A 111,670-nucleotide genomic window follows, 5' to 3' on the forward strand; every position below is an offset into this window, starting at 1 on the left:
CGCCCTGTTCAATGAAATCCGACCCCAGGAAGGCCACGAAATGTTCGCCCGGCTTGGCCACATCGGGATCGACGGAACGGTCGACCAGAAACACGGGGATGCCCGCGCCCTGCGCCTTCATCACCGCGGGCAGCAGGGGCTTTTCCTCGCGCGGGGGCAGGAACAGGACGTCGATGCCTTGGGCGATCATCGAATCCACATCGGCCACCTGCTTGGCCGCCGATCCGGCCGCATCGGTGGCGATCAGATCCCAGTTGCAGCTTTCGGCAGTGTCATGGAACGATTTGGTTTCCGCGATGCGCCAGGGGTTGTTCGACTCCATCTGCGCAAAGCCGACCTTGTAGCGGTCCTTCTGTTCCAGCGGCGGCGTTTCGGCCTGCGCGCCTGCGACGGCGACGAAGGACAGCAGGGCTGCGCTGGTGATCAGGTGTTTTCTCATCGGTTTCTCCTCCCAGAAAAATGGCGGTCGGGCTCCTCCCCGACCGCGCGGGTTTCGTCAGTCCCAGTTCATGTAGAGCGTTTGCTTGCGCAGATACCCGTCGAAGCCGTACTTGCCGTCCTCACCGCCAAGGCCGGAATGACCCCACCCGTTGTGAAACGCCTGGAACTGTTCGCCATTGGCACGATTCACATAGATCTCCCCGAAGTGCAGCGCGCGCGGCGTGCGCATCAGGCGGCGGTGATCGCGGGTAAAGACAAAGGCCGACAGCCCGAAGCGGGTGTCATTGGCCAAGGCCAGCGCGTGGTCGAAATCGTCGATGCGCATGGCAGGGACCACGGGGCCGAAAACCTCGTTGGTCATCAGGGCCGAGGCATTGTCGCGAACCTCGAGGACCGTCGGCGCATACCAATGGCCCTTGGCAAAGCGCCCTTCCGTCAGCGGGCCGCCCGCCAGCAAGACCTCGGCACCGCCTGCGACGGCCTGATCGACCAATGCGGCGATCTTGGCGACCTCGGGGCCGCTGACCTTGGGGCCCAGATCGGGGTCCGCCATCGGATCACCGATGCTGAGCGCGCGTGACGCCGCCACAAAGCGGTCAAGGAATTCATCCGCGATGTCGCGGTGCAGATACATGCGTTCGTTGCAGGTGCAGATCTGCCCGCAGTTGGTAAAGCGCGCGGTGACCGCGGCGGCGACCGCGCGATCCAGATCGGCGTCCTCCATCACGATGAAGGGTGCCTTGCCGCCCAGCTCCAGCCGCAGCACCTTCATGCCGTCGGCCGCGGACCGAAAGATCTCGCGCCCGGCGCGGTTGCTGCCCGTCATGGTGATCATGGCGGTGCCCGGGTGTTCGACCAGCGCCTGTCCCACGACCGCACCACGTCCCGTGACGACGTTGATGACGCCTGCCGGAATACCGGCCTGTTCGGCCATCGCTGCAATTAACAGGCCCGACAGCGGCGTGATCTCATGGGCCAGCAGCACGAAGGTGTTGCCCGCGACCAGTGCGGGCCCGATCTTGCGCGCGGCAAGGGCGGCGGGATAATTCCACGCCGTCAGACCGACCACGACGCCATAGGGGTGGCGGCGGATCTGGAACTCTTCGTCGGGATTGTCGGAGGCGATGATGTCGCCTTCGATGCGGCGCGCGTTTTCGGCGGCGAATTCCAGGAAGCCGATGGTCGCATCAACCTCGCCCCGCGCCTGCGAGATGGGCTTGCCCTGTTCGCGGGTGATCAGGCGGGCCAGATCCTCGGCGCGATCGGCAATTTTCGCGGCAAGGCGGCGGACTGCGCGGCCCCGTTCGATTGCGGGCAATGCGGCCCATGCCGGCTGCGCGCGCATCGCCGCTGCGACCGCCCGGTCGGCATCCTCGGGGGTGCCATCGGGAATGGTGCCGATGATCGTTTCATCCGCAGGATTTTCAACCTCGATGACACTGCGCGCGCTGTCACTTGCCCATTGCCCATCGATGAACATGGCGGCGGTGACACTCTGGGCAAAGGGGTCGAAATTCATTGCGTCTTCCATTTTTGGTATGACCAAGATGGGTTGAACATTTACTTTGGACGCGAATGAGTCAATAAAATTGTGAGACAAAACCGCATTTTTCAGATCCGCACTCGGGCATCTGCATATTATGGTCGTTCCATAACGGGGAATTTCATGTCGCAGGAAAAATTCGATATCATTGTGATCGGCGGGGGTGCGGCGGGCTGCGTGGCGGCCGCGCGTCTGGCCAGTGAAGGCGACGCGCGGGTGCTTTTGCTGGAGGCGGGGCATTCGAACCGCCACCCGCTGCTGGATATGCCCCCGGGCATCTTCAAGATGATCAACGGCACGAAATTCATGCGTTATCACAAGACGGTTCCCCAGGATCACCTGGGTGGGCGGGTCCACGACATCCCCCAGGGCCATGTACTGGGCGGCGGATCGTCGGTGAACGCGCAGGTCTATATGCGCGGCCGTCCGTCCGATTACGACAGCTGGCAGACCCGGCTGCATGGCGCAAACGATGCCGTCGATTGGAGCTGGCAGGCCGTCCTGCCGCACTTTCGACGGATGGAGGGCAACAACCGCCTGTGCAACGATCTACACGGGACCGAGGGCCCGCTTCTGGTGTCCGATCCGGGGCACATCGACCCCCTGTCGCGCCTTTTCGTGCAGGCGGCGCAGGGTCTGGGGCTGCCGTTCAATCCCGATTTCAACGGCACCGACCAGAGGGGCGTCGGCTTCTATCAGTTCATGAACCGAAACGGGCGGAGGTCATCTTCGGCCTATGCCTATATCACCCCGCAAGAGGCCAATCCGAACCTGACCGTCCGCCTGAACGCCGAAGTCTGTCGGATCGAGCTGCAGAACGGGCGCGCATCCGGCGTGACTTATCGCGACCGAAGCGGCACCCATACCGTTCACTGCACGTCCGAGGTGATCCTGTCGGCGGGATCGCTGGTCACACCCAAGCTGCTGATGTTGTCAGGCATCGGTCCCGCCGATCACCTTGCGGAACACGGCATTGCCTGCGTCGCCGATCTGCCGGGCGTCGGACAGAACCTGATCGATCATCCCGAAGTGCCGATCACCGCGCGGGTCAACGGGCCTTATGGGTACTATCGCCAGGGGAATGGCTGGCGGATGATCCGCAACGGGCTGCAGTTCAAGATGTTCGGAACGGGTCCCGTGACCTCTGCCGGGGTCGAGGCCGGCGCCTTCGTCAATCCGACGAACCCCGAGGCCGAGCCGACCATTCAGGCGTTCTGCGTACCCATCGTCTATGTCGACCGGGACACGCGCGACATCGTCGAAGATGGCCACGGGCTGACGGTGACCACCGTGGTCGTGAAACCGAAATCGCGCGGCCAGGTGCGGTTGGCCTCGGACGACCCGATGGCCATGCCGCTGGTCTCGCCCAATCTGCTGCAACATCCCGACGACATGGACCGCATGATCGAGGGGCAGCGCTTTTTCCTGCGTGCGTTCGATCAGGCGCCGCTGGCCACCCTGATCGACCGGGTCATGCTGCCCGGCCCCGACGACCGCAGCGATACGGCCCTGCGCGATCATTGCAGGCGTTTCGTCAAGACCAACTATCACCCCGCAGGGACTGCGCGGATGGGTCGTGACGACGATCCGATGGCCGTTCTGGACACAAGGCTGCGCGTCCGCGGCATCGAGGGCTTGCGCGTCTGCGATCTGTCGGCCATGCCCGACATCAATGCGGGGAACACTCAGGCCCCGGCGATGATGATGGGCGACAGATGTGCCGACATGGTGATGGGGATCTTGTGAACCGATCAGGCAAGGGAGTCTGCTGTGGCAAAAGAGATTGAAAAAAACAACAGCCGCGCCGCCGATGAGGTGGTCCGCTGTCTGGCGGCCAAGATCCAGGCCGGCGATTATCCCGACGGCAGCCCCCTGCCCGCCGAGCGCAGCCTGATGGAGGAATACAACATCAGCCGGACCGTCGTGCGCGAAGCCGTTCAGGCCCTGTCACGACAGGGCCTGCTGCAGGCCCGCCCGCGATATCGGCCCGTGGTCCGCAAACCGGGCTATGACGCGGCAATCTCGGCGTTGGAGAATGTGGTCACGCATCTGCTGAACGATCACGCAGGGGTGCGCAACCTGTTCGACACCCGCATCATGATCGAGGTATCGCTTGTGCGCCACGCGGCCACGCATGCCGACAAGAACGACATCGCGGCGCTGAACGCGGCGCTGGCCGAAAACGAAGCGGCAATCCCCGACAGCGATCTGTTCTATCAGACCGACAAGGCCTTTCATGCCGTGCTGTATGACATAGCCCGAAACCCCGTTCTTCCGGCGATCCACCGGGCCTATGCGACATGGCTTGAGCCGCAGTGGTCGCAGATGCCGCGATTGCCCGAACGCAACGCCGAAAACTATCAGGCGCACCGCCGGATCTATGACGCGATCCTGCTGCGCGATCCCGATCTGGCCGAGCAGTGCCTGCGTGAACATCTGACCAGCGCGTGGGAACAGGTCTGCCGGACATTCGGCGAAAAACCGTGATATCTGGCGGCGCGGGCGTTTCAACCCGCGCCGCCAAGGTCAGCGCCCCATCGCCTGCGGCAGCGCCAATGAGATCTGCGGCACGAAGGCCACCAGCAGCAAGACCACCACCAGCGGGATCAGGAATGGCGCCGTCGCCTTGACGCAGCGGTCGAAACTGACTCCCGAAACCGCAGCCAGCACATAAAGCACCAGACCGACCGGCGGTGTCAGCAGCCCGATTATCAGCGCCAGCACGATCACCACGCCCAGGTGAACGGGGTCGATCCCCACCGAGGTCGCAACCGGCAACAGGACCGGCACCAGGATCGTGATCGCCGCGACCGTCTCCATGAACAGCCCCAGCACCAGAACGATCGCAAGGATCGCCGCCATCACGAAGACCGGGTTGTCGGAGACCGACAGGATGGCCCCCGACAGATGGGCTGCCACCTGGTTCGATACCAAAATCCATGCAAAGACCGCCGCGCTGGCGATGATCAGCATGATGGCGCCGGTCGTCTGCAGGGTGTCCGACATCACCCGCAGGATGTGCCGCCATGTCAGCGACCGATAGACGAGGACGCCCAGCACCAGCGTCCAGGCGACGGCAGCGACCGCCGCCTCGGTCGGTGTGAATGCGCCCGTGGTGATGCCGCCGACAATCAGCGCCGGCGTCAGCAAGGGCAGGAAGGCGTGCTGGAATGTCCGCGTGACATTTCCGACGCTGAACCCTGCATCACGGGGATAGCCGCGCCTCCAGGAATACCACATGACCATCAGCATCAAAGATCCCGCCATCAGGATCCCAGGCACGACACCCGCGATGAACAGCTTGCCGATCGAGGCCGAGGCCATCACCCCATAGACGATCATCGGCAACGATGGCGGAATGATCGGGCCGATGGTCGATGACGCGGCGGTGACCCCGACCGCGAAATCAACGTCATAGCCGGCACGGCGCATGGCCTTGATCTCGACGTTGCCAAGTCCGCCGGCATCGGCGACCGCGGCCCCCGACATGCCGGCAAACAGCACGCTGGCCCCGACGTTCACGTGACCAAGGCCACCGGGCAACCAGCCAACCAATGCCCGGGCAAAATCGAACAGACGTTCGGTAATGCCGCCGGTGTTCATCAGATGGCCGGCAAGGATGAAGAAGGGCACCGCCAGCAGCGGAAAGCTGTCCACCCCGCCCACCATGCTGTGCAGGACGACCACCTCGGGCAGTCCGGCCAGCATGACATAGGCGAACGAGGCAAGCCCCAAAGCCACGCCGACAGGTATTCCGAATACCAGCAGCAGCCCCAGGACGACGAACATGACAAACATGGCCACGGATCATACCCCTCCGATCGCGCGTTCGGCGATCTCTTCCGGCGTCCGACTGGCGATGCGCCACAGGTTGATGAGGCCGTAGAGCGCCGCCAAGGTGCATCCGACGGTGATCGCGGTATAGGCATAGGATTTTGGGAAAGGCACCGTGATCATCATCTGCCGCGACGTGCGTTCGATCATGGACATGCCCAGCCATGCCAGGCCGCCGAAAAAGCCCGCGGTCAGCAGTTCGCTGAACATCGCAAGCGGCTTGACCGCGGCGCGTGGCAAATGGCGATAGATGACGCCGATCATCAAATGCGTTCCCTGCCTTACGCAGATCGCCGATCCAAGGAAGGTCAGGATGATCAGGCTGTAGCGCGCGGCCTCCTCGGTCCAAGCCAGGCTGTCGTTCAGGACGTATCGGGTGAAGAACTGCATGCCCACCACCACGACCAGAAAGGTGAACAGCATCAGGGCCGGCGCGTCCTCCCACCGGATGCCGGAAATATCGTCGGTGACTTCGTCGAAATCTTCAAAGACGCTCTCGGCGTCGGACTGGGGTTCCAATATGGCTCCTCCTCTGGCCACGAAAGGGATGCGCGCGACATGGCGCGCGCATCGACCGGTCGATCAAGCGCGGCCCTATTCGTTCCCGGGCAAGGCCTGCAGGGCGTCGTATTGTTCGCGGGTGAAGGGAACATCTGAGGCCAATAGCACGGGCGTCACGGCGTCGATGAAGGGCGTGCGATCGACGTCATGAACGGCCGTTCCCTGATCGCGGAACCAGTCGGCCAGCTCGGACTCGGCTGTGACGATCTCGTCGGTCACATTGGTCGCGTTGTCGACCAGAAGATCACGCAGGATCTTGGCATCCTCCTCGCCGATCCTGTCCATCGCCGTTTGCGACACCAGTGTCAGGGTCGAGTTCATGATATGGCCCGTCAGGCTGATATCGCTCTGAACTTCGTTCAGTTTCTTGGCCTGAATGGTGGTCAGGGGATTTTCCTGCGCATCGACGACGCCCTGCTGCAGGCCCATGTAGACCTCGGAGAAAGCCATCGGCGTCGGGTTCGCGCCCGTCGCCTCGGGGAAGATCAGATAGGCAGGCGCATTTGGCACCCGGATTTTCAGCCCCTTCATGTCATCGGGCGTCAGGATGGGCTTGTTCGCGGTGACATGACGCGCGCCGTAATAGCTGACGGCGGCCACTTCGACCCCGCCCATGGCGTCGCCTAGCTCCTGCTTCATGTCCGCCAGCAGATCGCTTTCGCGAAAAGCCTTCCAGTGATCCATGCCGCGCAGCGTAAAGGGATAATCCGTCATCCCGATCGGCGCATAATAGGCCGAGACGAACCCGATCCCGGTGTAGATCATGTCGATGGTACCAAGGGTCAGCCCCTCCGAGAGGGCCAGTTCCTCGCCCAAAGACGAGGCCGGGAAGACATCGATCTTCACGCGCCCCTCGGTGGCGGTCTCGAGTTTGGCCGCGACATCCTCCTCCCCTTTGTGCAGCGGATGACCCGCTTCATAGACATGGGCGAATTTCAGCGTCGTCTCTGCCAGAACCGGCGTGGCGGATATGCTGGCAAGCGCGCATAACAGCACCGTGGAAAATTTTAGGGATCCCTCCCTTGGGTATTTATTTGGTCTTACCATATTCTAGCCAGCAAGTTCGTCGTGCTGTCAACCATCGTGAAGAGTTTTCGCTGAAGAGTTTGCGCTTTGACATCGAAGACTGCCATTACCTCGTATGCCGCACCTCAGACGCACGAAGCTTGATCCGAGACCCGGACGCCATACACCACCCAATTTGGTGCAACCAAATAGACTCTATGGGATTTTGTGCCTTCGCAAGATCGTTTCAGGTCACCGCCCGAAGGCGGCCTCGCGAAACCGGTTGTTCAGGAAAGCCCCGCAATCTTCCAAGCCGGTCAGACGCAGCCCAGAAAAGCAAGAACACGTTGAAGGTGGAATTCTCTCGTGAGTTGCACAGCGGCGGACTGATGGGGTCACTGCACTCTACGGAAATATGAATGCAGCGGGCGCTTGGTATTCATCAGCAGCCCCGACAGTCCGTATGCTATGGGTTCAGAACAGGCTCGCCACGCAGGCGGTCGCGGGCGAAATCGATGAACGACCGCAGCTTGGCGGTCACGCGACGGCCTTCCTGGTGGACCAGGTGGACGGGCAGCGGTGCGGGCTCGAACGCGTCGAGCACGGTTTGCAGATCGCCGGACTGCAGGTCGGGGCCGATCTGATAGGACAACACCCGGGTCAGACCCCATCCCGACCGGGCAAGGGCCAAACCGGCGCCGACGTTCGAGACGCTCAGCCTCGGCTTCATCCGCACGACCTGTTCGCGATCCTTTCCGAAGCGCCATTCCGCATGAGGACCGCCGCCGCCGATCGCGATGATATTGTGGTGCTGCAGGTCCTGCGGCGCTTCGGGGGTCCCGTTTTCTGCCAGATAGCCGGGCGCGGCACAGACGACACGTCGGACATGGCCGACCTGCACCGCCATCAGGCCCGAGGAAGGCAGATCACCGATGCGTATCGCGACGTCGATGCCTTCCTCGACCAGGTTCACGACCCGGTCCACCGTCACCAGATCGGCGCTGACATCGGGATAGAGGTCAAGGAAATCCGCAAGCAAGGGCGCGACGTGGATACGGCCGAATTCGACCGGGGCGGTAATCCTCAGCAGCCCCGTAGGCCGCGCCGCGGCCCCCGAGGCCAGATCGTCGGCGGCCTTCAGATCGGCCAGGATGCCGCGCACCTCTCGCACATAGGTCTGGCCGATATCCGTCAGCCGCACGACCCGCGTGGTCCGGGTGAACAGCCTCGCGCCAAGACGTTCTTCCAGTTCATTGATGCCGCGCGTGATCGACGGCGCGCTGAGGCCGGTCACGCGACCCGCGCCGCTGAAGCTGCTCGTGTCGGCCACGGCGGCAAAGACTTCCAGCATCTGAATCCGGTCCATCGCATCGCACCTTCTGTTCCGCATACCGAAATTATGACTTTCACCATGACCGTATTATTTCGCAAATGACATTCGGGTAAGCTGGCAGGGGCAAGATTTCGGGCATGGCGTTCGACCGGCCCCGACAGAAGGAAAATGCCCATGACACATCCGATCAAACTCTATCGCACCCCAAAATCCGGCCATTGCCATCGGGTGGAGCTGATGCTGGCGTTTCTGGATCTGCCCTATGCGACGATCGATCTGGACATGGCCAGTGGCGAACATAAGTCGCCGGAGTTTCTGAAGATCAGCCCCTTCGGTCTTGTCCCCGCGATCGATGACGGCGGCTACACGCTGGCCGACAGCAATGCGATCCTGGTCTACCTGGTGCAGACATACGCCAAGGGCACCCATTGGATGCCCCAGGCCCCCAAGGACGCTGCCGAGGTGCAGCGTTGGCTGACGGTGGCCGCCGACAACATCTATGCGGGCCCTTGTGCGGCGCGTCTGGTCAAGGTGTTCGGCACCGGTCACGACCATGCCGCAGCCGTTGCCAAGGCGCATGATCTGTTCCGCATCATCGAGGCGCATCTGGCCGATCGCGACTGGCTGGCCACCGATGCGATCACCATCGCCGATGTCGCGGGCTACAGCTATATCGCCCACGCGCCCGAGGGTGGCGTCGATCTGGCCCCCTATCCGAACATCCGCGCCTGGCTGAAGCGGATCGAGGCGCAGCCCAATTTCGTCGCCATGGCCACATCTCCGATTCCCGAACTGGCCTGATCGGCGGCCTGCATGACACACCCATTTGCAAAAGCGGTCAAATGACCTCCTCCGATCTTGGCAACCCCTTCCATGCAGGTGAACGCGCGGCGCAGGAACGTGCCGGCGCGGGAGATGTGGCCGCATGGGCGGGCGGCTTCATCCGCGATCACCTGCCCGAACAGCACCGCGCGTTCCACACCAGCCTGCCGTTTCTTGTGATCTCGGGCGGCGATGATGCGGGCAGGACATGGATCACGCTGATCGAGGGGCCGGACGGCTTTGCGACATCGCCCGACCCGCGATGCATCCAACTGGCCACGCAACTTGGCACCGACGATCCGCTGGCCATGACATTTGCCCACGGCACCGAGATCGGGGTGCTTGGGATCGAGCTGGCCAGTCGCCGCCGCAACCGTTTCAGCGGCCACATCAGGCCATCGGCTGCGGGCTATGCCATCGACATCCGCCAGACCTTCGGTAACTGCCCGCAATACATCAGCGAACGCGCGTGGAGGCGGGCGGAAACGACGCCGGGCCGCGTGATCAGGTCCACCGCCCTGAGCGCCGATCAGATCGCGCAGATCACCGCCGCCGACACGATGTTCATCGGCTCCGGCCATCAGGGCCGCGCGGGCGCCGCCTCGGACGGGTATGACGCCTCGCATCGTGGCGGGCCGGCGGGCTTCGTGCAGGTGGTCGATGACACGCATCTGCGCATTCCCGACTACGCGGGGAACAACTTCTTCAACACCATCGGCAACCTGATGCTGGACCCGAGTGTCGGCCTGCTGTTCATCGATTTCGAAACGGGCGGCCTGCTGCATCTTTCGGGACGGGCGACGATCGATTGGAACCCCGGGGATGACCATGACGCCCGGCGCATGATCGATGTCCGGATCGATCAGATCATCCAGCGTCCTGCCGCCGTGTCACTGCGGTGGGCAAGACAGGACCACCTGACGCGGCGGTTGCGGCTGGACAAGCGCGTGCGCGAGACGGCCGATGTCGTCTCGTTCCACTTCGCCGCGGCGGATGGCCGTCCGCTTGTTCCCTTTGCGGCCGGTCAGCACCTGCCCATCGAACTGCAGATACCGGGACAGAAAGGCACCTCCAGACGCAGCTATTCGCTGTCGGGTTCGCCGGATGACCGCGACCGCTATCGCATCAGCATCAAGCGCGAGGACAGGGGTCTGGTGTCGCGCTTCCTGCACGATCACCTGGCCGAAGGCAGCCTGATCGACGCGCAACGACCTTCGGGGGATTTTGTCATCCCCTGATCGAACTGTCCGCTGGTGCTGGTCGGGGCCGGGGTGGGCTTCACGCCGATGCTGTCGATGCTGCATGCGACACGGCATCACGACCGTCCGCTCTGGTATGTCCATGGCACCAGTGACGGCGACCATCATGCGCTGCGCCACGAGGTGGATGCCCTGGTCGCGGCCAACCCTCGCGCCGTGCAGCATGTCGCCTATAGCCGCCCCGGCAGGGATGACGTGCATGGACGCGACTATCACGCCCGCGGGCGCATCACGGCGGCCAGCCTGCTGGGGCTGGGCGCGGGATCGCAGGCGCATTACCTGCTTTGCGGACCTCCAAGCTTTCTGGCCGACATCCGCAACGGGCTGGAGGCTGCAGGCGTCCCGCCCCGGATGATCCATTCCGAGACATTCGGTCCGGCGGGGTGATCGCGGCGGCCTAGTTGCCGGCAGCGTCGGGTTTCGCCCGTTGCAGCATGCCGAACAGATCGCGCGGGTCGTCGGGGTCCGCGATCATGTCCAGCGGCGTGAAGAACGGCGTCCCCACGATGGCCTTGGCGATGAAACGCAGGGCGCTGAAGTCCTCGATGGCAAAGCCCACGCTGTCGAACAGGGTGATCTGCCGCGCATCGCTGCGCCCCGGCATCTGTCCGGCGACGACCTGCCACAGCTCGGTCACGGCATGGTCGGGATCCAGTTGCTGGATCTCGCCCTCGACCCGGGTCTGCGGCGGATATTCGACGAAGATCGACGCGCGATGCAGGATGTCGCGATGCAGCTCGGTCTTGCCGGGGCAATCGCCGCCGATGGCGTTGATATGCACGCCTGCGCCGACCATGTTGTCGGTCAGGATCGTCGCATACTGCTTGTCGGCGGTGCAGGTGGTGATGATCTGGGCGCCCTCGATGGCCTCTTGGCCGGACCGGCATTGCACCACCGTCAGACCGCTGCCCGCCAGGTTGCGGGCACAGCGCGCGGTCGCGGTCGGGTCGATGTCATAGAGCCGCACGGTGTCGATCCCGCAGACCGCCTTGAAGGCCAGGCACTGGAATTCGGACTGCGCGCCATTGCCGATCATCGCCATGGTCCGCGCGCCCTCGGGGGCAAGGTGCCGGGCCGCCATGGCACTGGTGGCCGCGGTCCGCAGTGCGGTCAGGATCGTCATCTCGCTCAGCAGCTTGGGATAGCCCGTCACCACATCGGCCAGAACCCCGAAGGCGGTGACGGTCTGCAACCCCTCGGCGGTGTTCTTGGGGTGGCCGTTGACGTATTTGAACCCATAGGTTTCACCGTCCGAGGTCGGCATCAGCTCGATCACGCCGATCGCGGAATGCGAGGCGACGCGCGGCGTCTTGTCGAACGCGGGCCAGCGCAGGAAGTCGGCCTCGATCTCGGCTGCAAGGTCGGTCAGCATCTCCTCGATACCGATGTGATGGACAAGACCCATCATGTCGGCGACCGAAACGAAGGGGACATAGGCGAGTTTGGAGGGAAGCGGGGACATGGGATGCTTTCTTCAGCTGTTCAGGGGGCGGGCGCTCAGGTGCAGTCCCGCGATCATGCAGCGGACGGAACCGCCGGCGTGTTCGGTGGTGGGAATATCCAGCGGCAACAGGGTCGCATGACGTTCCAGCGTCGCGCGCTGGACCCCGTCCAGCGACCGCAGCGCGCGCGACGACAAGGCCAGCACCAGACCGTCGCGGCCCTGCAGTTCGATGGCATTTCCCGCGAATTCGGCAATCTGGGCGTGGCCAAGCGCAATGATGTCGCGTTCGCCCCGGCGCAGGCGTTCGGCCACCTCATGGCGGCGTGCCGTGTCGGCGATGCAGTCCAGACCGATCATCGCGAAACCGGTGCCGATGCACATCACGACATTGGTGTGATAGATCGGCTGGCCGGTCGCATCGACCGCGTCGAAGACCACCGGCTCATAGTTGAAATGCGTGCAGAACCGTTCCAGCAGGATCTCGCTGGTGCGCCTTGACCGGGCGGCATAGGCGACACGCTCGAGATGGTCGATCACCATCGCGCCGGTGCCTTCAAGGAACAGACCGTCCTGTTCCAGCCCCGAATAATCGATGATGTCCTGCACCCGGTATCGATGCTTGAGCATCTCCAGCACATCCGCACGGCGTTCGGCCCGGCGGTTGGTCGAATACATCGGATAGACCGCCACATGCCCCCCCGAATGGGTCGAGAACCAGTTGTTGGGGAAGACCGAATCCGGGGTTTCGGCACCCTTGTCCTCGAACAGATGCACCTGCACGCCTGCTGCCTGCAGGGCATCCGCGGCGCGCGTCACCTCGTCATGGGCCGCTTTTGCAACGGTCGCGGCATTCATCGGGGATGCCGTCTGGAAATGATTGTCCCGCCGCGTTTCGGCATTGGGGGTAAAGCGGTGCGGGCGGATCATGACGACCGACGCAGGGGCCTGAAGCGAGGAACGCGGCATATGGGGCATGGGCTTTCGATGAATGTTCATGCATCGAAGATAGCCATGCCGCCTGACGCATTGTATGATCATGCTGCCCAATCTGAGCACCAGTTCTGTGCATTTTGCCAAGCCACCGGATACGAATTGCCATGCACCCCTATGACGACCTCGATCGCCGACTGATTGCGCTCCTGCGCGAGGATGGGCGGGCGCCGGTCTCGAAGCTGGCCACGCTGCTGAAGGTGTCGCGCGCGACGGTGCAAAGCCGGATGGACCGGCTGGTGCAGTCCGGCGCGGTCCTGGGCTTCACCATCCGCGCACGCGAGGACAGCGGCCCGCAGGGTGTCCGCGCCGTCATGATGATCGAGGTGTCGGGGCAATCGACCACACAGGTCATCCGCAGCCTGCGGGGCATCACGGCGCTGCATCAGCTACATTCGACCAATGGCAACTGGGATCTGGTCGCCCAGCTCAGCGCCGAGAGCCTGGCCGATTTCGACCGCGTCCTGCGCGAGGTCCGCGGCATTCCCGGCATCACCAACAGCGAAACGTCGATCCTGCTCAGCTCGGTCTGATCAGATGTCGGCGGGCACGGGCAGCATCGGCAGGCGGAAGGCGAAGGTCGTGGTGCCACCCTCGCAGACGACCTCGACCGAGCCGTTATGCGCGGTGGCGATCGAGGATGCGATGTAAAGACCCAGGCCCAGGCCCTCGCCCACGGCATGGGTGCCGCGGCGGAACGGTTGGAACAGCCTGTGCTGCAGGTCCTCGGGGACCGGGGGGCCCTGGTTGGTCACGCTGATGACCAGCCCGCGTGCGTCCAGCCCCGCATGCACGTGGATGGTTTCGCCAGGCGTTCCGTAGCGCACCGCATTCGACAGCAGGTTCGACACCGCCTGCGCCACGCGCGGTGCGTCGCAGCTGACGGGGCGGTCGATTGCCACGTCCAGCGTGATGGGATGATCGGGCGAGGCTGCGCGGATCTCCTCGACCACCTGGGTCACGGCGGTGCCGATCGGGGCATCGGGCGTGGCCGAGATGCGGATGCCGCCGCCCAAGCGGGCCTTGGCGTGCAGCATGATGTTTTCGATCAGATCGTTCATGCGGCGCAGCGACGACCGCATCATGGGCAGCAGCATCTGCGCCCTTTCGGTCATCGGCTCTTTGCCCAGCTGGCGAAAGCCCGCGTCCAGCGCCGCCACGGGGTTGCGCAGGTCGTGGCCCAGCACGGCGACGAATTCCTCCTGGATGCGGGACAGTTCGCGTTCGTGATCCAGCATCAGTTCATGCGCCTCCAGCCGCTCCTCGGTCTCGAGGCTCTGGCCGATGATGTCGGCGAACATCTCAAGCATGGCCTGCGCGCGGGGGTTCCTGATGTCGCGCGGTTCGGTGTCGATGGCGCAGAGCGTGCCGAAGAAGCTGCCGTCGCCCCTGTGGATCGGGATCGAGGCATAGCTGGCGATGCCGAACTTGGCCGCGATGGGGTGCCCGGCATAGACCTCGTCGGTGGCGGAATCGTTGAAGACGACCTTGGTCGAGGTCTGGCGCACCGATTGGCAGAAGGTCGAGTCGATCTCGATCTCGTCACCCGCGTCCAGGCCGAAGTTGACCTCGTCCACGGTGCGGCAGGCGATCCAGCGGTCGGCCGTCACCCGCGCGATGGTGGCAAAGCGCATGTCGGTGGCCAGCATCACGGTTTCCAGGATCGTCCCGATCAGCGTGCTTTCGGCCAGCATGGTGATGTCGGACTGGAAGTCATGCGTGCCTTCAAGGAAGGCGGCATGGTCCTGAATGATTGCCTGTCGCCCTGTCCCCTGGTTCATCGGTCGTTTCCCCGCTTTGCCTGTCGGCCCTGCGCATCCGTCGCGCGGCACCTTGTCCGTGAATGCCGCATCCATGATCGACCATACCGTCTTAGTCGCTCGCAGCTATGCAGCGAAAGGCGAAAATCGGGAAATGCACCCGTCAGACGCAACGGCTGAGCAGCAGACCCGGCAAAAGCGTCCAGGCGGTGCCGACCAGCGCAACCACCGCCAGCGTCAGCGCCACGCCGCGAAGGGTCGGACCGGCGGCCTGCCAATCGCAGCGGCGCAGCCAGATGAACAGCCCGACCTGCATCGCGACCGCCAGCAGGACGGCAACGGCCAGCACGGTGCGGGCCTTGGCATCCGTCAGATCCGTCGTGCACAGCCAGCCGTTCAGCCCATAGATCGCGCTGAATGCCGCCAGCCAGGCTGTCAGCGGCAGGGCAAGGCGCAGGACGGTCCCCATCAGCCCCACCCCGGCAGCAGCGCCGCCCCGATGCCCATGACCGAGACCGCCACGGCGTAATCCGACCACAGCCGGGCGATGTTATGCAGCCCGCCCGTGGTTTCAGGCGCATGGCCCGCGATCCGGGTCGCGCCGAAGAAGCCCGCCATGATCAGCGCCAGCCCCTGGTGCAGGACGGCATAGCCCGCCAGAACCCAGACCGTCGCCGCATAGGCGTGCTGGCCGGGGTCGGGCACCGCGCGCAAGACCATCACCGCCGCCAACGCCATTGCCAGCATCGCAGCGCAGGTCACGGGCCACAGCGACCGGACGCGGCTTGCGGCCAAGGCCAGAAACGTCCCGCCGATCAGCAGCGCAACGGGCAGCAGGCCCGCTTCGGCCCATTGCTGCGGCGGCCAGTTCGGCGCGATGGTCCAGAGGAAGGCATATCCGAACAGCAGCGATCCGAAGAAGGTCCCATCCGCGACCAGCAGGAACAGTGATCCCCACCAGCCGGGGGGATGGGCGACCTCGGACGCTATGGGCAGCGACAGCCCGCGTCCGACGGGCAGCGGGCCTTCGGGCGCGGGCCGTTGCAGCCCCCATGTCCAGACCAGCGCGCAGGCCAGAACGCCCAAGGCCGCGACGGGCACCAGCCAATAGGCCTTGATCAGCATCCCCAGAAAGAACAGGCCCGTCACCGCCGACATCAGCATCGGCAGCGCCGTATTGCCGGGAAAGACGACGATATATTCGGGCCTGCCGGTGGTCGGTTCGACGGTCAGCGTCTCGCGGCGGTTGCGGGACGGATCGCCCAGATACCCCTCGCCCCTCGCCAGCTGAAGGGGCAGCTCGGGCGTGTCCCACAAGGGCTCTCGCGAGGTGATCTGCGGCAGGCTGGCGAAGTTGTAGGGCGCGGCAGGCGTCGGCATCGCCCACTCCAGCGTGCCCGCCCCCCAAGGGTCGCGCGACCCGCGGATCGCGACGGCGGCGTTGACCACCACGTCGATCAAGACCAGCGCAAAGCCGATCGCCATGACGAAGCTGCTGACCGAGGCGATGATGTTGATCACCTCCCACCCCTGACCCGGATCGAAGGTGTCGATGCGGCGGCGCATCCCCAGAAGGCCCACCCAATGCAGCAGCAGGAAGGTGCCGTGGAACCCCGGCACGATCAGCCAGAAGGCCGTGTTGCCCAGCTTGAAGAAGGTCTTGCGCCCCGTGACATGCGGCATCCAGTAGTAAAGCGCCCCCAGCATCGGAAAGACGAAGCCGCCGATCAGCACGTAATGCAGATGCGCCACGATGAAATAGGTGTCATGCGCCTGCCAGTCGAAGGGCACGACGGCGACCATCACCCCCGTCAGCCCGCCGATGACGAAGGTGGCAAAGAACGACAGCATCCACATCATCGGCAGGTGCAGCTGGGGTCGGCCCTTGGCGATGGTGCCGATCCAGGCGAAGATCTGCACCGCCGTCGGCACGGCCACCAGCGTGGACGCCGCCGAGAAGAAGGCCAGCGCCAGATGCGGGATGCCGGTGGTGAACATGTGGTGCACCCACAGCCCGAAGCTGAGCACCGCCAGCGACACCGCCGATGCGATCACCCATGGATGCCCCAGCAGCCGCGTACGCGACATGACAGGCAGGATGGTGGAAATGGCTCCGGCGGCGGGCAGGAAGATGATATAGACCTCGGGGTGGCCGAACAGCCAGAAGAGGTGCTGCCACAAAAGCGCGTCGCCCCCATGGGCCACCTGGAAGAACGGCAGGCCGAAGGCGCGTTCCAGTTCCAAGAGGATCGACCCCAGGATCAGGGGCGGAAAACCCGTCAGGATCATCACCGCCGTCACCAGCGCGTACCACGCAAAGATCGGCATTCGGACCAGCGACATGCCCGGTGCGCGGTAGCGCAGGATGGTGACGGTGATCTCAACCGCGGCGGCGATGGCGGATATCTCGACGAAGGTGATGCCGATCAGCCAGAAGTCCGAATTGATCCCCGGCGAATTGATCGTGGATGACAGGGGCGGATACATGAACCAGCCGCTGTCGGGCGCAATCCCCGCCAGCAGCGAAAAGATCATCATCGCGCCGCCGAAGACATAGCACCAGAAGCCGTAGGCCGTCAGGCGCGGGAAGGCCAGGTCGCGCGACCCCAGCATCTTGGGCAGCAGATAGACGGCCAGCCCCTCGAACATGGGGATGGCGAACAGGAACATCATGATGGTCCCGTGCATGGTGAAGATCTGGTTGTAATGTTCCGGCCCCATGAAGGCCGAACGCGGGCTGGCCAGCTGCGCGCGGATCAGCATCGCCAGAATGCCGCCCACGATGAAGAAGAAGGCCGAGACCGCCATGAACATCCGCCCAAGGTCGGTGTGGTTGACGGATGTGCACCACCCCCGCCAGCCGGGGTCCGATGCCCAGATGCGCGACAGGGCGCGGTGCCTTTGCAGGGCGTTCATGGCGCCTCCCCTTGCAGAAATGCCTGCCATCCGGCGGGATCATGGGCGATGACGGTGAAGCCGTGGCCGCGGTATCCGGGGCCGTTGTATTCCGCGCCCAGCCCCGCATATTCGCCGGGGGATGCGGCCTCGATCCGCAGGGTGTTCACATGGCCCGGCACGGCGTCCAGCTTGCCCGCCAGGCGCGGCACCCAGAAGGCGTGGATCACGTCGGCCGAGGTGATCGCCACATCCACGGGCCGCGCCGCGGGGATGTGCAGCACGTCATCGGTGATGCGCCCCGGCAGGTCGGCATAGCCGAAGCGCCAGGCGTATTGCCGCGCCTCGGCGGTCACCGAGACCACCTCCGGTCCCTGATGCGGCAGCAACTTTTCGCCGATGATCAGCCCATAGGCCAGCAGAGCCGCCAGCACCGTCATCGGAAAGGCCAGCCCCAGCCCGATGACGAAGCGGCGTTCGGATACTGCACCCTCGGGGCGGCGCCACGCCCAAAGAACCAGCATCGCAACCAGTGTCGTGATGACCACCGACCCCGCCAGCAGCACCCACCACAATTGCGCGATGACCGCCGCCGCCGGTCCCGCCGGGTGGACGGTGGACAGAGTTTCGTCGCAACCTGTCAGCAGAACCGGTGTTAGAATGACAGCAGACATCCGCAGCAGGGGGCGTGCATGAAGCCGAAGATGGTCCAGAAGAACACCAAGGGTCTGGTCGATCCGATCACTAGGCATCCGGGCTATGACAGCACCGAAACCATCGTCGGGTTCTGGGGACACCCGCTGCATGCGATGACGGTGGCCTTTCCCGTGGCGCTGACCTTCTGCGCCTTCGGGGCGGATATGCTGTATTTCTGGTCGGGCGAGCTGTTCTGGGCCCGTGCCGCCATCTGGGCGGCGGGGACGGCGTTCCTCTTCGGGTTGGCGGCGGGGGCCACCGGCACGGCGGAATTGCTGCTGGTGTCGGGCATCCGCATCCGTGCGGCCGCCTGGACGCATTTCGTCATCGCGGTGATGCTGCTGTCGATCCTTGGGGCGAACTGGGGATACCGGCTGACCACGGGATACGAACAGGCCGTGCTGCCCTATGGCATCCTGCTGTCCGGCTTTGCCACGGTGGTGGTCATGTTCACCGGCTGGCACGGGGGGAAACTGGTCTTTGATCATCATCTGGGCACGTCGAAGGGCAATTGATGGCCAAGCGGCTGATGCAGCCAGTGCGGCAAGGGGATTTCCTCCAGATCGGGCTTGGCCAGCACCAGCATCAGCACGCAGGTCACCGGCACCGTCAGCAAGACCAGGGGCAGCGTCGCGCGGGGCACCCGGTGGACGCCCTTCCGCTCGGCCACCTCGACCAGGACATAGCCGATCCAAGCGTGGAACCCGACCATCGCGGCCACGAAGACCAGCTTGGCGAACAGCCATGTGAAGAACACCCCGCGCAGAAAGATCAGCCCGGTCCCGGACGCGATGGCGATGACCGCCGCAGGTGTGATCACGAAGGCATAGGCGTAATGCGTCGCCCGCCGGATGCGCGTGTAATCGGCCTGCCCGATGGCCGGATCGTGCCGCGCCAGCATCAGCGGCAGCGCGAACAACCCCGCGCACCAGATGATCAGCATTGCGATATGCAGGGACTTCAGGTGCGGGACGATCGCTTGCAGGTCGTTCATGCGCGTTCCGCCATCTGCCAGCCGCGCCGCGCCTGCAGCGCGATCATCGCGGCATAGGGGACCATCGCGGGCACCCACATGATCAGCCCGCCCAACTGCTGATCGGCCAATGGGGTCAGGCCCCAAGCCAACGGGGCCATTGCGTGGGCGGCATAGAGCGGCGCAGGTGCGAAGGTCAGGATCGCCCCCAGCATCCCCATCTGGATCAGTCCCGCCAGCGACCACAGCATCGCCTGCGCCGAGGTCCGCTGCGACAGGACGGCACTCCAGAACAGCACTGCCGATCCCAGCAGGCTGATCTGCATGATCCAATAGACGGCGATGTCGGACAGTGCCAGGTCATAGGCCTGCGGCAGGTGCCACAGCCACAGGATCGCGGTCGAGAGGGCGAAATGCAGCCCCGGCTGTCCACCCCGCCGCGGCATGCCCACCGCCAGCAGCGGCGCCGCCACCGCGACCAGCAGCACGTGATGCACCACGCGCGCGGAAAACAGCCCCGCCGCCATGGCGCAAAGCGGCGAGACGAAGGCCACCACCAGTGCCAGCATCGCAAGCGAACCCATCGGACGCCGCCCGACCATCAGCCACATCAGCATCAGGCCCGTCAGCAGAACCGGATCAAGGTTCCACGCGGACCAGACCGAAGCCGGCAGCGGCGCCACCCCGCAATAAGTGCCGGGAAGGATCGTGACGGTCATGAAGCCTCCTTGCCTGCTAGCTGCGGACCACGTCCGATGCCGCACCCCCTGTGCGACCGAGGATGCCGACTTACCGGCGGAGGATCAACCGGGGCCATCACCGTTGTCGGACCATGCATAGCCTTCGCCGCGCAAGGTCCACCGATCCGGACCGCAACATGCCTTGGAACCAAGGGCAACAGCCTTCAAACACAGCCAACCTGTCCTACGAATTCCGGCAGGGATTGCGACAGCCATCGGACACAAGCAACCGTCGGGCGTTGCACAGTGCCCCCAGTCCCGATGCGCGTGTCATCGTCGCCGAACTTTCAAAGAATACGACCGCGCAGTTCAGGATCGGGCCGGTGGGGCATAGTCGATTCAGGATGTGCCTGAACGTTCATCCTTTCATGACCCCGCAGGGGAACCCCCGGGGCGGTGGTCCGTTGGCACAGGAACGCGTGACGGGATGGGTTCGTCCCCTCGCGCGGCATGACGCCATCAACGCGGGTCCATCGGCCCGTCCCTTGAAAACGGAAGATGACACGCACGTGGAGAAGATGACCAAGGACAAGCTGGGCTGGGCGATACCGCTGATGCGGTTGGGATACTTCGGCAAGGGGATGGTCTATCTGGCCGTCGCGGGGATCTCGCTCTATTCGATCTGGCGGGGCGGGCAGGCCAAGGATACCTCATCGGCGCTTGGATGGCTGGAGAATACCTGGGGCGGCGGGGTGGCCTTGTTCGTCATCGTGTTGGGGATGTTCGCCTATGCCCTGTGGCGGTTCTTCGACGCAGGCTTCGACCTCGAGGATTACGGGTCCGAAGCCAAGGGCATCGTCGCGCGCATCGGCATGGTCGTGACGGGGGCGATCCACATGGGTGTGGGGATCGTCGCGTTTTCGTTGCTGTTCGGCAGTGGCGGCAGGGATGGCGGACAGGGTTCGGGCATTCCGCGCTATGTCGGACAGGTCATGGAATGGCCGGGCGGGCGCTGGATCATCGGCCTCGTCGCTTTGGCGATCATCGGGGCGGGCATCCACTACATGAAGCAGGGCTGGACCAACGAATACCGCAAGCACCTGCGCGCCAACCACGTCACCACCCGCTGGAACCCCGTCCTGAAAGCCGGGCTGATCGCCCATGGCATCGTCGTGGGTGTCGTGGGGTTGCTGTTCCTTTTCGCAGCCTGGCGCGCCAACCCGCAAGAGGCCGGCGGCACGGGCGAGGCGTTCTCATGGCTGTCGGGTCAGATCTATGGCCAGATCCTGGTGACCGGCATCTGCCTTGGGCTGGTCGGCTTTGCGATCTTCTGTTTCGTCAATGCCGCCTATCGCATCGTTCCCAAGCTGTCGGGTCCCGACATCCGCAGCCTTGCCGCCAGCCTCGGCGGATCGTCCTGACGGATCAGGCGTCCTTGCAAAACGCCTCGTAGAGGGCGGCCATTAGCACGTCCAGATCGCGATCCACGATCCGATAGTGGATGGACTGCCCCTCGCGACGGGTGTCGAGCATGCCCGCCTCGCGCAGCTTGGCAAGATGCTGGCTGAGCGCGGATTGGCTGAGCCCTACCGCCTGCTGCAGGGCACCGACCGTCCGTTCCCCCTTGGCCAGTTCGCACAGGATCAGCAGACGCTTGGCATTTGCGACCAAGGCCAGACGCGCCGCGACGTGGTCGGCGCGTTCCCGCAGAACCTGCGGCACCTGATATTCCATTCCCATTATATTAGCCTTGACTGAATTAGTTACCATTAATATATTCCGCCCGACATGTTCCGGCAAGGCCACCTTGCGAACATCAACAGGACGGAGCCTCGCATGCAGTTCGCGACACAGACCACATTCACACCATGGACCTCGCTTGGCGGCGGCGTGCTGATCGGGATCAGTGCCGTCATGGTGATGGCGCTTTTCGGCCGTATCGCGGGCATCGCCGGGATCTCTCAGGGGGCCTTGGGCGGAATCCTGCCGTGGCCTGCGGCCGCGAGGGACCGTGACTGGCGGTGGGCCTTTCTGCTGGGCCTGATCGCGGCGCCTTTGGTCGTGTTGTCCCTGGGGGGCGCGGTCGCGCAAAGCGTTCCGGACAATATGCCCCTCATGGCGCTTGCGGGGCTTCTGGTGGGCGTCGGGACGGCCCTTGGGTCGGGGTGCACTTCGGGGCATGGTGTCTGCGGACTTGCGCGCCTGTCTGGACGATCACTGGCCGCCGTGGCGACCTTCATGGCGGCAGGCGTCGTCACCGTCTTCGTGATCCGTCATCTCCTGGGGGGTATGTGATGCGCATGATCTGGGGCTTTCTGTCGGGGCTGGTCTTCGGTCTCGGGCTGGTGATTTCGGGCATGTCCGATCCGGCCAAGGTTCTGAACTTCCTTGACGTAGCGGGCAGCTGGGACCCCAGCCTTGCCTTCGTGATGGGGGGTGCGACCGTCACGACCTATCTGGGATACCGCCTGGCGTGGAGGCGTCCCGCACCTGCGCTTGGGACATCCTTCGACATTCCCACCAACCGCAGCATCGACCGGCCCCTTCTGACCGGCGCGGCACTGTTCGGAATGGGATGGGGCATCGGCGGCTTCTGCCCCGGCCCCGCCTTCACCGCGCTTCCGCTGCTGGCGCCCGGCACATTGGTCTTCCTGCCTGCCATGCTGGCGGGACTGTGGATCGGCGCCCGGATCAAGGCCCGCGGTTTCCCCGTGCTGAAAGGAGCATCGGCATGAGCCCCTCGAAACTGGATGAACCCGTCGTCCGTCATTCACCCTCGACCGGCGTGGGCAGCCCCGATGTCTGGGGCATCTATGAACCCGACACCGGCTCGATCCAATACATCTGCGCCGATCCTGCCACCAAGAAGGCCGCGCTGATCGACGTGGTCTGGAACCTTGATCCGCGCAATCAGCGGTTTTCCACCCGCAGCATGGACCAGGTGCTGGACTTGGTCGAACAGAACTTCCTCAGCGTCGAATGGGTGCTGGACACTCATCCCCATGCCGATCACGTCATGGCATCGGCGCAGTTGCGCCAGCGGACCGGCGCCCCCAATGCCATCGGCGCCATGGTGCCCCAGATCGCGCAGATCTGGGCGGATCTCTATCACTTGCCGGACGCCTTCGATCCGCCGCGCGACTTCGACCATCTGTTCGCGGATCAGGAAACCTCTCACATCGGCGATCTGTCGGTCCGCGTGATGCTGTCGCCGGGGCATACACTTGGGTCGGTCACCTATGTCTGCGGCGATGCGGCTTTCACCCATGACACGCTGATGCAGCCCGACGTCGGCACATCGCGCGCCGATTTCCCGGGGGGTGACAGCGGTCAACTCTGGGACTCGATCCAAGCAATTCTGGCGCTGCCCGACCAGACGCGGCTGTTCGTCGGCCACGATTACGGCACCGAGACCCGCAAGGAACCCGAGTGGGAGGCGACCGTCGCCCAGCATCGCGCCGACAACCGCCATGTCCGTGACGGCACCCTGCGCGAGGATTGGATCGCGATCCGCGATGCGCGGGACGCGACGCTGCCCCTGCCGGACCGGATCCTCTCGGCATTGCAGATCAACCTTCGTGGCGGTCGATTGCCTGCCCCCGAAGCGGATGGCCACAGTTATCTGAAGATCCCGGTCAATCGCTTCCCGGCTGTCGGCAAGGCGTGATTGCGAGGCGGAAGATGCGGCCCCTGTTGGTCAGGCGCCGCCGACCAATGTCATTTCGGGCAGCTTGCCTGCCTTGATGTCGAATGTGGCAGTATGGGCGCATCCTGCCCCCTGCCCCGCCAGCGCGATCATCTGGTCGGCAAAGCCCGGTCCGCCACGGCGATAGCGTTCGGCAGCCTGGGCGACGCGGTCTGCCGCCTCCAGCGTCAGCTCGCGCGCCTCGAGCAGGCCGTCAAGCGCTTGGCAGATGTCCTCGCGGCCCAGGCCATAGGCGCGCTCCAGCACCCAAACGATCTCGACCAGAACCTCGCGGCAGATGAAGCCGGGTGCGTCCTCGGACAGCGCGGCGATCAGATCGGCCGCCGCCCTGCCCTGCGCGGGATCATCCTGCATCAGGAAGCGGATCACGACATTCGTATCAAGCCCCGTCACTTGCGGCTGGCTCCGCCCGCGATGGCGTCCTCCATATCCTGAAGCGAGACCCCCCGGCGCCCCCTGCCCTTCAGCAGACCCGCCAGTTCCATGGCCGGACGGCTGCGCATCAGCCGAACCTCGCCATCGTCCAGCAAGAGATAGCGCAGACGGTCGCCGGGGCGCAGGTTCAGCGCCGCCCGGATGTCGCGTGGCACGGTGGTCTGACCCCGTGCGGTAATGGTCGATTCCTGCATCTGACGTATCCAATGCATGTAAGGGCTGTGCATTACATATAGGATCCGCCGCTTACCCATGCAAGAACAGGCGAAATTTCCCTCTCGTTGCGTGAAAGCTGTTGCGGGAATCGGAAGCTTGCGGATAGTTTACGAAAGAAGATGAATAAGACGCCAGAAAGCGTAACTTTCGGCACCGAGAGGCAGGATGCACAAGCAAACCAGAATAGACCGGCTTGTCGGGGACCATGCTGCACGGCTGTCCGAACGGCTGCAAGCGCACCGCGAACAGTTGTTCCCGCCGAACGCCCGCAAGGAACTGCGCAAGTTCACCTCGGGTGAGGTGGCATCGCTGCTGGGCGTCAAGGACGCCTATCTGCGCAAGCTGCACCTTGAAGGGCGCGGGCCTTCGCCCGAAACGCGCGCGGGGGGGCGGCGGTATTATTCCCCGGCCGACATTCAGGAATTGCGCGAAACCCTTGAAAAGGGGGCAAAATCTTCGGGAACCTACTTGCCGGGTCGTCGTGGCGATGACCATCTTCAGGTCATCGCCGTGATCAATTTCAAGGGCGGTTCAGGCAAGACCACGACCGCCGCGCATCTGGCGCAGAAACTGGCGCTGGACGGGTATCGCGTGCTGGGGGTCGATCTGGACCCGCAGGCCAGCCTTTCGGCGTTGCACGGCTTCCAGCCGGAATTCGACCTGCTGGACGGCGGCACGCTTTACGATGCGATCCGCTATGACGATCCGGTGCCCCTGCGCGATGTGATCCAGAAGACCTATTTCACCAATCTGGACCTGATTCCCGGCAATCTGGATCTGATGGAGTTCGAACATGATACCCCGCGTGCGCTGGCCGCACGGTCGGGTAATCTTTTCTTCACCAGGATCGGCGACAAGCTGGCCGAAATTGAAGACGATTACGATGTCGTCGTGATCGACTGCCCCCCTCAGCTGGGATTCCTGACCATGTCCGCGCTGTCGGCTGCGACCGCGATTCTGGTCACGGTCCACCCGCAGATGCTGGACGTGATGTCGATGTGCCAGTTCCTGCTGATGACCTCGAACCTCTTGGGCGTGGTCGCCGATGCGGGGGGCGACATGAACTACGACTGGCTGCGATACGTCGTGACCCGATACGAACCGGGCGACGGACCGCAGAACCAGATGGTCAGCTTCATGCGGTCGCTGTTCGGCGATCACGTGTTGAACCATCCGGTGCTGAAATCCACGGCCATCTCGGATGCGGGGATCACCAAGCAGACCCTCTACGAGGTTGAAAAGAACCAGTTTACCCGCGGCACCTATGAGCGTGCGATGGAAAGCCTGAACGCCGTCAACGGCGAAATCGAGGATCTGATCCAGGCGGCCTGGGGCCGCAAGGGAGGTTTGTGATGGCTCGCAAGGATCTGCTGAAGGGGTTGATGACACCCCATTCCGATGACCGCCCTGCCCCGACAAGCGCCGCGCCCCGATCCAATCGGGGCGCGATCGGCGCTGTCAGCCAGTCGTTGTCCGAACTGAAGTCGCGCGCCCTCGTCGATGTCCCCGTCGAGATGATCGACATGGCCGGCATGACCGACCGCTTGGACGAAGACGACGAAGGCATTGCCGCGCTGAAAGCCTCGATCCGGGAATACGGGCAGCAGGTTCCCGTCCTGCTGCGTGAGAGCACGACCGAGGAAGGCCGGTTCGACATCGTCTTCGGGCGTCGGCGTGTCCGTGCCCTCAAGGAACTGCGCATGCCGGTTCGCGCAATGGTCCGCAACCTGACGGATCGGGAACTGGTCGTCGCGCAGGGTCAGGAGAACAACGCCCGCAAGAACCTGAGCTTCATCGAAAAGGCCAGTTTTGCCGCGCAGATGCAGGCAGCCGGATACGACCGCAAGGTCATCTGCGATGCGCTGTCGATCGACAAGACGGTGATTTCCCGGATGCTGGCGGTGATCGACGCCCTTCCACCTCAGCTGATCCAGGCGATCGGTTCGGCGCCCGGCGCCGGCCGTGACCGTTGGCTGACCCTGGTCGAGAAATCCCGAGGCAAGCCGACCGACGCCTTGGTCGCCGCGGCCGAAGGAACCGATTCGGATGCGCGCTTCGTCGCCGTCCTGTCGTCGTTGACGCCACCCCGCCCCCCTGCCCTGCAAGAGCAGCTTTCCGACGAGGCAGGCAAGGTGCTTGGCAAGGCGCTGCGCCAGAAGCGCAAGACCGTGATCGAGCTGACCGGAGAAGGCCGCGCCTTTGGCGACTGGCTTCTGGAACAGCTTCCCGAACTTCACCGCCAGTGGAAAGACCGCTGACGGGAAGAAACCCGCAACTTCAAAACAAGGAGGCACGAAGGAAAGACCTAACAGAAAAGCCCCCCAGGACGTTAATCCCAGAGGGCCGCTTCTTGAACTCGCAACTCAATGATAGCGGCATTTGTTGACAGCTGTCAACACCGTCCTAGCGGGCGATCGAAGGTTTTTACCCCCGTGAAGTTTCATGAGGCACATTTCAATGACGCCCTTTGGGCGGCAGCCGGTGACGGCTGGACTTCTGGCAGCCCATGCGCTGTCAGAGAATGCATCCCCCTGCCCTGATGCCGACAAATGGCAGGTGCTTCGGAATCTCACCGTTGCCCGAGAGGAGTATGGCGTCAGCGACCGTGACTTGGCGGTACTGTCCGCGCTGATCTCCTTCTATCCGAAGCAGACCTTGGCAGATCGCGATGCACTCGTCGTCTTCCCGTCAAATGCTTCCTTGTGTGAGCGCGCACATGGGATGGCAGAGAGCACCTTGCGGCGTCACATCGCAGCCCTGGTCAAATCAGGTCTGATCATTCGGCGTGACAGTCCGAACGGAAAACGCTTTGCGCGAAAGGCGCAGAATGGCATTCGGGTCGCCTACGGTTTCGATCTGCGCCCCCTGCTCGTCTTGGCGCAAGACATCGAAACGGCAGCCGAGAATGCGAGAGCTGCTGCCTTGCGGCTGCGCCTGATGCGTGAAGAGATCGTCATTCGCCTGCGCGACGTCAGAAAGATGCTTGAATGGACGGCAACGAACGGTGGTGACGGTGCTGCCGCCCTCGCGATTTGCTTGGAACTCCAAGGATCGCTTCGCCGAAAACCCAACTTGGCTCATTTGACCGAAATCCAACAACGTCTGGATGCCTTGAACGTTCAATTCGAAAACGACGAACCGTCGAAAATGATCGGCGATGACAGCCAAAATGAGCGGCACTATCAGAATACCATTACAGATAACCAAGATTCTGAAAATAGCAATGAAGCAGAATTGACCTTGGACGACGTGCTACAGGCGGCCCCTGAGATCGAGAGCTATTGCCAAGGCTCCATTTTGGAATGGCGAGATCTTGTCAGAACAGCTTGGTTTGTTTTTCCGATGCTTGGCATCACAATCGAGACTTGGGAGAACGCTCGCAAAGCGTTTGGTGATGTCCAGGCCGCCATAGTCCTTTCTTGCATGCTGCAGAGGGCTGGCTCAATTGCCAACCCCGGCGCATATCTGCGAACATTGACCAAGCAAGCGCTATTGGGACGCTTCTGCCCAAAACCTATGGTGGCAGCATTACCGAGATCAGTGAAAGCTAGCCGATGGAATGATCAGATCCACCGTTGTTGACAGCTGTCAACTTTGGCAAAGTGTACATCTCATCGATTTAGGACTGGGCTTGTTTTCAGCATTCACCGTGCTGCCAGCGACGACCTGCCAAGCGTCATAACTTCAGAAAGAACAGGAACAACGATCCATGGCAAATTCTGATGATGAACCAGTATTGGACAACGCCTCGGTCGTGTTGAAAAGCCAAAACCGCCAAGCGGATTGGCGACGCGCAAATCCAAAGAAATACCGTGCCCATCTGCTGGTTCACCGCGCGCTGGTCACCGGGCATTTGAAGAAAGAACCATGTGAAGTTTGTGGCGCAGAGACGGTGGATGCGCATCATGACAGCTATGAACGACCTCTTGACGTGAGATGGCTGTGCCGGCGGCATCACATCAAGCTTCATCGTTACGGAGAAGACCTGTTCCCAATCGCAGGTCCACGTAAAAAATAGTCCGTGGTAAGAAATAAGGTGGGCACATAGCCATTCATCCTCAGCAGAATTGCCACCCATATCCATCAGTTTGCTTCACGTAGATTATCCGAGAACTTCGCTGTGCGCGGACTTCAAACAGATGAGTTGGCAAGGCAACGGATTACATGGTCATTCCTCAAGGAGCTTCTGAGCGGTGGGGACCGACAATGCTTCAGATTGGTACCATGTCGAACACCAAAGTTATCCATTAGGCAAGCGCGCAACTCCGAAGGTTGCATTGCTATTTGCTAGTACTGCGTAATAAAAATGTAGTGTGATGAAGTTCTACACCGAGGTCACGCCAAGTGCACTTACGATATTGGTACAGCCAGCCATATCGGGCCGCGATACTGGCCGACGGAAACCAAGGCTGAACCGTCCTGTGCGATGACCAGTTGATGGACGGGTAGGGCGCCCATCGCAAGCCGCGGTCATATCCTGTTTGGGCCGCTAACCGATAAGGTCGCAATTCGTTTGACGGTAAACCGCAGTGGATCCCTCAATATTTGGGCATCCTTTTTCGACAGCAAACCTGAAAGATGAGATGGTGATACCGCCCTGCTAGCGAAGCAACGAAGCGGTGCTGCTTTATGTTTGTATGGCTGTTCAAAGCAATCCCATCTTCCTAGCTCTCGTCAGCAGCATGTTCACCGAAGAAGGCTGCCACTTATTGCGACCGCGAGGGGTGCGCTCACGCATGGATTCCAATCGGTCGCAGATGCCTTGCAGGGTGATATCGGGATCCGCCCCTTTGATGGCGGCCACGATCGTCAGCAAGCGATCATCACCTACGCGCCGGGCAGCGCGTTCAAGTACTTCCGATGGCAGGAAGCCGTCGCGAACATAGGCCCGCACAGCCCTCAGCAGGCGTGTCTGGGTCCATTTCCGGTCCCGGGGCAGGGAGGCGTTGATGACGCGAAGTACATCGTCCCATGCCATGTGCGGGCGCAATCGGCGAACTTGTGGCACCCACTCGGATGCAGTGTGACCCAGCCTCTCCATATAGCCGTCTTGCCGTGCCAAGCGGATCTTGCGAAGTGCATCCGGCTCGCGCGCGCGAAGCCCGGGATTGCCGCCGATCCGACCTTCGAGACGTGCGCTGGCAAGCCCCGCCTTTGTGCGTTCGCGGATCAGAGCCCGCTCGAATTCGGCTGCCGCCCCAAGCACCTGTAGCGTGAACTTGCCCTGAGGTGACGCCGTATCGATCGGATCCTCGATCGAACGAAAGAACGCGCCCTTTGCTTCGAGCTGCTCGATCACTTCCAGCAGATGAGAGAGTGACCGGGCAAGGCGATCAATTCGAACAACGACCAGCGTGTCACCCTTGCCGATACCATCCAGTACAGCCCTCAGGACGGGGCGGGTGCGATTGCCACCCGAAGCATGTTCCTCGCGGATCCAGACGCACCCGGCCGCTTTCAGCGCTTGAGCCTGGGGCGCGAGCGTCTGCTCATCGGTCGAGACGCGCGCATAGCCAATCAGTGGCATATCTGAACCATATTCAATTTTGGAAGTCGTGAGTAAACGACCGTTTGCAAACGGCGGCAAGCAGAATTTAGGCCCGGTTTGCATGGATACCTGAATCACGCGCGATCAATCGTGACTGAATTTGGTGTCATCGCTGGTATTTCGGGCGACATGTCCGACGCATCCTGATCTAGCTCCACCGCTGATAGGAATGGCAATTGTCCCGACCGTATTTTGAAAATGTTGAGCAAGTGAATTATACTCAAACTATGCTATACTTTGTCCGTGATAGTGGCGGAAAATCATATGCATAATGAATCACTTCTTCTGCAAGCCGAGACCCAAGCTGCGAGGGTCGAAGGCATTCTCTTGGCCGATCCTGCCTTGGCCGGGCTGTGGCGTATGGAGACGAGCCTTCTGGAGGCTGCCGCATCGGTCGGGCTCGAGGGGGAGCGCATCTCGACGCAGGGAATGGTCCTTCGCCTGACCAGGGGAACCGCAATGGAACAAGATGCCCGTTCTGCCGAGATGGCCTTGCAGGTACTTTCCATCATCCGGCGGCCAGGCAACCCATTCGACGCACCAGTTACGACGCTGCGCCGGATCGAAGCGGCGGCGTCGCCCATAGGTCAGACACGCGACGAGGGCGATCGTCTCGAGGATGCTGAACTGGCTTTGGTGATGCAGGCCGGGCGCAGCTGGACCCACGTTCCGATTCTGGCGGGATGGTGCGCAGCGGCCAGCTATGCCTTCCGTTCTCGACGCAGCAGCCCGGTGGCCGAGCGACTGGTCTTCATGGTCGTGGAAGGTGCCGCGCGGCATCTGCGAGGTTTGACTGCCGATCGGAAGGGTGGCCGCGATGATCTGGATGAGAGGGCAGGGGGCCTGCTGATGCCCGTCAGCGCCGGATGGATCGCGGCACCATCAGTGTCGCTGACCCGCAACGGCTTTCGGATCTGGTCACCGCTGAGCGGCTTGGAAACGTTCCTGGAGGCCGCCACGCAGAGTCTTTCGTATGAGCTTGGCCATCTTGGGGCCCTGCGTCATGAATTGGCCCGTCTCTCGGCCATGACGTCTTCTGCGCGCGGTCGGTCGCGGCTTGGCGACCTGATTACCTATCTAAGGACACAGCCGGTAATCAGTTCAGCGATGGTCATGGATCATCTGGGCGTGACGCGACGGACAGCCCTGTCTCTGATCGGCGAGCTGGTCGATACCGGGTGCCTCAACAACCTCACCGCCCGCAGCACGTCCCGGCTTTGGGCGTTGCCATCCCTCGCTGCGCGGATGGGCCATGCGGGAAGGGCAGGGGCAATTCATGGGCGGATGTCACCCGGTCGCGAGACACGAAGCGATGCCTCAGGTCAAAAAGGCCGATCGGATCAGTTGCCTGAGGAACGTGACGAAGCCCAGCTCGACCGGATCATGGCGCATCTGGATGCCGCCATGTCGGGCGTCGATGAAGTCGTGCGTCGAGCTGGAAGCGAACGGCGAAAAAATGAGTAGACTGGTTCAATCCGTTCATTCAGATATCCGATGAGAAGGAAGGCAGGTCTCGGGGAATTACTTTTGGTCTTCGGCGACGCAACGATGACCACTGCGCAGCTCGGTTGCCCGACCCACCACTGCGACATCGTCGAAACCGGTAGCAAGATTTGGCCCGGTTCTATCGCACATTATGCGTCTATGACTGCCTCGACTTCAGCCGACAATCTGACAGAATGTTCGAAATGGGCGAAGCTCTGGTCCGAACTGCCCCTTCCGGATCATGTTGACCAGCTCGATCCCGGCGATCGTTGACGCGGTTGACTTGAAGCTCTTGAAGCCGACCATTGGTCTTACCCGGCGCTTTACGGAGCGGTCGCCTTGCTCGACCAGATTGTTAAGATACTTGATCCGCACCATCTCGATCGGGACTGGGCATCCGAACGGCTTCGAGATCTGGATGATGTCCTTGATGCCTTCGGTGTTGGCTGCACTCTTGTCGATGACGATTTTGCGGGGCAGGCCGTTCACCTCCATCGAGCAGGCGAAGAACTTGATCGCCGCGGGCTTGTTGCAGCGCTCCGAGAGCATGAAGTCCAGCGTCTTCCCGAACTTGTCCACGGCGCGATAAAGATAGACCCAATGGCTTTTACGTTGATGTAGGTCTCATCGATGCGCCAGTATCTGTCAGCGGGCCGCTTGCGGCGGCGCGCATCTTCCGAGACCTGAGCCACGTGCCTCTTCACCCAAAGGTTGGGTGTGGCATGGTCAACCATGAAACCCCGCTCGACCATGATCTCCTCGACGACGCGGTAAGACACCCCGTAGCGAAGGTGGAAGAAGACCGCGTGCAAGATCACGTCTTGGGAAAGTGGCTCCTTTGAATGATACGCTCATGACTCAATCCTCATCAGCACGGCCGACTTTGCACCATTCCATCCTTCCGGATTGTATCTCACAAAAAATTTGCGACAGATCCACGTGGCAGTTAGCGTTTCCTCCCGATGCTTCGAGAGTATCACGCCGCCAAAACCTCCCGGATTGCTGGGGATCCGAGCAAACCCCGGGCAGGCACTGCGGATCCGTCAACGCCCGTCCGTCTGCAGAAGGTCACGCAGGCACCGTGCGGAACGCCCCCCGCTTTGCCACAAGGCTTTCGTCCTTCGTGAAGAACGGCTCAGTGGCCAGCGCGCTTTCGAATTGCGCCTGCAAAGCCATGATTGGAGCATGCATCGACTGCTGGGCGCTACCCCCCCTTGTGAAGCTCACTTACAGGCGCAAGGATCGCGTATCAGGTCATGTATGCATGTCGCGAAGGAGATCGAGGGTTGAACCGTGGCAATTTAGATCTTCGGCTGCTGGGCTACTTCTTCCGCACCGCTCAGACCGGCAATATCACGCGGGCGGCCGCGGAACTGAACGTGGCGCAGCCCACGCTCTCCAAGGCGCTGAAGCTGTTGGAGGACCAGGTCGGCACCCCCCTTTTGGAACGCCATGCGCATGGCATCACCCTGACACCGATCGGGGCGCGGCTGGCCGAACACGCGGCGGTGGTCGTGGCACAGGTACGGGATGCAGCGGCCGAGATGGCGCAGCTGCAGACAGGACAAGGCGGTAATGTGCATATAGGCGCCGGACCGTCTTGGATGCGGCGCATGCTGCCCGAGGCGATCACACGGGTGGTCGCGCAACGACCCAGCTTGATGGTCGAAGTTCACACCGGCTTCGACGAATCCCTGCTGGGCATGCTGGCCAAGGGCGCGCTCGATTTCGTCGTTGCCGAAAGACCGTTGGGCGGAGAGAGCGGCAATCTGGAGTTCCACTTCCTGACCTCGGACGACCTGATCGTCGTCGGACGGGCAAGCCATCCGCTGGCGGGGCGCGACCGCGTGCCGGCAATCGACGCGCTAAGCTCGGCATGGGCGCTGCCTCCGCGCGATACCCTTGCGCGGCGCAAACTTGATGGTCGGGCAATCAGCCTTGGCCATACTCCGCCGCAGGCCAATGTCGTCTCGACCTCGCTGTCATTTCTTCTGACGCATGCCGGTCAGGCGGATACCCTGATATATACCACGCGCTCTCACTTGTTGACGCCCGAAGGTGGGAACCTGGTCGAAATCGACGTGCCGGAGCTTGTGACGAACCGACAGGCCGGACTGATTTTCCGCAGCCCCGGGCTTTTGACACCGGCGGCCCGGGTGATCGCCGATGCACTGATCGAAGAATGCGCTGCCGATCCGCGCAACTAAGCCATAGCCATTGGCTATGGCGTGGCAAATTCTTTGCACTTCAGGAATTGCAGCCAGAGGGGGTAAGGTGAAGGACAAGCGATGCGGGAGGCATCGTAGACGCCATAACTGGGAGGTCACATGGCTCACTTCATCGGATCCACAGCACCCCTGCGCATCGGCCTTGCGGCAAGCGCGCTGGCGCTCGGCGCGTCGTTTGCCGCAGCAGCAGAGGCGCCCATCACCATCGTCATCAACCAGTCGCCCTGGTTCCCCGGCTTTCAGGCAGTGGTCGAAAAATACGAGGAGGAGACGGGAAACACGGTCAATCTCGACGTCAATCCCTTTGCCGGCAGCCTGGAGAAGCAGCGCACCGCAGTCCGGGCCGACGAAAGCCCCTTCGACATCCTCATCATGAACGCAGGGTTCTTCGTCGAATTCTACAAGGGCGGCTTCATGCAGCCGCTTGCCGAGGTCGACGAGAACTTCGCGCTGGCCCCCGATATCTTCACCTTCGACGACAGCGTCTGCTGGGACGAGGCGGCGGCCACGATAACCTGCGAAGGGAATGGTAAGCTGGTCGGCATACCGGTCAATCCCTTCCTGCCGCTGTTGCACTACCGCTCGGATCTGTACGAGGAGAACGGGCTGGAGGTGCCGACGACCTGGGACCAGCTCTACGAGAACGCGAAGACGATGCACAGCCCGCCGCGGGTCTACGGGGTTTCGCAGCGTGGCCAGAGAGGTGCGTTCGACGTTACCTTCGACGTCTTTCCCTATATTCTCAGCCATGGCGGCGGGATCATCGCCGACCAGAAGGCGGGCGATTTTACCGTCACCATCAACAGCCCCGAAACGCTGGCCGGTATGGAAACCTATCTGAAGCTTGCGAACGAGGTCGGTCACCCGTCTACCGCCGGGCAATCGCAGACCAACGTGATCCAGAACATGGCGACCGGTCGCGCGGGCCATATCCTGGGGGTGCCCGCTCCGGCGCAGTTCGACGATCCCCAGCAATCGGCAGTCGTCGGCAAGGTGGATTATGCTGTCGTGCCGGGAACGGACGAATTCGGCCCCGCGCCGGTTCTGGGGCATTGGCTGGCCGGGGTGCCGAAGAACATCGCTGACGAGAACAAGCAGGCGGCGCTGGCCTTCCTTGCATGGTTCCAGACGGACGAGGCGCAGCGCGCCTATGCCGAGGCGGGGTCGCCGCCGGTAAGCCGCGCCGTGATGACGTCCGAGATGGCAGATCAGGAACCCTACCGCTACATGCGGGCGCTGGCCGAATCCATTCCCCACGCCCAACTTTCCTTCACCTTCCCCGAGGCGAGCCAGGTGCTTGCAGTGACCGAACTGCGGCTGAACCAGGCAATAGGCGGAGAGCTCGAACTGAAAGCCGCGCTGAACGCCGCCGCGAAAGAGATCGCGACCGTGCTCTCGGATGCGGGCTACGAAGCGCCGATGCTCGACCCGCTCCAGTAATTCCCCTGATGGTTGCGGGCTTGTCCCGCGACCATCGATTTTCACGGAGCCCCCGATGAAGACCGATACCTTCTGGCGTCACGCGACGCTATGGCCGGCGCTTGTCCTATTCTTGCTGCTGACCATCCTGCCGCTGCTCAAACTTCTGTCGCTCAGCTTTCACGACGTCGAATGGGTCAACCGCGATGCCATCTGGGATTGGGTCGGGCTGACCAATTACACCAAGCTGGCAGACGACAACCTGCTACGCGCCGGTGCGCTGAACACGCTGATCTTTGCGGTCGTGGCGGTGGCGATGCAGATGCTGATCGGCTTTGTCCTAGCCCTTCTGACGACGCGGGTCGTGCACGGGCGGGTGTTCTACCGCACGGTCTTCATCCTGCCGATCCTTGTGCCCGGCATCATCATTGGCGCGATCTGGAAGCTGATGTATTCCTATGATTTCGGGGTCCTCAACACCTTGCTTATAACCCTGGGCCTGACACCGCAGGACTGGCTGGGAAATCCGAACCTGGCGCTGCTCTCGGTGATTATCGTCGATGTCTGGCACTGGACGCCGTTCTGCTTCCTGTTGCTTCTGGCCGGTCTCGAAAGCCTGCCCGACGACATCTTCGAGGCCGCGAAGATCGACGGCGCCTCGCGTTGGCAGCAGCTGCGCCACATTACACTGCCCCTGATGCTGCCGACCATCACAGTAACCTTCGTCTTCCGAATGATCCTGGCCTTCAAGGTCTTCGACGAGATCTACCTCTTGACGGGGGGCGGACCAGGCACCTCGACCGAGGTCATCAGCTTCACCATCTACCGCCGCTTCTTCACCGAGGATCAGACCGGCTATGGCGCCGCCATGTCCATCGCGGTGATCGCGGTCATCGCCGCGGCCATCATCGCCGCAACCCGCGCCACCGCCGGAAAGGGAGCCAAGGCATGACCCACCCGACCGATATCCATGCCTCCTCGGCGCTGCCCCGTCGCCGCACCCGGCTTGCCGTCTCGGAACGACAGCTTGCGGTCGCCCGCCACCTTGTCCTGATGGGCTTCGCGCTTGTGGTTCTGTTCCCGTTCTTCTGGATCGTCTCGGCCGCCTTCAAGACGCAGATCGACCTGCTGGTCGGCAAGGTGTTCTTCACCCCGCATCTTGACGGGTTCCTCGACGTGATGTTCGACAAGACGTCGGATTTCGCCCGCAACTTCGCCAATTCCATGGTGATTGGACTGATCAGCACCTTCCTTGTGCTGATTGTCTCCACGCTGGCCGCATTCTCGCTCTATCGGTTGCAATGGCCGGCCTGGGTGCTGCATTCGATCCTGGGGTGGTCGGTCATATTCCACCTCGTGCCGCCGATCACCCTGGCGGGGGCATGGTTCTCGATGTTCCGCTCGGTCGGGCTCGACAACAGCTATGCCGGGATCATCCTTGCCCACACCACCCTTCACCTGCCGATGGCGTTGTGGATGATGGGCGTTTTCGTGCGCGACGTGCCCAAGGAACTGGTCGAGGCGGCGCAGATCGACGGCGCCAAGGTGCCCGACATCCTCTGGCATGTGGTGCTGCCGATCGTTCGCCCCGGCTTGGCGGCCACCGGCATCCTCACCTTCATCTTCAGCTGGAACGAATTTCCCGTGGCACTGGTGCTGAGCCAGCGCCAGACCGCGACCGTCCCGTTGGGCATCGGCAAATATGCCCAAGAGAACACGATCGCCTTTACCGAAATGGCTGCGGCATCGACGCTGTCGATCATCCCGGCCTTCCTTCTGCTGCTCTTCGCCCAACGCTTCATCGTTCGTGGCCTGACCTCCGGCGCAGTGAAATAGAGGTTTCCCATGAGAACGGTTCTTGTCCTCTTCGACTCGCTCAATCGCCACGCGCTCTCGCCCTATGGCGGCAAGACGGTGCCGACTCCGAACTTCGACCGCCTGGCCGCCCGCAGCGCGCGCTTCGACGGCCATCATGTCGGCTCGATGCCCTGCATGCCGGCGCGCCGCGACCTGATGACCGGGCGGATGTCGTTCCTGCACCGCAGCTGGGGCCCGATCGAACCCTTCGATGTGACCTTCCCCGAGGTGCTGAGCCGCGAAGCGGACGTCTATAGCCATTTCGTGACCGATCACTTCCACTACTGGGAAGATGGCGGCGCCACCTATCACAACCGCTACGACAGCCACGAGTTCTTTCGTGGCCAGGAGGGCGATCGCTGGAAGGGCGTCGTGAGACCTGACTGGTCGCGGATCGAGGCGCAATTCGACCCTGCGCAGGTCTCGCGCAAACCGCGCAGCTACAAGCGCCACAACGTCGTCAACCGCGGTTATCTGAACGACGAGGCGGGGCATCCCAGCTTTCAGACCTTCGCCGCAGGGGTGGAGTTCATCGAGGAAAACAGAGCGGCCGACGATTGGTTTCTTCAGATCGAGACCTTTGCCCCGCACGAGCCATTCTTCGCCCCCGACCGTTTTCGCGACATCGCCGGCGCGCGGCGGGACGGCCCCACGCTGGACTGGCCGGAATACGGCCACAGCGACAGACCGCTGGAGGAACAGGACGAACTGAGCGCAAGCTATCACGCCTCGCTGGCCATGTGCGACGAGTTGCTCGGACAGGTGCTCGACAGCTTCGACAAGCATGACCTTTGGCAGGACACCGCGCTGATCGTCACCACGGATCACGGGTTCCTGCTGGGAGAACACGACCTCTGGGCCAAGAACCGGATGACGCTCTATCGCGAGATCGCGCAGATCCCGCTGTTCATTCACGACCCGGCGCATCCCGCAGCCGACGGCACGCATGTCGCGGGGCTGAGCCAGACCCCCGATCTGGCAGCCACCATCCTTGATTTACACGACGTTGTACAGCCGGACCAGATGGTCGCCCCCTCGCTGAGGCCTATGCTGGCGGGACATGGCTCGCCCCATGACGCGCTCATCTACGGCTATTTCGGCGGTGCGGTGAACCTGACCGACGGGCGGCACAGCTATCACCGCTATCCTGCCGACATGGCACGGCAGGATGTCTGGCAATACACGCTCATGCCGACCCACATCTTCGATTTCTTCCACGAGGAGGAACTGCGCAGTGCGCAGCTGGTCCCACCACTGCCCTTCAGTCGCGGCATGCCGCTGCTCAGGGTGCCGGTAAGCGAGAAGTCCGTGATGTATGCGACTTACGGCCCCGGATGCCTGATCGAGGACGACACGCGGCTCTATGACCTGACACTGGATCCGGCACAGGTGGCACCGCTCGACGATGCCGCGTTGGAAGCACAGCTCTCGGCCCGCATGGCCGGGCTGATGCGCGGCCTCGCCGCCCCGGAAGAGGCATTCCGGCGGATCGACCTGCCATGCAAGGTGCAGCCGACATGATGCACGATGTCGTTGAGAAGGTCGCAAGCCTGCGGCAGTTGGCGTCGGTGCGGCAGATCACGCTGGACGACGGCCCCGAGCGTGGTGTCCGGGCGATCAGCTTCGACACGGGCGGCGGGCTGGCCTTCTGGGTTCTGGCCGACCGAAGCCTCGATATCGGGCCGCTCAGCTTCCGCGGAATGCCGCTTGCGTGGCAGCATCCTGCGGGGTTCATCGCACCCGGACTGCATCATGCAGAGGCCGATGGCGGCACCGGCATCGAGCGGAGCCTGTCGGGCTTTCTGGTGACATGCGGACTCGACAATGCCCGCCAGCCACGTGATGGCCTGCCCTTGCATGGCAGCCTGCCGTTGACGCCGGCCCGCGTGACGGCATGCGGCGAAGACTGGGCACGGCCCGTCCCGCTGCTCTTTGCCGAAGGCGAGGTCGTGACGGCACATCTGCGCGGCGCCTGTTTCCGTTTCCATCGCAGGATCGAGGCCGAGGTCGGTGGCAGGTCGCTGACCCTGATCGACCGGGTCGAGAATATCGGACCGGAAACGGCAGAGATGCACATCCTCTATCATGCCAATTTCGGCTATCCGATGGTCGCCGCAGACACCCGGCTGTGGCTCGATGCGGCGCCGCTTGCCACGATGGATGGCGAGGTCCGGTGCCATCCGACGCCCGGCGGCGCATCCATCCGTATGGGCCGTCCCGACTGCGACGCCTGGCCGGCGGTCGGTGCGAAGATCGAAAGCGACCTGCCATTCATGCAGGTCTGGAAGGATGCACGCCCGCGTCGGAACATCCTGGCGTTGGAACCCAGCAACTGCGATCGCGAGGCCGATGGCACCAGCGGGCCGGGAAATACGCTCACTCCGGGAGAAAGCTGGCAGACCCGGCTCCGTTTCACTTTTTCGTCCAATTCGCAGGGAGAATGACATGGCAGATGTACGGTTGGACGGTCTGTCCAAGAGCTTTGGAAAACTCGATGTCATCAAGGACATCTCGCTCGAGATCGAAGATGGCGAGTTCGTGGTGCTCATCGGTCCCTCGGGCTGCGGCAAGTCCACGTTGCTCAGAATGATTGCCGGGCTGGAAAGTATTTCGTCGGGCAGGCTGGATATCGGCGGTCTGCCTATGAACGACGTGCCGTCGCGCGATCGCGGCATCTCGATGGTATTTCAGAGCTATGCGCTCTATCCCCATATGAACACCGCCGACAACATGTCGTTCTCGCTCCGGCTGGCCGGCGAAGACGTAGCGACGCGGCTGGGCAAGGTGGCACGCGCTGCGGAAACCCTGGGGCTCGAACCTTACCTCGATCGCCTGCCGAAGCAGTTGTCCGGCGGCCAGCGGCAACGGGTGGCGATGGGCCGTGCGATCGTCCGCAAGCCCGAGGTCTTCCTGTTCGATGAACCGCTCTCTAACCTCGATGCGAAGCTGCGGGTCAAGATGCGGGCCGAACTCAAGGAACTGCATCAGAAGTTGAAGACGACGACGATCTATGTGACGCACGATCAGGTCGAGGCGATGACGCTGGCCGACCGCATCGTGGTTCTGCGCGATGGCGAGATCGAGCAGATCGGCACGCCGCTGGAGCTTTATGACAACCCGGCCAAAGCCTTCGTCGGCTCATTCCTCGGATCGCCGACGATGAACCTTCTGGACTTGGAAGTCTCGGCAGAGGACACCGCGATGGCTCGGTTTTCCGACGGTGACGCCATTCGCCTCGCATTGCCAGCGACGCCGGGGCGGGCGACCGTCGGCATCCGGCCCGAATGCTTCACGCTGCGGTCCGCGGACGCGCCGGGCGCGCTGCGCGCCGAGGTCGTCGTGGTCGAGCCGACCGGCGCATCCACCGAGCTGCTGGTGCGCAAGGCCGGGCAGAACATCACCGTGTTGACGCATGAAAGGCTGAACACGAGGCCAGGTGACAATGTCTGGCTGGTCCCGGACGTCGATCGTGTGCACACCTTCAATGACGACGCTGCCGCATGAGCTGGATCAGGCCCGTCGGTCATCCCGATGGGCGCACCGAACGCCTTCCGGATTGCGGGGAGCCCTTCGCACCGTCATTCCCGCAGCTGCACATGCCTCGTGAGGCAACGCCCCGGCCGGACCGGCAATGATATTGCAACAAACCTCGGAGAGGCGAATAGTCAGAGCACCATGTCCGATCTGAACATGTCCGGCGCCGGAGCAATATGCTGCACGGCTCTCGGAGCGGGGGAATCTTCACGCCATCACGTGGCGATGCGACTGCATCGCCGGTCTTGCGGGCCGATGGGACATGTCGACCGCACCGCTCTGCAACGTCACACGGCCGATCCTGGCAGTCGTTCGGTTTCCGTATCGGACAGTTTCGACCCGTCAGGAGGAATAGGCTTCCATGGTCCTTTGAACCGACTCCCGCCCTTGTCTGCAGGTCCGTTTCAGATCATCGAATTGCGACCGGGCGGTATGGAAGAGCGATGCCCGCAACGAAAGGAAACCGCCTCTTCATGCAGTCACAGATGTCCGATGAGAATTGGAAGGATGTCATCATGCGGAAATGGAAAGGGGCATTGGATCGTCGGGGGTGGACAGCAGTGACAAGCGGGCGTTCGGCGCTTCTTAACTCGGCAGCGTCCAAGCGCCTTCAGAGTACCATCGACCCCGCGGAAAAGCCGGGCATGACGCCAAGAATGCGATGATCGGGCGGGTATGGCGCCGTCGTGTGCCTCATTGTCCTTGCAGAACCTCATCCCGTTCTTCGAACGCGTTCTGGGAACGGGGATCAGGACCAATACGCTTGTTCCCCTTGGCCGAGCACCACACCGCAACAAACAACGGATCGGCTTCGATGACGCTTTACCTTGACCATGATCTCGGTTCGTGGCCAGTCTGTCGCCAAGGCGCGATCCGTTATGCTTGGCCGCTCAGTCTCGGCGAGGGGGGGCGCACATGATCGCCTTCCGCAGAGATGGGCCCGCGACGCTCCGCAGTCACCATGGGCTTGCAATTGCAGCGCGAGGTAAGCTTTTGCGGCGGCGGCTGTTCGCGCGGGGGAACGCGATCGGGTTCATGATCCTGGCGGTCGCCGTAGGCGCGTTGTCGGGGGCGGTTGTCAGCGCGATCGGTTTGGCCTCGCAAGGGCTGCACAGCTTGTTTTACGGCGTACCCTTCGGCGCCGGGCTTAGTGGCTCGGACCTGACGCGCAACTGGATTCTGGTTGTGGTACCGGCTCTGGGCGGTCTGCTGACCACGCTGCTTCTTAAGCTGCGCCGGCGCACCGGTTCCATCGTCGATCCGATTGAGGCGAACGCACTCTATGGCGGGCGGATGTCGCTGACCGACAGTCTCTGGGTTAGCTTCCAGAACCTCGCCTCGAACGGGTTCGGGCTGTCGGCGGGGCTCGAGGCGGCCTATACTCAGATGTCGTCCGGCATCGCATCGAAGTTGGGGCTGAAGCTGAAACTGCGGCGTGAGGATATGCGCGTGCTGGTCGGCTGCGGCGCGGCCGGCGCCATCGCCTCCGCCTTCGGCGCGCCGCTGACCGGCGCGTTTTACGCCTTTGAGCTGATCATCGGCACCTACAGCGCGATTTCGCTGGCCCCGGTGATCGCTGCGGCCATCGTCGCGATGCTGGTCTCGCGCGCGATCGGGGGCGAGCCCTTCACGATCGAGGTCGGCCCCATCGGCCTGATCACCGCCATCGATTTTCTGCCCGCGCTGGCGATGGGCGGGATCTGCTCAGGTCTGGGCATTCTGGTGATGATCGGCGTCACGCGGACGGAGCGACTGGCGAGCCTGGCCCGGATCCCTGCATGGGCGCGCCCGGCCACCGGCGGGCTGCTGGTCGGCGGCCTTGCGCTGATCTCGCCGCAGGTGATGTCGGCGGGGCATGGCGCGATGCACCTTAACCTGGAACATGACGTCGCTTGGACCGCATTGGCTGGCCTCTTCGTACTGAAGGCGCTGGCGACGGCGCTCACCATCGGCTCGGGCTTTCGCGGCGGCCTGTTCTTCGCCTCGCTGCTGCTAGGCGCGCTGGTCGGCAAGGCACTGGCGGTGCCGCTGGAATGGCTGGTGCCCGGCATGCTGTCCTCGGCCGCGCTTGCGGTGATCGGGATGAGCGCGTTCGGCGTCGCGGTGATCGGTGGGCCGCTGGCAATGACTTTCCTCGCGCTCGAGGTAACGGGCGAGTTCCCCATCGCCGTCCTCGTGCTGGCGGCGTCAATCACCTCGTCGCTCGTCGTGCGGCAGGTCTTCGGCTATTCGTTCAGCACCTGGCGCTTCCATCTGCGCGGAGAGACGATCCGCAGCGCCCATGACGTCGGCTGGATCCGCAATCTGACAGTTGACCGCCTGATGCGCCGCGACGTGGTGACCGCACGCGCCGACATGACCCCGGACGAGTTCCGGCAGGCCTTCCCCCTGGGCTCGACGCAGCGGGTGATCGTGGCGGTCGCGGACAACGCCTATGCGGCGATCGTGATGGTTTCCGAGATCCATGCCGATGCCGACGCTGCCGAGCCGAGCACCGATCTGACTGACTTCTTCCACCAACAGGCCGACATCCTGCTGCCGGGGATGAACGCGCGACAGGCCGCTACCCTTTTCGAGAGCAGCCAGACCGAGTCGCTGGCCGTTGTCAGCGACCGGATCGAACGACGGGTTCTTGGCCTTCTGACCGAGGCCCACACTCTGCGCCGCTATAGCGAGGAACTGGACAAGCAGCGCCGCGACATCATAGGCGCGGCGGAATAGGAAAGAAGGGGCAGGATGATGCAGAAACAGGGCAAGGCATGCTGCGGCGCGGGTCGCGGCGATCGCGACACGGCACCCGAGGGTCGCGATGCGATGTTCCTGGCCGCAGCGCGGGCCGTGCCGCGGGCCTCGGACCGGGAACGGGCCGCCCTGCGGGCCCGCCTGGTCGCCATTCCCGGCGGCATCTTCGAGATGGGCGCCCGCAAGTCCCGTTTTGCCACCGACTTGGACGCGCCCCGGCGCAAGGTCAAGCTGTCGCCCTTCCTGATCTCGGCCACGTCGGTGACGAATGCCGAATATGCCCGGTTCACGGAAGCGACCGGTTATCGCACGGTCGCCGAGCGCGAGGGCTGGAGCTTCGTGTTCCACCTGCTTCTGGAGGATGTCGCGGCATGGCCGGTCAGCCCGCCCGGCCTGCCGTGGTGGCGCCGCGTCGATGGCGCCTGCTGGTCGTCTCCCGAGGGGCCGGGGTCGGACATCTGCGGGCGCGAGGATCACCCTGCCGTGCATATCGCCTGGTATGACGCGCTGGCCTATTGCCAGTGGTCGGGGCTGCAATTGCCAAGCGAGGCGCAGTGGGAACGCGCCGCCCGCGGCGGGCGGGCGCGGCGGAAATTCCCATGGGGCGATGAGCTGATGCCTGGCGGCGCCCATGCGATGAACATCTTCCAGGGCCATTTCCCGACCCACAATACCGCCGAGGACGGCTGGCAGGGCACCGCACCGGTACGGGCCTTCGCACCTAATGATTACGGGCTCTACAACATGACAGGCAATGTTTGGGAATGGGCCGCCGACCGCTTTGGTCCCCTGCCCAAGGGCGACCGTCTGCCGCCGCTGGACCCGGTTTATGACGACGACAGCCCGGGCGCCGCACGCGCACAGCGTGGCGGATCATATCTCTGCCATGACAGCTATTGCGACCGCTACCACGTCCACTCCCGCACCCGGAACGACCCTGACAGCTCAACGGGAAATTGCGGTTTCCGCATCGTGGCAGAGCTCTGAGCGCTGGCTACAGTCTTCGTTTGTGCGGAATAGTCCGCGCATCTTTTCATTGTTTGCGACAATTGATTGCCGCCGTTCTAAACCGCGCTCCAGAATTAGGGCACGACTGCCATTGGTTCAACGGAATGCCCGGACGAGAGCATGGACAATCGACCACATGGCCGCTTTGTCGGCAGAGGTGTCAGCCGTGGCTGGCTGGACCTTCATCGCCTGCCATCCCCTTTGTCGCAGCAAGACGTGGACACGCCAGTAGCCGTAGCGCCCCCGCGTTTCGCAGATTTCCTTGATCCGTCGCGCGTCGGCCGCCTCATCGGTGCGCCGGGACTTGTAGTGGAACGTGGAGGTGTCGAACCGCAGGGCCCGGTCGTCATGACTGCTCGGACCGTGTATGGATGGCCCCCTGGCAAGAGCTTTGTTTGATCTGGCATCTGGTCGGTCGCGGCCATGTATACGGCGTCTAAGATGCAGCAAGTTTACAGCTGCGCGCCCTGATGAAGTCAGCCGGCGGTCGGGTCCCGATTAATGGCACGCGCTCGGAGGCGCTCCGGTCCGAACTGGGTGTCCCGTTCCGCTGTGTTACCGTCGCTTTGCCATCACCTTACACTGCGCCGCACCATCTTAAAGCCTTGCCGGTCCGATACCGACGCGGCTGGTCTCTTGCATTTCAGGCTGAGGTGGCTCGGTAACTGCCGCCACGGGCAATCAGCGCCCAGATTGTTCGGGCCATGCGGTTGGCCGGCGCTACGGCGACCACCTTCACCGGATTGCGGACAAGCATCCGGTCGAGCCAATCGGGTGCATGTCCTGACGAACCCTCTCGACACCCTCGCCGCGCGCTGATCTGGTCCATGGCGCCGAGGTCGAGCAGCCTGCGCAGGTATCGATTACCGGCTTTGGATATTCGTCCGAGCTTTTCCTTCCCGCCGCTGGAATGTGCCTGCGGCGTGAGGCCGAGCCATGCTGCGTAGTCACGCGAAGGGCGGAAAGCGGACTTGCGGCAGTGCAGCGAACTGCCGTCCTCAAGAAGCGAAAGCGGCCATTCGGCTTCGGTGCGGTCTTACAGACGCCTGACCCGACGCGAAGGGCGGCTTCCAAACCGTTACCGCCGGCGCGAGATATCACAGTCGAATGTTGGAAGCGGACATTCAGCCGAAGCCCCAAAGTTAGCCCCGAGAGGACGATGACCGCGCGCGAATGCTGGAAATGAGTTGGGCGCGGCGCGTTGCGGACTGTCCGACGGCCTTAGCATTCCGATCTCTGTCTCGGCTTGGGACAGCTACGAGTACCACACCGAGGCCACCACTCTGATCTTCAATCGCGCATCAGAGAGCCTGCGCTGCGCTGCTCCGGGACCGGACCCAAACGGTTGGGAACGGCTGCACCTCTCAGCAGTTGATGCGAGCAGATATGTTGCGGCAGAGATCCAGCGAGGGACCCAATGGCAATGGCCGAACGGAAAAGACGTGCCGCAGATAAGGCACGCCCAAGACGCGCCGCCGTGGCGAACGCCTGATGATGTCGCTGCCGAAGCTGCACGCGGTCCGCGCGATCTGGGACGGGGTCAGGACAAGCCTATGGTTTCTGCCGGCGATACTTGGCGCGATGGCACCGATACTGGCGTTTTCTGCACGATACCTCGATACCTTGCTTGGCAGTGAACCGCAAGAAGGGAACCCGAGGTGGATTTACCAAGGCGGGCCCGACCAGGCACGCGAGATTGTCGCAACGATCCTGTCGGCGATCGGCACCATGACCAGCTTGGTCTTTTCGATCACAATGGTGGTATTGACGCTGGCCGCTGGACAATTCGGGCCGCGCCTCGTTCGAAATTTCATGGCGCGGCGTCTGACGCAGCTTGTTCTTGGCACATTTGTCCTGACAATTCTTTATGCACTCCTGCTGCTGTCGGCGCTTGGGGTGGAGCAGAAAGAAGGGACCTTTCCCTCGGTCACTCTGGCCGTCGGGCTGGCCGCGCTTTGCCTTGGGTTGCTGGTGGTGTTCATCCATCATTTGGCGACCTCGATCATGTCCGAATCGTTGATCGAGGCGGTTGGAGGCGAGCTGGACGACGGAGTGGCCAAGCTGGACCTGGCCGAAGCAGACCAGCATTGCAGCGACGACCTGCCGCGAGATTTCAGCCAGCGAGCGGCCTTTTTCGGGATAGATGATTTTGGCTATGTCCAATCCATCGAGATCGACCACATCCTAAAATCCTCTCGTCAGGCAGACGTCTTGATCGGGCTGGAGTTGCGGGCAGGCGATTTCGTTATCGCGAACGGCCGGGGGTTTGGGATCTATCCAGCGGAACGCTCGTCGCAGGCGCTGGCGGAGCAAATCCGCGCCGCGATCATGCTTGGACCGCATCGCACTCCGGTTCAAGATCTGGAATTTCCGATCCGCCACTTGGTCGAGATCGCCGTCCGCGCCCTCTCGCCCGGGATCAACGATCCCTACACGGCTGTCTCGGTGATCCACCGCTTGTCGGCAGCTTGGCCGCAGCTGATGAAGCGCGAGGTGCCCACAGGTGCCTATCACGACGAGGACGGGCAACTGCGCCTGGTCGGTCCCAGCATTGACCATGCAGGCCTGATGAACGCTGCGTTCAGCCAGATCCGGCAGGCGGGTGCGGGCATGCCGCTGGTGCTGATCAACCTGCTGAAGACATTTCGCAGCATGGCCCCGTGCACGCGTAGTGCGGCACAGCGCGATGCTCTTGCGGCCGAAATCGAGGCGGTCATGGAAGATGCACGGCGCGAGATCCCCAATGTGGCAGACCTTCGCAACATTGAGAACCATGCAAAGCACGCCCTCTCGGCGCTGCAAACGTGATGCCCCTTTGCCAATCTTAAGTCAAAGAGTGGCCAGTTGTGCGAAGCTTCAGGAATCGAAAAGGGGCAACGGCAGAATCGTCCAATTGTCCCGACCTTGCTCGGACCATTTTGCTACACCGGGCGCCAACGACTTCTCTGAGGAAGCTGCAGGCTGCAGCTTGTGACGCCTGACTACCTGTAATGGGCCGATAGGGCGGGTCGGACGCTCCCGCGCCTCCGGCCGTCGCGCGAATCGCCATATTGACCCGAAGAGCCCTTCTGCGACATTCGGCAGCCCCTGCTTGCAAACGCCCGAGCTACACCGGCTCGCACGTTCAGATCATGTGGCGCGTTCATCCTTTGGTGATCCCATCACGATGTGGGATGTGATCGCATGGACATGGGATTGGGTGCCCAAGACCTCTGTGTGAAAGCGCTTGTATTCCAAGAGATCAGCGCTCTCGACACGAAGGATATACTCGAAAGCTCCTGCGATGTTGTGGCACTCGACGACTTCGGGCGCGACTGACATAGCGCGCTCAAAGCCCTCCTGTGCCGCCTTGGTATGGGAGGACAGGCCGACCATGACGTAAGCGGAAAAACCTCGGCCCATCCGCTCCGGGTTGGTCACAACCCTATAGCCCCAGATCACTCCTGATCGTTCGAGTTCCTGAACCCGCCTCAGGCAGGCCGAGGGAGACAGACCGACCCGGTCAGCCAGAGCAACATTGCTGATCCGGCCGTCACGCCGCAGTTCGCGCAATATTTTATGGTTTGTAGTGTCCATGAGCCGACAATCGTTGTGCATATTAAGACAAAGATAGATTAACAGACGATATATTGCGACCTCCTTCCGCTATTATTGCGCTCAAGCAATATTCGGAGCACCACACATGAGTTTCGCTATCATGACCGCCCTTCTGGGCTTCGCGTTTGTCGCGACCGTCACGCCTGGCCCCAACAACCTGATGTTGATGGCGTCCGGTGCAAACTTCGGCTTCCGCCGGACCTTGCCGCACATGCTAGGCATCGTCGGAGGCGTGTCGGTCATGGCGTTTCTTGTGGGTGCAGGGCTGATGGCGCTGTTCGACATACTGCCCGCCCTGAACCTGGTGCTGAAGGTCGTCTCCGTCGGCTACCTGCTTTGGCTCGCATTCAAGATCGCCACGGCCGCATCGGTGGAGGAGCGGGACGCAGACAGCCGTCCCATGACATTTCTCCAGGCGGCCACTTTCCAGTGGGTGAACCCAAAAGCCTGGGCCATGTGTCTGTCTGCCGTTACGCTCTACGCGCCCGACCGGTCACTGCTGTCGGTTGCCATCGTGGCAGGTGCGTTCGCACTCGTCAGCTTTCCGGCGATTTCGGTCTGGGCATGGCTTGGGACCGTGGTCCGGCAATGGCTGTCAAACGCGACCCGGCTTCGGGTCTTCAATATCACCATGGCAGCTTTGCTAGTGGTGTCGCTCTATCCCGTGCTCGGTCTCGGTACATGAACCATAGCGTTGCCAGTCTCGGTTCCGAAGTGCGATCGAACTGACTGTGGTATTGGGGTCCATTTCGTCTCCATGGCAGATTGTGCCATCTTGCTTCCGCTGCGCCAAGGCAAGAACGTCTGCTTTGGAGAAGCTGCAAGGCAGCATCGGTCGTGCGTCTAGCGGCAGCTTTGGGCCGACCGGGGTTGAATGCCCCGGGCGGTAGGATGGCTACAGGTCTATCGCTTCTGATAGCGACAGCGCGTCCTCGATATCGACCCCGAGATAGCGCACGGTGCTGTCCATCTTCGTGTAGCCGAGCAACAGTTGAACAGCACGCAGGTTTCCCGTCTTCTTGTAGATCTGGGCAACCTTGGTGCGCCTCATTGAATGGGTACCGTAGGCGCTCGGCTCCAGACCAGGCGACACGACCCAGCCCCGGACGATCCGGGCATACTGCCGTGTCGACAGGTGCGCGCTCCAGTGGATCCGGCTTGGCCACAAGAACTCGAGGCCGATCATCTCGGGGTTCCGGATCCAGCGGTCCAAGGATTGGCGCGTCGTATCGGTAATCTCGAACCGGACGGGTTTTCCTGTTTTGCTCTGGATCATCGAGGCGCGCTCCTTCACGTGCCCTGCGGCGAAAACATCTTGGACCCTCAGGGCCACGAGGTCGCACCCGCGGAGCTTGCTGTCGATCGCCATGTTGAACAGCGCGAGGTCGCGGGGATTGCCTGCCATTTCAAGCCGGAACCGGATCGACCATACATGTCGCGGAAGAAGCGGCCGCTTCCGACCGACGATGCGGCCCTTATTACAACTGACGCGGGCAGGCCTGACGGCGGGAAGAAAATCGATGGACATGGTGACACCTCCTTTCCGTCATGCCCGCCCTTCTTCGATAGTGTCGACAAAGCAAGCATATCATTCCGATGGTTCGGCATCTGCGCCCAAGCCGGCACCAGGAGCGGACGTATACCGAGTGAAGGAGGCCCAACGACTTCCGGTGGCAAGGGCGGCAGCATCGACGTGAAGAGCCCACAGCAACTGACGCTGCACACTGCTGGAATGTCGGCTTTGCTCGCGCTGGCTTGCTATGTTGCGGTATGCCGGTTGACGTCTCTAAACTTGAAGACAAGTCACGACGAATGCTCGAGGTAATTCGCCTCGCGCAATGGAGATTTTATGAAAGAGCCCCGGGCATAACGCCCGTTCCCAGTGAAGGAAATTCGGGAACACTAACAAAAATGGACACACTCACGCGCCATGCTGAGTGGTCTGTTTCTGTACTTTCATAAGATCGAGACATCCCAATGAACATCTCGAAGCACGAGCAACGTGTTTTGCATGAACTCGCCCTTGGCGGCGAGATCAAATTCATGCGCGCTGACAATCGCAAGGTGAAATCCGTCCAGTGCTTCACCCGTGACGGTTTCGCCTTCCCGGCTTGTACCTTGGACGTATTCACCCGGCTCAAGGACAAACGCTTCATCAAATCCCTCCAGGGCGGTTCGTACCGCATCACCAAACTGGGCAATACATCCGTACGTGCCCAAATGAACCAACGATAAACCAAAGCAGAAAGGCAGTTTTCCATGAAAACGCCACACCAGATCCAATTCGAAGCCTTCGCCGCTGCCGGGGGGCTGTATGATGAACGTCATGCCAAGTTGTACGCCGACCTTGCGGATGACCTGATCGAGGATGGTAGTTTTTCCATCCTGTATGAAGGTGTCGCGCATGCATGCTACACACCAATCACAATCGACAAGGCATCGCATCTGAAATGCCATGTTCTCGCCCCATTGGCGGTACTGCCAGACTATCAAAGAAAGGGCTATGCAACGCGCCCCAGGGAAGAAGCGGAAAAGCAGCTTGATGCCGACGTAATCTTCGTCATGGGGGAGCCGTTCCACTATGCAAACCGCTACAATGCACCCCACAAAGTCTTGCCGCCCGTGAGGACGCAAGCACCTCTCGAATGTTGGTTTGCGCGCGAGCTGACTCCGGGAGCATTGGACGGCGTCGGCGACTCCACATCCAACATATCCGGCCCCTATGCCGCGCCACTCATGTGGGGGCATCCGAGCGAGCAAGTGTAAGGGCTGAAGCTCAATCAACCAGCCATTCTGCGTGGTTTGCCTAATGGCTGGTTTGTCCCGCAGAGCAGACTGTGACCTGTCGATCTCACTGCGCCGGGCATGAACGTCTGCTCTCGGGAAGCCGCACGGTAGCAAAAATACCGTCCCTACCGATCGCAATGGGCCGAGTGCGCTGGTCAGGGGCTGCCCAGGACCGTTGCCGGCACCAAGGCCGGCAAATCGACGTTAAGAGCCCAAAGCGACCATCGCTCTGAAACCTGTAATACCGCTGGAGCTCAAGGTGCCGGGGTGACAGCTTTCGCACGCGTTTCGGCACTCGGCGAATGCCCGAAAGTTCGCAGAAACGCTTGGGAAAACGCGCTTTGCGACTGATACCCAACCTCATGGGCAACGTCGGCGACAGAGGCTTCGTCCTGAAGCAATCGTCCGCGTGCGAGTGTCAGGCGCCAAGAGCGCAAATACGATAGTGGCGGCAGACCGATGCGACGACTGAATTCCGCCGAAAACGCGGCCCGAGACATTCCGGCGACAGCCGCTATATCAGCCACGGTCCAGGCGCGCGCGACATCTGCGTGCAGGGCCTTCAGGGCCCTGCCAATCCTAGGATCGGACAGCGCGCCGAACCATCCGAATTGAGAAGGTCCGGCCTGCTTGGCATGGGCGCGAAATGTCTCGACCAGAAGAAGGTCTGCCAAGCGTGCGCCCACTATCGTGGAACCGATCGCAGCTCGCCCGATCTCCTGCGACATGAGCGACAGGACGGTCGAAATGGCTTCGGCCCCTGCGGTGTGGCGCTGAACAGGGATGAAGTCCGGCAGCATGTTCAACAGGAAATCGGCGTTCGGCCCTGAAAAGGTGACCGTTCCGCCGATCGAAACCACCTCATCTCCGCCGAGGCGGACAAAGTCCCGACGGGGACTTTCAAAGAGGTGCTGGCCGTCCTCTGGCGGCAGCATTGGGTCACTGGAAACGGCATAGCCCGAGCTCCCGATCAGGCAGACATCCCCGGCCTGCATCGGGTGCGGCGCCCGTCCTTCCGTCTGCATCCAGCACATTCCTCGCAGCACGGCCACGAATTTCAACCGGTCCAGTGCCGGGAACGACAGCGCCCAGTCCCCAGAAGCCTCCAAGCGGGTCTGCCGTATCACGCGGGCACCAAGCACCTCAAGAACGTCGGACAGCGGATCGGGCTGAAAGTTGGACGATTGCGACAAAATCATGGACCTCTCGACATCGTTCTTCTTGTGAAGGGGCTATAAATCCGTGGCAAGGGAAACTGACCGAAGGACCGCAACTCATGACACTCGAAGGCAAAGTGATCGCCATCACCGGCGCAAGCAGCGGCATCGGGCGTGCCACGGCGACGCTGCTGGCGGCTCGGGGCGCCGCCGTGGTGCTTGGCGCTCGCCGCGAACAGATCCTTGAACAGCTTGTCGCCGAGATCACCGTCGAGGGCGGCAAGGCGGCTCACAAGGTGACGGACGTGCGCCGCCGCGCCGACCTCGAAGCGCTGGTGGAAACCGCCGTCCAGCGGTTCGGCAGGCTCGATGCCATCGTCAACAATGCCGGCATCGGCCCGATCTCGCGCTTCGACGCGCTGCGGGTCGAGGAGTGGGACGCGATGATCGATGTAAATCTGCGCGGCACGCTCTACGGTATTGCGGCTGCCCTTCCGGTCTTCACCCGGCAGGACTGCGGGCATGTCATCAACGTCGTGTCCACGGCCGGACTGAAGATCCTGCCGACGATGGGCGTCTATGCCGCGACCAAGAATGCCGTGCGAACGGCGACTGAGGCGCTCAGGCAGGAAGCGGGGCCGAGCCTGCGGGTGACCGAGGTTTCTCCGGGCATGGTTTCGACGAACTTCACGCTGACCATAACGGACCCCTCGGTCAAGAAGATGATCGACGGCCGGATGGGCGATATCGGAATGGCCCCGGAGGCGATCGCCCGGGCCATCCTCTACGCGCTCGAACAACCGGCTGATGTCGAGGTTGGGAGTATCGTGGTGCGGCCAACAGCACAGGGCTGACGGAAGTGGTAAACGGCTAGTTTGTCCCGCATAGCAGACGGTCCAGGATAACTGGCGACCGTCCGTTCCGTCCGGATAACGTTGAAAAACACGCTCCGTATGATCGCTCGTCGCTCTGGCAAACAAAAGCGCTGCGCCTCTTCAGGCGATCTTTGGCGTCATCGGGATCAGTTTGGCGAGTTTCCGTAGGTTCTGGACGGTCGCGGCCAGATGGAATTCGTCCTTTGCGCCGTTTGGTCCGCGTAGTCGCAGACGGTCGAGGCGTATGATCCGCTTCTGGTGGGCAAAAAGCATCTCGACCTTCTTCCTGGCATAGCTTGATGCGACATAGGCATCGGTCTTTGCCAGCTGGCGGGCATGCTCTCGCGCGTCCTCGTGCGGATGGCGAGCGATCTCGCGGACGGCGGCGCCCGGGGTGCATCGCGGCTTCAGGGGGCATACGGAACAGTCATGCTTGCTGGCATAGTAGCGGGTCGTGTCGTCCTTGCAGACGCCGGATTGCGGCTTGCGCATCTCGCGCCAGTATTTCTTCAGCTTCTTGCCGTCGGGGCAGGTGTATTCATTGGCCGCGTGGTCAAAAGCAAAGGCTGTGGCCGGGAATGCACCATCACCGCGTTCGGTCTTGTCGAAGGCGAGAATATGCGGCTCGATCTCCTGCTCGTCGACCAGCCAGCCCAGCATGTCGCCTGCTCCATATGCAGTATCGGCGACAAGCGTGTCGGGATGCGGTCCAAATGTCTCCTTGGTGCGCACGATCATCTCACGAACACACGCCACCTCCGCCTGGCGGATGGGTGCTGTTGCCTCCACATCCACGATGATCGCGTGCTCCAGGTCGACGAGATAGTTGGTGCTGTAGGCAAAGAAAGGCCTGTCGCCGTTTGCAGCTGTGAAGCGGGCAGCGGGATCGGTCGGCGAAAGCGTTTTAGGCTGCACTGACGTAGAGACGCCGAATGCCATGTCATCAAGAGTGTCCAGATACTCTTGTGTGGCTCGGGTGACAGTGTCGCCCGCGGACCAATCTTCGGCCCGGACCTTGCTGTCGCGGCTGGCGTCGGCCTTGATCAGAGAAGCGTCCGCCCCGAACTGCCTGCCGCCAACGAAGCCTTCGGTGATGCAGCGCGTCAGCACGGCCTCGAACACCTGCCGCAGCAGATCGCAGTCTCGAAACCGGCCGTGGCGGCTCTTCGAGAAGGTGGAATGATCAGGCACTGCATCGGTCAGATCGAGACGACAGAACCAACGATAGGCCAGGTTCAGTCCCACCTTTTCGCACAGCCGCCGCTCGGAGCGGATGCCGTAGCAATAGCCGACCAGAAGCATGCGGATCATCAGTTCGGGATCAACCGACGGTCTGCCCGTCGACGAGTATGTCGGCGCTAGCAGTGAACGCACGCAAGAGAGATCGACAAACCGGTCCATGGCCCGCAGGTGATGATCAGAGGGCACCATGGTCTCCAACAAGAACTCTTAGAACAGCTGTCCTTGTGAAACTGGCCGAGGTCCCATCATGGCCGTCACCTCCCTGGCTAAGAGAAGTGAATCAGCGTCAGAGCTATCAGGCAACGGTGTTTTTCAACAGAATCCGGGACGGAGCGGACGTTCGACAGCTTGCTGTGTTCTGTTCCATCGGTAGGGTGGAAGGATGAGCCCACCTTATCGCCTGCCAGAAGAGTTCGAGACAGCCCGCTACTTCCTCCGGCGCGTGAAGGTGGATGACGCCCAAGCTATTTTTTTGACAGCTACGCCACCGACGCGGAGATTACACGCTTTCTTGGATGGAAGCCTCATCGAAGCCTCGCGGACACGTCCGCATTTCTGGAAATTGCGGCAGCCGAATGGGACTTGGGGAGCGGCTTTCCCATTGTCGCACGTGACCGCGAAAGCGGAAAATTCCTTGGTATGTTTCACCCTAAACTGGTTGGCCATAAGGTGAACTACGGCTACGTTTTGCGGAGATCGGCATGGGGGAAGGGGTGCGCAACAGAGGTGATGCGCTGGCTCGTGGAACAGGCGCTCGCTCACCCCATGATTTGCAGAACAGAAGCTTTCTGTGACGTGGATCATCCGGCATCGGCCCGAGTGATGGAGAAAGCAGGTATGGAGCGCGAGGGTATCCTGCGGCGCTACTTCCGCCACCCAAACATTTCCGAAGCGCCCCGCGATTGCGTCATCTACTCCAAGGTCCGATAAGGGCTCTTCGCGTCGATGCTGCCTAGCAGTCGAGAGGCTGCTTTTCAGAAATGTGGTGATCGCGGGCACCGCGATCGCTGATCCAGCAGACAGCCCCGCCTCCGCTTCGCTCTGGCACGGCCGACAATCCTTCGTTTCATTTTTCCGCCTGCCATCCGGCCGCGATCCGAACACGGGCTCTGGTGCCGCTGCGCGTCAGCCTCCACGGAGAAATCCGGTTCCTCCCACGCGCGGGACACGCGGGTCCCTCCCAATTTCACCGCTCCCGCCCCGTGTGTCAGATCGCCGTCCGGCCACAGGTCGGGCTGCACCCACCCTGCTTTGCCCTTCGGATGATATGAGGTCATCCAAAGTGAAAATCAGCGATGGCTTCGCCACTGGCGGAAGAAAAAGGAGCGCCGCGACATGTCGGACCAGTTCGGAACACGGGCCAGAGATTGGGCTGCGGCCCATCAGAGGCAGACCTTTGTGACAAGAAAGGCGGGCCCGCCTTCGCATGGGGAACAGGCACCACTGATTTTACGCAATTTTTTCCACCGCTGAAGGCAGGACTATCTGCCCCCTTCCACCGGGCTTGCGTGTCACGCAACTGGCCGGCCAACATGTCAAGCGCCGGGATCGCCGCAGCGGGCACATCGCAGGCCGCCTTGAGTGGCCGATCAACATTATGAATACCCTTTGCGACGACAACCCCGAACTCGCTCAGGTGCGCGCGAATGGCGTTCACGATCTGCGTCCTTTGCCGGATCAGGAAGTCCCGCGCCTTGTGATCGAGCAGCGCCGCCTGACGGTCCGCTGACTTCACTGGCACGAAGCGCATCGTCGGACGAGTGACAGCCTCGTAGATCGCCTCCTCGTCAACCGCATCGGTCTTCCCGCGCTTCACGTAGGGTTTGGACATAGGCGGGCGGCATCAGCCGCACTTCGGCCCGATCGACGTCAGCTCCCGCACCCAGTAATGGGCGCCCGCACAGGCTTCCATGACGACGAGGCAGGGCTCCAACCGTGAGAAGAACGCCAGAACCTGCAACCGTCGCCGAAAGACAATCGCGCCCTCCGCGTCCAGTCCGTGAATTTGAAAGACGTTCTTGGCCAAATCAGGGCCAACGGTGACAGGCTTGTCCATGAATGGCTTCACTAGGTGAATGTTTCACAGACCCACTTTGGTGCAACACGATGCCGCTGGTGGGGCCATTCCCACCATCAGTGGCGTTCACACGCTCACCATTTCGCGATCCAGCGTCAGGTCGGCGATGATGTTTTTCAGGTGACTGTTCTCGTCCTCAAGCGCCTTCAGCCGACGTAGTTCGTTGGGCAGCAGCCCGCCATACCGCTACTTTCAGTTGAAACAGGTCGCTTAGCTGATCCCCGCTTTGCGGCAGATTTCGGCCACCGGCGTGCCCTCATCGCCTTGCTCTAGGATGAACGCCTTTTGCGCTTCCGTAAACTTCGATGCCTTCATCGTTCTTAGCTCCCCTCTCAACCAGGGAAGATTAGCCGAAACCTCCAGTTTCAGACGGTCCAGTTCTCAAAAGGCATAGCACCCAATCTTTGACAACAATCACAATTTCCCTACTGTAATTTGAGCAGCGATAGCCTTCTCGATAATGGCATACATTCGTGGTTGAAGCCAAAAACCAGGCTTGTCGGGCAATGAGTTACATCATGTTGGGCAGCCACAGGGTGAGTTGTGGCAAGACGATGATGATTAGCAAGCAGATCAACATCGCGAACCAGAACGGCATGACGCCCCGGAAGATGTCGGAAAGCGGGACCGCGCGGGCGACGGATTTCACGATGAAGACGTTGATGCCGACCGGGGGCGAAATCAGCCCCATTTCCAGTGTCAGGACAACCAGCACTCCGAACCAGATCGGATCGATCCCTAGCTGCAGCACCACCGGCATAAAAATCGGCAAAGTCAGGACCAACATTGCCAAGCCTTCGAGGAAGCAGCCCAGCACAAGATAGATCCCCAAGATGATCAGAAGCGTGCCATAGACGCCGAGGTCCAGCGTAACCAGAATGTCGCTGACATGGGCTGGCAGATGGCTCAGGGCAATAAAGGGATTGATCAGATGCGCTGCGATCAGGATCAGCATGACCGAGGCGGTCGTCACGATGCTGCTACGGGCCGCCTGCCAGAAGGTGGCCAGTGTCAGGCTGCGGCCAATAGCACCGATGACGATGACCAGAGCCGCACCGATGCCCGCGGCTTCGGTTGGTGAAAAGATCCCGCCATAGATGCCGCCGATGGTAACCAGCACCACCGTCAGAATTGGAACGGCGCCAACGAAAGCGCGGCCTTTCTCGGCCATTGAGGTCGCCGGGCCACGTGGCCCCATTTCGGGCCAGATCCAGCAAAGAACCATGATCGTCAAAATGAACAGTGTCAGCAGGAGGATGCCGGGCAGCACCCCTGCCATGAAAAGCCGGCCGATGCTCTGTTGGGTCAGAATCGCATAGATGACAAAGCCCGTCGAAGGAGGGATGAGGATACCAAGCGTACCACCCGCCGCCACGACCCCGGTGGACAAGCGCGGACTGTAGTTGAAGCGATCCATCTCGGCCAGCGCAACGCGGCCCATTGTCAGCGCTGATGCCACGGACGATCCCGACAGCGCCGCGAAACCGCCGCAACCGATCACCGTGGCCGAGGCAAGTCCACCGCGGATCTGGCCGATCATCGCATAGGCCGCGTCATACAGTTTGCGGCTCATGCCGGTTGCGCTGGCGACGTTGCCCATCAGGATGAACAGCGGCACGACGATCAGTTCGGCATTGGAGGCCAGCGCGAAGGTTTCCGACGAAAGCAGGCCCATTGCAGCGCTAAAGCCGTTCAGCAGCCAGATGCCGCAAAAGCCGATCGCGAACATGGCGAAAGCGACCGGCACTCGGATCAACAGCAGCGCAAGCAGCAGCCCAAGGCCGACCGTACCGACGAGGACGGGATTCATACGTAATGCTCCGACTCGAGGTTCTTTTCAGGTGACTTGCGTGGGGCCCCCGAAAGCAACAGTGCCGCACGCATCAATAGCGTCAGAACCGTCACACCCGAGAAGACAACCAGTGCATACTGAAACCAGGCCAGCGGCAGGCGCAGCAGGTTTGTCGAAAGGTTCAGCATCTGGCTAAGCTGCGCACTGTTCCAGACTGCCCAAGCGATCAGCGCGAAGATGACAGCCCCCAGCAAGGCCGATCCGATGTCGATGGCACGGTTCAGTCCTTCGGGAAACGCGCCTTCGAAGATATCCACGACGATATGTCCATCCATTCTGTCGCACAGTGCCATGCCACCGAAGATGATCAGCACCATGGTCATCGTGACCATATCCTGTGCGCCATAGAGCGGCCTGCCGAAATTGCGCCCGATCACGTCCACCAGGATCACGCCGACGACGACTAGAAGTCCCGCCGTGCCAATGAAGGTGGACAGGCTTATAAGCCTGTCCGTCCAGCGTTGCAGGCCTTTCATCATTGCCCGCGCATTGCGGCCAGCGCCGCCTCGCCGCCGACATCCGCGATATAGGCGTCGGTGACCGGAGAGAGGGCCGCGTCGAAGGCCGCGATCTCATCCTTGGTCAGGTCGATGACGGTGGTGCTGTCGGACGCGCGGGCGGCCTCGATCCCGGCATCGGCGGTCGCCTTCCACGCCTCTTCGGCGCGGGCCGACAGCTCGGCGCGCATGTCGGTGTCCAGCGCAGCCTTCGCCTCGTCGGGCAGGGCGTCATAGGCCGACTTGTTCATCACAGTGAAGAAGCTGAGCCTGCCGAGGTTCGCGCCAAGCGACATGGTCCCCACGACCTCGTCCAGCTTGAAGTCCGACATGACCGAGGCGCCGCTGACCAGCCCGTCGATCAGTCCCGTCTGCAGCCCGTTGTATACCTGCGTCACTGGAAGCTGCACCGGGGTCGCGCCAAGCGCCTCGATCGCGTCGGCGGCTGCGGCACCCGAGACGCGGATCTTCAGGCCGCGCAGATCTTCGGGGGTGCGGATCTCGCGGTCGCGCATCATCAGGATATTCGGCTCGGAGCCCCAAAGCGCGATCACCTCGGTCATCGGGAACTCGGCCGCCAGCTCGGCGTCGAAGGCGCGCCACATAGCCTCGTGCGCAGGGGCGTCAAGTTCCAGCGCGCCGGGCAACTCAGTGATCATGGTCTTGGGAAACTGCGATGAGGTATAGCCGGGCAGGCCCCAGCCCATCTCGGCCGTGCCCTGCACCACGCGGACATATTGATCGGCCGGCCCGGCGCCCAATTCGCCACCATGGAAGGCGCGCAGAGTGACGGAGCCTCCGGTCTTGTCATTCAGCGCCTTCGCCAGTCGCTCGATCTGCGAGGCATTGATGGTGTGCATCGGCGCAGCCCAGTTGGCATATCGCAGCTCCTGCGCGTGGGCCGCTACGGTCAGCGCCAGCGCGGCAGCCGAGGAAAGGATCAGGGTCTTCAGGGTCATGATGTCCTCCCAAACATCGTCATGTCATATGCAGACTGCGGTCTTCAGCACCGCGGCCCGCATTGTCTCAAGCGTGACGGGCCCGCCGCCCGCAAGCAAGCGGCGTGCCCGCATATGCGCACCGGCGTTGTTCACGGTTTCCAGCGCTGCGACGCCTGCCGCATCCAGCCGCGCGACGATCCCGTCCTCGATCATCGTTTCGGTGGCCTCGGGTCCTGCCAGACCGGCGATCTGCAGCTTGCGGTCGGCCTGGTCGGACCAGAACCACGGCACGGCGGCATAGGCCGCGTCCGCGCCCTTGGCGATCTGCGCTGCGATGAGGCGGGCGTGGTCCGTCGCTGCCTGCACGCTTTCCAGCCGCACCTGACGCCCGCTGCGCGGATCGGGAAAACTGGCGCAATCGCCGAGCGCATAGATCGACGGATCCGAGCTGCGCAGCCGGTCATCAGTGCGGATGCCATTTTCGATGGCAAGGCCCGCGTCCTCGGCCAGTTCGGTATTCGGGCAGACGCCGGCCGCTAAAAGAACCGTCGCGGCGGACACATGGTGGCCATCGGGCAGGGTAACGCCGATCGCGTCCACGGCGGCTGCCGGCTGGCCCAGATGCAACTCTGTCCCCCAGCCCTCGTGCAGCGCCTTGAAGTGGTCCGACATCAATGGCGAAACGACGCGCGACATCAGCCGGTCCTCAGCCTCGATGACCGCGACCTCGTGGCCCAGCTTGCGCGCAGCCGCCGCAAATTCGAGGCCGATGAACCCACCCCCGATCACCGCCACGCGGCGCGGGCTTGCCAGCACCTCGCGCAGGCGGCGGGCGTCGGCTAATGTCCGCAGATCAAGAGCCCGGCCCAGCCCTTGGATCGACGGGCGCAGGTTGCGCGTGCCGGTCGCCAGGATCAGCTGATCATAGTCCAGCCGTGCCCCTCCGGGCAGCACCACCTGCCGCGCGGCGCGGTTGATCGCCTCGACACGGGTGCCGGGCAGATAGGTGATGTCCTTGGTCGAAAAGAAGCTTTCAGGTCGCAGGACCAAGGCATCCGCATTCCCTTCGGTCAGATAGGCCTTGGACAGCGGCGGGCGCTGATAGGGCAGGCCCGGCTCGGCGCCGATCAGGGTGACGGAACCGGCATAACCCTCCTGCCGCAGGCTGATCGCGGCCTGAAGACCGCCTTGCCCCGCCCCGACGATGATGACGCCCGGCTGGCTCAAAGCTGTTCCTCGGGCAAATGAATGACGAGGCCGTCGAGTTCGGGGGTCAGCTTGATCTGGCAGGACAGGCGCGAGTGTTCCGTCACCTCGGAGGCGGCGCCTTCCAGCATGTCCTCCTCGCCATCCTCGCGCGGGCCGGTGCGGTCTGCCCAGGCCTCGTCGATATAGCAATGGCAGGTTGCGCACATCATCGCGCCGCCGCATTCGCCGACGATGCCGTCGACGTCATTCGCGACGGCGGCTTTCATGACCGACTGCCCCTCGAGCGCGTCGACCTCAGTCTGGCTGCCGTCCGGGTGGACGAAGATAAGCTGGACCATGAGTTTCTCCTTCAGTTCAGAACGACCGGCAGGTTGATCGGACCGCGAAAGCCGAATCCGCGCCACTTGACCGCCGCCGGGTCGGGTAGGGTCATGTTCGGGAAGCGGTCGAACAGCATCGGCAGGATGATCTTGCCGACCGTGCGCCGCGCGATATGGGCACCCGCGCAGTGGTGCGGGCCATTGCCGAAGGCCTGATGTGGGTTCTTGTCGCGAAAGACGAAGAACTCTTCGCCATTCTCAAACAGATCCTCGTCGCGATTGGACGAGGCTTGAATGGTCATCACCGTCTCGCCTTTGGGGATATCGAAGCCGCCCAGTTCTGTGTCGGCGGTGACAAGGCGCGAGCTGGCCTGGATTGGCGCGACCCACCGGATCGCTTCCTCGAAGGCCTTGCCCCAGGCCTCCTGCGCCTTGACCTCGGCCAGTTGGTCCGGGTTGTCCAAAAGGCCGTAGATGGCGGTTGCCAACGCGTCGCGCGGCTCGTTGATGCCGCCACCGATGGCGATCTTGAGGTTTGCGTGAACTTGGCTCAGCGGGATGGGGTACTCGGCCGTCAGCATGACCGAAAAGGCAGATCCGTCCGGCTCGGCGGTCCGCAGCGGCGCAAGACGCTGGAACAGCGCATCCATCTGGTCGTTCGCCTCGTCCGACGCGGCGAAGGGCTCTGGGCGCCAGCCAAAATTGCCTGCGCCGTCGATCAGCCGCTGCGACCAGCGTTGCATTTCCTCGTCCGAAGCTTCGGGAATGCCCAGAATATGGGCCAGAATGCGCGCGGCCAAGGGGCCGCAGAGCGTGTCGAACATATCCACCACCTCTCCGCGCGGCAGGCGGTCCAGGTATTGGGCGGCCAGCCTTTCGTAAAGCGGCCCCCAATCGCTGTTGATCCGCTTGGGTGTCAGCGCCGGATTGATCGCCCGCCGCTCGGCCAGATGCTCGTCGCCATCCTTGCGCATCAGGGTATGGGCGCGGAAGGCGGGCTTCATCGGCGTGTTCGGATCATTGCTGCTGAAGAGGACCGGATCGTCCTTGACCAGCTTGGTCAGCGCCGCCTTGGTCAGAAAGGTCCGTTGCGCCGAGGCGACGCGCATGACCGGCGCTTCGGCCCGTAGGCGACGATAAATAGGATAGGGATCCAGTGTCAGCTGATCCAGCGTGATATCTTGGTCAAGCGGTGCAAGCGCCATGATCCCCCCTCTTTCTCCGACAGACAGAGTAGCGATGCAGGGATTGCCGAACCAGCCGATGGGTTTATTATCTGCTATCAACAAATTTGATGGAGGCGCTGTGACCGCTGACCCCCGTAGCTTGGATTTCAACGCGCTTCAGACGCTGCGGCTGGTCCATGACCTGGGCTCTTTCAGTGCTGCAGCCGAGCGGCTGGACATGAACCAGTCGGCGGTCAGCTACACCATTGCAAAACTGCGGGCGTGCTTTGGCGATCCGCTGTTCGTGCGCGAGGGCGGTCGGCAGGTTCCTACCCTACGCGGTGAACAGCTTCTGGCCGGTGCCTCGCAGATGCTGGATCTATTGGACGGAATGGCGCAGGCCGACCAGTTCGACCCGACCGTTTCCAGCCAGACCGTGACAATCGCCTGCAATTACTATGAGCGTATGCTGCTCATACCACGGGTGATCGCAGCCCTACGGGCTGAGGCTCCGAAAATGACCATTCGGGTCGTCAATGCGCTCGGTGACGGCCATCACCGCCTGCTGGCCCGCGAGGCTGACGTGCTGGTCGGCCCTTTCGAACGCAACCAGTCCGGCTTTCACACCCGGCGATTCCATACAGAAGAATACGTCTGCCTGATGGACCCTGCCCATCCTATGGCAGGACGCTCTTTAAGTGTTCAGGAATACTTCGCCTTGCGCCATGTACTGATCGATTATGGTGGTGGTTGGAAATCGGCTTATCTACAGGAAATCGAGGCGGCCGGTCATCGCCTTCACCCTACTTTGACAGTGCCCAGCCCGGCAGGCCTGACCGAACTTCTGGCAGGATCGAACCTGGTTGCGACCGTACCGCGCCGACTTGGAGGGCGCATCGGGGGCCGCATGGCAATGAGCGACTGTCCCTTTCGCGGACGGTTCGATCTTTGCGTTGTATGGACAGCGCGCACAAACGCTTCAGCCATGCATCGCTGGCTTCGCAACGTGATTCTAGACCATTGTACTGCTTGGTGATGCGCTTGGCACGGGACAGGGATCGGTCGTCAATTTTTGGAGGTTAATACCTGAGGATAGGACGGTGTGAGTGAGCTACTCCCCAACTCTTGGATAGATTTCGGGGTTATTTAAGCTACTGCCTGCACCTGCTGATCGGGATTGATGGTGTTGAAGTAGACCACGGCGGGTGGTTGACCGCCATGGGCGGCGTGAGGCCGCTGGTGGTTGTAGACGGTGATCTGGGCGCCAATGCCAGCCTTGGCCTGAGAGCCGGTTTCCCAAGCGAGCAGGTAGACGCATTCATACTTCAGGGACCGCCAGAGGCGTTCGAAGAAGATGTTGTCGATGCACCGGCCCTTGCCATCCATCGAGATCCGAGTGCCGACCCGTTTCAGGCGATCGGTCCAAGCGAAGGACGTGAACTGCAATCCTCGATCGTAGTTTATGATCTCGGGCGGGTCGAACTTGTGGATTGCCCCGTTCAGGGCCTCGACGTGCTCTGCCTCCTGAGAACTGGATCATTTGAAGCTGGAGTTTTCGGTTAGTCTTTCCTGGCTGGGAAAGTAGCGGAAGCGCATGAAAACATCGAAGTTCACGGACGCGCAGAAGGCATTCATCTTGCGGCAAGGCGAAGACGGGATGCCTGCCGCCGCTTCCAGGGGGAAGACCTGACGGCGCGCCTTCTGTGCACCTATCGCGGGATAGGCACGCAGCTGGTGCAGCCGGGGCAAGAGGATGCGCCGGCACAGCTGTCGACGGGGGCGGCGATGATCATGCACAGGGCGCGGTGGGGCAAGGTCAGCCTGCTCCACCGCGCGCCGCCGATCATGGGCACGGCCGAGGTCAGGTCGCTTCTAGCCATCGATCCGGCAAACGATCATCAGGGCGACTAACATCTGTCAGGTCCGGCTGGATGTGTCGCAATCGGCGCAGGTGCCCAGCAGCTCGATGATGCTGCGGCCGATGCGGAAGCCCGTGTCGGCCGCACGCGCGGACAGTGCCAGATCATGCTCGGTCATCGGCAACTGCGAGGCTGCCCCGCAATCCCTGCAGAGGCACAGCACTTGGATCGGCGCCGCCATGGCCGCTGACGCCGGAAGATATGCCGACAGACTTTCGATGCGCAGAACGAATCCCTGTTCTTGCAGGAAGGCCAGCGCGCGATAGGCGGTTGGTGGCGCGACCGGCCGGCCAAGCTTTTCGCGCATGGCGCGGAGCAGATCATAGGCAGTGGCAGGCTTGCCGAACTGAGCCAGCGTCTCGAATGCCTGTCGCCGCAGGGGCGTAAATTTTACGCCGCGCTCGACGCAGAGCCGGGCGAATTCCTCAGCTGACAGATGCAGTTTCACCTATGACATCCTGTCTTACCCGGCCGTCAGATCGCGTGCGGCTTGGGGCGACAGCGTGTCCCCCGAGCCGGGTGGGCGGGCGGTACCGGGCTTCAGCTTCAGAAGCTCAAGAGTGCCAGCCAGATGCGCGACGCTGAGATCGCGGGCAATCAACACGACGCGGCTGGTCTGGTCGTCTTTTGGCCAGTCCTTCAGCGGCACCGGCGCCTCCAGCATGTGCTGGACGCCGTGCAGGACGAAAGGGCATTGCGCGCCCTCGATATGGACGATGGCCTTCAAGCGCAAGATCAACTGGCCTTGCGTACCCAGCAGCATGTCCATCCAGAAGTCGAAGACCGGCGCCGGGATCGGACTATCAATGGTGATCGAGGCGGTGGAGATGCTGTTCTGCCGCGCGTGGTGCGGCGCGGTCGAGGGGAAACCCGGCAGTGCCGCCGGTGCGGGGGCCGCCGCCTTGATACCCGACAGCCCGGCCAAGGGGTCCACCACCTCGCCAACCCACTTCAGGGCTGCAAGGCCGTTTCCGCTGCTGCGCCGGGTCGACAGATCGAACAGGCAGCCCGGCGGCAGCGCGCCGCGATCCGCCTGAAGCCTTGCGGCTTGCGGATTAAGCGCATCCAGTTCGCGCTCCAGCGTGGCACGGTCAGTCGTCGCGACAAGGTCGCATTTGGTCAGCACGATCCGGTCGGCCATCGCAACCTGCGCTTGCGCCTCGGCATGGCGATCCAGCGTCGCGGTGCCGTGCACGGCGTCCACCACCGTCACGATTCCGTCCAGTCGAAAGCGGCGGGCAATCTGATCATCCAGCATCAGCGTGTGGTGGATGGGGCCTGGATCGGCAAGGCCCGTCGTTTCGATCACCACCCGGTCAAAGGCCAGGGTGCCCGCATCCAGCCGGTCGTGCAGGTCCGCCAGCGTGCGCGACAGATCGCTACGGATGGTGCAGCAGATACAGCCCGATTCCATCAGGACCACATCCTCGGCCACGTCCTCGATCAGGTCGTGATCCAGCCCGGCCTCGCCGAACTCGTTGACAATGACGGCAATGCGCCCGGCTTGGGGGTCGTGCAGCAGCCGGTTCAGCATCGTGGTCTTGCCAGCACCCAGAAAGCCGGTCAACAGGGTAATGGGAATGCGGTCTGCCATGGTGCGGGTCCTGTCATTCGATGGTTGGCTGAAGGCCGGAGGTACGGATGAAGCTTGCAGATCAGATCCGGGACAAGGCGGGGGCCGTGTGGCATTTCGGGCGGGTGCGCCGACTGGTGCGGTCGGAAGCCGGGCTGGCGCCGCAGGTGCTGGTCAGCGTGGCCGAGATCCCCTGCGAGGATCCGGCCTGCGCGGGGCCGGCGACGCAGATCACGATCCTCGGGATGGATCTGACGCGGCGGGTGATGGTGATCCACCGCCCCGCCGCCGAGGTTGTCACCACCGATATCGTCGCGGCCCTTCGGGTGGCGCCCGGCCCGTGACGGATCGGGCGCCCGGGCATCAGTGGACGACGCCGCTACCACCGGCGACGGCGATGTTGTAGGGCGTGCCTTCGACCTCGATCATGCCGATCTCCGACAGGTCGGCCGTGCCGATGCGGCGCACCAGTCCTGCATTCGGGTCGGTCACCACGACCTCATCCCCGGCCATGGCGATGCGTGGGCGGGCATCGTTCCAGTGGCCGTCCATCGAATAGGGCTCGGTCACGCGGGCGGACTGCTCGATCTCGGCCGACATCATGTTGATGCGGTGCAGGCTGCCGTCCTCGGTCAGCACAAATGCGTTCGCGGGCTTGACCGGGTCCAGCGCGAAGTCGACGCGGCGGAAGGGCAGCGCGATGCGGGTAAAATGCGGCTCGTCGACCGGATCGATCACCACCAGCCCGTCGGGGCCGTGATTGCCCAGAAACATCTGGATCGCGTTCGAGCCGAGGATCGTGCCGGTGGTCACGTCCTGGGGCAGACCGTCCGAGTATTCCAGCATCTCGAACTCTACGCCATCACCCTTGGCGGTTGCGGTCAGGACGCCTTCTTTGCAGCCAGCGACCAGATAGGCGCCCGAGAAGGCCTCGCCGTGGATGCCGGTGCAGGTCGCCAGATCGCCGGTGGCATTGCCCTTGGCATCGAAGGACTGCAGCCCAAGGCGCGGAACCGAGGCATCGCCCGCCACTTCCTCGTCCGAGGCGACGGTGGACAGCCAGTTCCGCCCCATCGGCGCGACGAAGCCGTGATGCGCGCGCTCCTGCGGGAAGCGCTGCGGCGCGATCTCGCCGCGCGCCAAGGCGGCGGCGTCCAGAACCTCGGCATAGCCGCCGCGGTCGTAGTTGATCGCGATCTTGCCGTCATGGCTGACCAAGTGGAAGGGGCGCGGGCCGGTCAGCGTGGCCTCGATGGCCTCAGGGTCCGTCACTTCGATGTCGGCATGATCGCCGTGATCCTCGAAGGAGATGCCGCTGTCGAAGAAATGCACCGCGTCATCATCCGACTGCACCGCCGCGACGACCGCACCGCCCGCCACCGGGAACAGCTTGGTTTGGCCGGTCGTCTCAAAGCTCCAGCGTTTTTCGGGGTCTGTCAGGTCGATTGCGGTGACGCGGCCCGCCTCGTGATCACCGATGAACAGGCGATAGAGCGTCACATCGCCGTCATGGGCTTGATCATGCGCGTGGTCATGATCGTGATCGTGGCTGTCCTGCGCCACGGCGGCGCCTGCCATCAGCAGCGCCAGCGTGCTGGCACCGGCAAGAGTTCTGAACATCATGGGTCTCCTTCTTTCGAAACGGATCAATCGGCGGCGAGCGCCGAGGTGATGGTGTCGGCGTTGTGGCGCATCATCGACAGGTAGTCGGTTGCAGGACCGTCCGGCCCCGACAGCGCGTCGGAATAGAGGGTGCCGGACAGCGCCATCCCGGTCTCCGCCGCGATGCGGTCCAGAAGCCGGGTGTCCGAGATGTTCTCGGCAAAGATCGCACGGGCATCGGTGTCGCGGATCTCGCGGATCAGGCCCGCGACATCGGCCGCCGAGGCCTCGGCCTCGGTGCTGATGCCCTGCGGCGACAGAAAGCGGATGCCGTATTCTTCTTCGAAATAGCGAAAGGCGTTGTGGGCGACGACAACCGTTCGGCGGCTTGACGGCAGCGCATCGACCGAGGCGCGGATCTGCGCGTCCAGCTCGTCCAGATCCTGGGTATAGCTGGCGGCATTGGCGTGGTAGCCCTCGCAGCCCTCGGCATCGGCCTCGCAGAAGGCGTCCGCGATGGCTGCGACATAGGCGCGAGCGTTGGGCACGGATTGCCAGGTATGCGGGTCATGGGCGCCTGCGTGCCAGATCGCCTCGTCGCCGATATAGTGATAGTGCCCGCCTGCCGGGTCCTCCAGCACCTCGGCGCTGTCCGACAGGGTGATGATGGCGGCATCGGTACCGCTCGCGGCGATCAGGCGGTCCACGAAGCCCTCGAACTCCAGCCCGTTCGTCAGCACCACATCGGCGCGGGCGACGGCCATCGCATCGCGGGGGCGTGGTTCGTAGACATGGGAGTCGGCGTCGGGGCCAACCAGCACGTCCAGCGCGATGCGGGCCCCTCCGACTTGGGTGGCCATGTCGCCGATGATCGAGAAAGTGGCGACGACCTGCGGCGGTTCGGCTTGCGCGGCGACGGTGCCAAGCGCGAGGGCGACGAGTGTGTTGCGGATCATGGGTCTTCCTTTCCCGGCCTCAGGCGGTGCGGTGATTGCGCCGCGGCAGGCGCGGAACCAGAAGGCCGCGCGGGCCGGCCAGCACCGACAGCAGATATATCGCCCCGGCCGACAGTGTGATCGACGGCCCCGAGGGCAGTGAGAAATGATACGAGAGCAGCAGCCCCCCGGCCGAGGATGCCGCCCCGATCAAGACGGCCAGCGCCACCATCGGCAGCACCGCCTGCGTCCAGAAGCGGGCCGCCGCGGCGGGCAGGATCATCAGCCCTACTGCCAGCAGCGTGCCAAGCGCCTGGAAGCCCGCAACGAGGTTCAGCACCACCAGCGCCAGGAAGCCGAAATGCACCACCGTCCCCATCCCCGAGACCGAGCGTAGGAACAGTGGATCGAGGCATTCGGCTACTAGGGCGCGCCAGAAGATACCAAAGGCCAGTGCTGTGACCACTAGCACCAGCCCGATCAGCTTCAGCGCCGCGTCGTCCAGCGCCAGTACGGTGCCGAACAGCACATGCATCAGATCGACGGTGGAGCCGCGCAACGACACCATCACCACGCCGACCGATAATGAAATCAGGTATAAGGCCGCCATCGAGGCGTCCTCGTGCTGCACCGTCAGCCGCGCCACGGCGCCCGCGCCGACGGCCACCACAGCCCCGGCGACCAGCCCGCCAAGTGTCATCGGCCAAATCTCCAGCCCATAGATTAGGAAGCCCGCCGCTGCGCCGGGCAGGATGGCATGGGCCATGGCATCGCCCGTCAAGCTCATCCTGCGCAGCATGAGGAAGACCCCGACCGGGCAGGCCGAGAGCGACAGCATCAGCGCCCCCGCCAGCGCCCGCTGCATGAAGGCGAATTCGGTGAAGGGCGCGACCAACAGATCCCACATCATGCGGCCCGCCATGCGGCGTCGGGTGCGCACCAGGGGGCGTCCTCGTCCCAGGCCTCCTGGAAGGTCCGGGTGCGGGCGATATTTGCCTCGGTCAGCACCTCGGAGGTGGGGCCCCACGCCACGGCGCGGCGGGCCAGAAGCAGCGTCTGCGGGAAATGCGCGCGCACCAGCGCCAGGTCATGCGCGACGGTCAGCACGGTGCGCCCTTCGGCATTCCAGTGCTGGATCAGGGCCGTCAGATCACGAATGGTCTTGTCGTCGATGGCGTTGAACGGTTCGTCCAGAAGGATCAGCTGCGCGTCCTGCACCAGCACCCGTGCAAACAGCGTCCGCTGCAGCTGTCCGCCCGACAGGCTGTCCAGAGGCCGATGCCCGAACCCCTCAAGACCTACCTGGAACAAGGCGTCCTCCACCCGCGCCCGATCCTCGGCTAGGTGCCGGTCCAGAAGACCACGCCTTTGCCACAGTCCAAGCGTCACAAGGTCCCGCACCCGCGCCGGAAAGTCTCGGTCCAGTTCCGAGATCTGCGGCAGATAGGCCAGTGCCTTCCGGCTTCTGCTGCACTCTCCGCTCATGGGGGTCAGAAGCCCGGCAATCGTCTTGAGCAGCGTCGATTTGCCCGACCCGTTCGGCCCGACGATCGCCGTCAGCGAGCCAAGCGCAAACTCTCCGGTCACGTGGTGAATTGCGGCACGGCTGCCATATCCGGCCGTCAGGTCGTGAAGTGCGACAGCGGAGCTTGTCATGGATGATGAAAGTGATGCCAAAACGAGCGTCCTCTTGTACAGTAACGTAATAACGTAACATTCAAATAATGTGCAAGGGGGTAAGGCACATCAGCTACGACGACCGTCCCCGAACCAGCACCAGGTTGTCTTCCAGCATCGCCTCAGCGCCATCTGGCCCTCGACCGGGGCGCGTGACGATATCGGCCCGAACGACCTCAAGGTGTGGGGCTGGTGCACCGATGGCGGCCAGTTCATCAGCCAAGCTGGGGAAGATCGTCGGCGGCGTTTCCTCCGGGCTCCATGGAGGCGGGGCTGCATGCGAAAGAACAAGAAAATGGCCGCCCGGGCGCAGTTGACGAGCCGCTCGGCCGAGGATCGTGGCGCGCGCCAAGGCGACCGGGGATTGTAGGTAGAGCGCGGTAATCAGGTCGAACCTGCCATGTGGGAACGAAACCGACAGATCACATCGCTCGAACTGCGCTTGGCTCTCTAAACCCAACTCTGCGGCGCGCGCACGGGCACGGGCGATGGCAGTTTCAGAAATGTCGCAACCGTGTGCCTGCCAGCCCTGCTGGGCCAGCCAGATCACATCATCGCCATGAGAGGCGCCAAGGTCCAGTGCCTGGCCTGGCGTCAGCCCGGTCGCAATCTGTTGGAGCGCGGCGGTGGCGCGGCCGGTCGATGTTGTGCGCTTGGTGCGGTAGAACTCCTCCCAAAACGCGCTAGGGTCTTCCAGTGGGTCGATGGTCATGCTCCTGCCTTTCGTTGTAGGGAGACGTTTCCGCGCAGCAGGGCCAGTGCCAGCAGCGCTGCGGATCCGGTCGTGCCCATCTGCAGCCACATCATCGCGGCGGCCGCCTCGAGCCCCGGTCGCGCCTCGAGCGCCCACCCGTAGACGGCGAAGCTCAGTGCGATAGACGCGGCCATGCTGACCTGCTGCATGGTCTGGATGGCGCCGGCGCCCGCTCCGGCCAGCGACCTCGGCAGGCTCGACATCCCGAGCTGAATCACCGAGGTGACCGTCAGCCCCATCGCCGCACCCGCCGCCAGCATCCCCGTCCTCAGCGGCCACAGGCGCGCCGGCGTCATCCCCGGCAAGACCCCTTGGATCAGCAGCAAGCTTGTGCAAAGCAGCAGGGTCCCCATCGTCACCCGCGCCAGAGGTTGCAGGGGCAACCGCCCGGCCGCCCAGGAACCGGCAACGACGCCGGCGGGAAAACCAGCCGTCACCAGTCCCGTCTGCAGCGGGCCGAGGCCCAGCTTGCTCTGCAGGGCCATCGACAGGACTACGAAGAAACCGGGCGGGGCCGAGACTGCCAGAAGAAGAAACGCAAGGCTCCAGCGAAAGCTTGGTGCGCGCAGCAGGGCGGGCGGTATCAGCGCCGCAGGTCCGGCCCGTGCTGTCAGCCGGGCAAACAGCGTGGCGCATGGCAGAGCCGCAGCCAGCATGAGGAAGATAGGCACAGGCCAACCGAAAGCGGGACCGAGGGACAGGGGCGCAACGAGGCAGAAGATGATCGCGGCGAAGCTGGCGATCTCGGCCAGTCGGCTGGCGCCGTCACCGGCCGGGCTGTCCGGGGTCAGCCGCCGTCGTGCCGAGAGCATCACCGTGAGCGCGAGCAACGCTTCAGTCAGAAGAATAACGCGCCAACCCAGCCAGTCCGGTGCGGCCCCCAGCAGCCCCCCCGCCAGCAGCGGCCCGCAGACTGATGCGAAGGAGGCTGTCATCGCCAGGCGCGCGAACGCGCCGGATTGCCCGGAGGGCGTGAAAAGCCGTGGGATCATCGCCAGCGCCTGAGGCGCCAGCGCCGCCGCGCCGATCCCCTGCAGCATTCGCGCGCCTGTCAGAAGCACCGGCCCCGGTGCCAGGGCCGACAGCAGCGCCCCGACCAGGAACAGCGCTCCGCCCATGAGAAACACGCGCCCCTTCCCGAAGCGGTCGGCGGCCCGCCCCGCCGGCAGCAGCAGCATCGCTACGACCAGCGGATAGGCCCCCGCGATCAGCGCGAGCGGCGCGGTGCCAAGGTTGAGATCGACGCCGATCCCCGGCATCGCGATCGCCATCATCGGAATGTCGACGATGGTCATGGCCATGCCTATCAGCAGCGGGGTGAAGCTGAGCGCGGCAGAAGGGTCGGGGCGAATATCCATTTTGGGCGAATCATGTAACTGCATAAGTAACTTGATAGCACATCTTGCAGAAGTCATGTAATACCTAAAGTTACACGACCCGAGGACCCGATGCGCCCAGACACCCGCCTCTCCCGCCTGCTGCACGTGCTTCTGCACATGGCGCAGACCGATACGCCGATGACCTCTCAGCAGATCGCGGGGATGCTCGGCTCGAACGCGGCGGTGGTGCGGCGGATCATGGCCGGGCTAAGGGACGGCGGCTATGTCGAGGCCGAGCGCGGCCATGGCGGCGGCTGGCGAATTAGCCGGTGCACGGACGAGATCACGGTGCTGGACGTCTACCGATCGCTCGGCTCGCCCGATCTCTTCGCCTTTGGCTTTTCAAATCCGCGCCCGCTCTGCCTGATCGAGCAGTCGGTGAACGCCACCATCGCGGGCAGCATCGAGACGGCCACGGCGGCAATCCTCGAGCAGTTCAGGACACTGCGCCTGTCGCAAATCGAGACAGAGGTGCAGGAGAGAATGCCGCAGTGCAAGCGCTCGAACTGAGAGGTCGCAGACTTTTTCATCTGTCGTCGTGGCAGAACGCCCGGGCTTGCAGGCGGTTGTAGAACGATTGATTGCTCACCCCCGCTGTCAATCCTATGACACACCGCCGTCAGGCCGTTCCTCGCCGAAGCTATGCGAAAACTTGGGCGTAGAATCGTGACGGGCGTGGTTCTTGCTTGCGGACAGGTCCAGTCGAAGCCTTGGCCGACACGGGAACCATGATGGATGCAGATGACGAAAAACGGGCGGGGCGTCAACTGAAACCCGCCCGTACGTTCGCTTCCGGAACCCTGTCAAAAGGTCCGGCTGACGTTCAGCAGGACCTGACGCTCGGGGCCGGGGGCCACCCGGCCCTCCATCATTTTCCAGAACGGCAGGTCGTAATCACGATCCAGCAGGTTCTTGACCGCGACCGAGACGCTTGTCTTGCCCGAGGTGTAGCTTCCCGACGCGTTGACCACGCCATACCCGGCAGTCCTGTAGGTATTGGACTGCTCGACCCAGGATGAGGATGCGGCATGGATCCCCGCCCCTGCGCGCCAGCCATCACCGGCCTCGTCGCGACGGTCATAGTCGATCCACACGCTGGCAGAATGGCGCGGAACGCCGGGCAGGTCGGAGCCTGCGACGGCACCCATGGGAATGTCCCGCGTCAGTTCGGCATCGGTATAGGCATAGTTCGCCAGGACCCGCCACGCGCTGCCGGTCTGCCACACGCCGTCAAGCTCGATCCCCTGCGCGCGCTGCTGACCCTCGGTGATGCTGGTCAGGAATGTCGGATCGGTCGGATCGGTCACCGGGACATTGCTGCGCTCGATCCGGAAGGCGGCGATGCTGCCCGACAGGGCGCCGTCGTCGTATTTCACGCCGATCTCGGCCTGCTTCGAATGTTCCGGTTTCGGCATGGACGAATAGAAGTAGAACGCGTTGGCGCTCAGTCCCTCGCTGTAGCTGGCAAAGGCCGATGTCCTGTCATCCAGGTCATAGACCGCGCCGATCCGCGGCAGCAGGCGCGTCTTGTCCAGCGTATCCCGACGGCCATAGCCTTCGGAATCATAATCGGTCTTGAGATAGGCCAGGCGCAGCCCGCCCAGAAGGTGCAGCCGCCCATGCGTCGACTGTGTCTGGACGAACGCCCCTGCGGTCGTGTAGCGCCCGTCGCCCTCGCCCATCGCCAGCGTCGAGGGCATGGTCCATGCGGGCCACGCCCCCGGGTTCAGCAGGTCGTTCGTCCCCGCGAAATCCATATACATGAGCGAGTAATCCTCGATCCGCGAGACATCCGCACCGAACAGAAGGGTGTGATCCCAGCCTCCTGTGGCGAAGCGGCCCTGGAACGAGGTGTTCAGGCTGTATTCGGTCTGCTTTCCGGGCACATAGGAATTGAACAGGTTCCACGATGTCGGACCGGCATCGGGTGCGGCAGACAGGGTAATCTGGGTGATCTGTTCGACATCGTTTCGGCCATAGCGAAGTTGGGTGCGGTTCGACCACACGCCGTCGAAATCATGGTCCAGCGTCACCGTCAGCTTGCGGGTCTTCGTCTGGCTGGCAGGGATATCCGGATCGCCGATATAGAGGTCCCGCTCCAGCCGGAAGTCTCCGGCGACGGTGCCGACGGCGGGAAGACCCTGATATTCCTGCGCCTCCCATCGCGACAGATGCCCTTCGATTGTCAGTCGCGTGTCCGTGCCGTGACCGAAGGTCAGAGAGGGGCTCAGCGAATAGCGTTCAGTCTCGATCACGTCCACATCGGCATCGGACCGGGCGTAGCTGCCGTTCACGCGGAAAAGCACGTTGCCGGGCAGCGTCCGGTTGATGTCGAAGGACGGCTCGACAGTGTCGTTCGTGCCATAGGTCAGCCCGAGGGTGGTGAAGTCCCGATCCTCGGGCTTCTTGGTGACGATGTTGATGATCCCGCCCAAGGGGGCACCGACACCGCCGCCGTAGAGGATGGCATTCGGCCCCTTGAGGACCTCGATCCTCTCGACGCCGGCCAGCGCATTGGCATCGCCCGTGTTGATGTAGTTCGAGATGCCGTCGCGGAAGAACTGCGCCGGAAAGCCGCGCAGGATGGTCGATTCGAAGGCCGGTGTCTGCAGGGGCACATTGCCCTGCGCGCCGCTGACGTTACGCAGCGCCTCCTGCATGGTCGCCACGCCTTGGTCCTGGAGGATCTGGGGTGTGATCACCTGCACCGACTGTGGTACCTGCAGCAGGGGTGTTTCCGTCCGGGTGGCGCTGGTCACGTCCGTGGCACGATAGCCGTCGATCACGGCGTCGTTCCGCGAGGCGGAGAGGATAATGGGATCAAGAAGGATCGGCTCTTCTGCGCTTGCGGCAGGGGCGATGAGGCAGGCCGCGGAAAGAAGCAGCCAGCTGCGAAATGTGGGGAATGTCATTGTCACTGTCCGAATGATTTTTTTTGCAGGGTTAGGTCGGTTCTGAGCGGCCGCGTTCGCGCCAGCGGCGAAGGCCCATGTCCAGCGCCAGCATGACCAGCAGCGAGGCTCCGGTCAGCGGGAAGAGGATGCCTCCGACGATCAGGATTGCCAGCAGTCCGCGGAACACCCGCTTGTCCTGTGGCATCGGGGGAACGCCCATGGACCGCGACGGGCGGCGCTTCCACCACATCACGCCGGCCGAGACCGCCAGCAGGATCGTACCGGCGCAGACCAGAAGCAGCAGGATCTGGTTCGCCAGCCCGAATTGCTGTCCCATATGGATGTTGATGCCGAATTCCAGCCAACGTCCGCCGGGGCCGTAATCGGCATAGCTCATGTCGACCAGCGCATCGCCGCTATACTGGTCCAAGTGCACGACACGCTGCTGGCTCAGATCGTCGGGATAGACCGAGCCGCTATAGACCCCGTTCGGCGACGAGGGCAGCACCACCGAATAGCCCGAATGAAGGCCAAGGCCCTCGAACTGGGCCACAGCCGCATCAAGCCCGATGGGCTGTGCGTTCTCGGGCGGTGTCACCTCGGGGATCTGGGCCTGCTCCAGAGACCAAGAGGTCTGCGCCTGATCGTTCAGCCGTTGCCCCGACATCGGCACATCGACGCGCACGCCGGAGGGATAACCGAAGTTGGATCCGTTGGCCCACTCGTTCACCTTGCCACCCCAGACCTGCGACCACGGCATACCGGTCACGGCCAGAAAGACGATGAAGCCGCCGACGAAGATGCCGGTCACGGCATGGGTGTCGCGCCAGAAGACGCGCCGTTTCGCATTCCCGCGCACGCTGACGACGCCGCCTTTCTGCCCGCGCGGCCACCAAAGATAGATGCCGGTGCCGACCAGAAGAATGGTCCAGCCGCCCACGATCTCGATCACGCCGCGCGCGACTGGCCCGAAATAGCGCAGGCTGTGCAGATAGCGCACCGTCCACATGACGGTGCTGCGGTCGGGCCGCGCACCCAGAACATTGCCCTGCCAGGGGTCGACATAGACCGCCATGCGCTGCCCGCTATCTGCCGCCACCGTCACTTCGGCCGAGGCGTGGGGCACCGGCGGATCGGTGTATTTCACCGCCCGACCCGGCACGGCGGTCAAGGCCGAGGCGACCAGCTGCCCGGGTCGCTGCGTATTGCCGTCCTGCACGGCAACGCGCTTGACGTCGGCGTGGACGATCATGTCGATTTCGTCGCGGAAGATATAGGCCGCCCCGGTCAGGGACATCGTGATCAGGAAAGGCAGGACGAGCAGTCCCGCATAGAAATGCCAGCGCCAGACGGCGCGATAAAGGTCGGATGCTGCCGCGCGCGGGCGGGTCGCTGCATCCATGGTCGCATCGGACATGTATCTACCTGTCTCGTGAATGGAATGGAGGCGGCGCGACAGGGGCGCCGCCCTGTCAGCTCAGCCGGCCATCAATCGGCGCAGTGTCGTCATCGCGCGGTCATGGTCTTCCTGATAACCGATATGGCTGAAGTAATTGCCTTCCGCATCGAACAGCAGCACCTGCGCCGAGTGGTTGACTGTATAATCGCCCCCCTTCAGCGGCACCTTCTGGGCATAAGCGCGAAAGGCGGCCATGGCCTTGTCCACCTCGGCAGGGTCGCCAGTAACGCCGGTCACGCCAGGTACCCAGGAGACATACTCGCCCAGCACCTCGGGTGTGTCCCGCTCGGGATCGACGGTGATGAAAAAGGTGCGCAGCGCGTCGCCCTCGGCGTCCAGATCCTCCTGCCAAGCCATGATCTCGCCCAGGGTGGTGGGGCAGACGTCGGGACAATGGGTGAAGCCGAAGAACACGGCCGACGGCTTGCCCTGCAGGCTGGCCTCGGTGAAGGACTGCCCATCCGCCGTCGTCAGGTGGTAATCGCCACGCCCGAGTTCGCTGAACAGCAGCTGCTGGGTCGGCTCGGGCCGCAGCCAGGCCCAAGCCAGCAGCAGTGCCGCGACAGCGACCAGTGACCACAGGCTGATGCGCAGAAGAAAGGTGCCTTGCCGGGTCATCTCAGTGTCCCGCATGGGCGTCGGCTTCGTGCTGATTGCCGCCCGCCGCCCGCGCGTTGAAGGCTTCGATCGACAGCGGCACGATGATCTCACCCGCGCTCTCGAAAGTCAGAGTGACCTCAACCGTTTCGCCCGCGAGCAGAGGCTGCTGCAGCTCCATGAACATCAGGTGATAGCCGCCGGGCTGCAGCTCGACCGTCTCGCCGGCGGGGACCGGCAGACCGTCTACCAGTTCGCGCATGATCATGACATCGCCGTTCATGGCCATCTCGTGGATCTCCATGTGACCGGCAGCATCCGAGGCCGCGGCAATCAGGCGGTCATTTGTCGCGCCATCGTTGGTAATCGTCAGAAATCCACCCGCGACCGGGGCGTTCGGCAGCGTGGCGCGCGAATAGGGCGACGCGATGGTCAAATCGCCGATCTGCCAACGGGCTTTGCTGACGTGCTGCCCATCGGTCTGGCTTCCTGCATGACCGGCATGGTCGTGGCCCTTGTCGCCGGAGACCTTGTGCGCTGTGACGGCCTGACCAAGGCAAGCGCTCACCGCGAATGCGGCAAGAAACAGGTGCTTTTGCATATCGTATCTCTTCTCTGAATGGCTGTGATGGAGCGCGCCACCCGCATCGGGCGTGCGTCCGCCGCACTCTTAGGTGCGTCATCGCTTGGGTTCAGATCAGAGAAGGAGGGCCTCGGGCCGCCGGCGTGAGGACATCGACGCGGCGAGCGTGAAGGGGAATGTCGACGACGTAGTCTACACGCAACTCGAGCAGCGACGTCGAAAGCGGCACCAGCCCCTCATCCGCAAGCCCAGATTGTCCATGCAGCGCCCAATCGCAGGGTTGAGGCTGGGGATGGCCGCCGTGGTCGGCGCCGTCCGTGCTTCGGACCTGGCCATCGGCGGCCATGACCGCCTCGACCATCCCGTCCCCCGTGCAAAGCACGATCCGCACGCCGGCCGGGCTCGCCTCCAGCATCGTGCCTTGGCTGATTGTAGCGAAGAACAGGAACGGTATTAGCAGCAAGGACCCAACGACCCGCTGCCAGAAGCAGCGCGGACGATTGCTCATGTCAGAACTGCCACAACGACGGATCACAGACGGGCCCTCAAGTATCACATCTTGAGTAACGCCAATTCTGACATTTGGGAAGTGTCCGATTGTCTCAGGTTTTCAGAACCCTGGCTCATACATCGGTATCCGCGCTTCGGTTAGCGAGAATAACTTGCTCATTGATCAGGTCTCCTCGCGGCGGCCTGCAACACGCAATCGGCTGAAAATCAATGGGTCTGGATTCTTAGATTATTCCGCCACTTTCTGTGCATTGTCGGGTTGGGACAGCGCCATCCATGCATCGTATTGCGACAGGAAGACGCTTCCGTTCAGCTGATCCAGGAAATGCGTCTTTCGCAGGCGGTCCATGACCGGTCCCTTCACCTCGGACAGGTGCAGCCCGACACCCAGATCGCCAAGCCGATGGTTGATGGCCTCGAGGCTTTCGAGGGCCGAGTAGTCGATCTCGTTCACGGCAGAACACATCAGGATCACATGGCGCAGGGACCTGCCGTCGATCACCCGGTCCTGGATCAGATCCTCGAGGAACCTGGCGTTCACGAAATACAGGCTCTCGTCCACGCGCAGGGTCAGGATCTGGGCATCCGTGGCGACATCATGCCTGCTGATGTTGCGGAAATGGTTGGTGCCGGGAATAAGCCCGACCTCGGCGACATGGGGCCTCGAGGTCTTGTAGAGGTGCAGCGCGATGGACAGGACCACCCCCGACGCGACGCCGATCTCGACCCCCAGGGTCAGTGTCACGAGGATGGTGGCGGCCACGGCGGTGAAATCGGTGCGCGAATAGGCCCAGGTCTTTCGCAGGATCGAGAAGTCCACGAGGCTGAGGACGGCGACCACGATCGTCGCGGCCAGCGTGGCATTGGGCAGGTAATAGACCAGCGGCGTCAGCGACAGCGCGGCGATGGCAAGGCCGATGGCGGTGAAGGCGCCCGCGGCCGGTGTCTCGGCGCCCGCGTCGAAGTTCACGACCGACCGCGCAAAGCCGCCGGTGACCGGATAGCCCCCGGTGAAGGCCGCGCCGATATTGGCGGCGCCAAGGCCGATCAGTTCCTGGTTCGGGTCGATGCGCTGGCGTTTCTTGGCCGCCAGCGTCTGCGCCACGGATATGGATTCCACGAAGCCGATGACCGAGATCAGGATCGCCGGGACCAGCAGCTGGCCGATCAGGTCGGGCGAAAGGCTGGGCAGGGTCAGCGGCGGCAGGGCCTGCGGCACCTGGCCCACGATCGAGACGCCGTGACCCGCCAGATCGAAACCCCATACGGCCAGCGTCGTCACCACGACCGCGGCCACCGGCCCCGCCTTGGCGATGATGTCTGCCAGAAGCGGCCCCGCGCCCATCCTGCGAAGCAGGGGCTTCAGCCCCTTGCGGACCCAGAACAGAAAGACCGTCGCCGTGACCCCGATGATCACGGTGATCGGGTTCGTCTGGCCCAGATGCGTCAGGATGGACCCCGCCATCTGGATCAGCGTATGGCCCCCGGCCTCGATGCCCAGGATGTGCTTCAGCTGGCTGGTGGCGATCAGGATGCCCGAGGCGGTGATGAACCCCGCGATCACCGGATGGCTGAGGAAGTTCGCCAGAAACCCCAAGCGAAAGATCCCCAGCAGCAACAGGATGCCGCCCGAAAGACCCGCCAGCGTCAGGGCGGCGACCGCATAACCCGCCGTTCCCTGCTGCGCCACCTGGCCCACCGCCGATGCCGTCAGCAGCGAGACGACCGCAACCGGCCCCACGGCCAGCGCCCGCGACGTGCCGAAGACCGCATAGAGCAGGATCGGCGCGATCGAGGCATAGATCCCCGCCTCGGGCGGCAATCCGGCAAGCAGCGCATAGGCCAGCGACTGCGGGATCAGCATGATTGTCACGATCACCGCCGCGACCAGGTCGTTCGTCAGCGCGGAACAGTCATAGGTCCGACCCCATGTGAGGATCGGCAGATAGCGGGTAAATCCTGGCTTCATCGCATTCTCTCTGGATTGTGGAAGAGGGGCGCAATTCCCGCGCCCCCTTCGCCCATGCATGGACCCAAGGGTCCGGACCGCCCCCGGGTCATTCGGCGGCGGTTCCCAGCCTTTCGGGCCTGGCCATCCATTCGTGTCCCCGCAGCATCGCCCGCCAATAGATCGGCGGCAGCAGCCTTTCCTTCAGGAACCACGCCGCGCGGCTTGGCCTTGTGCCGTCGATCAGGAAGGACGGAAAGCTTGGCTTGACCACCCCGCCATAGCCGAATTCGGCCAAGACGATCTTGCCGCGCTCGACCGTCAGCGGGCAAGAACCATAGCCGTCGTATTGGGCGACTGCCGATTTTCCCGCGATGTCGGCCACGATGTTCTCGGCCACCGTCGGTGCCTGCTTGCGCGCTGCGGCGGCGGTCTTGGCATTGGGCGCGTTCATCACGTCGCCAAGCGCCCAGATGTTGTCGAAGCTCTTGTGGCGCAGCGTCGCCTGGTCAACGTTGACCCAGCCTGCCGGATCGGCCAGCGGCGAGACGCGAATGAAGTCCGGCGCTGTCTGCGGCGGGCAGACATGCATCATGTCAAACTCAATCTCGACGCGGCGGGGTTCCTTCTCGGCCTCCTTGACCTCGAAGGTGGCCGTCTTCGCTGGCCCGTCGACCGCCACGAGATTGTGAAAGAAGTCCAGCGTTGCGTCGTACTTCTTCACGTATTCCATCAGTGTCGGCACGTAGTCCTTCACGCCAAAGAGCACGCCGCCCGCGTTGCAGAAGTGGATGTCGATGTTCTTGAGACGACCGGACCGGTGCCAGTGGTCTGCCGAGAGATACATCGCCTTCTGCGGCGCGCCGGCGCATTTGATTGGCATCGGTGGCTGGGTGAAGAGCGCGGTGCCGCCGCGCATCTCCCGCACCAGTTGCCAAGTGTAGGGCGCTAGGTCGTAGCGATAGTTCGAGGTTACCCCGTTTCGGCCGAGCGTATCGACAAGGCCATCGACCTTGCCCCAGTCGAGCTTGAGACCGGGACAGACGACGAGACGATCGTATTTCACGACACGGCAACCATCGAGGATGATCGCGTTGTTCTGCGGCTCGAAGGCCGCGACCGCGGCCTTGATCCACTTGACCCCTTTCGGGATCAGGCCGCCCATTGTCTTGGCGGTTTCCTGTGCCTCGAAGATGCCGCCGCCGACCATCGTCCAGCCGGGCTGGTAATAGTGGATCTCGGCCGGATCGATGATCGCGATATCGAGGCCGGGCTTGCGCGATTTGAGACTTGCCGCGACTGCGATGCCGCCGGCACCCGCGCCGACGATGACCACTTTGTAGTGCGCATCGCCCGTGTCGGTCGGGGTCTTGCCGCCGTTGGCGACGCGGCGCGCGACACCGTTCATGTCATAGCCTGCCGCCTTCGTCATGGCGAGGATCTCCGAGACGGGTCGCTTTTTCGCCTCGTGCAGCGACCAGAGTGTAGCCGAGCGTGTGCCGGTCCGGCAGTAGGCCAGGACCGGGCGTTGCACCTCTGCCAGCGCCTGGCCGAAGGCAGCAACGTTCTGATCGGTCACCATCCCCGACTCAACCGGGACGTAGCGCGTCTCGATCCCCTCGGCCTTGGCAGCGGCCTCGATCTCTTCGAAGCTCGGTTGATCCGCGCCTTCCCCATCGGGGCGATTGCAGATGATCGCACGATAGCCTGCAGCCTTGATCGCGGCCATGTCCATGGCTGCGATCTGCGGGGACACCGTAACTTTCGGCGAGATTTCTTTCAGTTCCATCGTTGCATTCCTCCCTTTTGGTTTCGATCTAAGACCGTTCACCGACGACAAAGCGCCGCCATCGCGCCTGCGGACTTCTTCAAGTGGATGGGTCTTCGACTTGTATGACCGAAACCATCTTCGCGCTGTACGCCCGGTCGCCGATGCGGTCGATCAACTCCAGTTGCAGCTCCAACCAGGCCTTATGGCCTTCTTCATCCATGGCGATCCTTTCGAAAAGCATGCGCGATCCGACATCGTTGACCTCATAGGCTTGTCGGGCCGCGCTGAGATAGAATTCAATGGCCTCCTCTTCATCGGCAAGGTCGGCCTTGAACATATCCGGCAGGGTTTCCGCACGCTTGGGCGATTTTGCGAAAGCAATCTCGGGCGTTCCTTTCAGGAACATGATGCGCTCGATGAACAGGTCGGAGTGTCCGATTTCCTCTGCCTGTTCCTCGCGCATCTTGTCTGCCAGCAAATTGAGGCCCCAATCGTCGAGGACATGCGCGTGCAATTGATACTGATGCGCGGCGCTCATTTCCATTTGAAGCGCCTTGTTCAGGTTCTCCACCGTTGCGTTGTTCGACATTGTCTTCTCCTTCCGATGTGTAAGCGCAGTATCTCTCAGAGACCGTTCAGGGGCACCTTGAGCACCGGGTTGCCGTCCTTGTCGGTCGGCACCTCGCCTGCGCGCATGTTCACCTGGAGCGACGGGATGATCAGCTTGGGCATCGCCAGGGTCGCGTCACGCTCGGTGCGGAACTTAACGAAATCCTCCTTTGTCTTGCCTTCGCCCACATGGATGTTGTGGGCCTTTTCCTCACCCACCGTGGTTTCCCACTGGATGTCGCGCCCGTTCGGTCCATAGTCGTGGCACATGAACAGCCGCATCTCGTCCGGCAGCGACAGGACCTTCTGGATCGAGTCGTAAAGCGTCGCCGCATCTCCGCCCGGGAAATCGGCACGCGCCGAACCGCCGTCGGGCATGAACAGCGTGTCGCCCACGAAAGCCGCGTTCCCCATCACGTGCACCATGCAGGCCGGGGTGTGGCCGGGCGTGTAGATGGCGAATGCCGGCAGGTTGCCGATCATGTAGCGGTCGCCATCCTCGAACAACCGGTCGAACTGGCTGCCATCGCGCTGAAACTCGGTGCCCTCGTTGAACACCTTTCCGAAGGTCTCCTGCACGACCATGATCTTCGAGCCGATACCGATCCGTCCCCCCAGTTTCTGCTGGATGTAGGGGGCTGCGGACAGGTGATCGGCGTGGACGTGGGTCTCGATGATCCATTCCAGCTTCAGCCCCTGCGACTGCACCTGCCGGATCAGTTCGTCCGCATGGTCGTAGGTGATGCGCCCGGCGGCATAGTCGATGTCCATGACGCTATCGATGATGGCGCAGGCGTCGGACGTCGGGTCCTTCACGATGTAGCTGATCGTGTTCGTGGCGTCGTCGAAGAAGGCCTGGACCTCGGGTTTGATGGTCATGTCCACGGGGTATGTCATGGTGTTCTCTCCTGGAATGGTGCGGTGGGTCAGGATGCGGCGCGCGGTCGTCCGAGTGGCGCCAGGATGCGGCGCAGCCAGAAGCCGAGGGTGACGGAGACCAGGAACAGGGCGACTTCCCAACGCCCCGTCCCGAGGGCCGGAATGGCCGCGCCGGGACAGAAGCCGGCAATGCCCCAGCCGATCCCGAACAAGGCCGACCCCCCGACAAGCTTCATGTCGATGTCGGTTCCGGTGGGCACCTGGAAGCGTCCGCCGAAAAGGGGAGCCTTGCGCCGCCAGACCAAGCGGTAACCGATGGCCGCAACGATCAGCGCCCCGCCCATGACGAAGGCCAGGCTCGGGTCCCAGCTGCCCGCCAGATCGAAGAAGTTGAGCACTTTCGCCGGGTCCATCATGCCCGAAAGGGCGATACCGGTGCCAAAGACGACACCTGCGAGAAGTGCAAGGACAAGCTTCATGGATCAGCCTCCGAACACGTGGCGGACAAGGAAGACGGTGATCGCGGCCGTCGCCATGAAGGTGGGCACGGCGACCAGCGACCGGATCGACAGGCGCGACAGCCCGCAGACCCCATGCCCCGATGTGCAGCCGGACCCAAGGCTGGCGCCCAGCCCCACGATGACGCCACCAACGGCGATCATCGCCGGGCTGACCGGAACCGTCAGCGCCGGCATCGCGCCTGTCACGGCGAAGATCAGCACGGGGGCAAGGATCATTCCGGCGATCATCGCAAGCCGCCAGCTTAGCTCCTCGCGGCTTTCCGCAAAGATCGCGCCCGACAGGATGCCTGTCGCACCGAAGATCCGGCCGAGCCCGAGCATCAGAAGGACCGCGCCAAGTCCGATCAGCAGACCGCCGCCGAACGAAGTGACCGGAGTGAACACAGTCTCCATCTCAGCAGTCCCGACATGTTTTGAGACCGAGCATTGAGTAGAGCGGGCACACCTTCATCAGCGACGTCGCGAGCATGACGACGCCAACGAAGGCCGCACCATATTTGAACAGAGGCTCGGCGAAGAGCTGCAGACCGCTAAAGAAGGCGAGATAAAGCAGGACCAGCCCCAGCGCGGCGCGCAGGATACGGTCAAGAGTTCCGACATTGGTCGTCATGGCGTCCTCCGGACTTGAAGTTGACCATGACATATAACTTTGTCGGCACCGTTTCAGTGATATTGTCACCGAGCGCCGATTTTTTTCGCCGATCCGCTAGTCGCTTTCGGCAAGCGCACGCAGGGCCGGCTTATCGGTGACCTCTATCCGTCCGCGCGATTGCGCGATGTAGCCGCGCTTGTGGAAATCATGCAGCACGCGCGACACAACCTCGCGCGCGGTCCCCAGTTCACTGGCAATCTGCGCGTGAGTCGCGGCGATTTCCCGGTCGTCGCCCACCAGGACGAGCAGGCGTTCGGCCAGTCTGACGTCGATCTTGCCGAAGGCGACATCGTCCACGACGCGCAGAAGGTCGATCAGCCGCCTTGAATAGGCAGCAAACACGAAGTTGCGGAAAGCTGCTTCCTCGGCGACAAGCATGTCGAAGGCGGGCCTTGAAAGAACCACAACACTGATTTCAGTCTCTGCCAAGCCTTCGGCGTTGTAGGCCTCTTCGGCCAGCATGCAGGCCGTGGTCAACACGCAGCTTTCACCCGCATCAACGCGGTACAGCACAATGTCACGACCGTTCTCGGATGTCTGCGAAACGCGGATGGTGCCCTCTAGCAAAAACAGCAGGCTGTCCGGGATGTTACGCGGGCCGAAAACCTCTTGGCCCTTGGGGTATCTGCGGATCTGCGCCACCTTCAGCAGCCGGTCCCGCACGGTGCGTGGAAGGTTTCGGGTTCCTAGAAACTGTTCGGTCCAATCGCGGTTGTTCATCGCGCCCTCCGCATCGGGGAAACGATGCCCTCTGCAAGGGGCGCTATACGGGACAAAAGCTCACCTCTGTTCGATGCGATATCCGCCAGCGTGAGTTCATCTAGAACCGTCATGAATGCTTTGGTCGCCTCGTGCAAAGCCCGCGATAGCTTGCAGATGCCGATCAGGGGGCAGCTGTTGCGTTCGGGGTTGAAGCATTCGACCAATTCCAGCGGTCCTTCTGTCAGGCGGATGACGTCACCGACGACGATGTCTTCAGCAGGATGTGACAGTCTGAAACCACCGCCCCTTCCGCGCCTGGTCTCGACCAGACCGGCCTGTCCCAGTTCATGAACGATCTTCACGATATGCGGTCGGGCCAACCCGTGCACGCGGACCACATCGTCCACGCGGACAAGATCGGGTGATCTGAGCGCGGCAAGTTGCAGCGACCTCAGTGCATAATTCGAATATGCCGTAAGTTTCATCGGCACCTCCCTGTCGAAGATATATTACCGATATAAGTTTTTTTAAGCTTGGTGACAATGTCACTGAGTCGGCAGCTTTCGTGCGGTAGCGGGTAGCTAAATTTCTGAAAGGACAAATTATGCCGCTACTTCTTGGAGACGTCGTCCCGGACTTCACCGCCGAGACGACGACCGGTCCTATCTCATTCCATGCTTGGATCGGTAACAAGTGGGCTTTCTTTTTCAGCCACCCTGGCGACTTTACTCCGGTTTGCACCACCGAGATGGGCCGGACATCGCAGCTCGGTGCAGAATTCGAGAAGCGCGGTGTCGAACCCATCGGGCTAAGCACCGATTCCGTCGAAGAGCATCTGCAGTGGATCGACGATGTCAACGAGACCCAGAACACGACTCTGCAGTTTCCGATCGTCGCCGATCCCGATCTGAAGATCGCGCGTCTCTATGACATGATCCATCCCGCCCAGTCCGCAACAGCTGCGGTGCGTTCTGTCTTCATCATCGATCCTGAGAAAAGGCTTCGATTGACAATGACTTATCCCATGAGCGTCGGTCGCAACTTCGATGAAATTCTGCGCGTGATCGATGCGCTTCAGGCAGGGGACAGGTATAAAATTGCAACGCCGGCCGACTGGCGACCCGGCGACGAGGTCATCATTCCACCCTCGATCGATGACGTCACAGCAAAAGATCTGTTCCCGCAGGGTTGGACAACGCTTCGTCCCTATCTGCGGATGACACAAGTTCACGACTGATCACGCACGAATTGCAGCGGAGAAACGACATGAAACGGCTTGCATACGCAGCGCTGACCGTGATGGGGCTTGCCGGGCTTGCACAAGCGCAGGAAGTTCCGGGATTGGTGACGATCGTAACGTCGGAAGACGCGCAAACCCAGCTGATGGGCATGGTCCTGACCATGCAGGCGGTTCAGCAAGGTGCCAAGGCCCATATCATGCTCTGTGGCCCGGCCGGCGATTTGGCCCTGATGGAACCCCCAGCTTCAGCGACCGCCCCACAGCAACCGCGTGGCATGAGCCCCCAAGGGCTGATGCGGCAGATCATGGAAGCAGGCGCCCAAGTCGAGGTCTGCGCAATTTATCTGCCGAACAAGGGCGCAGATCCCGAGGTCTTGCTGGACGGGATCAGCCCCGCTGATCCGGCCGCAATGGCCGCGCGCCTGCTTGCGCCGAACGTTCGCATCCTGACCTTCTGAACAACGTCACGCGGATGGCAGTACCACCCGTCATGTTCCCACCCCGGAGACCCCCATGCTCGCCTCCTTCGACGCGGTCCTCCTCGCCCGCATTCAGTTTGCCTTCACGGTAAGCTTTCACTTTCTCTTTCCGGCTTTCACCATTGGTCTCGCGAGCTATCTGGCCGTGCTCAACGGTCTGTGGCTCTGGACGAAGAACCATAAGTATCTTGATCTTTTCCGGTACTGGGTGAAAATTTTTGCCTTGGCTTTCGCTATGGGCGTCGTTTCGGGCATCGTGATGTCCTACCAGTTCGGGACGAACTGGTCCGTGTTTTCCGACAAGGCCGGGCCTGTCATCGGTGCACCCATGGCATACGAGGTGCTCTCGGCCTTCTTCCTCGAGGCGGGCTTTCTCGGGATCATGCTCTTTGGCCGAGAGCGCGTGGGACCGACCCTTCACATGATTGCCACCGCGATGGTCGCGCTCGGCACGTTCTTTTCGGCCTTCTGGATTCTCAGCGTGAACAGTTGGATGCAGACGCCTGCGGGGTTCTCAATCGATCCGGAAACCGGGCAGTTCCTGCCGGAGAATTTCTGGGACATCATCTTCAACCCATCTTTCCCCTATCGGCTCGTGCATACGGTGATAGCGGCCTACCTCACGACAGCATTTATCGTCGGCGGTGTAGCGGCATTCCACCTGCTGCGCCGTCGGAGGCGGGGCGAGGCCACGTCCGAAGCCACCAGGACAATGTTCTCGATGGCGATGTGGATGGCGGCCATCGTGGCGCCGGCGCAGATTTTCCTGGGCGATGCGCATGGGTTGAATACGCTGGAACACCAGCCCGCCAAGGTCATGGCCATGGAGGGTCACTATGAAAGCCACCCGGAGGGCGCGCCGCTCTATCTCTTCGGCATTCCCAACGATGAAACGCAGACCCTCGATTATGCCGTCGGTATTCCGAAGCTGTCGTCGCTGATCCTCAAGCATCATCTCGATGCGCCGATGGATGGGCTCGACACCATCCCCGACAATGAACAGCCGCCGGTGGGCATCGTCTTCTGGTCGTTCCGCATCATGGTGGCATTGGGCTTTGCCATGCTTGGGATCGGAGGCTGGTCACTTTGGGCGCGCTGGCGCGGCCGTCTCTTCGAGGCGCCGTGGCTGCATCGCGCTGCCTTGGCCATGGCGCCCTCGGGGCTGATCGCGGTTCTGGCCGGATGGATCACGACCGAAGTCGGTCGCCAACCCTATACGGTCTATGGGCTGCTGCGAACCACGGAAAGTGCGGCGCCGCTTGACGCCGCCGCCGTCGGAACATCGCTTGTGGCCTTTGTCGTGGTGTATTTTTCCGTGTTCGGCGCAGGCACCTTCTACATCCTGAGACTGATGAGCCGTCCGCCGGTCTTCGACGAACCGCGTTTGAAGGACGTCACCAAGGGGCCTATCCGCACGGCCGGCATCACGCCGGCCATCGAGGAAACCATGCGGCGCCCAGAAGCTGCCAATCCGGGAGAGTGAAACCAATGCCCATCGCCGAAGGGGTCGCATTCGACCTCACCTTTGTCTGGGGGTTCCTGATCGCCCTTGCTGTGCTCATCTATGTCGTCCTCGACGGGTTCGATCTGGGCTTGGGCATGCTGTTCGCCGTGGAGCCTGATCGACGGCACCGCGACGTGATGATGAACTCGGTTGCGCCCGTTTGGGACGGAAACGAGACTTGGCTCGTCCTCGGAGGCGGCGGCCTTTTTGCGGCGTTCCCGCTGGCTTACGCCCTTATCCTTCCAGCTCTCTATGTGCCGATCATAGCAATGCTGCTGGCCCTCATCTTCAGGGGCGTCGCCTTCGAGTTCCGCTGGCGCACCGAACGTTGGCGCGGTGTCTGGGACATTGCCTTCATCGGCGGCTCGGCGGTGGCCGCGCTCAGCCAGGGCATCGCGCTTGGCGGGCTGCTGCAGGGCATCACGATCGACAAGGCCGCTCGTGCCTATGCCGGCGGCTGGTGGGACTGGCTGACGCCCTTCTCGGTGACGGTCGGCTTCGCTGTCATGGTTGGCTACATGCTTCTGGGAGCGACTTGGCTGATCATGAAGACCGATGGAGAGCTTCAGGATCGCATGCGCAGCCGGGCTTGGATCCTGGGAATCGCGACTGTGGCATTCATCGGCGCAATCAGCATCTGGACACCATTCCTGCAGGAGGGATACTTCGTGCGCTGGTTCGCAGGCGCCCGCATTCTGCTTGCCGCGTTGGTGGCAGCCGCAGTCCTTGGCCTTTCATTCCTGATGTTTCGGGCAATACATGTGCATCGCCATGACCACTGGCCCTTTGTTTTGGCCTTGGCGATGTTCGGCCTGTGCTTCGTGGGTCTTGGGATCTGTATGTTCCCCTATATCGTACCAACCCAGATCACTTTGTGGGAGGCGGCCGCTCCATACGAGAGCCAACTCTTCATGATCATCGGGGCGGGCATTTTGATCCCGATCATCCTTTCCTATACGGCTTATGCCTATTGGGTCTTCCGTGGAAAGGTGGATCCAGACGAAGGATACCACTAATGCAACGCGCAAACAGCGCTGGCAGCAGCGCACGCAATCGGCTCGTTCAGCGAATAATGTGGTTCATCGGCCTTTGGGTTGCTTCGGTCGCAGCTCTTGGGGCAGTGGCATACGCTATTCGCTTATGGCTTGGGCTTGGTTAGGCCCATGACAACCAACGAGGCGCTTGCGCTTCATCCTTTGTTTTTTCGGTTCTGCGCTTCGGTATGAAGTTTGACACCAGGCATCAAACAAATGATCCATCGGCGTTATAGAATGGGCAGCATGCTTGGCCAAGTATGGCCGTCGAACCTGTTCATTGAGTTCCTCGGCATTCGCCGGAATAACTTGTCCCAACCAGGATGAAACATGAGAGACAAGTGCGCCTTTGGTCCATTCTGTATTACGAACGTCGTATCGTCGAAATTCTTCGGAAGTCGCGTGGCTTTCACCTAAGAACATCCGCTCGCGTCGGACCGGGACATCGCGACCCGAGCAATGATCCTTGCGTTCAAGGATCATTGCACCATCCATGCTTGGGATGCGACTATCTTGGACAGGCGTCGCAGCCCTATCCGTTTTGATCAGATAATCCGTACCTGCGTCCCGATGGGGCACAGGGCGAACAGTTCCTCGATCTTCTCATTATAGAGCCCAATACAGCCGTCCGAAGAAAGACGTCCGATCTTTCGGGTGTCGTGCGTACCATGGATCAGATAGGCGGGCCAAGAAAGATACATCGCATGGGTGCCAAGCGGGTTGTCGGGACCCGGCCCCATGGGTTTGTATTGAGGAAACCGCTCCATCATGGATGCGGTGGGCGTCCAGCTGGGGCCCACTTTTTTCCGCACGATCTTGGTATGGCCGCGCTTGGTCAACTCTTCTGAGATCGGTACTGAGGTTGGGTAGGTGCGATAGGTCTGACCGTCTCCCGACCAGAAATGCAGCGCACGCGACTCGGTATCGGCGACGATCGCCCCAGGACCCAGCTCGTCGAAATGATCCTGCCAGCGCTGCATGGTGAAACTGCTGATATTGCGCGTAGGCATGGTCTGTGCGCGGGCGATCACGGGTACGGCCAATCCCCCAAACGCGATCAGGCCCAGTGTGCGGCGGCGAGACAATCCTGTCATGTGCTGTTCCTCATGCTGGTTTCTTTTATGCTGGCCCGAAAATGCTTTCGCCAGCTTAAGCGAGGCTTAAGATACCTCGCGCGCCGCAGCGATGGCCCTGTTCAAGGCGGTCCGGTCCATCGCGCCCGCGTGGATTTGGCGCCCAACGATGAAGGCGGGTGTGCCTTGCAGGCCCAGAGCTGCCGCGTGCTGGCCATTTCGGTTGATCAGCCCGTCCCACCGGTCACGGTCCTGCCGGTAAGATGCCAAGAGAGCTTCTGGATCGAAGCCTGCCCGAGTCAATGTCCGGCGTACATCGTCGTCTGAAAGGCGAGCCGGGGTGGCCATCAGGGCTGCTTGCGCGGCGGTATAGTCGTCCGATGCGATCGCCCCTAACACCATCTGCGAGGCCATGATGGAAGAGCCGCCGAAGATCGGCCAATCCTTCAAGATGAGCCGCACGTTCCCGTCGGCCTCGACCTCGGCCATCAGATCCGCATGACCGCGCTTGCAGAATGGACATTGGTAATCGAAGAATTCGGCCACGGTCACATCGCCCTGCGGATTGCCCAACACCGGCTGGTCGGGGTCGAACAAGACGGCTTGCACCTGTGGTTCCTTGCCAGAGTTATCGGCCGTGGAATTCCCGATGAACCGGGTCAGACCGACGCCGCCCAAGGCAAGGATTCCAATGCCTGCGCCTCCTGCCAGAATGGCTCGACGGGTGGGGGTCATGGTGTGCCTCCAGTAATGTCCGTGGTGTCATCTGTTGCCGTGACGGGCACCGGCCTGTGGATAGAACCGGGCGGCGTGGTCCCCATGCCCGACTGCGCCTGCGAGAGAACGATGACCTTGGCCATGCTGTCGGTGCGTTCGGCCAGATGAATGATGTCCTGATTGAACAGCCTGATGCAGCCAGCCGAGGAGGCTGTGCCGATGGATTCCGGGTCCGGCGTGCCGTGGATGCGGTAGTAGGTATCACCACCCGAATTGTGGATGTACAGCGCCCGTGCGCCCATCGGGTTCATCAGCCCGCCATCGACCCCATCCGCCGAGGGCCCGTACATTTCAGGGTTTTCGGCCAACATGCTGTCGGTCGGCGTCCATCGCGGCCAGTCGCGCTGATAGGGGGTATGCGCCTCTCCGGTAAAGCCATAGCCGGCAGCGCCCACGCCCACGGTATAGCGCATGGCGGTGTTGTCGGCCTGCACATGATACAGGCGCTTGGCATAAGGATCGACAATGATCGTGCCGACCGGGTGATCGGTCCAATAAGGGACGACCTGACGCGCTTTGTCCTCGGTCAGGAGCGAGGGAGGAATGGCGGGCACGGTCAGATCCCCGTCGGGCTGGGCTGCATACATCGCCGCGGTGCCCGGGCTGACCGGAGCCGCGACCGGTGCCGTCGGCGCGGGATGAGGCGGCGTCGCAGGCTGACAGGCTGCCAAGGCCAACAAGGCCGTCCCGGCCAGCAGTGATTTCAAGTATCGCTTCATCATGGCTCCCTTGCCGTCTCTATCAGGGCGCGCAGCGCGGCGCGCGAAATCTCTCCGGTATGAGCGCGGACCAGCGTGCCGTCCGCATCGAAGACCAGCGTGGTGGGCATGCCTACCGCACGCAGTCGGGCCATCAGATGGCTGCTGGGGTCGCGCAGCATGCCGTCCAGGGGCAAGTTCTCGGCGGCTAGAAAGGCAAAGATCTGGTCGGAGCGTTCACCCTGATTGGCGAAGATAAAATCAACCCCAGGCATCTGGGCGGCCAGATCGGTCATCATCGGCATCTCGCGTCGGCAGGGCGGACACCAGGTAGCCCACAGATTCAGCACGACCACCCGGTCGCGCCCGGCCAGTTGCATGGACGTACCGTCCAGCGCCAACAGTTCGATCATGGGAATGGTCATGGCCGGGCGCGGCAGGATCGATACCGCCGCCTGATGCGCCACGCCGGTGATGGCGGCCGCCATCAGCAGCGGGCGCAGCACCGCTTGCCGCCCCCGCAGTGCCGCGAGGAGCAGCACGGCGCCGCCTGCAACCCAACCGGCACGGGGCGTAAAACCGCCCTGCCAGACGGCCAGCGCGTCCAAGGGATCGCGGGCAAAATCACCCCAATGCGTGATCACGAACCCAGCCCGCGCGCCGATGATCCATCCCAGCACCGCCCACATCGCCCAGGCATCCGCGCCTGTGGGACCACGCTTGGCCAGCAGCCCGACGAGGAGCGTAAACAGAAGGATTGCGCCGATTGCAGCCAGCCGCCCGGCCTCGAAGACGAAAGGCCCGAGAGCGACCGCGTTCATGGCGCAACCTGCCGGACCGAAGACAGCAATTCTTCAGCGGCCATTTCGCCTATCAGGCGGCTGCCTTGGGCCTCGGTCCGGGCAGCGTCGACGAAGACCAACGTAGGCGGACCCGCTGCGGCCAGATCGGCCATCATGGCCTGCGTCTCGTCGGTAAAGTCGGTGACATCGACCTTAATGCGGACCAGATCCTGCATTGCGGCCATCACCTGCGGGTCGGTCATCGGGCCCCGCTCGATCGCCCGGCAGATCACGCACCAATCAGCGGTAACGTAAACCAGCGCAGGGCCGGGGGCCTGCAGCGCCTGCGTCAGCCCTGCTTGGGTCGTGACGGTCTGAAATGTCAGATCATCCTCGGCGGGGGCCTGCCTGCTGGCCAATGGGGCCAAGGGCCGCGCCGGATCATCCCCGCCCAAGGCCGCGCCAAGGCCCTGGACCAACCCGGCAAAGACCAGCAGCAGGCCAGCCGCCGCCGCCATCCGCACACCCCGGCCCGTCTTGGGCGACAGCCGGTCCAGCGCGCCGATGGCCACGCCGCATCCGGTCAACAGCGCGGCCCACAAGGCCAGCACGGCGGGCCCGGGCAGGATGCGCCCCGCCAGCCAGATTGCCAGCCCTAGGAAGACGACACCGAAGATCAGCTTCACCCGCTCCATCCAGGCACCGCGGTGGGGCAGAACGGAGGGACCGAACGCCCCCACCGCCAGTAGCGGCACGCCCTGTCCCAGTCCAAGCGCGAACAAGGCCGCCGCGCCCAGAACAACATCGCCAGTCTGCGCGATATAGATCAGCGCACCGGCCAGGGGTGCCGTCACGCAGGGCCCCACGATCAGTGCCGATCCGAAGCCAAGCGCCGCCGCACCAATTAGCGAGCCGCCGCCACTTTGGCGCGCGGCCAAGCGTGCCTGCCAAGCAGCGGGCATCTGCATCTCGAACAGGCCGAACATCGACAGGGCGAGCGTCACGAAGATCGCCGCGATCACCCCAATGGCGGCAGGCGATTGCAGCGCTGCCTGCAGGTTCGCGCCCGACCAGGCGGCCACCAGGCCAAGCAGGCCGAATGCCCCGGCCATCGCCACGACATATGCGCCGGTCAACGCCAGACCGCGCGCTGCCGTCAGCCCCGCGCCCTGCCGCGTCAGCATCCCTGCCACGATCGGCACCATCGGCAGCACGCAGGGCGTCAGCGAGAGCAGCAGTCCGAACCCGAAGAACCCGGCGATCACCAGCACCGCGCCGCCACGCCCCGCCAAGCCCGCGACGATCCCCTGATCCTGTGCCAGGGTAAGATCGGCCGATGCAGCCGGAGATGCTTGCAATCCGCCGTCGGCGGTCCATCCAGACAGACCGCTGTCTAGGGGCGGTTCCGCAATGACCTGCCTGGACGCGTCCAGCGCGACCTTCTGGGGAGCATAGCAGATGCCGTCCTGCTGACAGCCCTGCCAGTACAGCGTCACTGGTCCTTGTGGCTCTGGAATGGTCGTGGTGACTGGCTCGCGATAAATCTCGTCCTGGCCCATCCACGGGTCATCGTAAATTTCGCCCTCGGGCAGGTCCAGCGGGATGGAACCGGTTTCTCCCTCGGCTAGGATCTTGCTGCGATACAGATAATAGCCTGGCTGGACGTCCCACTCGACCGTCAGGTTGCCCGTCCTATCGGGCGTCACCGTCAGCGTAAAGGCGTCAAGGGGATCCAAAGGGGCGCCTTGGGCCATCGCGGCCGGGGACTGGATCATCAAAGCGGTCAGGACCGCCATAAGAATACGTGTCATCATGACACCGCATCTGGAAAGACAAGCTTAAGTCAGCCTTAAGGTGAATGCACGAAACCGACAGCCTGACCGTTTGAGAGGACAATTATGCGATTGTTGATCGTCGAAGATGACCCGGTCCTGTCAGACGGGCTGAGCGTGGGATTGGGCCTTTCGGGTTTCACTGCTGATCCGGTGGGGACGCTGGCCGACGCGCGCGCGGCGCTGCGCGACAGCGATTTCGCGGCGATGGTGCTGGACGTGATGTTGCCTGATGGTATGGGAACGACCCTGCTGGCCGAGATGCGCGCATCTGGAAACACCATGCCGGTCCTGCTGCTGACCGCCCGTGACCGAGTGCGCGACAGGATCGAGGGGCTTGACGCAGGTGCCGACGATTATCTGGGCAAGCCTTTCGATCTGGACGAACTGGCGGCCCGGCTGCGCGCGATGATGCGCCGGGATCAGGGGAGGGCCAGCGCGCTGCTGCATTGGAACGGCGTCGATCTGGATCCTGCGGCCTTGACCGCCACCCGCGACGGGGTGGCCCTGCGTCTGTCGCGGCGGGAATTCGCAATCCTACACGCACTGATAGAAAACCCGGGCCGTATCTTGTCGCGCGGTCAGCTGGAGGAGCGCCTGTATGGATGGCAGGAGGATGTCGAAAGCAACACGGTCGAGGTGCATGTCCACCACCTGCGCGCCAAGCTGGGCCGCGAGATGATCCAGACCGTGCGCGGTGTGGGCTATCGCGCCGCCGGAGCGACATAATGTCGATTCGTCTTCGCCTGTTCCTGATCCTGACCTTGGCGACCAGCGCCATTTGGCTGTCGGCGGCGCTGTGGATCAACGGATCCACCCGCGCACAGGTCGAACGTGTGCTAGACGCCCGGTTGGCTGAAGCGGCAAACATGGTCAGCTCGCTGATCTCGGATCAGCGGATCGCAGTGGCAGGGGGGCCACCGGCCACTATTTCGATGCCGGCTGATCCAGACTATTCACGGCAACTTTCGTGCCAGATCTGGTCGCTGCGTGGTGATCTGGTCGGGGCGTCATCGGGCGCGCCGGGGGCGCAACTGGCGGTCGAGGAGGGTTTCAGTACGACCATGATCGACGGTGTTCCCTGGCGTGTCTATGCCGTCCACAACGATGCGCTTGGGGTGCGGGTGATGGTTGGCGACCGGATGCAGGTCCGCGACCGACTGGTGAGCGGAGTAGTAGCGGGGCTACTTTGGCCGCTGGCCGTTATTTTTCCGGCGCTTGCAGTGTTGATCTGGATCAGCGTGGGGCGCGGGCTGGCCCCCCTGGCGCAGCTGGAAGCGGCCCTGCGCGCGCGCAATCCTGACGATCTTCAGCCCTTGCCCGATACACGCGATCCCCGAGAGATCCGCCCCGTGCGTCGTGCACTGAACAGCCTGTTCGGGAGGCTGGATCAAGTCCGCCGAACCGAACGCGACTTTACCGCCTTTGCCGCACATGAATTGAAGACGCCTTTGGCAGGTCTGCGGATGCAGGCGCAGATCGCGCAGCGTGCAACCGATCCGGCCACACGCGACCGCGCACTGGCTGCCATCGCCACATCCGTGGATCGCAGCGATCGCATGGTGCGCCAGCTTTTGGATCTGGCCGCCATCGATCACGAGGCGACCCCGGCCGAAAATCTCGACCCCGCAACACTTCTTGCCGAGATTGCCCAAGGTGCCGATATGCAGGCTGTGGGTGCGCGGGTGCATCTGCTGACCAGGGCGGAGGACGCTCCGGTCCTTCATGCCCCGCGTGTCCTTATACAAAGCGCCTTGCGCAATCTGGTCGAGAACGCGATCCAGCATTCGCCATGCGGAGGTACCGTCACCGTGACGGCGTCCACACGGTCGGGCGGATTGCGTTTTACCGTAACTGATCAGGGTCAGGGCATTGCCCCCGAGGATCATGCCCGCGTGACAGAACGCTTCTGGCGCGGCACCAGAACGTCGGCTCAGGGCAGTGGTCTGGGCCTGTCCATCACCGCGGCCGCCGTCACCCGCATGGGCGGAAGCCTTCATTTCGGACAGGCGCGCAAAGGCCAATCCATCTGGATCGATCTGCCATCTGGGCCATCGGCACCCTAAACGATGCGAATGCGCCCCGGCCGAACTTGGGTCTTCGCGCCAAACCAAGACATCAGGGCAGCAACGGCTGCAACCCCTGTCTTCCGGCGGTTTCTGCCGTAACGGGCAGGAACACCCTGCTGGGTCACGAAGGCCGCACGGTAGGTCGTTTTCGGATCCAGGCGATCATTGTCAGGGCCGAAAGCCTGTTCGATCCGATGTCCGACGGGGTTTTCGAGTTTCACGACAAAGCTCAGACCACAAAACCGTTTAACGTATCCGCCACGCTGGTTGAAAGGGTCGCAGGCGAAGGTCGCCTCCAGATTGTCTTCCATCATCGCGATGATCTCGGCCCCTGTCAGATCGACAGTTTCAACGGGAGGGGCGGTGGGGATGATACACCACAGATCATGCAGCGTGACGGGCCCGATCGGGATCGGAGCCCCATAGCGCCAGCCGTTTGAAAACGCGATCCTGGTGTCCGCGGCCTGCGCGATCGCCGCCAGAAGGACGTCGTCCATCGGTGCGTCAAGACATGTACCCCGGTGTAGGATCTTGTCAGTCGTGCCGACGATCTGCGCGCGCATGCCCGCCACCGGGGCTATCGCTTGCGCGACAAGTTCCGCCACGTCGGGATCTTCAGCAATATCTGTACTAATGGGGATCAGACGGTGGTCGTACTCCGTGATGCTGCCGTTTCCAATCGTCAGGTCAAGGCGGCCGAGGAAACTTCCATGGCAACCTGACTGCATGATGATCGTATCATTGACCACCCAGGGTTTTTCCAGCCGATTGTGCGTATGCCCCGACAGGATCACATCAAGCCCATCCACTGCCTTTGCCAAGGCGCAATCCTGCGGCAGACCGAGATGAGACAGAACAACGATCAGATCACAGCCAGCGGCGCGCAAATTTGCGGCATGTGCGCGGGCTTCTTCGATGCCATCGGTAAAACGCAGGCCCTCAGAAAAAGAGGGCGGCATCGTCTTGTCCAAAATCGTTGCGGCCAAGCCGATCACGCCTATCGAAAGTTTGTCGGCGCGACAGACAGTTGTGGCCTGGAAATGCGGTCCCGCTTCCGTCACCGCGTGACAGTTCGCCGCCAGGAAAGGATAGGTCAGCATCTCTGCAAGATGCGCTGTCTGCAGTGGACCATAGGCGAAATCCCAATGCCCTGTCATGGCAGACAGGCCCAAGGCGTTCAGGACAGGCACCGCCACCTCACCTCTGCTGAGCGCAAGCGCAGGTGTCCCGTGAAAGGTGTCTCCGTTGTCAAAGGCCAGCACCGAACCTGGTGCCTCCATTCTTGCCGTATTCAGCACTTCTGCGATGCGGGCGAACCCGCCCAAAATCGACAGGGCCGGGCCGTCGGGCGTCCAAGACAACTCTGGATGCGCCTCAAGATAACCATGAGTGTCATTCAGCTGAAACAAGGTCACTTTTGACATGAGGGGATCCTGTTTGACGCGATGGATCGCTTCGGAACGGAGAACCTTAAGACAGCCTTAAGGAAAGGGGCAAAGGAAGGAGTTTAAGTCTGCATTCTGTTCCGCTCCGGAGATCGTGTTTTGCCTCTCACTCTTGGACTTCTGCTGTCACTCAGCTTCGTGGTGTCCCTTGCGGCGCTGGCATTTTTGATCTGGGCGATCTCAAACCGCCAGATCACCGTCGATCAGGGCGATGCCGAGACGATCTTTCGGGACGGAGAGCAGGGGCATATCGACAACCAGGGCACCGAACATGGCGATGCCAAGATGCGCTATCATTTTGATCCGGTAAGGGCGGGGATCGACGCGGTTTCGGCGCGTCCGGTGATCGTCCTGCTGGGAACGGCGACAGTGTGGCTGGTGCTTGGGTCGATTTTTGGTGTGATGGCATCGCTGAAGTTGCACTGGCCTGATTGGCTGAACCAGTCCGCACCGCTGACCTTCGGCCGCATGCGTACGCTGCACCTCAATCTCGTGATCTATGGCTGGCTGTCGTTGTCGGGTCTGGCCACGGTGATGTGGATCACGCCGCGGATCTTCCACGTGCCTTTGAAAAGTCCCCGGCTGGTACTGGTGGGGGCAGTCCTGTGGAACATTGCCGTTGCGCTTGGGGGTCTGGCCATCGCCAGCGGTTGGACCGATGGCGAGGAATGGCTGGAAATCCCGTGGCAGATTGACATGCTTTTGGCTGTTGCGGGGGCATGCTTCATTGCGCCGCTGGTCCGCACCACGCGGGCTCGCGATGTCCACCACATCTACGTGTCGGGATGGTATTTTCTGGCGGCGATCCTGTGGTTTCCGGTGCTGTTCGTCGTGGCCAACATCCCCGGCCTTCATTCCGGCGTCGAAGAGGCGACGGTCAACTGGTGGTTCGCCCATAACGTGCTGGGCCTGTGGCTGACGCCGCTTGGGGTGGGCACAGCCTATTACCTGATCCCCAAGATCATCGGACGGCCGATCTACAGCTATGCGGTATCGCTTCTGGGCTTCTGGGGGTTGGCGCTATTCTACAGCCAAGTGGGGATCCACCATCTGATTGGCGGACCGGTCCCCACCTGGGTCGTGACCCTGTCGGTCGTCCATTCAGTGATGATGTTCCTGCCGGTGATCGCTGTGGCCATCAACCAGCATGTCACGGTCGCGCAGAACTTGTGGGCGCTCAAGGAATCCGTGCCGCTGCGGTTCATCTCGTTCGGGGCTCTGATGTACACGATGGCGTCTTTCCAAGGCTCAATCGAGGCGCTGCGCTCGGTCAATTCGATCACGCACTTCACCCATTACACCGTCGCCCATGCGCATCTTGGGGCTTATGCCTTCGTGTCGCTGGTGATGTTCGGATCAGCCTATTACATTCTTCCCCGCGCCACGGGGCGGGCCTTTCCCTGGCCGGGATTACTGAAGCTTCATTTCTGGTTGGTGGTCATAGGCTTTGGGATCTACTTCTTTTCCCTCACGATCGGCGGGGTCCTGCAGGGGCTGTCCATGCTGGATGCCACGCGACCTTTCTCGGAATCGGTCGAACTGATGAAGCCCTATCTTGAAGCGCGTAGCGTCGGCGGCACGCTCATGACGTTCGGACATCTTGTCTTTGCCCTGAACCTGCTGGGGCTGGCGTTTTATGCATCCACGCGCGCGCAAAACACGGTGGCTGCAGAATGAACCGTTATCTTCCCCTGTCGATCCTGGCGCTGGCCATCTTGGCCTTTGCCACGCTGATGCTGGTGATCGCGCCAGGCATGCAAATCAATTCCCGCCCCGCCCCCGAGGGGCTGACGCCCTATTCCGAGGCGGAACAGCGCGGGCGCGAGACCTATGTGTCGCTTGGCTGCTTGTATTGCCACAGCCAGCAGCCCCGGTCCGGCGATCAGGCCCCGGACGGAGAGCGGGGCTGGGGGCGGGCCTCGGTCGCGGCGGATTATACCTATGACCAACCGCACCAGTTGGGAACGATGCGCACCGGGCCGGATCTCCTGAATGTCGGCGCGCGCCTGCCGTCGGAAGGTTGGCATCTGACGCATCTGTACCAGCCGCGTGCGATATTCGACTGGTCAATTATGCCCGCCTATCCCTATCTGTTCGATGAAAAGCCGCAGGCCGGGCCGGGGGACGTGGTCGTGGCGCTGCCGGCGGAATATGCCCCGCAAGATGGCGTGGTTGTCGCAACACAACAGGCGCTGGATCTCACGGCCTATCTTCAGTCCTTGGACCGGACCTACGAGGTTCCGGCGGATGGATTGCGCGATCACGGCTATGGCACCCCTGACGGCCCTGAACCCACCCCGTCCGAAGAGGAGCGGTAAGCATGGCCAGGAAATCTAAACACAGCCGTCCCGACGAAGCTTTTGAACCCTACGAGGAACATGCCGGCGTCCCGATGCCCGTCAACTGGGTTGCCATCGCCTTGACGATCTGGGGTACGGCGATGCTGTATGACACCGGCGAAAGTGTTCAGGAATCGTTGCAAGACCGGGCCGAGGACAGCGATGTCGTCGCGCAGTCGGTCCCTGACGAGGGCACCTTGCTGTTCGGCGCCAATTGCGCCACCTGCCATCAGCCCGACGGGCGCGGTCTGCGCGATGCCGTCCCACCCCTGGCCGGGTCCGAGATCGTAGCGGCGGGCCCCGACATCGTCTCGCGCATCCTGTTGCGGGGCATCGACGGACCGCTAACCGTTGTAGGACAAGACTTCGACGGGCATATGCCCAGCTTCGACAGTGCCCTGAACGATGCCGAGATCGCGGAACTGGCAAGCTATGTCACGACCCGGTGGGCCGACACCACCGAGGCCACCGCGCAGACATCCGAAGAGGTCGCGTCCCTGCGCGCCGAAATCGGTGACAGGGGCAGCTTTGGCGGCGGGGCAGAACTTGCCATGATGATATCGTCGCTTCCCGATCAGCCGCCGATGCCCGCGCGGTCGCACGTGCAGGCAGGCGATCAGGCCGCACGCGATCTGGTCTTTGCAGGGCGGGATCAGGTCTGGTCCTGCGCCAGCTGCCACGGTGATCTGGGCCAGGGCGACGAAAGCACCCCGCGCCTGGCTGGACTGCCCGGCGCCTATATCGTCAAGCAGTTGCAGAATTTCCGCGAAGGAACGCGCGAGAATGAATCGATGCAGCTTGTAGTACAGGGCCTCAGCGATCCGGAAATGACCGCGCTTGGTGCCTACTACACAGATCTACGCGTGCCCAGCACGGCACGGCCGGTCCTGTCGGGCGATCTAAAACGCGGCGAGCAGCTGGCCCTGCAGGGCGACTGGTCGATCGGCGTGCCCGCCTGTTTCACCTGCCACGGCCCGTCGGGATTCGGCGTGGCCCCGAACTTTCCCGGTCTTTCCGCGCAGCACGCGCCCTATCTGGCTGCGCAACTGGCCAACTGGGTCGGAGGCCAGCGCCACAACGATGCGCTTGGCCTTATGGCCCAGATATCCGAGGCGCTGTCCACCCAGGACCGCCGCGCCGTGGCCGACTATCTTGCTTCGCTGCCTCCGGTTCCCGCCGGAGGAGCATCAATGGCTCGGATGGAGACACAAGATGACCAATGAACCCGATGATCGCCCGAATGTCGGCACGAAGGATGCGACATCGGGCGGCCTTGCGCGCAAGGCTATCTTCGCCGCGGGCGGTGGGCTGGCGCTGGTGGCCCTGGCGACAGCCGCCGTTCAGCTCGAGATCGTGCCGCGCTGGCTGATCGGCGCGGGATCCGAAATAGACGAGAGCGCCGCCGCGATCGAGCCGAGCGATCTGTTCACTCCGCCCTTACCCGATATGATCCCCGATGGTCCGTTCGGAGAGGCCGTACGGCGGGGCGAGGCGATTTTTACCAATACGGCTACCAATGCGAGCGACCATGTCGGCAACGGTCTGTCCTGTTCAAACTGCCACCTAGATGCCGGGCGTCATCCGAAATCCGCGCCGATGTGGGCAGCTTGGGTTACCTATCCCAAATACCGGTCCAAGAACGATCAGATCAACACGATGGAGGATCGTGTCAGAGGATGTTTCACGTACTCGATGAACGCCCAGTATTCCCCGACAGGCAAACCACCGCCGGTTGGCGACGATATCTATCGCGACCTGCAAAGCTACTTCTTCTGGATGGCCACTAACGCACCGACCAACGTCGCTTTGGAGGGGATCGGCTTCGGAAAAGTGGAAAAGCCAGAAATGGGCTACGATTTGGCTCGTGGTGCCGATGTCTATCAGGCGAAATGTTCTGTCTGCCACGGTGATGATGGACAGGGCCAGCGTGACCTGAACGGCGACTACACCTTCCCGCCGCTTTGGGGATCGGACAGCTTCAACTGGGGTGCGGGCATGGGGCGTATCAACACGGCCGCGGCCTTCATCAAGAACAACATGCCGTTGTCGCAACCCGGCAGCCTGACCGATCAGGAAGCCTGGGACGTCGCCGCCTTCGTCGACAGCCACGAACGTCCCAAGGACCCCCGCCAGAGCGGCACGATCGAGGAAAACCGGCTGGCCAACCATGACGGAGACGAGACGCTGTATGGGCAGGTCGTAAACGGGGCAGTCCTGGGTCAGGGCACCGGACCCTCGGCTGCCCGGGCGGCGACGATGCCCAAAACCCAGGGAAACTAGCGTCCGATGCGGCGTCTGTTCGCCGTCGACGGCCTGGCCTGCGCCGGCTGCGCGCGTGGATTGCAGCGCCGCCTGTCGGAATTGCCCGGGATGACTCAGGCGCGGGTTCATTACCTGACCGGGTCGGCGCTGCTGGATTGGAACGAAGATCGTCAGAATCGCGACGGCATCGCCACAGCCGTCCGACAGGCCGGATATCGGCTGATCGACCGCCACAGTCCCGAGGATCTAATCCAGCGCCTGGATGCGCAGATGAAAACAATCGCCATCCGGCTTGCCATCGCGGTTCTTGCCGGGATGTGGAGCATGGCACTGGCCATAGTCCTCTATACCAGTCGATTGGATGGACAGACAGCCTGGTGGTTGGCTGCCGCCTCGGGGGTATTCGTTTTTCCGGTCCTCTGGGCGGGGCGGGGTATCCTGTGGATGGGGTGGAAGTCGCTGCAACTGCGCGAGCCAACCATGGATCTGCTTGTCTCGGTCGGCGCATCCGGTGCGACGATCCTGTCTGTGTTCGCACTGGCGCAAGGACGATCCGAGGTCTGGTTCGATGCCGCTGCAATGCTTGTCACATTGCTATTGCTGGCGCGTCTGATCGATCTGCGGGGCCGGCGTTCGGCGCTCGTGGCGCTGCTTGCCATGCAGGATGCGGCCCCGGACATGGCCCTTGTCCAGACAGGGGTCGTGCGCCGCACCATGCCGGCGGCACAGGTGCCGGTGGATGCAATCGTCATCGTCGATGCAGGTGCGACCATAACCGTGGATGGGGTGGTCTTGCAGGGCCAGAGCCTGCTCAATCGTGCAGTGCTGACAGGAGAGTCTTGTCCCGTCCCGGTCGGTCCTGGCGAACGCGTTGATGCAGGCAGTATCAATCTGGATCGGCGGCTGACACTGCGGGTGGACCGCGAGTCTGGAGATCGTGAGATTGATCGTCTTGGCGGATCCGTCGCCTTGGAGATCGCGCGCGGTGGTGCCGAGACCGGGCTGGCCGAACGTTGTGCGGCAATTGTTTCCAAGATCATCCCCTTGGCGGCGCTGGTCACGCTGCTCTTGGAGCTTGCCCACGGGGAAAGCGCTGAAGCGGCGCTGGTGACAGCATTGACGGTGTTGGTAGGCATGTGCCCCTGCGCCTTGGCGCTGGCAGTGCCCCTGGTGCGCATGCACACTGCCAAAATGGCTGTCCAACAAGGATGGCGCATTCGCGAGCCCCAGGCATTTGAACGTCTCGCAACGGTCGACTCTGTCGTCTTTGACAAGACCGGTACTCTGACGAAGGGGCAACCAAGCTTCGAGTCTGTCAATCCCGAAGATGGCTTCACGTGCAAGATGGTGCTTGATTGTGCCGCGCTTGCCGAAACCGGCCTGTCTCATCCATTGGCGCGCGCTATCACCGCCACCACGGGAGAGCAGGGGGCCGGAGGCCTTCGGGGCGACCGCCATGCCGAGGCGTCGGACAGCCAAGGTCGTCATATCCGGGTCTCAAGCGCCGCTACTCTGATAGGTGACGCCACCACGTTGCAGGTGACCCGTGATGGCATGCTGTTGGGACGATTGGTCTTCGCCGACCAACTGCTGCCCGAGACAAAGATTGTACTGACGCAATTATGGAGACACGGGCTGCGCCTGCACGTTGCATCGGGTGATGCTGCGGGTCCGACAAAACGAGTGGGTGCTGCCTTGGGGATCGACCCCGACTGCGTTATTTCTGAACAGACACCCAGACAAAAGGCGGAACTAATCCGCAAGCTGGGCGATCAGACCGTCTTTGTCGGTGACGGCGTCAATGACGCGCCTGCCTTGGCTGCCAGCGCCTGTGGTATCGCTGTGGCATCGGCTCATCCCTCTGCCCGCTCGACCGCCGATGTCGTGATCGAGCATGGGGGTATCGATCGCCTGCCCCAGATCTTCGCAATGGCGCGTCGGGCACGATATATAGGACAAACAAACCTGGTCCTTGCCGTGATCTACAACGCAGGCTTGTTGCCGTTGCTCGTTCTTGGTCATGCCGGGCCGGGTACTGCCGCGATTGCAATGGCTGCAAGCTCACTGTCGGTCACAGCGAATGCCGCCCGAATGCAGATTGCTTCGGCCAATCCCGGTTAAGACAGCGTTAAGGCTGGCGCTTCACGGCTAATGCATAAGGCCCCAGTGCCGTGCATCCAAACGGAGTGATCTAATGAAACGTCGCAGTTTTCTGGCCACCAGCGGCTGTATGCTGACCCTGCCAGCCCTGGCCGGCGCGCAAGCCGCCCGGAACAATGCCATGCCCGAAGAATTGCGCAAAGCCTTGGAGCGGGATCCGACCGCCCCTGTGCTTGGCAATCCCGACGGCAACATCACTCTGACCGAGTTTTTCGACTACAACTGTCCATTTTGCCGCAAGATGGTCGCCCCCATTCATCGATTGATCTTGGAGGATCCACAACTGCGCGTGGTGTTTCGTGAATGGCCTGTTTTTGGTGCCGATTCCGAGGATGCTACACGCGCCTCGCTGGCTTCGCTCCGGCAGGGAAAATATTGGCAGATGCACACGGCATTGTTCCGGATCCCGGGAAAGGCCACGGCAGATACGGCTCGGCGTGCTGCTGTCGACGCAGGTTTGGACATCGCTCGTCTGGAGCGCGATATGATGTCACCTGAAGTGGAAAAGCACATCACCATGAGCTTTCTGCTTGCAGATCATATCGGTTTGTCAGGTACCCCCAGTTTCATCGCAGGGGATGAGGGTGGTTTCGGCCAACTCAGCGGTGATGAGTTGCGCGGCCTTGTCAGTCGAGCACGGGCAACGCTTGGCGTTGGATGAGATCGCAGTCTAATTGAAACACAACCCACACGTGACTGGTTTTAAGCCTTCTGCTGAATGCGATCAATCAACACACTGTAATCGAGGAGACCGTTCACAATGAAACAAGAATTTTCCTTTTTGCCCCTTGCCATTGCAATGTGTTTTGTAGCAACGACCACCGCCCATGCGGAGATCGCAGTGTTTGGCCCAGGAGGGCCGGCCGCCCCGATGAAAGAGGCAGCAACGGCGTTTGAGAAAGAGACGGGTATTGACGTCAAGGTGACCTCCGGGCCCACTGCGCAGTGGATCGGCGCAGCACAGACGGATGCCGATGTCGTCTACAGCGGATCGCAAAACATGATGGATGACTTCATCGGCGATCACGGCTTCATTCTGGCCGACAGTGTAACGCCTCTCTACCTTCGCCCTTCTGCCATCCTGGTGCGGAAGGGAAATCCCGAAGCCATCACTGGCATCGCCAATTTGGTCGAACGCGAACTGAGCATCATGGTGGTGGACGGCGCTGGTCAAGTCGGCCTATGGGAGGACATCGTGGGGCGCATGCGCGACGTTGATGCAATTGCAGCGTTTCGCGCCAATATCGATGTCATCGCCCCTAACAGCGGCGAAGCGCTGACGACCTGGGCAGCCGATGATACCATTGACGCGTTCCTGATCTGGAACCATTGGCAGATCGAGAACGCGGACCTGGCGGATATGGTCCCGACCGAGCCGGAGTTGACCATCTATCGTGACACGTCGATTGCTCTGACCGAGAAGGGCAAGGGCAATAGCGAGACCGCTCGATTTGTCGATTTCTTATCGGGAGACCAGGCTGCAGCAATTTTCAACAGTCACGGGTGGGCCAAGCACATTGAACGATAGATCCTTGGCAATTGTATGCCTCCCGTGATGAACCTGTCCGATGATGCCTTCCTCAAAGCCTGAGACAAGATTGAACCATCAAAGTTTTGGGTCAACCCCCAGAGATACATCGCTGGTGCCTCCTCCTGCTGGGACGAGGGATTACCACAACAATTGGTTGTCCAGCGGTGCAACGCAGGTCGACGCCCCCTTGAGTGGCGTTAGCGTCTCAGTCGTCAGCGATTGGCCCAGCCAGCCCTCAGGATGCGACAGGGGCAGTGGCGCGCGGGCGAGCTTTCCGGTAATTTTGCCGAAGCCAACTTTTGAATAGAAACAGGGATCCCCGTATGTAAGCACCACATCTGCGCCGATCTTCCGCAGATTCCCAATGCCATGTGACAACAGCGCCTGACCTATGCCCTCACCCTGTCGCGCTGTGGCAACCGCCGCTGGTGAGAGGATGAAGACCGTTCGATCATCCTCGACAAAATTCATCCGGGTGAAGATGACAGCACCGACCAATTTGCCTTCGTCAAACGCCGTGAATACATGAATGTCATGCGGGGCAACGCTGTCAAACATGCCAGTCACCAGATTGGCGACAAGATCGCCCTCGGCTTCTCCCTCAGAGGCCGTGAACGTTTCCTTGAACAGGCAAATGATATCGTCTCTGCAGATTCCATGTTCGTTGAAAAATTGCATTGTCTTATCTTCCAATGATGAGATGGTGAGAAGCGGAGCATCAGGACCACGCTGCCAGGATCAACTTCGTATTGCTAACCGGACTGTTATTCTGTGCGGCGAAGATCTGGTTCTAGCCCATCATTTCATATGGATTGCGCATTTGAATCTCGTAGGCGCTTGACAAAAAAGTGCCGATTCTCGCCTTTAGGATCGCCTCCTCAATCCGCGTCATTAAATGATTGTTAATCTCCTTGCCGCGACCCTCGTCGGACACGGCCAGAAGCTCGACGAAGACCCATTTCAGGTCTAGCGCAGCTGCTCTGCCCCCTGAAAACTGGACCGTTTGAAACTGGAGTTTTCGGCTAACCTTCCCTGGCTGGGAGAGGAGCTGAGAACGATGAAAGCATCGAGGTTCACGGAGGCGCAGAAGGCGTTCATCCTGAAGCAGGGCGAGGAAGGCACGCCGGTGGCCGAGATCTGCCGCAAGGCGGGATCAGCCAGGCGACTTACTTCAACTGGAAAAAGCGATATGGCGGTTTGCTGCCGGACGAGATGCGCCGGCTGAAGGCGCTGGAAGACGAGAACAGCCGGTTGAAGAAGATCGTGGCCGACCTGACTTTGGATCGGGAAATGCTGCAGGACGTCATCCGCCGAAAGCTCTGAGGCCTGCCCGGACACGGGAGCTGGTCGACGGGATGTTGGTGGGCTGGGGCATATCGATCCGCCGGGCATGTGAGGCCCTGCGCTTTGACCCGTCGAGCTACCATTACAAGTCCCGCCGAACCGGGCAGGCCGCATTGGAACTGAGGATCCGGGAAATTTGCGAAACACGGGTGCGCTACGGATATCGGCGTGTCCATGTCTTGCTGCGACGGGAGGGTGGGCCAAGTGAACATCAAGAAGACCCGAAGGATTTACAATGAGTTGGGTCTGCAGCTCAGGAACAAGAATCCAAAACGTCGGGTGAAGGCCAAGCTGCGCCATGATCGCCAGGAGGCTGTCGGACCGAACGATGTCTGGGCTATGGATTTCGTTCATGACCAACTCGCCCTCGGCAACAAGCTGCGGATCCTGACGATCGTGGATACGCATTCCCGTTTCTGTCCAGCAGCCGACCCGCGCTTTGCTTACCGCGGTGAGGATGTGGTCCGGACACTGGAACGGGTCTGTGCTCAGGTCGGCTATCCCAGGACAATCCGGGTCGACAATGGCAGCGAATTTATCACTCGCGATCTCGACCTGTGGGCTTATGCCAACGACGTCACCCTGGACTTCTCACGCCCCGGAAAGCCTACTGACAATGGCTTTATCGAGGCGTTCAACAGCAAGCTCCGGTCGGAATACCTGAACGCGCACTGGTTCATGAGCCTTGCGGACGCGCAGGAAAAACTGGAGACTTGGCGTAAGGACTACAATGAGGACCGACCTCATAGTGCGATCGGATATAACGTCGCGATCGGATATAACGTCCCGATCGCCCTGCATTATCCCGGCGGCGCAGCCAGCCCGTCGCCATGACCGAGCCGGAAAACTCCAGCATCCGGCGGCCCAATCTTGGGGAGCAGAGCATCAAACTGCAGACTCTCGTTATGAATGAGGGACCAGTGGGGTGCAGGTCAGATCCCCTGAACTTCTCCTGCGACGGCATTCGCCGCGCCTCGTTTGAATGTCGCAGATGGGCTCCTGGCGTTGATCTGGCCGTCCTTGCGCCAAGAACGGCTTGGGGCAGCCCCTGACTAACGCACTCGGCCCATTACCGACCTTCGCCCCGCGGTCCGAATGCTGCGGTGCGGCCCGTCAAAGCAGCCGTTCGAGCATCGCGCAGCATTTTTTGACCAATACGTCCGTCTGCGGGACCGAGCTGCCGTTGCGAGGCAGTAGCGCTCAAGTATGCTCGCTCTATGGCGAGGAGGGTGAGATGGATATCCAGATCAGGGGAGCGACCGCGGCCGATGCCGCAGAGGCAGTGGATGCTCTGCGCCGCTCGATTGCTGAGTTATGCGTTGCAGATCATCAGCACGATCCAACAGAACTCGAAGGGTGGCTAGGTAATAAAACGGTGGCAGGTTGGCAGCAGTGGATCGCACGCGATGATGCGATGGTGTTGGTGGCAGAACGGGATAGCAAGATCGTTGGCGTCGGGATGGCGACTCTAGGCGGAGAAATCTTGCTGAACTACGTCCACCCCGAAGCGCGCTTTGGAGGTGTCAGCAAAGCAATTCTCGCAGCCATAGAGGCGAAGCTACGGCTACAGGACGTTCAGCGCTGCCAACTTGAAAGCACAGTCACAGCTCGGTCGTTCTACGAACGTCGCGGCTTTCATTCAGAAGTGGAAGGAAGCCGTATCCTCACCAAGCCTCTATAGCGGCAAGGTCCGGTTTGGGCTCCTCACGTCGATCGGCCGCTCCTGGCGACCGCATGGGAGCGCGGCAGCCTCCGACCCGCGCACTTCGCCCTTTGCAGTCGGTCGATGACCACCAAAAGCTGCTATGAAGCTTCTCCAGACCGGACGTTCGTGCCTGGCGCAGCGAGATCGCGCAGGCACAGTGTGCTTTGCGGGAAACTGCCGGTCACTACACGAGTTTGACGGCGGCATGGCCAGCAGGATTGACATCAGTTCTGCAATCAAGCGGCGGAAGTTTTATTTCCCCCTCCGCTTGAGTCTCAATGAATCGTTGGCAACGCCTGCCGTTCACGGCATGATAAGCTTTAGAAAGGCCCTACCGGAAAAGGCTATATAAAATTTTAAAATTGAGGAGACTGACCAGATGGGTAAGGTTACCTTAATTCTGACATTAGCTGCTGGTCTTCCGTACCCAGCTGCATCGCTTGCCGAATCCAGCCCATATAGTTATTTCAATTCAAGGCTTGCTGACTACTTCTCTGAAACGGCTTACCTACCTATCTGGCCATTACCACAGGGTGAACGACCCGGTGATTTTTATGATGGATGGAGTGATCAGCGAACAGGGTTTCTTGTCAGAAGCGACGTGTGCTATGATGGCGTTCCGATTTATGAGGAACCCTCCCATTTGATGGAAATGGGGAAATTCCTAGACTGGGAATTATCAGGAAACGTCAATGCACCAATACAGCGCATCATTGATGCAACTGTCAGCGGCGGCCTTAGTTCTCTAGAGCAAGTAAACTTGAGCTTTACTGACGCTCACGTTTCCGGGATAACTACTGCAAATGCAGCCATAAGGTTATTGAAACCTACCGACGCATGCCGAGATGCGCTCCTCATACATGGCCTTGAGGATAATTCGTTTTCTAAGGCAGTTCCTATTATTTTGCAGGAGATTATATACGGAAAACCAGAATTCTCGATTCATCTGAAGCGAGGAATGTCAGTCGCAGCGGCGGCAGAGATTGAGACAGAGCTGAAGGCGATACCTGAGGTAGACATTGAGGCTGGCAGCATAGTTCGCACAGAATCTGACTTCTCTTTTGTATCGAGCGAAGATGTCCCAATAGCTTGGCGCCCTGCGTTCATATCAAAAAGCGATCTGGAACGATTGCAGGAGCTCGAAGAAAACGGCTTCTTCTTAAGGCTAAGGCGATGGGTCGGCTTACGTGGGACCCAAGAAGAAGAACGAGACGATATACGAAATTCTTTTTATGACGTTGTTCCAAGTCCGGATGAGCTTTTTGAGCAAATGACAACTCCTCCGTCCATTGAGTTTAATGCCGACAATCCACTTCATCTCCGTTATCTCGAAAGAAAGGGAAAAATTCTGGCGCTCTCGATCGATCTTTACCGGGGATGATACAGGTATAACCCGTTGCGCCGCCTTCATGGCGAACGAACTGAACCGCTCCGGGTTTGCCGGAGGCTGATTTCGCTTAGTTACGCGGCCATGTGTTCAGTTTCTAGAGCTGCGTAGAATTTTGCCTCTGCTTCCGCCGGCGGGATGTTCCCGATCGGCTCGAGCAAGCGGCGGTTGTTGAACCAGTCCACCCATTCGAGGGCGGCATATTCGACGGCCTCGAAGTTGCGCCAAGGACCGCGACGGTGGATGACCTCGGCCTTGAAGAGTCCGTTTATGGTCTCCGCTAAGGCGTTGTCGTAGCTGTCGCCGAGGCTGCCCACTGACGGTTCGATGCCAGCCTCACCCAACCGCTCGGTGTAGCGAATAGACAGGTATTGCGACCCGCGGTCGGAATGGTGGACGAGCCCCGAGCCTTTGTCCGGACGGCGATCATGAACAGCCTGTTCCAAGGCGTCGAGCACGAAGCCTGCATGCGCTGTTTGATTGACCCGCCAACCGACAATCCGGCGGGTGTAGGCGTCGATGACGAAAGCCACATACACGAAGCCCCTCCAGGTAGCGACATAGGTGAAATCGTCGTCCATTGGGCTTGAACCAATGGCGCCACAGTGGACGACCCCAAAGCATGTTCGGCGCTGGAACCCTGAACTGCCGGTTTACCTTGTCCAGCGGGTATGGAACCTTCTTGTCCGGCACCGTCGTTCTGTGCGGCTTGCCGCGGATGATGCCTTGAATCCCCATGTCCTTCATCAGCCTGGAGACCGTGCAACGGGCGACATCGAAGCCCTCCCGATCCAGCTGACGCCAGACCTTGCGCACGCCGTAGACCCTCCAGTTCTCCTCGAAGACGCGCTCGATCTCGGGCCGCAGGACTGCGTCGCGCCGGGCACGATCCGACAACCGGGCCGGATCGG

Annotated in this window: 110 protein-coding genes and 8 pseudogenes (1 of these 118 running past the window's edge); 52 read left to right on the forward strand and 66 right to left on the reverse strand. The window is 62.2% G+C overall.

The window, feature by feature from the left end; translation table 11 throughout:
- Positions 1 to 439, reverse strand: partial view of an ABC transporter substrate-binding protein gene (locus DDE75_RS11815; protein ID WP_108502586.1) — the 5' end (the start) only. 530 nt of this gene lie to the left of the window's left edge; the window shows 439 of its 969 coding nt (coding positions 1-439); its start codon is at positions 437 to 439; its stop codon lies beyond the left edge, outside the window.
- 57 nt (positions 440 to 496) lie between these two features.
- Entirely contained in the window at positions 497 to 1,960 is a 1,464-nt protein-coding gene (locus DDE75_RS11820) for an aldehyde dehydrogenase family protein (protein ID WP_211659338.1), read from the reverse strand.
- A 147-nt stretch (positions 1,961 to 2,107) separates the two neighbouring features.
- On the opposite strand from DDE75_RS11820, the gene DDE75_RS11825 reads away from it, so the two are divergent.
- Positions 2,108 to 3,730 carry a GMC family oxidoreductase gene (locus tag DDE75_RS11825; protein ID WP_108502587.1) on the forward strand — a complete coding sequence of 541 codons (1,623 nt, stop codon included), beginning with the start codon at positions 2,108 to 2,110 and terminating at the stop codon, positions 3,728 to 3,730.
- Positions 3,731 to 3,754: 24 nt separating this feature from the next.
- Positions 3,755 to 4,471, forward strand: coding sequence for a FadR/GntR family transcriptional regulator (locus tag DDE75_RS11830; protein ID WP_108502588.1), 717 nt, complete (start codon positions 3,755 to 3,757; stop codon positions 4,469 to 4,471).
- A 39-nt stretch (positions 4,472 to 4,510) separates the two neighbouring features.
- On the opposite strand, the gene DDE75_RS11835 is transcribed toward DDE75_RS11830, so the two are convergent.
- The 4 genes from DDE75_RS11835 to DDE75_RS11850 all read right to left on the reverse strand — a co-directional run bounded on the left by DDE75_RS11835 (position 4,511) and on the right by DDE75_RS11850 (position 8,750).
- A complete protein-coding gene (locus DDE75_RS11835) occupies positions 4,511 to 5,782 on the reverse strand; it encodes a TRAP transporter large permease (protein WP_162799026.1) in 1,272 nt (423 codons plus the stop codon).
- A 9-nt stretch (positions 5,783 to 5,791) separates the two neighbouring features.
- Positions 5,792 to 6,337, reverse strand: coding sequence for a TRAP transporter small permease (locus DDE75_RS11840; protein ID WP_108502590.1), 546 nt, complete (start codon positions 6,335 to 6,337; stop codon positions 5,792 to 5,794).
- Positions 6,338 to 6,412: 75 nt separating this feature from the next.
- The gene (locus DDE75_RS11845; RefSeq protein WP_245894718.1) at positions 6,413 to 7,375 is read right to left on the reverse strand and encodes a sialic acid TRAP transporter substrate-binding protein SiaP; all 963 of its coding nucleotides are present in this window, start codon (positions 7,373 to 7,375) and stop codon (positions 6,413 to 6,415) included.
- Between the two features lie 475 nt (positions 7,376 to 7,850).
- Positions 7,851 to 8,750, reverse strand: a complete 900-nt coding sequence (locus DDE75_RS11850) for a LysR substrate-binding domain-containing protein (protein ID WP_108502592.1) — start codon at positions 8,748 to 8,750, stop codon at positions 7,851 to 7,853.
- A 141-nt stretch (positions 8,751 to 8,891) separates the two neighbouring features.
- Here DDE75_RS11850 and DDE75_RS11855 point away from each other — a divergent pair, with 141 nt between their 5' ends.
- The 3 genes from DDE75_RS11855 to DDE75_RS17650 are packed head-to-tail and all read left to right on the forward strand — an operon-like array spanning position 8,892 to position 11,185.
- Positions 8,892 to 9,518 (forward strand): glutathione S-transferase family protein, encoded by a 627-nt coding sequence (locus DDE75_RS11855; RefSeq protein WP_108502706.1) that lies wholly within the window; start codon positions 8,892 to 8,894, stop codon positions 9,516 to 9,518.
- A gap of 41 nt (positions 9,519 to 9,559) precedes the next feature.
- A complete protein-coding gene (locus DDE75_RS11860; RefSeq protein ID WP_245894719.1) occupies positions 9,560 to 10,777 on the forward strand; it encodes an FAD-binding oxidoreductase in 1,218 nt (405 codons plus the stop codon).
- A 15-nt stretch (positions 10,778 to 10,792) separates the two neighbouring features.
- Positions 10,793 to 11,185 carry a ferredoxin reductase domain-containing protein gene (locus DDE75_RS17650; protein ID WP_245894720.1) on the forward strand — a complete coding sequence of 131 codons (393 nt, stop codon included), beginning with the start codon at positions 10,793 to 10,795 and terminating at the stop codon, positions 11,183 to 11,185.
- A gap of 10 nt (positions 11,186 to 11,195) precedes the next feature.
- Here DDE75_RS17650 and DDE75_RS11865 read toward each other — a convergent pair whose 3' ends face one another.
- Positions 11,196 to 12,260, reverse strand: a complete 1,065-nt coding sequence (locus DDE75_RS11865; RefSeq protein WP_108502593.1) for an ornithine cyclodeaminase — start codon at positions 12,258 to 12,260, stop codon at positions 11,196 to 11,198.
- Between the two features lie 12 nt (positions 12,261 to 12,272).
- A complete protein-coding gene (gene ctlX / locus DDE75_RS11870; RefSeq protein WP_245894721.1) occupies positions 12,273 to 13,217 on the reverse strand; it encodes a citrulline utilization hydrolase CtlX in 945 nt (314 codons plus the stop codon).
- A 122-nt stretch (positions 13,218 to 13,339) separates the two neighbouring features.
- Here ctlX and DDE75_RS11875 point away from each other — a divergent pair, with 122 nt between their 5' ends.
- Positions 13,340 to 13,765, forward strand: coding sequence for an Lrp/AsnC family transcriptional regulator (locus DDE75_RS11875; protein ID WP_170310953.1), 426 nt, complete (start codon positions 13,340 to 13,342; stop codon positions 13,763 to 13,765).
- Here the strand turns inward: DDE75_RS11875 and DDE75_RS11880 are convergent, their stop codons facing one another.
- The 4 genes from DDE75_RS11880 to DDE75_RS11895 all read right to left on the reverse strand — a co-directional run bounded on the left by DDE75_RS11880 (position 13,766) and on the right by DDE75_RS11895 (position 18,561).
- Positions 13,766 to 15,013 (reverse strand): GAF domain-containing sensor histidine kinase, encoded by a 1,248-nt coding sequence (locus DDE75_RS11880; RefSeq protein ID WP_108502595.1) that lies wholly within the window; start codon positions 15,011 to 15,013, stop codon positions 13,766 to 13,768.
- A 142-nt stretch (positions 15,014 to 15,155) separates the two neighbouring features.
- Positions 15,156 to 15,461, reverse strand: a complete 306-nt coding sequence (locus tag DDE75_RS11885; protein ID WP_108502596.1) for a hypothetical protein — start codon at positions 15,459 to 15,461, stop codon at positions 15,156 to 15,158.
- Positions 15,461 to 17,908: a cytochrome c oxidase subunit I gene (gene ctaD / locus DDE75_RS11890; protein ID WP_108502597.1), complete on the reverse strand. Its 2,448-nt coding sequence runs from the start codon at positions 17,906 to 17,908 to the stop codon at positions 15,461 to 15,463. Before ctaD ends, DDE75_RS11885 begins: the two co-directional genes overlap by 1 nt.
- The gene (locus tag DDE75_RS11895) at positions 17,905 to 18,561 is read right to left on the reverse strand and encodes a cytochrome c oxidase subunit II (protein ID WP_245894722.1); all 657 of its coding nucleotides are present in this window, start codon (positions 18,559 to 18,561) and stop codon (positions 17,905 to 17,907) included. The genes ctaD and DDE75_RS11895 overlap by 4 nt, the downstream gene beginning before the upstream one ends.
- Positions 18,562 to 18,579: 18 nt before the next feature.
- On the opposite strand from DDE75_RS11895, the gene DDE75_RS11900 reads away from it, so the two are divergent.
- Entirely contained in the window at positions 18,580 to 19,098 is a 519-nt protein-coding gene (locus DDE75_RS11900; protein WP_108502708.1) for a DUF2231 domain-containing protein, read from the forward strand.
- Here DDE75_RS11900 and DDE75_RS11905 read toward each other — a convergent pair.
- Together DDE75_RS11905 and DDE75_RS11910 are read right to left on the reverse strand one after the other, a co-directional pair.
- Positions 19,071 to 19,577 (reverse strand): CopD family protein, encoded by a 507-nt coding sequence (locus DDE75_RS11905; RefSeq protein WP_108502599.1) that lies wholly within the window; start codon positions 19,575 to 19,577, stop codon positions 19,071 to 19,073. The two genes, DDE75_RS11900 and DDE75_RS11905, sit on opposite strands and share 28 nt — an antisense overlap.
- Positions 19,574 to 20,275 carry a cytochrome c oxidase assembly protein gene (locus DDE75_RS11910; RefSeq protein WP_108502600.1) on the reverse strand — a complete coding sequence of 234 codons (702 nt, stop codon included), beginning with the start codon at positions 20,273 to 20,275 and terminating at the stop codon, positions 19,574 to 19,576. The genes DDE75_RS11905 and DDE75_RS11910 overlap by 4 nt, the downstream gene beginning before the upstream one ends.
- A gap of 539 nt (positions 20,276 to 20,814) precedes the next feature.
- Between DDE75_RS11910 and DDE75_RS11915 the strand changes: the two genes are divergently transcribed.
- Positions 20,815 to 21,657 carry a DUF1206 domain-containing protein gene (locus DDE75_RS11915; RefSeq protein ID WP_108502709.1) on the forward strand — a complete coding sequence of 281 codons (843 nt, stop codon included), beginning with the start codon at positions 20,815 to 20,817 and terminating at the stop codon, positions 21,655 to 21,657.
- Between the two features lie 4 nt (positions 21,658 to 21,661).
- On the opposite strand, the gene DDE75_RS11920 is transcribed toward DDE75_RS11915, so the two are convergent.
- Positions 21,662 to 21,970: an ArsR/SmtB family transcription factor gene (locus DDE75_RS11920; RefSeq protein ID WP_108502601.1), complete on the reverse strand. Its 309-nt coding sequence runs from the start codon at positions 21,968 to 21,970 to the stop codon at positions 21,662 to 21,664.
- 54 nt (positions 21,971 to 22,024) lie between these two features.
- Between DDE75_RS11920 and DDE75_RS11925 the strand changes: the two genes are divergently transcribed.
- From DDE75_RS11925 to DDE75_RS11935, 3 genes are read left to right on the forward strand one after another with little or no spacing between them, the layout of a single operon-like run.
- On the forward strand, positions 22,025 to 22,531 hold the full coding sequence (locus DDE75_RS11925; protein ID WP_108502602.1) for a YeeE/YedE family protein: 507 nt from the start codon (positions 22,025 to 22,027) through the stop codon (positions 22,529 to 22,531).
- On the forward strand, positions 22,531 to 22,971 hold the full coding sequence (locus tag DDE75_RS11930) for a DUF6691 family protein (RefSeq protein WP_108502603.1): 441 nt from the start codon (positions 22,531 to 22,533) through the stop codon (positions 22,969 to 22,971). The genes DDE75_RS11925 and DDE75_RS11930 overlap by 1 nt, the downstream gene beginning before the upstream one ends.
- The gene (locus DDE75_RS11935; RefSeq protein ID WP_108502604.1) at positions 22,968 to 23,903 is read left to right on the forward strand and encodes an MBL fold metallo-hydrolase; all 936 of its coding nucleotides are present in this window, start codon (positions 22,968 to 22,970) and stop codon (positions 23,901 to 23,903) included. Before DDE75_RS11930 ends, DDE75_RS11935 begins: the two co-directional genes overlap by 4 nt.
- A 30-nt stretch (positions 23,904 to 23,933) precedes the next feature.
- On the opposite strand, the gene DDE75_RS11940 is transcribed toward DDE75_RS11935, so the two are convergent.
- Together DDE75_RS11940 and DDE75_RS11945 are read right to left on the reverse strand one after the other, a co-directional pair.
- Positions 23,934 to 24,335 carry a PIN domain-containing protein gene (locus tag DDE75_RS11940; protein WP_108502605.1) on the reverse strand — a complete coding sequence of 134 codons (402 nt, stop codon included), beginning with the start codon at positions 24,333 to 24,335 and terminating at the stop codon, positions 23,934 to 23,936.
- Entirely contained in the window at positions 24,332 to 24,589 is a 258-nt protein-coding gene (locus DDE75_RS11945) for a type II toxin-antitoxin system PrlF family antitoxin (protein WP_245894724.1), read from the reverse strand. Before DDE75_RS11945 ends, DDE75_RS11940 begins: the two co-directional genes overlap by 4 nt.
- A gap of 169 nt (positions 24,590 to 24,758) precedes the next feature.
- On the opposite strand from DDE75_RS11945, the gene repA reads away from it, so the two are divergent.
- The 4 genes from repA to DDE75_RS11965 all read left to right on the forward strand — a co-directional run bounded on the left by repA (position 24,759) and on the right by DDE75_RS11965 (position 28,611).
- A complete protein-coding gene (gene repA, locus DDE75_RS11950) occupies positions 24,759 to 25,946 on the forward strand; it encodes a plasmid partitioning protein RepA (RefSeq protein WP_108502607.1) in 1,188 nt (395 codons plus the stop codon).
- On the forward strand, positions 25,946 to 26,851 hold the full coding sequence (gene repB / locus DDE75_RS11955; RefSeq protein WP_108502608.1) for a plasmid partitioning protein RepB: 906 nt from the start codon (positions 25,946 to 25,948) through the stop codon (positions 26,849 to 26,851). Before repA ends, repB begins: the two co-directional genes overlap by 1 nt.
- Positions 26,852 to 27,035: 184 nt before the next feature.
- Positions 27,036 to 28,175 carry a plasmid replication protein RepC gene (gene repC, locus DDE75_RS11960; RefSeq protein WP_108502609.1) on the forward strand — a complete coding sequence of 380 codons (1,140 nt, stop codon included), beginning with the start codon at positions 27,036 to 27,038 and terminating at the stop codon, positions 28,173 to 28,175.
- Positions 28,176 to 28,302: 127 nt separating this feature from the next.
- Entirely contained in the window at positions 28,303 to 28,611 is a 309-nt protein-coding gene (locus DDE75_RS11965) for a hypothetical protein (RefSeq protein ID WP_211659340.1), read from the forward strand.
- Between the two features lie 627 nt (positions 28,612 to 29,238).
- Here DDE75_RS11965 and DDE75_RS11970 read toward each other — a convergent pair.
- Positions 29,239 to 30,120 (reverse strand): recombinase family protein, encoded by an 882-nt coding sequence (locus DDE75_RS11970; RefSeq protein WP_108502610.1) that lies wholly within the window; start codon positions 30,118 to 30,120, stop codon positions 29,239 to 29,241.
- A gap of 285 nt (positions 30,121 to 30,405) precedes the next feature.
- Between DDE75_RS11970 and DDE75_RS11975 the strand changes: the two genes are divergently transcribed.
- Both DDE75_RS11975 and DDE75_RS17770 read left to right on the forward strand, forming a co-directional pair.
- Positions 30,406 to 31,605: a helix-turn-helix domain-containing protein gene (locus DDE75_RS11975; RefSeq protein ID WP_108502611.1), complete on the forward strand. Its 1,200-nt coding sequence runs from the start codon at positions 30,406 to 30,408 to the stop codon at positions 31,603 to 31,605.
- 51 nt (positions 31,606 to 31,656) lie between these two features.
- A pseudogene (locus DDE75_RS17770) lies at positions 31,657 to 31,749 on the forward strand (ATPase); the annotation flags it as partial.
- A 51-nt stretch (positions 31,750 to 31,800) separates the two neighbouring features.
- Here DDE75_RS17770 and DDE75_RS11985 read toward each other — a convergent pair.
- Positions 31,801 to 32,481, reverse strand: a pseudogene (locus tag DDE75_RS11985) (IS6 family transposase).
- A gap of 431 nt (positions 32,482 to 32,912) precedes the next feature.
- Between DDE75_RS11985 and DDE75_RS11990 the strand changes: the two are divergent.
- From DDE75_RS11990 to DDE75_RS12030, 9 genes are all read left to right on the forward strand, one after another.
- Positions 32,913 to 33,833, forward strand: a complete 921-nt coding sequence (locus DDE75_RS11990) for a LysR family transcriptional regulator (RefSeq protein WP_162799016.1) — start codon at positions 32,913 to 32,915, stop codon at positions 33,831 to 33,833.
- A 120-nt stretch (positions 33,834 to 33,953) separates the two neighbouring features.
- Entirely contained in the window at positions 33,954 to 35,294 is a 1,341-nt protein-coding gene (locus DDE75_RS11995) for an ABC transporter substrate-binding protein (protein WP_108502613.1), read from the forward strand.
- A gap of 55 nt (positions 35,295 to 35,349) precedes the next feature.
- Positions 35,350 to 36,225 carry a carbohydrate ABC transporter permease gene (locus DDE75_RS12000; RefSeq protein ID WP_162799017.1) on the forward strand — a complete coding sequence of 292 codons (876 nt, stop codon included), beginning with the start codon at positions 35,350 to 35,352 and terminating at the stop codon, positions 36,223 to 36,225.
- Positions 36,222 to 37,109 (forward strand): carbohydrate ABC transporter permease, encoded by an 888-nt coding sequence (locus DDE75_RS12005; RefSeq protein WP_108502615.1) that lies wholly within the window; start codon positions 36,222 to 36,224, stop codon positions 37,107 to 37,109. Before DDE75_RS12000 ends, DDE75_RS12005 begins: the two co-directional genes overlap by 4 nt.
- Before the next feature lie 9 nt (positions 37,110 to 37,118).
- Positions 37,119 to 38,651, forward strand: a complete 1,533-nt coding sequence (locus DDE75_RS12010) for a sulfatase (RefSeq protein WP_108502616.1) — start codon at positions 37,119 to 37,121, stop codon at positions 38,649 to 38,651.
- Positions 38,648 to 39,574: a DUF4432 family protein gene (locus DDE75_RS12015; RefSeq protein WP_162799018.1), complete on the forward strand. Its 927-nt coding sequence runs from the start codon at positions 38,648 to 38,650 to the stop codon at positions 39,572 to 39,574. Before DDE75_RS12010 ends, DDE75_RS12015 begins: the two co-directional genes overlap by 4 nt.
- Before the next feature lies 1 nt (position 39,575).
- Positions 39,576 to 40,634 carry an ABC transporter ATP-binding protein gene (locus tag DDE75_RS12020; protein WP_108502618.1) on the forward strand — a complete coding sequence of 353 codons (1,059 nt, stop codon included), beginning with the start codon at positions 39,576 to 39,578 and terminating at the stop codon, positions 40,632 to 40,634.
- Positions 40,635 to 41,579: 945 nt separating this feature from the next.
- Positions 41,580 to 43,385: a chloride channel protein gene (locus DDE75_RS12025; RefSeq protein ID WP_211659341.1), complete on the forward strand. Its 1,806-nt coding sequence runs from the start codon at positions 41,580 to 41,582 to the stop codon at positions 43,383 to 43,385.
- Between the two features lie 18 nt (positions 43,386 to 43,403).
- Positions 43,404 to 44,393, forward strand: coding sequence for a formylglycine-generating enzyme family protein (locus DDE75_RS12030; RefSeq protein ID WP_245894725.1), 990 nt, complete (start codon positions 43,404 to 43,406; stop codon positions 44,391 to 44,393).
- Positions 44,394 to 44,606: 213 nt separating this feature from the next.
- Here DDE75_RS12030 and DDE75_RS17660 read toward each other — a convergent pair.
- Positions 44,607 to 44,753 (reverse strand): annotated as a pseudogene (locus tag DDE75_RS17660) (IS3 family transposase); the annotation flags it as partial.
- A 304-nt stretch (positions 44,754 to 45,057) separates the two neighbouring features.
- Positions 45,058 to 45,378, reverse strand: a pseudogene (locus DDE75_RS12040) (transposase); the annotation flags it as partial.
- Between the two features lie 530 nt (positions 45,379 to 45,908).
- On the opposite strand from DDE75_RS12040, the gene DDE75_RS12045 reads away from it, so the two are divergent.
- Complete coding sequence (locus DDE75_RS12045) at positions 45,909 to 47,222, forward strand: DUF2254 domain-containing protein (RefSeq protein WP_162799019.1); 1,314 nt, start codon at positions 45,909 to 45,911, stop codon at positions 47,220 to 47,222.
- Positions 47,223 to 47,543: 321 nt separating this feature from the next.
- Here the strand turns inward: DDE75_RS12045 and DDE75_RS12050 are convergent, their stop codons facing one another.
- On the reverse strand, positions 47,544 to 47,990 hold the full coding sequence (locus tag DDE75_RS12050) for an Lrp/AsnC family transcriptional regulator (protein ID WP_108502621.1): 447 nt from the start codon (positions 47,988 to 47,990) through the stop codon (positions 47,544 to 47,546).
- A gap of 121 nt (positions 47,991 to 48,111) precedes the next feature.
- Between DDE75_RS12050 and DDE75_RS12055 the strand changes: the two genes are divergently transcribed.
- Entirely contained in the window at positions 48,112 to 48,696 is a 585-nt protein-coding gene (locus DDE75_RS12055; RefSeq protein WP_335672045.1) for a LysE family translocator, read from the forward strand.
- A 210-nt stretch (positions 48,697 to 48,906) separates the two neighbouring features.
- Here the strand turns inward: DDE75_RS12055 and DDE75_RS12060 are convergent, their stop codons facing one another.
- Both DDE75_RS12060 and DDE75_RS17895 read right to left on the reverse strand, forming a co-directional pair.
- On the reverse strand, positions 48,907 to 49,539 hold the full coding sequence (locus DDE75_RS12060; protein WP_108502623.1) for a tyrosine-type recombinase/integrase: 633 nt from the start codon (positions 49,537 to 49,539) through the stop codon (positions 48,907 to 48,909).
- Positions 49,540 to 49,967: 428 nt separating this feature from the next.
- A complete protein-coding gene (locus DDE75_RS17895; RefSeq protein ID WP_472462636.1) occupies positions 49,968 to 50,339 on the reverse strand; it encodes a hypothetical protein in 372 nt (123 codons plus the stop codon).
- A 6-nt stretch (positions 50,340 to 50,345) separates the two neighbouring features.
- On the opposite strand from DDE75_RS17895, the gene DDE75_RS12070 reads away from it, so the two are divergent.
- Positions 50,346 to 50,777 (forward strand): hypothetical protein, encoded by a 432-nt coding sequence (locus tag DDE75_RS12070; RefSeq protein ID WP_472462637.1) that lies wholly within the window; start codon positions 50,346 to 50,348, stop codon positions 50,775 to 50,777.
- A gap of 275 nt (positions 50,778 to 51,052) precedes the next feature.
- Here DDE75_RS12070 and DDE75_RS12075 read toward each other — a convergent pair whose 3' ends face one another.
- Positions 51,053 to 51,997 carry an AraC family transcriptional regulator gene (locus DDE75_RS12075; protein ID WP_108502626.1) on the reverse strand — a complete coding sequence of 315 codons (945 nt, stop codon included), beginning with the start codon at positions 51,995 to 51,997 and terminating at the stop codon, positions 51,053 to 51,055.
- Positions 51,998 to 52,074: 77 nt separating this feature from the next.
- On the opposite strand from DDE75_RS12075, the gene DDE75_RS12080 reads away from it, so the two are divergent.
- The gene (locus tag DDE75_RS12080) at positions 52,075 to 52,809 is read left to right on the forward strand and encodes an SDR family oxidoreductase (RefSeq protein ID WP_108502627.1); all 735 of its coding nucleotides are present in this window, start codon (positions 52,075 to 52,077) and stop codon (positions 52,807 to 52,809) included.
- Positions 52,810 to 52,950: 141 nt separating this feature from the next.
- Here the strand turns inward: DDE75_RS12080 and DDE75_RS12085 are convergent, their stop codons facing one another.
- On the reverse strand, positions 52,951 to 54,261 hold the full coding sequence (locus tag DDE75_RS12085; protein WP_245894733.1) for a transposase: 1,311 nt from the start codon (positions 54,259 to 54,261) through the stop codon (positions 52,951 to 52,953).
- Positions 54,262 to 54,570: 309 nt separating this feature from the next.
- On the opposite strand from DDE75_RS12085, the gene DDE75_RS12090 reads away from it, so the two are divergent.
- Complete coding sequence (locus tag DDE75_RS12090; RefSeq protein WP_245894734.1) at positions 54,571 to 55,002, forward strand: GNAT family N-acetyltransferase; 432 nt, start codon at positions 54,571 to 54,573, stop codon at positions 55,000 to 55,002.
- Positions 55,003 to 55,600: 598 nt separating this feature from the next.
- On the opposite strand, the pseudogene DDE75_RS17665 reads toward DDE75_RS12090, so the two are convergent.
- The 8 genes and pseudogenes from DDE75_RS17665 to DDE75_RS12135 all read right to left on the reverse strand — a co-directional run.
- Positions 55,601 to 56,128: pseudogene (locus DDE75_RS17665) on the reverse strand (IS110 family transposase); the annotation flags it as partial.
- Positions 56,129 to 56,224: 96 nt separating this feature from the next.
- Positions 56,225 to 56,464: pseudogene (locus DDE75_RS12105) on the reverse strand (transposase); the annotation flags it as partial.
- Positions 56,465 to 56,660: 196 nt separating this feature from the next.
- A complete protein-coding gene (locus tag DDE75_RS12110) occupies positions 56,661 to 57,959 on the reverse strand; it encodes a TRAP transporter large permease (protein WP_108502630.1) in 1,299 nt (432 codons plus the stop codon).
- Positions 57,956 to 58,480 carry a TRAP transporter small permease gene (locus DDE75_RS12115; protein ID WP_108502631.1) on the reverse strand — a complete coding sequence of 175 codons (525 nt, stop codon included), beginning with the start codon at positions 58,478 to 58,480 and terminating at the stop codon, positions 57,956 to 57,958. The genes DDE75_RS12110 and DDE75_RS12115 overlap by 4 nt, the downstream gene beginning before the upstream one ends.
- Entirely contained in the window at positions 58,477 to 59,457 is a 981-nt protein-coding gene (locus DDE75_RS12120; protein ID WP_108502632.1) for a TRAP transporter substrate-binding protein, read from the reverse strand. Before DDE75_RS12120 ends, DDE75_RS12115 begins: the two co-directional genes overlap by 4 nt.
- A 24-nt stretch (positions 59,458 to 59,481) precedes the next feature.
- A complete protein-coding gene (locus DDE75_RS12125; protein WP_108502633.1) occupies positions 59,482 to 60,666 on the reverse strand; it encodes an NAD(P)/FAD-dependent oxidoreductase in 1,185 nt (394 codons plus the stop codon).
- A complete protein-coding gene (locus DDE75_RS12130; RefSeq protein WP_108502634.1) occupies positions 60,663 to 60,986 on the reverse strand; it encodes a 2Fe-2S iron-sulfur cluster-binding protein in 324 nt (107 codons plus the stop codon). Before DDE75_RS12130 ends, DDE75_RS12125 begins: the two co-directional genes overlap by 4 nt.
- A gap of 11 nt (positions 60,987 to 60,997) precedes the next feature.
- Positions 60,998 to 62,173 (reverse strand): cytochrome P450, encoded by a 1,176-nt coding sequence (locus tag DDE75_RS12135; RefSeq protein ID WP_108502635.1) that lies wholly within the window; start codon positions 62,171 to 62,173, stop codon positions 60,998 to 61,000.
- Positions 62,174 to 62,207: 34 nt separating this feature from the next.
- Between DDE75_RS12135 and DDE75_RS12140 the strand changes: the two genes are divergently transcribed.
- Positions 62,208 to 63,170, forward strand: coding sequence for a LysR family transcriptional regulator (locus DDE75_RS12140; RefSeq protein ID WP_245894726.1), 963 nt, complete (start codon positions 62,208 to 62,210; stop codon positions 63,168 to 63,170).
- 110 nt (positions 63,171 to 63,280) lie between these two features.
- Here the strand turns inward: DDE75_RS12140 and DDE75_RS12145 are convergent, their stop codons facing one another.
- Positions 63,281 to 63,580, reverse strand: coding sequence for an integrase core domain-containing protein (locus tag DDE75_RS12145; protein WP_162799021.1), 300 nt, complete (start codon positions 63,578 to 63,580; stop codon positions 63,281 to 63,283).
- A gap of 255 nt (positions 63,581 to 63,835) precedes the next feature.
- Here DDE75_RS12145 and DDE75_RS17865 point away from each other — a divergent pair, with 255 nt between their 5' ends.
- Positions 63,836 to 64,045 carry a DUF1826 domain-containing protein gene (locus tag DDE75_RS17865; protein WP_418304185.1) on the forward strand — a complete coding sequence of 70 codons (210 nt, stop codon included), beginning with the start codon at positions 63,836 to 63,838 and terminating at the stop codon, positions 64,043 to 64,045.
- 6 nt (positions 64,046 to 64,051) lie between these two features.
- Here the strand turns inward: DDE75_RS17865 and DDE75_RS12155 are convergent, their stop codons facing one another.
- The gene (locus tag DDE75_RS12155; protein WP_108502638.1) at positions 64,052 to 64,501 is read right to left on the reverse strand and encodes a Fur family transcriptional regulator; all 450 of its coding nucleotides are present in this window, start codon (positions 64,499 to 64,501) and stop codon (positions 64,052 to 64,054) included.
- A gap of 15 nt (positions 64,502 to 64,516) precedes the next feature.
- Complete coding sequence (locus DDE75_RS12160) at positions 64,517 to 65,647, reverse strand: CobW family GTP-binding protein (protein ID WP_108502639.1); 1,131 nt, start codon at positions 65,645 to 65,647, stop codon at positions 64,517 to 64,519.
- Between the two features lie 47 nt (positions 65,648 to 65,694).
- Between DDE75_RS12160 and DDE75_RS12165 the strand changes: the two genes are divergently transcribed.
- The gene (locus DDE75_RS12165; RefSeq protein ID WP_108502640.1) at positions 65,695 to 65,970 is read left to right on the forward strand and encodes a hypothetical protein; all 276 of its coding nucleotides are present in this window, start codon (positions 65,695 to 65,697) and stop codon (positions 65,968 to 65,970) included.
- A gap of 19 nt (positions 65,971 to 65,989) precedes the next feature.
- On the opposite strand, the gene DDE75_RS12170 is transcribed toward DDE75_RS12165, so the two are convergent.
- The 6 genes from DDE75_RS12170 to DDE75_RS12195 form a co-directional block, all read right to left on the reverse strand.
- Positions 65,990 to 67,246, reverse strand: coding sequence for a metallochaperone AztD (locus tag DDE75_RS12170; protein WP_108502714.1), 1,257 nt, complete (start codon positions 67,244 to 67,246; stop codon positions 65,990 to 65,992).
- Between the two features lie 26 nt (positions 67,247 to 67,272).
- On the reverse strand, positions 67,273 to 68,184 hold the full coding sequence (gene aztC, locus DDE75_RS12175; RefSeq protein ID WP_108502641.1) for a zinc ABC transporter substrate-binding protein AztC: 912 nt from the start codon (positions 68,182 to 68,184) through the stop codon (positions 67,273 to 67,275).
- A 19-nt stretch (positions 68,185 to 68,203) separates the two neighbouring features.
- On the reverse strand, positions 68,204 to 69,103 hold the full coding sequence (gene aztB, locus DDE75_RS12180; RefSeq protein WP_335672046.1) for a zinc ABC transporter permease AztB: 900 nt from the start codon (positions 69,101 to 69,103) through the stop codon (positions 68,204 to 68,206).
- On the reverse strand, positions 69,070 to 69,819 hold the full coding sequence (gene aztA, locus DDE75_RS12185; protein WP_108502642.1) for a zinc ABC transporter ATP-binding protein AztA: 750 nt from the start codon (positions 69,817 to 69,819) through the stop codon (positions 69,070 to 69,072). Before aztA ends, aztB begins: the two co-directional genes overlap by 34 nt.
- A 94-nt stretch (positions 69,820 to 69,913) precedes the next feature.
- On the reverse strand, positions 69,914 to 70,552 hold the full coding sequence (locus tag DDE75_RS12190; protein ID WP_108502643.1) for a class I SAM-dependent methyltransferase: 639 nt from the start codon (positions 70,550 to 70,552) through the stop codon (positions 69,914 to 69,916).
- A complete protein-coding gene (locus DDE75_RS12195) occupies positions 70,549 to 71,952 on the reverse strand; it encodes an MFS transporter (protein WP_108502716.1) in 1,404 nt (467 codons plus the stop codon). The genes DDE75_RS12190 and DDE75_RS12195 overlap by 4 nt, the downstream gene beginning before the upstream one ends.
- 90 nt (positions 71,953 to 72,042) lie before the next feature.
- On the opposite strand from DDE75_RS12195, the gene DDE75_RS12200 reads away from it, so the two are divergent.
- On the forward strand, positions 72,043 to 72,483 hold the full coding sequence (locus DDE75_RS12200; protein ID WP_108502644.1) for an RrF2 family transcriptional regulator: 441 nt from the start codon (positions 72,043 to 72,045) through the stop codon (positions 72,481 to 72,483).
- A 293-nt stretch (positions 72,484 to 72,776) separates the two neighbouring features.
- Here the strand turns inward: DDE75_RS12200 and DDE75_RS12205 are convergent, their stop codons facing one another.
- The 14 genes from DDE75_RS12205 to DDE75_RS12270 all read right to left on the reverse strand — a co-directional run bounded on the left by DDE75_RS12205 (position 72,777) and on the right by DDE75_RS12270 (position 85,583).
- Positions 72,777 to 74,885 (reverse strand): TonB-dependent siderophore receptor, encoded by a 2,109-nt coding sequence (locus tag DDE75_RS12205; RefSeq protein WP_108502645.1) that lies wholly within the window; start codon positions 74,883 to 74,885, stop codon positions 72,777 to 72,779.
- A 31-nt stretch (positions 74,886 to 74,916) separates the two neighbouring features.
- Positions 74,917 to 76,284, reverse strand: coding sequence for a PepSY-associated TM helix domain-containing protein (locus DDE75_RS12210; RefSeq protein ID WP_108502646.1), 1,368 nt, complete (start codon positions 76,282 to 76,284; stop codon positions 74,917 to 74,919).
- A gap of 60 nt (positions 76,285 to 76,344) precedes the next feature.
- Positions 76,345 to 76,944 carry an SCO family protein gene (locus DDE75_RS12215; RefSeq protein ID WP_108502647.1) on the reverse strand — a complete coding sequence of 200 codons (600 nt, stop codon included), beginning with the start codon at positions 76,942 to 76,944 and terminating at the stop codon, positions 76,345 to 76,347.
- A gap of 1 nt (position 76,945) precedes the next feature.
- Entirely contained in the window at positions 76,946 to 77,524 is a 579-nt protein-coding gene (locus DDE75_RS12220; RefSeq protein WP_108502648.1) for a copper chaperone PCu(A)C, read from the reverse strand.
- 91 nt (positions 77,525 to 77,615) lie between these two features.
- Positions 77,616 to 78,014 (reverse strand): DUF2946 family protein, encoded by a 399-nt coding sequence (locus DDE75_RS12225; RefSeq protein WP_108502649.1) that lies wholly within the window; start codon positions 78,012 to 78,014, stop codon positions 77,616 to 77,618.
- A gap of 231 nt (positions 78,015 to 78,245) precedes the next feature.
- Positions 78,246 to 79,985 (reverse strand): SulP family inorganic anion transporter, encoded by a 1,740-nt coding sequence (locus DDE75_RS12230; RefSeq protein WP_108502650.1) that lies wholly within the window; start codon positions 79,983 to 79,985, stop codon positions 78,246 to 78,248.
- Between the two features lie 88 nt (positions 79,986 to 80,073).
- Complete coding sequence (locus tag DDE75_RS12235) at positions 80,074 to 81,753, reverse strand: bifunctional protein tyrosine phosphatase family protein/NAD(P)/FAD-dependent oxidoreductase (protein WP_108502651.1); 1,680 nt, start codon at positions 81,751 to 81,753, stop codon at positions 80,074 to 80,076.
- Between the two features lie 79 nt (positions 81,754 to 81,832).
- Positions 81,833 to 82,324, reverse strand: coding sequence for a bacterioferritin (locus DDE75_RS12240; RefSeq protein ID WP_108502652.1), 492 nt, complete (start codon positions 82,322 to 82,324; stop codon positions 81,833 to 81,835).
- Between the two features lie 35 nt (positions 82,325 to 82,359).
- Entirely contained in the window at positions 82,360 to 83,241 is an 882-nt protein-coding gene (locus tag DDE75_RS12245; protein WP_108502653.1) for an MBL fold metallo-hydrolase, read from the reverse strand.
- A gap of 29 nt (positions 83,242 to 83,270) precedes the next feature.
- Positions 83,271 to 83,702, reverse strand: coding sequence for a DUF6691 family protein (locus tag DDE75_RS12250; protein WP_108502654.1), 432 nt, complete (start codon positions 83,700 to 83,702; stop codon positions 83,271 to 83,273).
- A 3-nt stretch (positions 83,703 to 83,705) separates the two neighbouring features.
- Entirely contained in the window at positions 83,706 to 84,137 is a 432-nt protein-coding gene (locus tag DDE75_RS12255; protein ID WP_108502655.1) for a YeeE/YedE family protein, read from the reverse strand.
- A 1-nt stretch (position 84,138) separates the two neighbouring features.
- The gene (locus DDE75_RS12260; RefSeq protein WP_108502656.1) at positions 84,139 to 84,354 is read right to left on the reverse strand and encodes a YgaP family membrane protein; all 216 of its coding nucleotides are present in this window, start codon (positions 84,352 to 84,354) and stop codon (positions 84,139 to 84,141) included.
- A 96-nt stretch (positions 84,355 to 84,450) separates the two neighbouring features.
- Positions 84,451 to 85,116 (reverse strand): Crp/Fnr family transcriptional regulator, encoded by a 666-nt coding sequence (locus tag DDE75_RS12265; RefSeq protein ID WP_108502657.1) that lies wholly within the window; start codon positions 85,114 to 85,116, stop codon positions 84,451 to 84,453.
- Positions 85,113 to 85,583 (reverse strand): Rrf2 family transcriptional regulator, encoded by a 471-nt coding sequence (locus DDE75_RS12270; RefSeq protein WP_108502658.1) that lies wholly within the window; start codon positions 85,581 to 85,583, stop codon positions 85,113 to 85,115. The genes DDE75_RS12265 and DDE75_RS12270 overlap by 4 nt, the downstream gene beginning before the upstream one ends.
- Positions 85,584 to 85,702: 119 nt before the next feature.
- On the opposite strand from DDE75_RS12270, the gene DDE75_RS12275 reads away from it, so the two are divergent.
- From DDE75_RS12275 to DDE75_RS17675, 5 genes are read left to right on the forward strand one after another with little or no spacing between them, the layout of a single operon-like run.
- Positions 85,703 to 86,335, forward strand: coding sequence for a peroxiredoxin (locus DDE75_RS12275; RefSeq protein WP_108502659.1), 633 nt, complete (start codon positions 85,703 to 85,705; stop codon positions 86,333 to 86,335).
- Positions 86,336 to 86,364: 29 nt separating this feature from the next.
- Entirely contained in the window at positions 86,365 to 86,796 is a 432-nt protein-coding gene (locus DDE75_RS12280; RefSeq protein WP_108502660.1) for a DsrE family protein, read from the forward strand.
- 55 nt (positions 86,797 to 86,851) lie between these two features.
- Complete coding sequence (locus DDE75_RS12285; protein ID WP_108502661.1) at positions 86,852 to 88,300, forward strand: cytochrome ubiquinol oxidase subunit I; 1,449 nt, start codon at positions 86,852 to 86,854, stop codon at positions 88,298 to 88,300.
- Positions 88,301 to 88,305: 5 nt separating this feature from the next.
- Positions 88,306 to 89,337 (forward strand): cytochrome d ubiquinol oxidase subunit II, encoded by a 1,032-nt coding sequence (cydB, locus tag DDE75_RS12290; protein ID WP_108502662.1) that lies wholly within the window; start codon positions 88,306 to 88,308, stop codon positions 89,335 to 89,337.
- A gap of 56 nt (positions 89,338 to 89,393) precedes the next feature.
- Positions 89,394 to 89,480, forward strand: coding sequence for a DUF2474 family protein (locus DDE75_RS17675; protein WP_245894735.1), 87 nt, complete (start codon positions 89,394 to 89,396; stop codon positions 89,478 to 89,480).
- Here the strand turns inward: DDE75_RS17675 and DDE75_RS17310 are convergent.
- The 6 genes from DDE75_RS17310 to dsbD form a co-directional block, all read right to left on the reverse strand.
- Positions 89,452 to 89,838: a hypothetical protein gene (locus tag DDE75_RS17310; protein WP_162798990.1), complete on the reverse strand. Its 387-nt coding sequence runs from the start codon at positions 89,836 to 89,838 to the stop codon at positions 89,452 to 89,454. The genes DDE75_RS17675 and DDE75_RS17310 overlap by 29 nt on opposite strands.
- 62 nt (positions 89,839 to 89,900) lie before the next feature.
- Positions 89,901 to 90,449, reverse strand: a complete 549-nt coding sequence (locus DDE75_RS12300; protein ID WP_108502664.1) for a L,D-transpeptidase — start codon at positions 90,447 to 90,449, stop codon at positions 89,901 to 89,903.
- Between the two features lie 66 nt (positions 90,450 to 90,515).
- The gene (locus DDE75_RS12305) at positions 90,516 to 91,163 is read right to left on the reverse strand and encodes a DsbA family protein (RefSeq protein ID WP_108502665.1); all 648 of its coding nucleotides are present in this window, start codon (positions 91,161 to 91,163) and stop codon (positions 90,516 to 90,518) included.
- Positions 91,160 to 91,924 (reverse strand): L,D-transpeptidase, encoded by a 765-nt coding sequence (locus DDE75_RS12310; protein WP_245894728.1) that lies wholly within the window; start codon positions 91,922 to 91,924, stop codon positions 91,160 to 91,162. The genes DDE75_RS12305 and DDE75_RS12310 overlap by 4 nt, the downstream gene beginning before the upstream one ends.
- The gene (locus DDE75_RS12315) at positions 91,924 to 92,724 is read right to left on the reverse strand and encodes a TlpA disulfide reductase family protein (RefSeq protein WP_108502667.1); all 801 of its coding nucleotides are present in this window, start codon (positions 92,722 to 92,724) and stop codon (positions 91,924 to 91,926) included. Before DDE75_RS12315 ends, DDE75_RS12310 begins: the two co-directional genes overlap by 1 nt.
- The gene (dsbD, locus tag DDE75_RS12320) at positions 92,721 to 94,496 is read right to left on the reverse strand and encodes a protein-disulfide reductase DsbD (protein ID WP_108502717.1); all 1,776 of its coding nucleotides are present in this window, start codon (positions 94,494 to 94,496) and stop codon (positions 92,721 to 92,723) included. The genes DDE75_RS12315 and dsbD overlap by 4 nt, the downstream gene beginning before the upstream one ends.
- 87 nt (positions 94,497 to 94,583) lie before the next feature.
- Between dsbD and DDE75_RS12325 the strand changes: the two genes are divergently transcribed.
- Both DDE75_RS12325 and DDE75_RS12330 read left to right on the forward strand, forming a co-directional pair.
- Entirely contained in the window at positions 94,584 to 95,246 is a 663-nt protein-coding gene (locus DDE75_RS12325; RefSeq protein ID WP_108502668.1) for a winged helix-turn-helix domain-containing protein, read from the forward strand.
- Complete coding sequence (locus DDE75_RS12330) at positions 95,246 to 96,583, forward strand: ATP-binding protein (protein WP_245894729.1); 1,338 nt, start codon at positions 95,246 to 95,248, stop codon at positions 96,581 to 96,583. Before DDE75_RS12325 ends, DDE75_RS12330 begins: the two co-directional genes overlap by 1 nt.
- Here DDE75_RS12330 and DDE75_RS12335 read toward each other — a convergent pair.
- On the reverse strand, positions 96,580 to 98,010 hold the full coding sequence (locus DDE75_RS12335) for a bifunctional metallophosphatase/5'-nucleotidase (protein ID WP_108502669.1): 1,431 nt from the start codon (positions 98,008 to 98,010) through the stop codon (positions 96,580 to 96,582). The two genes, DDE75_RS12330 and DDE75_RS12335, sit on opposite strands and share 4 nt — an antisense overlap.
- A 306-nt stretch (positions 98,011 to 98,316) precedes the next feature.
- Here DDE75_RS12335 and DDE75_RS12340 point away from each other — a divergent pair, with 306 nt between their 5' ends.
- The 7 genes from DDE75_RS12340 to DDE75_RS12370 all read left to right on the forward strand — a co-directional run bounded on the left by DDE75_RS12340 (position 98,317) and on the right by DDE75_RS12370 (position 106,320).
- Complete coding sequence (locus tag DDE75_RS12340) at positions 98,317 to 99,708, forward strand: cbb3-type cytochrome c oxidase subunit I (protein ID WP_245894730.1); 1,392 nt, start codon at positions 98,317 to 98,319, stop codon at positions 99,706 to 99,708.
- Complete coding sequence (locus DDE75_RS12345) at positions 99,705 to 100,349, forward strand: cbb3-type cytochrome c oxidase subunit II (protein WP_108502671.1); 645 nt, start codon at positions 99,705 to 99,707, stop codon at positions 100,347 to 100,349. Before DDE75_RS12340 ends, DDE75_RS12345 begins: the two co-directional genes overlap by 4 nt.
- A 2-nt stretch (positions 100,350 to 100,351) precedes the next feature.
- Entirely contained in the window at positions 100,352 to 101,593 is a 1,242-nt protein-coding gene (locus DDE75_RS12350) for a c-type cytochrome (protein WP_108502672.1), read from the forward strand.
- Positions 101,583 to 102,650, forward strand: a complete 1,068-nt coding sequence (locus DDE75_RS12355) for a c-type cytochrome (protein ID WP_108502673.1) — start codon at positions 101,583 to 101,585, stop codon at positions 102,648 to 102,650. Before DDE75_RS12350 ends, DDE75_RS12355 begins: the two co-directional genes overlap by 11 nt.
- A 6-nt stretch (positions 102,651 to 102,656) precedes the next feature.
- A complete protein-coding gene (locus DDE75_RS12360; RefSeq protein WP_108502674.1) occupies positions 102,657 to 104,753 on the forward strand; it encodes a heavy metal translocating P-type ATPase in 2,097 nt (698 codons plus the stop codon).
- A gap of 73 nt (positions 104,754 to 104,826) precedes the next feature.
- Positions 104,827 to 105,453, forward strand: a complete 627-nt coding sequence (locus tag DDE75_RS12365; RefSeq protein WP_108502675.1) for a DsbA family protein — start codon at positions 104,827 to 104,829, stop codon at positions 105,451 to 105,453.
- Positions 105,454 to 105,552: 99 nt separating this feature from the next.
- A complete protein-coding gene (locus DDE75_RS12370; RefSeq protein ID WP_108502676.1) occupies positions 105,553 to 106,320 on the forward strand; it encodes a substrate-binding domain-containing protein in 768 nt (255 codons plus the stop codon).
- Between the two features lie 141 nt (positions 106,321 to 106,461).
- Here the strand turns inward: DDE75_RS12370 and DDE75_RS12375 are convergent, their stop codons facing one another.
- The gene (locus DDE75_RS12375) at positions 106,462 to 107,001 is read right to left on the reverse strand and encodes a GNAT family N-acetyltransferase (RefSeq protein ID WP_108502677.1); all 540 of its coding nucleotides are present in this window, start codon (positions 106,999 to 107,001) and stop codon (positions 106,462 to 106,464) included.
- Between the two features lie 379 nt (positions 107,002 to 107,380).
- Here DDE75_RS12375 and DDE75_RS12380 point away from each other — a divergent pair.
- The 3 genes and pseudogenes from DDE75_RS12380 to DDE75_RS17315 all read left to right on the forward strand — a co-directional run bounded on the left by DDE75_RS12380 (position 107,381) and on the right by DDE75_RS17315 (position 110,753).
- Positions 107,381 to 108,501: pseudogene (locus tag DDE75_RS12380) on the forward strand (IS3 family transposase).
- A gap of 400 nt (positions 108,502 to 108,901) precedes the next feature.
- The gene (locus DDE75_RS12385) at positions 108,902 to 109,348 is read left to right on the forward strand and encodes a GNAT family N-acetyltransferase (protein ID WP_108502678.1); all 447 of its coding nucleotides are present in this window, start codon (positions 108,902 to 108,904) and stop codon (positions 109,346 to 109,348) included.
- 403 nt (positions 109,349 to 109,751) lie between these two features.
- Complete coding sequence (locus DDE75_RS17315; protein ID WP_162799022.1) at positions 109,752 to 110,753, forward strand: hypothetical protein; 1,002 nt, start codon at positions 109,752 to 109,754, stop codon at positions 110,751 to 110,753.
- 80 nt (positions 110,754 to 110,833) lie between these two features.
- Here the strand turns inward: DDE75_RS17315 and DDE75_RS12390 are convergent.
- A pseudogene (locus DDE75_RS12390) lies at positions 110,834 to 111,670 on the reverse strand (IS3 family transposase); the annotation flags it as partial.

Origin of the sequence: Paracoccus indicus (assembly GCF_003056335.1) — a bacterium.
GTDB lineage: Bacteria > Pseudomonadota > Alphaproteobacteria > Rhodobacterales > Rhodobacteraceae > Paracoccus > Paracoccus indicus.

Coding starts and splice junctions, on each gene's coding strand:
- DDE75_RS11820 (WP_211659338.1), bottom strand. CDS start 1,960: ATGAATTTCGACCCCTTTGCCCAGAGTGTCACCGCCGCCATGTTCATC.
- DDE75_RS11825 (WP_108502587.1), top strand. CDS start 2,108: ATGTCGCAGGAAAAATTCGATATCATTGTGATCGGCGGGGGTGCGGCG.
- DDE75_RS11835 (WP_162799026.1), bottom strand. CDS start 5,782: ATGTTTGTCATGTTCGTCGTCCTGGGGCTGCTGCTGGTATTCGGAATA.
- DDE75_RS11850 (WP_108502592.1), bottom strand. CDS start 8,750: ATGGACCGGATTCAGATGCTGGAAGTCTTTGCCGCCGTGGCCGACACG.
- DDE75_RS11855 (WP_108502706.1), top strand. CDS start 8,892: ATGACACATCCGATCAAACTCTATCGCACCCCAAAATCCGGCCATTGC.
- DDE75_RS11860 (WP_245894719.1), top strand. CDS start 9,560: ATGACCTCCTCCGATCTTGGCAACCCCTTCCATGCAGGTGAACGCGCG.
- DDE75_RS11865 (WP_108502593.1), bottom strand. CDS start 12,260: ATGTCCCCGCTTCCCTCCAAACTCGCCTATGTCCCCTTCGTTTCGGTC.
- ctlX (WP_245894721.1), bottom strand. CDS start 13,217: ATGCCCCATATGCCGCGTTCCTCGCTTCAGGCCCCTGCGTCGGTCGTC.
- DDE75_RS11875 (WP_170310953.1), top strand. CDS start 13,340: ATGCACCCCTATGACGACCTCGATCGCCGACTGATTGCGCTCCTGCGC.
- DDE75_RS11880 (WP_108502595.1), bottom strand. CDS start 15,013: ATGAACCAGGGGACAGGGCGACAGGCAATCATTCAGGACCATGCCGCC.
- DDE75_RS11885 (WP_108502596.1), bottom strand. CDS start 15,461: ATGGGGACCGTCCTGCGCCTTGCCCTGCCGCTGACAGCCTGGCTGGCG.
- ctaD (WP_108502597.1), bottom strand. CDS start 17,908: ATGAACGCCCTGCAAAGGCACCGCGCCCTGTCGCGCATCTGGGCATCG.
- DDE75_RS11895 (WP_245894722.1), bottom strand. CDS start 18,561: ATGTCTGCTGTCATTCTAACACCGGTTCTGCTGACAGGTTGCGACGAA.
- DDE75_RS11900 (WP_108502708.1), top strand. CDS start 18,580: ATGAAGCCGAAGATGGTCCAGAAGAACACCAAGGGTCTGGTCGATCCG.
- DDE75_RS11905 (WP_108502599.1), bottom strand. CDS start 19,577: ATGAACGACCTGCAAGCGATCGTCCCGCACCTGAAGTCCCTGCATATC.
- DDE75_RS11910 (WP_108502600.1), bottom strand. CDS start 20,275: ATGACCGTCACGATCCTTCCCGGCACTTATTGCGGGGTGGCGCCGCTG.
- DDE75_RS11915 (WP_108502709.1), top strand. CDS start 20,815: ATGACCAAGGACAAGCTGGGCTGGGCGATACCGCTGATGCGGTTGGGA.
- DDE75_RS11920 (WP_108502601.1), bottom strand. CDS start 21,970: ATGGAATATCAGGTGCCGCAGGTTCTGCGGGAACGCGCCGACCACGTC.
- DDE75_RS11925 (WP_108502602.1), top strand. CDS start 22,025: ATGTTCCGGCAAGGCCACCTTGCGAACATCAACAGGACGGAGCCTCGC.
- DDE75_RS11930 (WP_108502603.1), top strand. CDS start 22,531: ATGCGCATGATCTGGGGCTTTCTGTCGGGGCTGGTCTTCGGTCTCGGG.
- DDE75_RS11935 (WP_108502604.1), top strand. CDS start 22,968: ATGAGCCCCTCGAAACTGGATGAACCCGTCGTCCGTCATTCACCCTCG.
- DDE75_RS11945 (WP_245894724.1), bottom strand. CDS start 24,589: ATGCATTGGATACGTCAGATGCAGGAATCGACCATTACCGCACGGGGT.
- repA (WP_108502607.1), top strand. CDS start 24,759: ATGCACAAGCAAACCAGAATAGACCGGCTTGTCGGGGACCATGCTGCA.
- repB (WP_108502608.1), top strand. CDS start 25,946: ATGGCTCGCAAGGATCTGCTGAAGGGGTTGATGACACCCCATTCCGAT.
- repC (WP_108502609.1), top strand. CDS start 27,036: ATGAGGCACATTTCAATGACGCCCTTTGGGCGGCAGCCGGTGACGGCT.
- DDE75_RS11965 (WP_211659340.1), top strand. CDS start 28,303: ATGGCAAATTCTGATGATGAACCAGTATTGGACAACGCCTCGGTCGTG.
- DDE75_RS11970 (WP_108502610.1), bottom strand. CDS start 30,120: ATGCCACTGATTGGCTATGCGCGCGTCTCGACCGATGAGCAGACGCTC.
- DDE75_RS11975 (WP_108502611.1), top strand. CDS start 30,406: ATGCATAATGAATCACTTCTTCTGCAAGCCGAGACCCAAGCTGCGAGG.
- DDE75_RS11995 (WP_108502613.1), top strand. CDS start 33,954: ATGGCTCACTTCATCGGATCCACAGCACCCCTGCGCATCGGCCTTGCG.
- DDE75_RS12000 (WP_162799017.1), top strand. CDS start 35,350: ATGAAGACCGATACCTTCTGGCGTCACGCGACGCTATGGCCGGCGCTT.
- DDE75_RS12005 (WP_108502615.1), top strand. CDS start 36,222: ATGACCCACCCGACCGATATCCATGCCTCCTCGGCGCTGCCCCGTCGC.
- DDE75_RS12010 (WP_108502616.1), top strand. CDS start 37,119: ATGAGAACGGTTCTTGTCCTCTTCGACTCGCTCAATCGCCACGCGCTC.
- DDE75_RS12015 (WP_162799018.1), top strand. CDS start 38,648: ATGATGCACGATGTCGTTGAGAAGGTCGCAAGCCTGCGGCAGTTGGCG.
- DDE75_RS12020 (WP_108502618.1), top strand. CDS start 39,576: ATGGCAGATGTACGGTTGGACGGTCTGTCCAAGAGCTTTGGAAAACTC.
- DDE75_RS12025 (WP_211659341.1), top strand. CDS start 41,580: ATGATCGCCTTCCGCAGAGATGGGCCCGCGACGCTCCGCAGTCACCAT.
- DDE75_RS12030 (WP_245894725.1), top strand. CDS start 43,404: ATGCAGAAACAGGGCAAGGCATGCTGCGGCGCGGGTCGCGGCGATCGC.
- DDE75_RS12045 (WP_162799019.1), top strand. CDS start 45,909: ATGTCGCTGCCGAAGCTGCACGCGGTCCGCGCGATCTGGGACGGGGTC.
- DDE75_RS12050 (WP_108502621.1), bottom strand. CDS start 47,990: ATGGACACTACAAACCATAAAATATTGCGCGAACTGCGGCGTGACGGC.
- DDE75_RS12055 (WP_335672045.1), top strand. CDS start 48,112: ATGACCGCCCTTCTGGGCTTCGCGTTTGTCGCGACCGTCACGCCTGGC.
- DDE75_RS12060 (WP_108502623.1), bottom strand. CDS start 49,539: ATGTCCATCGATTTTCTTCCCGCCGTCAGGCCTGCCCGCGTCAGTTGT.
- DDE75_RS17895 (WP_472462636.1), bottom strand. CDS start 50,339: ATGACGTTCATCATACAGCCCCCCGGCAGCGGCGAAGGCTTCGAATTG.
- DDE75_RS12075 (WP_108502626.1), bottom strand. CDS start 51,997: ATGATTTTGTCGCAATCGTCCAACTTTCAGCCCGATCCGCTGTCCGAC.
- DDE75_RS12080 (WP_108502627.1), top strand. CDS start 52,075: ATGACACTCGAAGGCAAAGTGATCGCCATCACCGGCGCAAGCAGCGGC.
- DDE75_RS12085 (WP_245894733.1), bottom strand. CDS start 54,261: ATGGTGCCCTCTGATCATCACCTGCGGGCCATGGACCGGTTTGTCGAT.
- DDE75_RS12110 (WP_108502630.1), bottom strand. CDS start 57,959: ATGAATCCCGTCCTCGTCGGTACGGTCGGCCTTGGGCTGCTGCTTGCG.
- DDE75_RS12115 (WP_108502631.1), bottom strand. CDS start 58,480: ATGATGAAAGGCCTGCAACGCTGGACGGACAGGCTTATAAGCCTGTCC.
- DDE75_RS12120 (WP_108502632.1), bottom strand. CDS start 59,457: ATGACCCTGAAGACCCTGATCCTTTCCTCGGCTGCCGCGCTGGCGCTG.
- DDE75_RS12130 (WP_108502634.1), bottom strand. CDS start 60,986: ATGGTCCAGCTTATCTTCGTCCACCCGGACGGCAGCCAGACTGAGGTC.
- DDE75_RS12135 (WP_108502635.1), bottom strand. CDS start 62,173: ATGGCGCTTGCACCGCTTGACCAAGATATCACGCTGGATCAGCTGACA.
- DDE75_RS12140 (WP_245894726.1), top strand. CDS start 62,208: ATGCAGGGATTGCCGAACCAGCCGATGGGTTTATTATCTGCTATCAAC.
- DDE75_RS12160 (WP_108502639.1), bottom strand. CDS start 65,647: ATGGCAGACCGCATTCCCATTACCCTGTTGACCGGCTTTCTGGGTGCT.
- DDE75_RS12165 (WP_108502640.1), top strand. CDS start 65,695: ATGAAGCTTGCAGATCAGATCCGGGACAAGGCGGGGGCCGTGTGGCAT.
- DDE75_RS12170 (WP_108502714.1), bottom strand. CDS start 67,246: ATGTTCAGAACTCTTGCCGGTGCCAGCACGCTGGCGCTGCTGATGGCA.
- aztC (WP_108502641.1), bottom strand. CDS start 68,184: ATGATCCGCAACACACTCGTCGCCCTCGCGCTTGGCACCGTCGCCGCG.
- aztA (WP_108502642.1), bottom strand. CDS start 69,819: ATGACAAGCTCCGCTGTCGCACTTCACGACCTGACGGCCGGATATGGC.
- DDE75_RS12190 (WP_108502643.1), bottom strand. CDS start 70,552: ATGACCATCGACCCACTGGAAGACCCTAGCGCGTTTTGGGAGGAGTTC.
- DDE75_RS12195 (WP_108502716.1), bottom strand. CDS start 71,952: ATGGATATTCGCCCCGACCCTTCTGCCGCGCTCAGCTTCACCCCGCTG.
- DDE75_RS12200 (WP_108502644.1), top strand. CDS start 72,043: ATGCGCCCAGACACCCGCCTCTCCCGCCTGCTGCACGTGCTTCTGCAC.
- DDE75_RS12205 (WP_108502645.1), bottom strand. CDS start 74,885: ATGACATTCCCCACATTTCGCAGCTGGCTGCTTCTTTCCGCGGCCTGC.
- DDE75_RS12210 (WP_108502646.1), bottom strand. CDS start 76,284: ATGTCCGATGCGACCATGGATGCAGCGACCCGCCCGCGCGCGGCAGCA.
- DDE75_RS12215 (WP_108502647.1), bottom strand. CDS start 76,944: ATGACCCGGCAAGGCACCTTTCTTCTGCGCATCAGCCTGTGGTCACTG.
- DDE75_RS12220 (WP_108502648.1), bottom strand. CDS start 77,524: ATGCAAAAGCACCTGTTTCTTGCCGCATTCGCGGTGAGCGCTTGCCTT.
- DDE75_RS12225 (WP_108502649.1), bottom strand. CDS start 78,014: ATGAGCAATCGTCCGCGCTGCTTCTGGCAGCGGGTCGTTGGGTCCTTG.
- DDE75_RS12230 (WP_108502650.1), bottom strand. CDS start 79,985: ATGAAGCCAGGATTTACCCGCTATCTGCCGATCCTCACATGGGGTCGG.
- DDE75_RS12235 (WP_108502651.1), bottom strand. CDS start 81,753: ATGGAACTGAAAGAAATCTCGCCGAAAGTTACGGTGTCCCCGCAGATC.
- DDE75_RS12240 (WP_108502652.1), bottom strand. CDS start 82,324: ATGTCGAACAACGCAACGGTGGAGAACCTGAACAAGGCGCTTCAAATG.
- DDE75_RS12245 (WP_108502653.1), bottom strand. CDS start 83,241: ATGACATACCCCGTGGACATGACCATCAAACCCGAGGTCCAGGCCTTC.
- DDE75_RS12250 (WP_108502654.1), bottom strand. CDS start 83,702: ATGAAGCTTGTCCTTGCACTTCTCGCAGGTGTCGTCTTTGGCACCGGT.
- DDE75_RS12255 (WP_108502655.1), bottom strand. CDS start 84,137: ATGGAGACTGTGTTCACTCCGGTCACTTCGTTCGGCGGCGGTCTGCTG.
- DDE75_RS12260 (WP_108502656.1), bottom strand. CDS start 84,354: ATGACGACCAATGTCGGAACTCTTGACCGTATCCTGCGCGCCGCGCTG.
- DDE75_RS12265 (WP_108502657.1), bottom strand. CDS start 85,116: ATGAACAACCGCGATTGGACCGAACAGTTTCTAGGAACCCGAAACCTT.
- DDE75_RS12270 (WP_108502658.1), bottom strand. CDS start 85,583: ATGAAACTTACGGCATATTCGAATTATGCACTGAGGTCGCTGCAACTT.
- DDE75_RS12275 (WP_108502659.1), top strand. CDS start 85,703: ATGCCGCTACTTCTTGGAGACGTCGTCCCGGACTTCACCGCCGAGACG.
- DDE75_RS12280 (WP_108502660.1), top strand. CDS start 86,365: ATGAAACGGCTTGCATACGCAGCGCTGACCGTGATGGGGCTTGCCGGG.
- DDE75_RS12285 (WP_108502661.1), top strand. CDS start 86,852: ATGCTCGCCTCCTTCGACGCGGTCCTCCTCGCCCGCATTCAGTTTGCC.
- cydB (WP_108502662.1), top strand. CDS start 88,306: ATGCCCATCGCCGAAGGGGTCGCATTCGACCTCACCTTTGTCTGGGGG.
- DDE75_RS17675 (WP_245894735.1), top strand. CDS start 89,394: ATGTGGTTCATCGGCCTTTGGGTTGCTTCGGTCGCAGCTCTTGGGGCA.
- DDE75_RS17310 (WP_162798990.1), bottom strand. CDS start 89,838: ATGATCCTTGAACGCAAGGATCATTGCTCGGGTCGCGATGTCCCGGTC.
- DDE75_RS12300 (WP_108502664.1), bottom strand. CDS start 90,449: ATGACAGGATTGTCTCGCCGCCGCACACTGGGCCTGATCGCGTTTGGG.
- DDE75_RS12305 (WP_108502665.1), bottom strand. CDS start 91,163: ATGACCCCCACCCGTCGAGCCATTCTGGCAGGAGGCGCAGGCATTGGA.
- DDE75_RS12310 (WP_245894728.1), bottom strand. CDS start 91,924: ATGAAGCGATACTTGAAATCACTGCTGGCCGGGACGGCCTTGTTGGCC.
- DDE75_RS12315 (WP_108502667.1), bottom strand. CDS start 92,724: ATGAACGCGGTCGCTCTCGGGCCTTTCGTCTTCGAGGCCGGGCGGCTG.
- dsbD (WP_108502717.1), bottom strand. CDS start 94,496: ATGACACGTATTCTTATGGCGGTCCTGACCGCTTTGATGATCCAGTCC.
- DDE75_RS12325 (WP_108502668.1), top strand. CDS start 94,584: ATGCGATTGTTGATCGTCGAAGATGACCCGGTCCTGTCAGACGGGCTG.
- DDE75_RS12330 (WP_245894729.1), top strand. CDS start 95,246: ATGTCGATTCGTCTTCGCCTGTTCCTGATCCTGACCTTGGCGACCAGC.
- DDE75_RS12335 (WP_108502669.1), bottom strand. CDS start 98,010: ATGTCAAAAGTGACCTTGTTTCAGCTGAATGACACTCATGGTTATCTT.
- DDE75_RS12340 (WP_245894730.1), top strand. CDS start 98,317: ATGCGCTATCATTTTGATCCGGTAAGGGCGGGGATCGACGCGGTTTCG.
- DDE75_RS12345 (WP_108502671.1), top strand. CDS start 99,705: ATGAACCGTTATCTTCCCCTGTCGATCCTGGCGCTGGCCATCTTGGCC.
- DDE75_RS12350 (WP_108502672.1), top strand. CDS start 100,352: ATGGCCAGGAAATCTAAACACAGCCGTCCCGACGAAGCTTTTGAACCC.
- DDE75_RS12355 (WP_108502673.1), top strand. CDS start 101,583: ATGACCAATGAACCCGATGATCGCCCGAATGTCGGCACGAAGGATGCG.
- DDE75_RS12360 (WP_108502674.1), top strand. CDS start 102,657: ATGCGGCGTCTGTTCGCCGTCGACGGCCTGGCCTGCGCCGGCTGCGCG.
- DDE75_RS12365 (WP_108502675.1), top strand. CDS start 104,827: ATGAAACGTCGCAGTTTTCTGGCCACCAGCGGCTGTATGCTGACCCTG.
- DDE75_RS12370 (WP_108502676.1), top strand. CDS start 105,553: ATGAAACAAGAATTTTCCTTTTTGCCCCTTGCCATTGCAATGTGTTTT.
- DDE75_RS12375 (WP_108502677.1), bottom strand. CDS start 107,001: ATGCAATTTTTCAACGAACATGGAATCTGCAGAGACGATATCATTTGC.
- DDE75_RS12385 (WP_108502678.1), top strand. CDS start 108,902: ATGGATATCCAGATCAGGGGAGCGACCGCGGCCGATGCCGCAGAGGCA.
- DDE75_RS17315 (WP_162799022.1), top strand. CDS start 109,752: ATGGGTAAGGTTACCTTAATTCTGACATTAGCTGCTGGTCTTCCGTAC.